67 protein-coding genes are annotated in these 82,408 nt (G+C 71.6%); 31 read left to right on the forward strand and 36 right to left on the reverse strand.

Annotated elements, in window-relative coordinates:
• Positions 1-85 precede the first annotated feature (85 nt).
• Together HGK34_RS07305 and HGK34_RS07310 are read right to left on the reverse strand one after the other, a co-directional pair.
• Positions 86-412 (reverse strand): hypothetical protein, encoded by a 327-nt coding sequence (locus tag HGK34_RS07305; protein WP_201845920.1) that lies wholly within the window; start codon positions 410-412, stop codon positions 86-88.
• A 150-nt stretch (positions 413-562) separates the two neighbouring features.
• Positions 563-1,717, reverse strand: coding sequence for a VIT1/CCC1 transporter family protein (locus HGK34_RS07310; RefSeq protein WP_201845921.1), 1,155 nt, complete (start codon positions 1,715-1,717; stop codon positions 563-565).
• Between the two features lie 124 nt (positions 1,718-1,841).
• Between HGK34_RS07310 and HGK34_RS07315 the strand changes: the two genes are divergently transcribed.
• Positions 1,842-2,522 carry an RNase H family protein gene (locus HGK34_RS07315; RefSeq protein WP_207193277.1) on the forward strand — a complete coding sequence of 227 codons (681 nt, stop codon included), beginning with the start codon at positions 1,842-1,844 and terminating at the stop codon, positions 2,520-2,522.
• Positions 2,523-2,621: 99 nt separating this feature from the next.
• Here the strand turns inward: HGK34_RS07315 and HGK34_RS07320 are convergent, their stop codons facing one another.
• The 4 genes from HGK34_RS07320 to HGK34_RS07335 form a co-directional block, all read right to left on the reverse strand.
• Entirely contained in the window at positions 2,622-4,070 is a 1,449-nt protein-coding gene (locus HGK34_RS07320) for a class-II fumarase/aspartase family protein (protein WP_201845923.1), read from the reverse strand.
• A gap of 175 nt (positions 4,071-4,245) precedes the next feature.
• Positions 4,246-5,634 (reverse strand): cellulase family glycosylhydrolase, encoded by a 1,389-nt coding sequence (locus HGK34_RS07325; RefSeq protein ID WP_201845924.1) that lies wholly within the window; start codon positions 5,632-5,634, stop codon positions 4,246-4,248.
• Between the two features lie 136 nt (positions 5,635-5,770).
• The gene (locus tag HGK34_RS07330; RefSeq protein ID WP_201845925.1) at positions 5,771-6,475 is read right to left on the reverse strand and encodes an MOSC domain-containing protein; all 705 of its coding nucleotides are present in this window, start codon (positions 6,473-6,475) and stop codon (positions 5,771-5,773) included.
• Positions 6,476-6,600: 125 nt separating this feature from the next.
• Entirely contained in the window at positions 6,601-7,101 is a 501-nt protein-coding gene (locus tag HGK34_RS07335) for a PH domain-containing protein (RefSeq protein ID WP_201845926.1), read from the reverse strand.
• 96 nt (positions 7,102-7,197) lie between these two features.
• On the opposite strand from HGK34_RS07335, the gene HGK34_RS22575 reads away from it, so the two are divergent.
• From HGK34_RS22575 to HGK34_RS07360, 4 genes are all read left to right on the forward strand, one after another.
• Positions 7,198-8,361 (forward strand): metalloregulator ArsR/SmtB family transcription factor, encoded by a 1,164-nt coding sequence (locus HGK34_RS22575; protein ID WP_244666516.1) that lies wholly within the window; start codon positions 7,198-7,200, stop codon positions 8,359-8,361.
• A 154-nt stretch (positions 8,362-8,515) separates the two neighbouring features.
• Positions 8,516-8,929, forward strand: a complete 414-nt coding sequence (locus HGK34_RS07350; RefSeq protein WP_201845927.1) for an arsenate reductase ArsC — start codon at positions 8,516-8,518, stop codon at positions 8,927-8,929.
• Positions 8,929-9,729 carry an aquaporin gene (locus HGK34_RS07355; protein ID WP_201845928.1) on the forward strand — a complete coding sequence of 267 codons (801 nt, stop codon included), beginning with the start codon at positions 8,929-8,931 and terminating at the stop codon, positions 9,727-9,729. The genes HGK34_RS07350 and HGK34_RS07355 overlap by 1 nt, the downstream gene beginning before the upstream one ends.
• Positions 9,730-10,035: 306 nt before the next feature.
• A complete protein-coding gene (locus tag HGK34_RS07360; RefSeq protein WP_307815841.1) occupies positions 10,036-10,776 on the forward strand; it encodes a VOC family protein in 741 nt (246 codons plus the stop codon).
• Between the two features lie 12 nt (positions 10,777-10,788).
• Here the strand turns inward: HGK34_RS07360 and HGK34_RS07365 are convergent, their stop codons facing one another.
• The gene (locus tag HGK34_RS07365) at positions 10,789-12,375 is read right to left on the reverse strand and encodes an amidohydrolase (RefSeq protein ID WP_307815842.1); all 1,587 of its coding nucleotides are present in this window, start codon (positions 12,373-12,375) and stop codon (positions 10,789-10,791) included.
• Between the two features lie 185 nt (positions 12,376-12,560).
• On the opposite strand from HGK34_RS07365, the gene HGK34_RS07370 reads away from it, so the two are divergent.
• The 4 genes from HGK34_RS07370 to HGK34_RS07385 all read left to right on the forward strand — a co-directional run bounded on the left by HGK34_RS07370 (position 12,561) and on the right by HGK34_RS07385 (position 15,495).
• Positions 12,561-13,352 carry an amino acid ABC transporter substrate-binding protein gene (locus HGK34_RS07370; RefSeq protein WP_201845931.1) on the forward strand — a complete coding sequence of 264 codons (792 nt, stop codon included), beginning with the start codon at positions 12,561-12,563 and terminating at the stop codon, positions 13,350-13,352.
• Positions 13,353-14,015, forward strand: a complete 663-nt coding sequence (locus HGK34_RS07375) for an amino acid ABC transporter permease (RefSeq protein WP_201845932.1) — start codon at positions 13,353-13,355, stop codon at positions 14,013-14,015.
• Positions 14,002-14,889, forward strand: a complete 888-nt coding sequence (locus tag HGK34_RS07380) for an amino acid ABC transporter ATP-binding protein (protein ID WP_280517869.1) — start codon at positions 14,002-14,004, stop codon at positions 14,887-14,889. The genes HGK34_RS07375 and HGK34_RS07380 overlap by 14 nt, the downstream gene beginning before the upstream one ends.
• Positions 14,890-15,051: 162 nt before the next feature.
• Positions 15,052-15,495, forward strand: coding sequence for a DNA-directed RNA polymerase subunit alpha C-terminal domain-containing protein (locus HGK34_RS07385; RefSeq protein ID WP_201845933.1), 444 nt, complete (start codon positions 15,052-15,054; stop codon positions 15,493-15,495).
• Positions 15,496-15,510: 15 nt separating this feature from the next.
• Here the strand turns inward: HGK34_RS07385 and HGK34_RS07390 are convergent, their stop codons facing one another.
• The gene (locus HGK34_RS07390; RefSeq protein WP_201845934.1) at positions 15,511-16,569 is read right to left on the reverse strand and encodes an AraC family transcriptional regulator; all 1,059 of its coding nucleotides are present in this window, start codon (positions 16,567-16,569) and stop codon (positions 15,511-15,513) included.
• A gap of 114 nt (positions 16,570-16,683) precedes the next feature.
• Here HGK34_RS07390 and HGK34_RS07395 point away from each other — a divergent pair, with 114 nt between their 5' ends.
• Entirely contained in the window at positions 16,684-17,538 is an 855-nt protein-coding gene (locus HGK34_RS07395; protein WP_201845935.1) for a class I SAM-dependent methyltransferase, read from the forward strand.
• On the opposite strand, the gene HGK34_RS07400 is transcribed toward HGK34_RS07395, so the two are convergent.
• Together HGK34_RS07400 and HGK34_RS07405 are read right to left on the reverse strand one after the other, a co-directional pair.
• Positions 17,519-18,505 carry a Gfo/Idh/MocA family protein gene (locus HGK34_RS07400; protein WP_201845936.1) on the reverse strand — a complete coding sequence of 329 codons (987 nt, stop codon included), beginning with the start codon at positions 18,503-18,505 and terminating at the stop codon, positions 17,519-17,521. The two genes, HGK34_RS07395 and HGK34_RS07400, sit on opposite strands and share 20 nt — an antisense overlap.
• 10 nt (positions 18,506-18,515) lie before the next feature.
• A complete protein-coding gene (locus HGK34_RS07405; RefSeq protein ID WP_201845937.1) occupies positions 18,516-19,739 on the reverse strand; it encodes an MFS transporter in 1,224 nt (407 codons plus the stop codon).
• A 383-nt stretch (positions 19,740-20,122) separates the two neighbouring features.
• Between HGK34_RS07405 and HGK34_RS07410 the strand changes: the two genes are divergently transcribed.
• Both HGK34_RS07410 and HGK34_RS07415 read left to right on the forward strand, forming a co-directional pair.
• Positions 20,123-22,447, forward strand: a complete 2,325-nt coding sequence (locus HGK34_RS07410) for an immune inhibitor A domain-containing protein (protein WP_201845938.1) — start codon at positions 20,123-20,125, stop codon at positions 22,445-22,447.
• Between the two features lie 213 nt (positions 22,448-22,660).
• A complete protein-coding gene (locus HGK34_RS07415) occupies positions 22,661-23,923 on the forward strand; it encodes an endonuclease/exonuclease/phosphatase family protein (protein ID WP_201845939.1) in 1,263 nt (420 codons plus the stop codon).
• A 181-nt stretch (positions 23,924-24,104) separates the two neighbouring features.
• Here the strand turns inward: HGK34_RS07415 and HGK34_RS07420 are convergent, their stop codons facing one another.
• Genes HGK34_RS07420 through HGK34_RS07435 form a run of 4 tightly spaced genes read right to left on the reverse strand, consistent with a single transcriptional unit; the run spans position 24,105 to position 28,281 of the window.
• A complete protein-coding gene (locus HGK34_RS07420) occupies positions 24,105-24,899 on the reverse strand; it encodes an ABC transporter ATP-binding protein (protein WP_201845940.1) in 795 nt (264 codons plus the stop codon).
• Positions 24,896-25,861 (reverse strand): ABC transporter ATP-binding protein, encoded by a 966-nt coding sequence (locus HGK34_RS07425; RefSeq protein WP_201845941.1) that lies wholly within the window; start codon positions 25,859-25,861, stop codon positions 24,896-24,898. The genes HGK34_RS07420 and HGK34_RS07425 overlap by 4 nt, the downstream gene beginning before the upstream one ends.
• Entirely contained in the window at positions 25,851-26,843 is a 993-nt protein-coding gene (locus tag HGK34_RS07430; RefSeq protein WP_201845942.1) for a branched-chain amino acid ABC transporter permease, read from the reverse strand. The genes HGK34_RS07425 and HGK34_RS07430 overlap by 11 nt, the downstream gene beginning before the upstream one ends.
• A gap of 13 nt (positions 26,844-26,856) precedes the next feature.
• Positions 26,857-28,281, reverse strand: coding sequence for a branched-chain amino acid ABC transporter permease (locus tag HGK34_RS07435; RefSeq protein ID WP_201845943.1), 1,425 nt, complete (start codon positions 28,279-28,281; stop codon positions 26,857-26,859).
• Between the two features lie 383 nt (positions 28,282-28,664).
• On the opposite strand from HGK34_RS07435, the gene HGK34_RS07440 reads away from it, so the two are divergent.
• Positions 28,665-29,924: a glycoside hydrolase family 3 N-terminal domain-containing protein gene (locus HGK34_RS07440; protein WP_201845944.1), complete on the forward strand. Its 1,260-nt coding sequence runs from the start codon at positions 28,665-28,667 to the stop codon at positions 29,922-29,924.
• A 75-nt stretch (positions 29,925-29,999) separates the two neighbouring features.
• Here the strand turns inward: HGK34_RS07440 and HGK34_RS07445 are convergent, their stop codons facing one another.
• The 3 genes from HGK34_RS07445 to HGK34_RS07455 form a co-directional block, all read right to left on the reverse strand.
• The gene (locus HGK34_RS07445) at positions 30,000-32,249 is read right to left on the reverse strand and encodes a S9 family peptidase (protein ID WP_201845985.1); all 2,250 of its coding nucleotides are present in this window, start codon (positions 32,247-32,249) and stop codon (positions 30,000-30,002) included.
• A 96-nt stretch (positions 32,250-32,345) separates the two neighbouring features.
• Positions 32,346-33,476 carry a threonine aldolase family protein gene (locus HGK34_RS07450; RefSeq protein ID WP_201845945.1) on the reverse strand — a complete coding sequence of 377 codons (1,131 nt, stop codon included), beginning with the start codon at positions 33,474-33,476 and terminating at the stop codon, positions 32,346-32,348.
• A 196-nt stretch (positions 33,477-33,672) separates the two neighbouring features.
• Positions 33,673-34,935, reverse strand: a complete 1,263-nt coding sequence (locus HGK34_RS07455; RefSeq protein WP_201845946.1) for an ABC transporter substrate-binding protein — start codon at positions 34,933-34,935, stop codon at positions 33,673-33,675.
• A 319-nt stretch (positions 34,936-35,254) separates the two neighbouring features.
• Here HGK34_RS07455 and HGK34_RS07460 point away from each other — a divergent pair, with 319 nt between their 5' ends.
• On the forward strand, positions 35,255-35,458 hold the full coding sequence (locus HGK34_RS07460) for a cold-shock protein (protein WP_201845947.1): 204 nt from the start codon (positions 35,255-35,257) through the stop codon (positions 35,456-35,458).
• 139 nt (positions 35,459-35,597) lie between these two features.
• Here the strand turns inward: HGK34_RS07460 and HGK34_RS07465 are convergent, their stop codons facing one another.
• Positions 35,598-36,404, reverse strand: a complete 807-nt coding sequence (locus HGK34_RS07465) for a hypothetical protein (protein WP_201845948.1) — start codon at positions 36,402-36,404, stop codon at positions 35,598-35,600.
• Between the two features lie 136 nt (positions 36,405-36,540).
• Between HGK34_RS07465 and HGK34_RS07470 the strand changes: the two genes are divergently transcribed.
• Entirely contained in the window at positions 36,541-40,407 is a 3,867-nt protein-coding gene (locus tag HGK34_RS07470) for a TM0106 family RecB-like putative nuclease (RefSeq protein ID WP_201845949.1), read from the forward strand.
• A gap of 191 nt (positions 40,408-40,598) precedes the next feature.
• Positions 40,599-41,957, forward strand: coding sequence for an excalibur calcium-binding domain-containing protein (locus tag HGK34_RS07475; RefSeq protein WP_201845950.1), 1,359 nt, complete (start codon positions 40,599-40,601; stop codon positions 41,955-41,957).
• A 129-nt stretch (positions 41,958-42,086) separates the two neighbouring features.
• Here the strand turns inward: HGK34_RS07475 and HGK34_RS07480 are convergent, their stop codons facing one another.
• Positions 42,087-43,508, reverse strand: a complete 1,422-nt coding sequence (locus HGK34_RS07480) for a hypothetical protein (RefSeq protein WP_201845951.1) — start codon at positions 43,506-43,508, stop codon at positions 42,087-42,089.
• Positions 43,505-44,122, reverse strand: a complete 618-nt coding sequence (locus HGK34_RS07485) for a SigE family RNA polymerase sigma factor (RefSeq protein ID WP_307815843.1) — start codon at positions 44,120-44,122, stop codon at positions 43,505-43,507. The genes HGK34_RS07480 and HGK34_RS07485 overlap by 4 nt, the downstream gene beginning before the upstream one ends.
• A gap of 518 nt (positions 44,123-44,640) precedes the next feature.
• Between HGK34_RS07485 and HGK34_RS07490 the strand changes: the two genes are divergently transcribed.
• From HGK34_RS07490 to HGK34_RS07505, 4 genes are all read left to right on the forward strand, one after another.
• Positions 44,641-45,450 (forward strand): response regulator transcription factor, encoded by an 810-nt coding sequence (locus tag HGK34_RS07490; RefSeq protein WP_201845952.1) that lies wholly within the window; start codon positions 44,641-44,643, stop codon positions 45,448-45,450.
• Positions 45,438-46,562 carry a sensor histidine kinase gene (locus HGK34_RS07495; protein WP_201845953.1) on the forward strand — a complete coding sequence of 375 codons (1,125 nt, stop codon included), beginning with the start codon at positions 45,438-45,440 and terminating at the stop codon, positions 46,560-46,562. The genes HGK34_RS07490 and HGK34_RS07495 overlap by 13 nt, the downstream gene beginning before the upstream one ends.
• A gap of 94 nt (positions 46,563-46,656) precedes the next feature.
• Entirely contained in the window at positions 46,657-48,249 is a 1,593-nt protein-coding gene (locus tag HGK34_RS07500; RefSeq protein ID WP_201845954.1) for a sodium-dependent transporter, read from the forward strand.
• Positions 48,246-48,392, forward strand: coding sequence for a methionine/alanine import family NSS transporter small subunit (locus HGK34_RS07505; protein WP_201845955.1), 147 nt, complete (start codon positions 48,246-48,248; stop codon positions 48,390-48,392). The genes HGK34_RS07500 and HGK34_RS07505 overlap by 4 nt, the downstream gene beginning before the upstream one ends.
• A gap of 89 nt (positions 48,393-48,481) precedes the next feature.
• Here the strand turns inward: HGK34_RS07505 and HGK34_RS07510 are convergent, their stop codons facing one another.
• The 4 genes from HGK34_RS07510 to hutH form a co-directional block, all read right to left on the reverse strand.
• Positions 48,482-49,792 (reverse strand): D-arabinono-1,4-lactone oxidase, encoded by a 1,311-nt coding sequence (locus HGK34_RS07510; RefSeq protein ID WP_201845956.1) that lies wholly within the window; start codon positions 49,790-49,792, stop codon positions 48,482-48,484.
• 57 nt (positions 49,793-49,849) lie between these two features.
• Positions 49,850-50,224 (reverse strand): STAS domain-containing protein, encoded by a 375-nt coding sequence (locus HGK34_RS07515; RefSeq protein WP_201845957.1) that lies wholly within the window; start codon positions 50,222-50,224, stop codon positions 49,850-49,852.
• A 477-nt stretch (positions 50,225-50,701) separates the two neighbouring features.
• Positions 50,702-52,975, reverse strand: coding sequence for a M15 family metallopeptidase (locus HGK34_RS07520; protein ID WP_201845958.1), 2,274 nt, complete (start codon positions 52,973-52,975; stop codon positions 50,702-50,704).
• Between the two features lie 249 nt (positions 52,976-53,224).
• Positions 53,225-54,991, reverse strand: coding sequence for a histidine ammonia-lyase (gene hutH, locus HGK34_RS07525; protein WP_201845959.1), 1,767 nt, complete (start codon positions 54,989-54,991; stop codon positions 53,225-53,227).
• 201 nt (positions 54,992-55,192) lie between these two features.
• Here hutH and HGK34_RS07530 point away from each other — a divergent pair, with 201 nt between their 5' ends.
• The 3 genes from HGK34_RS07530 to HGK34_RS07540 all read left to right on the forward strand — a co-directional run bounded on the left by HGK34_RS07530 (position 55,193) and on the right by HGK34_RS07540 (position 61,692).
• Complete coding sequence (locus tag HGK34_RS07530; protein WP_201845960.1) at positions 55,193-55,555, forward strand: hypothetical protein; 363 nt, start codon at positions 55,193-55,195, stop codon at positions 55,553-55,555.
• A gap of 319 nt (positions 55,556-55,874) precedes the next feature.
• Complete coding sequence (locus HGK34_RS07535) at positions 55,875-56,573, forward strand: HNH endonuclease family protein (RefSeq protein WP_244666517.1); 699 nt, start codon at positions 55,875-55,877, stop codon at positions 56,571-56,573.
• A 145-nt stretch (positions 56,574-56,718) separates the two neighbouring features.
• A complete protein-coding gene (locus HGK34_RS07540; RefSeq protein ID WP_201845988.1) occupies positions 56,719-61,692 on the forward strand; it encodes a DUF3418 domain-containing protein in 4,974 nt (1,657 codons plus the stop codon).
• Positions 61,693-61,707: 15 nt separating this feature from the next.
• Here HGK34_RS07540 and HGK34_RS07545 read toward each other — a convergent pair whose 3' ends face one another.
• The 4 genes from HGK34_RS07545 to hutU form a co-directional block, all read right to left on the reverse strand.
• Positions 61,708-61,896, reverse strand: coding sequence for a PspC domain-containing protein (locus tag HGK34_RS07545; RefSeq protein ID WP_201845961.1), 189 nt, complete (start codon positions 61,894-61,896; stop codon positions 61,708-61,710).
• Positions 61,897-62,114: 218 nt separating this feature from the next.
• Positions 62,115-64,619: an esterase-like activity of phytase family protein gene (locus tag HGK34_RS07550; RefSeq protein ID WP_201845962.1), complete on the reverse strand. Its 2,505-nt coding sequence runs from the start codon at positions 64,617-64,619 to the stop codon at positions 62,115-62,117.
• Positions 64,620-64,939: 320 nt separating this feature from the next.
• Positions 64,940-66,478 carry a formimidoylglutamate deiminase gene (locus HGK34_RS07555; RefSeq protein ID WP_201845963.1) on the reverse strand — a complete coding sequence of 513 codons (1,539 nt, stop codon included), beginning with the start codon at positions 66,476-66,478 and terminating at the stop codon, positions 64,940-64,942.
• A gap of 84 nt (positions 66,479-66,562) precedes the next feature.
• A complete protein-coding gene (gene hutU / locus HGK34_RS07560; RefSeq protein ID WP_201845964.1) occupies positions 66,563-68,209 on the reverse strand; it encodes a urocanate hydratase in 1,647 nt (548 codons plus the stop codon).
• Between the two features lie 615 nt (positions 68,210-68,824).
• Between hutU and HGK34_RS07565 the strand changes: the two genes are divergently transcribed.
• Positions 68,825-70,171: an allantoate amidohydrolase gene (locus HGK34_RS07565; protein ID WP_307815845.1), complete on the forward strand. Its 1,347-nt coding sequence runs from the start codon at positions 68,825-68,827 to the stop codon at positions 70,169-70,171.
• Positions 70,168-71,388 (forward strand): imidazolonepropionase, encoded by a 1,221-nt coding sequence (gene hutI, locus HGK34_RS07570; protein WP_201845965.1) that lies wholly within the window; start codon positions 70,168-70,170, stop codon positions 71,386-71,388. The genes HGK34_RS07565 and hutI overlap by 4 nt, the downstream gene beginning before the upstream one ends.
• A gap of 211 nt (positions 71,389-71,599) precedes the next feature.
• On the opposite strand, the gene HGK34_RS07575 is transcribed toward hutI, so the two are convergent.
• Together HGK34_RS07575 and HGK34_RS07580 are read right to left on the reverse strand one after the other, a co-directional pair.
• Positions 71,600-72,199: a pentapeptide repeat-containing protein gene (locus HGK34_RS07575; RefSeq protein ID WP_307815846.1), complete on the reverse strand. Its 600-nt coding sequence runs from the start codon at positions 72,197-72,199 to the stop codon at positions 71,600-71,602.
• Positions 72,200-72,286: 87 nt separating this feature from the next.
• Positions 72,287-73,168, reverse strand: a complete 882-nt coding sequence (locus HGK34_RS07580) for an LLM class flavin-dependent oxidoreductase (RefSeq protein ID WP_201845967.1) — start codon at positions 73,166-73,168, stop codon at positions 72,287-72,289.
• A gap of 323 nt (positions 73,169-73,491) precedes the next feature.
• Between HGK34_RS07580 and HGK34_RS07585 the strand changes: the two genes are divergently transcribed.
• Positions 73,492-74,247: a response regulator gene (locus tag HGK34_RS07585; protein WP_201845968.1), complete on the forward strand. Its 756-nt coding sequence runs from the start codon at positions 73,492-73,494 to the stop codon at positions 74,245-74,247.
• 124 nt (positions 74,248-74,371) lie between these two features.
• Here the strand turns inward: HGK34_RS07585 and HGK34_RS23175 are convergent, their stop codons facing one another.
• Entirely contained in the window at positions 74,372-74,494 is a 123-nt protein-coding gene (locus HGK34_RS23175) for a hypothetical protein (RefSeq protein ID WP_280517870.1), read from the reverse strand.
• Positions 74,495-74,813: 319 nt separating this feature from the next.
• On the opposite strand from HGK34_RS23175, the gene HGK34_RS07590 reads away from it, so the two are divergent.
• Complete coding sequence (locus tag HGK34_RS07590) at positions 74,814-76,112, forward strand: MFS transporter (protein ID WP_201845969.1); 1,299 nt, start codon at positions 74,814-74,816, stop codon at positions 76,110-76,112.
• A gap of 209 nt (positions 76,113-76,321) precedes the next feature.
• Here HGK34_RS07590 and HGK34_RS07595 read toward each other — a convergent pair whose 3' ends face one another.
• Positions 76,322-77,080: a MerR family transcriptional regulator gene (locus HGK34_RS07595; protein WP_201845970.1), complete on the reverse strand. Its 759-nt coding sequence runs from the start codon at positions 77,078-77,080 to the stop codon at positions 76,322-76,324.
• A gap of 217 nt (positions 77,081-77,297) precedes the next feature.
• Here HGK34_RS07595 and HGK34_RS07600 point away from each other — a divergent pair, with 217 nt between their 5' ends.
• Both HGK34_RS07600 and HGK34_RS07605 read left to right on the forward strand, forming a co-directional pair.
• The gene (locus HGK34_RS07600; protein WP_307815847.1) at positions 77,298-78,011 is read left to right on the forward strand and encodes a hypothetical protein; all 714 of its coding nucleotides are present in this window, start codon (positions 77,298-77,300) and stop codon (positions 78,009-78,011) included.
• Positions 78,012-78,174: 163 nt separating this feature from the next.
• The gene (locus HGK34_RS07605; protein ID WP_201845971.1) at positions 78,175-78,519 is read left to right on the forward strand and encodes a YnfA family protein; all 345 of its coding nucleotides are present in this window, start codon (positions 78,175-78,177) and stop codon (positions 78,517-78,519) included.
• A 165-nt stretch (positions 78,520-78,684) separates the two neighbouring features.
• Here HGK34_RS07605 and HGK34_RS07610 read toward each other — a convergent pair whose 3' ends face one another.
• Both HGK34_RS07610 and HGK34_RS07615 read right to left on the reverse strand, forming a co-directional pair.
• The gene (locus HGK34_RS07610) at positions 78,685-79,257 is read right to left on the reverse strand and encodes a DinB family protein (protein ID WP_201845972.1); all 573 of its coding nucleotides are present in this window, start codon (positions 79,255-79,257) and stop codon (positions 78,685-78,687) included.
• 40 nt (positions 79,258-79,297) lie between these two features.
• On the reverse strand, positions 79,298-79,762 hold the full coding sequence (locus HGK34_RS07615) for a DUF6653 family protein (protein WP_201845973.1): 465 nt from the start codon (positions 79,760-79,762) through the stop codon (positions 79,298-79,300).
• A 143-nt stretch (positions 79,763-79,905) separates the two neighbouring features.
• Here HGK34_RS07615 and HGK34_RS07620 point away from each other — a divergent pair, with 143 nt between their 5' ends.
• A complete protein-coding gene (locus tag HGK34_RS07620) occupies positions 79,906-80,388 on the forward strand; it encodes a GbsR/MarR family transcriptional regulator (RefSeq protein ID WP_307815848.1) in 483 nt (160 codons plus the stop codon).
• Between the two features lie 27 nt (positions 80,389-80,415).
• Here the strand turns inward: HGK34_RS07620 and HGK34_RS07625 are convergent, their stop codons facing one another.
• Together HGK34_RS07625 and HGK34_RS07630 are read right to left on the reverse strand one after the other, a co-directional pair.
• Complete coding sequence (locus tag HGK34_RS07625) at positions 80,416-80,835, reverse strand: YkvA family protein (RefSeq protein ID WP_307815849.1); 420 nt, start codon at positions 80,833-80,835, stop codon at positions 80,416-80,418.
• Between the two features lie 125 nt (positions 80,836-80,960).
• Positions 80,961-81,281, reverse strand: a complete 321-nt coding sequence (locus tag HGK34_RS07630; RefSeq protein WP_201845974.1) for a hypothetical protein — start codon at positions 81,279-81,281, stop codon at positions 80,961-80,963.
• A 486-nt stretch (positions 81,282-81,767) separates the two neighbouring features.
• On the opposite strand from HGK34_RS07630, the gene HGK34_RS07635 reads away from it, so the two are divergent.
• Positions 81,768-82,292 (forward strand): DUF6318 family protein, encoded by a 525-nt coding sequence (locus HGK34_RS07635; RefSeq protein ID WP_201845975.1) that lies wholly within the window; start codon positions 81,768-81,770, stop codon positions 82,290-82,292.
• The last annotated feature ends 116 nt before the right edge of the window (positions 82,293-82,408 follow it).

Genomic DNA, 82,408 nt, shown 5'->3' on the forward strand with positions numbered 1-82,408 from the left:
AGCGCTGCCGACGATCGGGACTCCCGTGACGGATCGGCCCAGCGCGAGCTGGTCCCTCGTGACGACAGCCCCGAACTCGTCACGCTCAGGCTGGGGAGACAGGAACCTCGAAGCTTGCGAGCGAGCGTGGTATCGGGCGGTCCCGGGTCCGGCCGCGGAACCTGACCACGCCGGGCGCGATCAGGACGGTCAGGACGGCCAGCGCCTCGCCGCCGCCGGCGCGCAACGGCGACCCGCTCTCGGCGCCGAACGCCACGAGAACGGTGTCCGAGCCTGACACAGGGGCAGGGAGATCATCGGCGGGGATGCCCAGGGCGGCCGCCGCCGGGACGGGGGAGCCGCCCTCGGCCTCGGCCAGCTCCACGAGCGCCAGACCGCCCGCCGCGATCGCGAGCAGCAGGGCGGCGCTCACAACCCACCGGCAGAGCCACGCGGTGCGCGGATTCCGGTGGTGTGTCGACGCCATGAACAGTAGCCATCCGTGTGGATCTGGGGGTTCATGGACAACTGTGGACTCTTTTCGCCGTGGCTGCAACGGCGACCAGGAAGGCTTGCGCACGGACTATGCGATGACCGTGCCGAAGAAGAGTCCGAGCAGGTACGTCACCACGGCCGCCCCCAGCCCGATGAGCAGTTGCCGCGCCGCGCGCGTGAGCGGGGAGGTTCCGGACAGCAGGCCCACGGTCGCGCCCGTGACGAGCAGTGCGGCTCCGACCAGCGTGGACGCGACCGCCACCGCGCCCATCCCACCGAAGCCGAGAAGATAGGGCAGGACGGGAATCAGCGCACCGGACGCGAAGAAGCAGAACGACGACGCGGCGGCGCCCCAGGCGGTCCCGTGCGTCTCGTGCTCGTCCACGGGCCGCTCACCGGCCGGGTCGGACCGCTCCGTCTCGAAGGCGTCGCTCGCGTCCTCCTCGCCGGGCAGAGCCGGGTCGCCCGCGTTCCCGTCCCGGTGATCGACGCCGGTGGAGGCGGCGAACGGGGCGAGAACCTCAGCTGCCCGGACCTCGGCCTGGTCGGGAGTCAGGCCTCGGGCACGGTAGACGAGCGCCAGCTCGTTGGCGTTCAGGTCCAGGTGCGGCAGGGCTGCGGCCGCGTCGGGCGACGGCGACGAGGCTTCCAGGAGCTCTCGCTGCGACCGCACCGACACATACTCCCCCGCCGCCATCGACAGGGACCCGGAGAGCAGGCCCGCCAGTCCGCTCAGCAGGATCGTCTGCTGCGAGACACCCGAGGCGCCGATGCCGAGCACGAGCGCGAGGTTCGAGACCAGACCGTCGTTCGCGCCGAACACCGCAGCGCGGAAGGTCCCCGACAGCCGGTTCCTCCCTCGCGTGGCCAGGCCGCGTACGACCTCCTCGTGGATCTGCTCGTCGGCGGCCATCGTGGCCGTCGCGTCCACGTCCCGCGAGTAGGCCGAGCGCGCCTCGGCACGTTGTGCGAGCGCCAGCACAAACACGCCGCCGAACCTGCGAGCCAGGGATCCCAGCACGCGGGAGCGCCATTCGGTGCGCAACGGATCACCGACGTCGTCGCCCAGCAGGTCGAGCCAGTGCGTCTCATGCCGTTTCTCCGCCTCGGCGAGCGCGAGCAGGATCGCACGCTCCTCGCCGGTGCGACGCTGCGCGAGATCGCGATATGACGCGGCCTCGGCGCGCTCGGCCGCCAGATAGCGTCGCCAGCGGCGGATGTCGGCGGGTGTGGGTCCAGGCATGGTGCCATGATCGCAATGCGAGGCGGATCACGGGTTCCGGAAGGGGACGTCTGCGGTTTCCCGTGCCCGGAACTCGCGGCTCCCAGCATGTCGCCCTATCCAGCATCACTCTCGGCAAGGCACAATGGTCGCCGTGATCATCCTCAGCGCCCACGGGGACGCCCTTGGTGATCCGGGTGCGATCGGCTGGGCTTGGGTCGACCACATGGACGGCAACTTCGACTCCGGCGGTGCCGCGAGCGGCACGGACCAGTCCGCCGGGTTGACCGCCGTGCTCCGCGCGATCGAGGCTCATCCCGGCGACGAGCCGCTCCTCGTCGAGTCCGGCTCGCAGCAGGCGATCCGGGTCGCCTCCGAGTGGCTCCCCGTCTGGAAGGCGAACGGCTGGCGTACGGCGGCCGACGAGGCCGTTCCCGACGCCGACATCGTGCATGCCCTCGACGACGCCGTCGCCGCACGCACGGGCCCGGTCCGCTTCCGCCATGTGCGGGGGCACATCGACAGTCCGTTCCACGAACGCGCCCGGCACCTCGCGGAGCTTTCCGCCGCGGACTGGTCGGCAGGACGCGGCGACCTCGACGGCTTCCTCATCGGGAACATGCCGCCGGCGGCGCAGGCTGCGGACCTGGCCGGCACACCACTCGGCGAGGACGAGCCCGACGACGCGGCCGCGACACCCGGCCCGGCCGAGACCGCGCCTGGCCCCGCCGCGGACGACACGGACGCCGGGGTATCGCACCCCGCGCGACGAACCCCTGCGAGGGACGGCCAGTCCGCCTCCTGGGAGCCGGCGACCCTGTTCTGACCGGCCGCTCCGACCGGTTCACGCAACGGACGCCGTTTCGTGCTGCCCGTGCGGCGGGCCGGGCTCCCGCGCGGGAGCCGTCCGGGCTGCACCCTGACGTCACACCGCCGTGAGGCGCATGCCGTCCTTCCGCGCGTCCGCGGGGACAGCGTTCGACTGCGTGAGAGCCCCTGCCTGGGCGTGGAAGTCCAGCCGGTCCGCGACGGTCCGTGCGTGCCGCGCCATGTCGTGGGCGATGGCGACGCTCTCACCGAGGTAGCTCGACGGATCGACGAGCCGTCGGATGCGCGCGGCATCGAGGTGCTCACGCACCGTGCCGTTCCGGAGCAGCAGGTCGAGGAACGACTCGTCGCCCACGGCGGCCGTCTGGGCGATCTCGTAGACGAGTTCGTGCGCGCTCTGGCGCCCGATGCGTTCGCCGAGCTCGAGCATGAGGGACTCGGAACCCATCAGCCCCTCGGACAGCGCCAGATTCGCGCGCATCCGCTGCTCGTCGAGCTCAAGGCCGGACATGATCACCGACAGGCGCACCAGCAGGTCCCCGGAGAGAGTCGCCGCCTGGCCGATGAGGTCCTCCAGCAGCGCGGTCATGCCGCCGTTCGCCTCGTGGTCGTGCATCATCGACTCGAGTGCCGGTCCGGCGAGTGCGCGCAGCTGCGCGCTCATCGACTGGACGTCCAGGGCGAGCTGGGGGTTGCGCTTGTGCGGCATCGTGGAGCTGCCGACCGTGCCGTGCGGGATCGGCTCGAAGGCCTCGCCGAACTCGGGCTGCATCAGCGCGTACACGTCCTTGCCGATCTTGCCGGCGGTCCCGGCCAGCAGGCCGAGCACGACGACGAACTCGACCATGCCGTCGTTCACGGCACGCGACGGGACCGGCATGGTGCCCAGGCCCAGCCGCTCGGCGACGCCGCGCTCCACCGCGCGCCCGTGCGGCCCGAAGGAGGCGAACGTCCCGACGGCGCCGCCCATGAGCACGCGGAACAACCGGTCCTCGAGGCGCTCCAGCCGGTCGACGGTGGCGGTGAGCTCGTCGATCCAGACCGCGGTCTTGAACCCGAAGGTGACCGGAACGGCGTGCTGGGAGTGCGTGCGGCCCGGCATGGGCACGGCGGCCGACGAGTCGGCGAGCTTGGACAGGGCCCGCAGCGTCGCGGCGAGGTGTCGCTTGAGCGCCCGCTGCACGTCGCGCAGGACCAGGATGTCGGCGGTCTGCGTGATGTTCTGGGTGGTGGCGCCCCAGTGGATCCACTCCCCGTGCTCGGGCCCGACGACGCGGGCGAGCTCGTCGACCAGTGGCACGAGAGGGTGGCTGGCCGCCACCGTGGCATCGGCGATCCGGGACAGGTCCAGCTTCTCGATCCGGGCGGCGGCCTGGATCGCCGCGCCCGCGTCCTCGGGGATCAGCCCGACCTCGGCCTCGGCCTGAGCGAGCGCGGCCTCGACATCGAGGCGCCGCTGGAAGCGGTTCTCGGCGCTGAAGAGGTGCTTGATGCCGGGCTCCGGGACTCGGCCGTCGGTATAACGCCGAGACCATTCGTCGGACATCTTCGCAGCCCCCTGGGGGTGTCGGCGGTGGTACGGGCCAGCCAAGCCTAGTCGAATGTTTCCTGAATGTTAACCAGCCGACCGGGTGAAAGCAGGGCGAGCTCGGCGAGCCTGACGGAATCGCCCGCACCGCGACCGCCAGGCTCGCCGAGGTGGCCCCCGCGAGACAGCGCGGTCAGCCCGCGCAGGACACCGCGGTCGACCCCGGAGCCGCGCCGTTGGCGGTGAAGCCGTAGGTGGTGGACTGGCCGGGGTTCAAGGTGCCGTTCCAGTCGACGTTGCCCGCGGTGACGACGGACCCGCTGACCGTGTGGTCGGCGTTCCACAGGCTGCCGATCGTCGTGCCGGCAGGCAGCGTGAACCGTGTGGTCCAGCCATCGGCGCCCGCATCTCCTGCGGTCACCGTGACCTGCGCCTGGAAGCCGCTGCCCCAGTCGTTCACGACGTCGAGCACGGCCTCGCACGCGTCGGTGCCCGGTTCGGTGGGATCATCCGTGGGCTCGGGCGGGTCGGTGGGCTCCGGCGGGTCGGTGGGCTCCGGATCCCCGCCGCCGAACACTCCGGCCTTGACGGACGTCTCCGACAGGCCGTCGGGGCCGGTGATGACACGGTCACCCCAGCCGGTGCGCCGGGTGGGGTCGAACTGCTCCACCATGTCGAGGTACTCGACGCCTCCCCCGTTACCGCTCCACGACCAGGCGAACCAGCCGATCCCCCGGGACCGCGTGGACGACATGATCGCGTCCTCGTCCGGGTCGCCGTCCGAGTGGTCGTGCCCGAACTCGCCGACGATCAGCGGCAGGCCCATCGCGTCGAAGGCGTCGAGGTAGTCCGTGACCACCTGAGCGCTGGAGTACACGCCGTACATGTGCACGGAGAACACGGTGTTGCCGTCCGGGTCGGCCGCCGCGACCTGCGGTGCGCCGTCGCGCATGACGCCCTGCCAGTCCTGCCCCCACGACGGCGCGTCGACGACGATCGTGTGCCCCAGGCCGGCGTCGCGCAGCCGCTGGATCGCGGCCGCCGTGTCGGCCGCCCAGCCCTCGTTCGTCGCGGCATCGTTGCCGTAGGGCTCGTTGCCGATGTTGACCAGCACGTAGTCCTCTGTGCCCTCCAGCACCGGCTGCAGCGAGATCCAGTAGTCCACGGCCTGGTCGAGCGTCGAAGCGGCGGACTCCTCGCCGAAGCCGGTGGTGTCGTGGTCCTCGAGCATGCAGACCAGCTCGTTCTGCCAGCAGAGGTCCAGCACGTTCTCCACGTCGGCCGGCTCGTTCCGGTTCCACCGCGTGCCGTCGCTGAGCACGACCCGCACGGCGTTCGCACCGGCGTCGTCGATGTCGGCGAACGACCCGGTCTCGCTCGCATACCAGGTGTGCGCGTGACTCACCCCGCGAAGCAACAGGGGGGAGCCGTCCGCCTCGAGGAGCTGGTCGCCCTCGACGTGGATGCCGGCTGCCGAGACACCGGCCGGCGTCGTTCCTTCGGTCGACGCCATCGCCGGCGCCGCGGCGAGCAGCGCGGCGCCCACCGCCGCGACGGACAGGGCCTTTCGTCTGGTTCGCATGAACTCCCTCGTTCCCGGGCACACGGCGCGGACCGTTCCCGCCCGACGACAACCCGCACGCCCCGCCCCAATGTCGCCGCCCGTGCCGGCACGGCCTAGGACCTGAAGCGATTAATCCGGTGGAACGACAGGAGCGTCAGCGCGCGCTCGCGACGGCCTTCTCGCAGCTGGCCCGCATCTCGTCGCCGAGCCGGCAGTCGCCCGTGCCCTCCGCCGCGAGCAGGCGACGAGCGAGCGCGGCAAGCCCTACCGGGTCGGCCTCTCCCCGTTCGCCGTCACGTGGCTCGACTCCGCGCGCCACCGAGAAGTACGCGCCGAACCAGTCGGCGATCCGGACGCCGTGCTCGGGCACGTGGACGACGTCGATCGTGTCGCCGGCCCCGATCTCGCCCGCCTCGGCCACCCGCAGGTAGGCTCCGGTGCGGTTCGCCGCCGTGAAGCGGCGGACCCACTGCTTCTCGCCCATCCGGCGCTGGAACGTCGAACACGGCGTCCGCGGCTGGGTGACCTCCAACAGCGCCGAGCCGACGCGCCACTGCTCCCCGACCACCGCCGTGCTCACGGCGACACCGGACGTGCGCAGGTTCTCTCCGAACAGGCCCGGCGTGATCTCACGGCCGAGTTCTTCCGCCCAGTGCTCGGCGTCCTCCTCGGCATAGGCGTACACGGCCTGGTCAGGCCCGCCGTGGTTGGCACGGTCGGCCTGGACATCCGCGAAGAGACCGAGCGCGCGAGCCTTGACCCGCCCTTCGGCAGGACGCTTGTCGATGGCCGTGATACCCACGGTGCCGCTGTCGGGCAGCAGCTGATGGACGCGACACACGGCGAGAACTGATCCCATGCCGGCCATCCTGCCAGGGCTGCTCGCAGGGGAGCCAGACCGGTCCGGAAAGGCTGCGGCGGCCCGGGGGCGCCACGTGGGAGCGCCCCGCAGAACCGAGCGGGGCCACCCCCGGACGGGCGAGGTCAGTTGTCCCGCGGGTCCGACTTGCGCACGAGGTCCTGCAGCGTGCGCTGCACCTGCTCGACGTCAGGCACGTCGTCGAGAACCATGCCTTCGCGGTCCGAGCCGTCCGAGATCACGAGCGTCCCGCAGCCGAAGAAACGGTCGCTGAGCTGCTTCTCGAAGGTCACGTCGTTGATCCGGTAGAGCGGGATGTCCCGGCCGGTGTGCGTGAGGATCCCGGTGCGCAGCGACACCCGCTGATTGGTGATGACGTAGGTGGTGGTCACCCACTTGAGGTACGGCGGGATCGTGGCGGCGACGACGAGCAGGACCGCAACGGCGCTCGCGAACAGCGGCGCCCACGACGGCAGGCCGAACATCGGGGCCGCGAGCCAGGCGCCGACGGTCACCACGGCCAGCACCACGATCCACACCACAGGCTTCATCAACACCTTGCGGTGCGTCCTCAGGCGCATGATGACGGACTCGCCCTCGGCAAGGTGCTCTTCTCGCAAACCCATGCGTGGCATATTGCCATGAATCGGAATCCGGCAACATGGACCAGCCGGCGAACGACGAGTTCGACACGCTGCATCGACTCGTGCCAATATAGACACATGTCGATACAGGAGCGAGAGGTCGCACCCGCCGAGCGGCACGCCATCGGCACGGACGCCGCCAACGTCGTCGCGCACACCCTCAAGGCCCTCGCCGACCCGCTCCGCCTGCGCATGCTGTCGGCCATCGCCACCGACCCCGGCGGCGAGACCTCCGCCGGGGAACTCGCCACGTTGACCAACGTCGCGCAGCCCACCGTGTCGCACCATCTCAAGGTGCTCCGCGACGTCGGACTCCTCACGTCCGAACGCCGCGGGACGTTCGTGCTCTACCGGATCACTCCCGGCTACCGGGGCGCGATCACCACCCTCCTGGACCGGTTCGCCCCCTCCGCCGTCAGCGCCGGGCAGACCCCGTACCTCGCCGGGCTGTCCGACGTCGACCGCGAACTGACCGGCCTGGCGCAGTCCCTCGCGGGGCGCGTGCCCGGGACCACCCCGGAGGAGTGCCTCCACGTGGTGCGCGAGTCGTACGCGGCGCTCGCCCGCAGGGGCGGGATCCCGACCCATCTCGTGGCGCTGACCGGGCACTTCGCCAGGCAGCGGCTCGAAGATCTGGTCAAGGCGCGCGAGTCGCGCGACCGGGTGGGCGACGCGCCGGGCGAGGACGACACGGCACTCCGACAGGCGGCGGTCGGGGCCGGCAGGAGCGCCGCCAGGTCTGGAGCGGGCTCCGCCGGGCCTGAAGCGGGCTCCGCCGGTCCGGACGCTGCCACCGGCTCCCCCGGGAGCGCCGGGGATGACCTGCGCAAGCCCCAGGTCCTGTTCGTCTGCGTCGCGAACGCCGGACGCTCTCAGCTCGCCGCGGCCCTGATGGCGCACCACGCGGGTGACCGCGTCGTCGTGCGGTCCGCAGGCTCGGCGCCGGCGCCCGATGTGCACGACGCCGTCCGAACGCTGCTCGCGCAGATCGACGGGCGCGGCCGGGACTCCGGCGTCGAGCACGCCATCTTCCCCAAGCCCCTGACCGACGACGCCGTCCGCGCGGCCGACGTGGTCGTGACGATGGGCTGTGGAGACACCTGCCCGGTACTGCCGGGCACGCGGTACGAGGACTGGGTGGTGGGGGATCCCGCCCTGGCATCCCCGGCCGGCGTCGTCGCCATCCGCGACGAGCTCGATCGCCGCGTGCGAGCTCTGCTCGCGCAGATCCTTCCCGCCTGACCGTGCCCGCCCCGATCCCACTCAACCGATCCCCGGCGACGGACCGTCCCCGGCGCCGGACCGTCCCCGGCGCCGGGCCCGCCCGGTGCCGACCCGCACAAGACACCTCCCCCACGAGACACCTCCCGCACGAGACCACACCTGGAGCACCCTCATGAGCACCTCGCCCTCCGCCCTGTTCGTCTGCGTCCACAACGCGGGCCGCTCGCAGATGGCCGCGGGATTCCTGCGCACGCTGTCCGGCGGCGCCGTCGAGGTCAGGTCGGCCGGCTCGGAGCCCGCCGGACAGATCAACCCCGTCGCCGTGGACGCCATGCTGGAGAAGGGCATCGACCTCCGCGCGGAGCGGCCCAAGATCCTGACCACGGACGCCGTGCAGGCGTCCGACGTCGTCATCACCATGGGCTGCGGTGACGCCTGCCCGATCTTCCCCGGCAAGCGCTACGAGGACTGGGCGCTCGAGGACCCCGCCGGCCAGGGCATCGAGGCGGTGCGTCCGATCCGGGACGAGATCGAGAAGCGCGTGCGGACCCTGATCGCGGAACTGGGCGTGGAGGCCGTGGCCTGATGGCACAGTCGACGACAACAGGATCGGCCACCGGACCGGCCACCGCACCCGCCCCTGCGGAGACCCGACCGGTCGCGCTCTGGCGCCGTGCGGTCGCCGAGGCGCTCGGGACCGCGGCCCTCGTCGCGATCGTCGTGGGCTCGGGAATCATGGCCACCGAGCTGTCCGACGACACCGGGCTGCGGCTCCTGGAGAACAGCCTGGCCACGACGCTCGGGCTGGCCGTGCTGATCGCCGTTCTCGGCCCCGTGAGCGGGGCACACCTGAACCCGGTGGTCAGCCTGGTGGACTGGGTCACCGCACGCAGGGCCGGCCCCCAGGGCGGCGGCGGTGCCGCAGATCGCCGCAGCGCGGCCCGCGCACGCCTCACGACCGCCGGGGTCTACGTCCCGGCTCAGGTCGTCGGCGGCATCGCCGGGGCCGTCCTGGCGAACGCCATGTTCGGCCTGCCCACGACGCTCGCGACGCACGAGCGCGCCACGGCACCGCACCTGCTGGCCGAGGTCGTCGCCACCGCCGGGCTGGTCCTCGTCATCCTGGGCCTCCTGCGGTCCGGACGGGAGACCTGGGTACCGGCCGCCGTGGGCTCGTACATCGGCGCGGCGTACTGGTTCACCTCGTCGACCTCCTTCGCGAACCCCGCGGTGACCGTGGGACGCATGGTCAGCGACACCTTCGCCGGCATCGCCCCGGGATCGGTGCTGCCGTTCATCGGGGCGCAGCTGCTCGGCGGCGCGGTCGCGGTCGGGCTGGCGTCGGTGCTGTTCCCGGCGGTCCGCGAGGAGCAGGCCCGCCGCTGACGGGCCGGGGCACACCGGCAGGTCCCCACGCCGCCCGCCGGTCGTCCGGCCCCCGCCGGTCAGGCCGGCGTGCACGCACGGCGACCCGCCGCCGGCCGGTGGCGGCGGGTGGGTGCGTCAGCCGGACGAGCGACCGTGGGCAACACCTGTCGCGAACCCCTGGTCAACGCCGTCCGGCGGGGCACCGACCGTGATCGGTCGTGGTGCCGTGGGGGCGGTGCAGCAGTCCCCGGTCTCGGCCCGCGGCGCCGCGAGGCGCGGATGTCAGACTCCCGCGGCATGCTGTTCTGGACGGAGGGAGTCATCGTGACCGACACACAGGAACCAGCCCGGCCGGGCATCGCCCGGATGGGGTCGGTGGTCCTCGACGTACCGGACCTAACCGCGGCATCCCGGTTCTGGACCGCCCTGACCGGCGGAGAGATCAGCTCGCAGGACGATCACTGGGTGTCGACCCGCACGGCGGACGGCTGGAGCCTGCACTTCCAGGTCGCGCCGGACCTCATCCCGCCGGACTGGCCCGGCCAGGACCGCCCGCAGCAGCTCCACCTGGATCTGCGCACGGCCGACGTCGCCGCGGCGAGCCGGGCCGCCGTCCAGAGGGGCGCCACGGTGCTCCGGGTGAGCGAGCAGTGGACCACGCTCACCGACCCGGCAGGACATCCGTTCGACCTCTGCGCCGCCGAGGGCAACCCCGGCACGACGGTCGCCGGCGTCAACTTCGACGTGCCGGACGCACACACCGCCGTACGCTTCTGGTCAGCGCTGATCGGCGAACCGGTCGCCTACGACCAGGACGGCATGGGGATGACCGGCGGCGACCGGCCGATCCTCTTCCAGCAGGTCGAGAACTACACCGCACCCGCGTGGCCGGACCCGGCACGGCCGCAGCAGGGACATCTGGACCTGTACGTCGACGACCTCGACGCCACCGAGGAGGCGACACTCGCACTCGGCGCGACCCGCCTGCCGAGTGACGGTGAGACGTTCCGCACCTTCGCCGACCCGGCCGGCCACCCCTTCTGCCTCTGCCTGAACGAGGAGTGACCGGCACGGCGCTCACAGCACCCGGTGCGTCCACTCCCCGCCCAGGACGGTGCCGGCCACCGGCATCGTGCGCAGCGCCTCCGAGACGTCGGACGGATCGGCAGGCTGCACGAGGTAGTCCGCGTGCGAGCCGAGTCCCGGGACGTCCCCGTCCAGCACGACGAGGTCCGCCGGTCCTCCCTCACCCGGTGCCACGCCATGCCCGGCGGTCGATGCCGCCAGCGCCTGCTCCACGGTGAGCACCTGCTCCGGATGCCAGGGTTCGCGTCCGCCGCGGGACCGCGTCACCGCGGACGCGATCGCGAACCACGGATCGAGCCGGGCAACGGGAGCGTCGGATCCGAGGGCGAGCGGCACACCCGCCGCGGCGAGCGTCGCCAGGGGGAACGCCCGGTCCGTGCGATCGGGCCACAGCCCCTCGGCGACGTCGCGGTCGTCCATCGCATGTTCGGGCTGCACGCTCGCGGTCACCCGGCCGGCCGCGAACCGCTCGACGTCGGACCACCGCACGAGCTGCGCGTGCTCGATCGAGCCGCGAGCGCCGGTGGCTTCGAAGGCATCCAGCGCCAGCGAGTTGGCCCGGTCCCCGATGGCGTGGATGGCACAGGTCAGTCCGGCATCCGTGGCACGCTTCATCAGCAGATGCAGGTCCTCCGGAGGCACGTTGAGCACGCCGTGCGCGTCGGGCCCGTCCGAGCCCTCGTACGGGTCGAAGCAGCAGGCGGTGCGCGAGTTGAGCGAGCCGTCGCTGATGACCTTGAGCGACCCCATCTCCACGAGCGGCCGGCCGGTGAGCTCCCCCGCCGGGGCCCGGCCGTCCGGTCCGCTCAGCGGGTCACCGGTGCGCAGACCCTCGGCCAGCGCCGCGTCGAGATCCCAGTACCAGACGCCCGCGCGTACGCGCAGCCCGTCCCAGGACGGGACGCGGCGCCGCCACGCGCCGACGTTGTCGTCCATGCCGAAGTCCACGACGCCGACCACGCCCCGGGCGGCCGCGGCCTGGGCGGCGCTGTGCACGAGCCGGTCGAGGGTCGTACCGGACGGATGGTCCAGCTGTTCGGCGGGCAACATCTCGTCCTCGAGCAGCAGCCCGGTGGGGTGCTCGATCCCGAGCCGTCGCAGGCCGGCCGTGTTCACCCACGCGGAGTGCAGGTCGAAGGACAACAGCACCACCGGCACGTCCCCGACGGCGTCGAGCATCTCGGCCGTCGGGGGCTCCGGCCAGGTGACCCAGTGCAGCCCGAAGCCGACCAGCGGCTCCCCCACGCCCCCGCCCTCCGCGGCGCGCGCGTCGAGCGCGTCCTCGACGAGGCGGACGGCGTGCTCCGCCGACGTCGCGGGGGCGACGTCGAGCCGCCGGCGGACGAGCGCCCACTGCTCCATGTGCGTGTGCGCGTCCCACAGGCCCGGCATCACCCACCGCCCGTCGAGGTCCACCACCTCCGGCGCCGCGGCACCCGCCCCGGCCGCACGTCCCAGGACCGCGGCGTCGCCGTGCGCGGCGGGGACGATCCGCCTGATCGAGCCGCCCGAGACCTGGATGTCGACGAGATGGTCCGCGCCCAGCACCCGGGCACGCGAGAGGATCAGTCTGGTCACGAGCCCAAGGTAAGCCTCAGCCATCACCCGTGCGTGACCGTCCGGCGTGACGCCCCTCACGGCGCCGGGAAACCAGGAATGCGCGCAACCATCGTTACTGTTGATGGCAAACATCCGTGGACCTGATACGAGGTCGCGGAGGACGCGCGGAACCCCGCGCACCCGACGACCCGAAAGGCCCGCACATGACCCGCATCCGCGCCCTCGCCACGGCCGCGACCGCCTCGGTCGCCCTCCTGGCACTCGCCGCCTGCACCTCCGGCAGCTCCGGCGACGACGACGGCACCGGGCTGGTCACCGACGGCACGCTGACCGTGGCGACCGAGGGCACCTACCGCCCGTTCAGCTACCACGACGACTCGGACACGCTGGTGGGATACGACGTGGAGGTGGCCGAGGCCGTCGCGCAGAAGCTGGACCTGCAGGTCGAGTTCGCCGAGACCCAGTGGGACGCGATCTTCGCGGGGCTCGACGCCGGGCGGTTCGACACCATCGCCAACCAGGTCACCGTCACGCCGGAACGTGAGGACCAGTACGCGTTCAGCGCTCCCTACACCGTGTCGCGCGGAGCGGTCATCGTCACGGCGGACAACGACGACGTCAACTCGTTCGAGGACCTTGCCGGCAGGACCACGGCACAGTCCCTGACCAGCAACTGGCGCGAGCTCGCGGAGTCCTCGGGCGCGAAGATCGAGAACGTCGAGGGCTGGGCGCAGTCCATCTCGCTGCTGCGGGACGGACGGGTGGACGCCACCATCAACGACACCCTCACCTTCCTCGACTACGTGAACGAGAACGGCGACTCCGGCCTCAAGATCGCCGCCGAGACCGACGAGACCTCCGAGTCGGCGTTCGTGGTCACCCCGGAGCACCAGGCGCTGGCCGACCAGATCTCCGGCGCACTCGACGAGCTCCGTGCGGACGGCACGCTGACGGCGCTCAGCGAGAAGTACTTCGGCGACGACGTCTCCGAATAAGTGGACTGGGAGCTCGCCCGGGAGGCGTTCTGGCCGATCCTGTCCGGGGGCCTGACCGGAACCATCCCGCTGACACTGGTCTCGTTCGCCATCGGGCTGGTGATCGCACTGGTCGTGGCGCTGCTGCGGCTGTCGTCGAACGTGGTCCTCGCCTGGATCGGCACCGCCTACGTCTCGGTCATCCGTGGCACGCCGCTGCTGGTGCAGCTGTTCATCGTGTTCTACGGCCTGCCCAACCTGGGGATCGTCGTCGACCCATGGCCGAGCGCCATCGTCGCGTTCTCGATGAATGTGGGCGGCTACGCGGCCGAGATCGTGCGGGCCGCGATCCTGTCCGTCCCGCGCGGGCAGTGGGAGGCCGGGTACACGATCGGTATGGGGACCACGCGGACCCTGCGCCGGATCGTGCTGCCCCAGGCCGCGCGGGTGTCGGTGCCGCCGCTGTCGAACACGTTCATCTCCCTGGTGAAGGACACGTCGCTGGCCTCGACCATCCTGGTGACCGAGCAGTTCCGCAAGGCTCAGGAGATCGCCGCCAGCCACCCTGACCAGCTCATGCTGCTCTACCTGGAGGCGGCGCTGATCTACTGGATCTTCTGCACCGTCCTCGCGGCCGGACAGCGCGCGATCGAGAAGAGGCTGGACCGCTATGTCGCCCACTGAAGGAGCCGGTACCGAACCGAACGGGACCCCGGACGTGCTGGAGCCGGGTGGGGGCGCCCGGCCCGGCACGCCGCTGCTCACCGTACGGGGGCTGCACAAGTCGTTCGGGGACAACAGCGTGCTGCGCGGCATCGACCTCGACGTGCGCCGCGGAAGCGTCACCGCACTGATCGGGCCGTCGGGTTCCGGCAAGACGACGCTGCTGCGCTCGCTCAACGGCCTGTCCATCCCCGATGCGGGGAGGATCACGGCCGCGCCCTCGGCACACCCGTCCGGGGACCCGGGGACGAAGACGGAGGGCGGCGACGCCCCGCTGACGCTGGACTTCTCCCGGAAGACCACCAAGCGACAGCGCTTCGCCCTGCGGGACCGCTCGGCGATGGTCTTCCAGCAGCACAACCTGTTCCCGCATCGCACGGTGCTGCAGAACGTCATCGAGGGTCCCGTCCAGGTCCAGCGCGTCGCACGGGCCGACGCCGTCGAGCGCGCGACGGAGCTGCTGGAGCGTGTGGGGCTCGGCGAGAAGCGCGACGCCTACCCGCACGAGCTGTCCGGCGGGCAGCAGCAGCGGGTGGGAATCGTGCGGGCGCTCGCGCTCCGACCGGAGCTGCTGCTGTTCGACGAGCCGACGTCGGCCCTCGACCCCGAGCTCGTCGGTGAGGTGCTGACCGTGATGAAGGAGCTCGCGGACGAGGGCTGGACCATGGTGGTGGTCACGCACGAGCTGCAGTTCGCGCGGGCGGTGGCCGACGAGGTGCTGTTCCTCGACGGCGGGCACGTCGTCGAACGCGGTGCCCCACGCCAGCTGTTCCGTGAGCCGCGCGAGGAGCGCACCCGGCAGTTCCTGCACCGGCTGCTGCACCCGATGGAGTGAAGGAGGCCGCGGGGTGGTCCGCGGCCGGCCGAGATTGCGGACTTCACCCGCTCCGAGCGGGTGAAGTTCGGCGATTTCTATGCCGCGGAGCCGGATTACCTGGTGAGGTTGGGATGCTAGGACCACGGACCCAACGACGCGAGATGGTACCCAGGATCCCGAATGACTGAAGCAGCTGCGCCCGAGACACCGCCCACCCTGGTGTGGACGGACGCGTTCCCCTGGCTCGTCGGGGTGGCGGGCCTCGACGCCAACCAGCCCGATCCCCGGTGGTCCGAGCCGATCGCCGCCACCCCGGACTCCGAGGTCCCCGAGGTCGCCCTGGAAGTGGCTCAGCTGGCCATCCAGCACCGGCCGACGAGTCACATCGGCTCCGTCTTCCCCCGCCTCCCGGACGAGTTGAGCCTCAACAACCTCGACCTTCCGTCACGCCAGCGCAACGTGCTGCGGCGTCACGGCCTCGAGACCGCACGCGACCTGGGCACCGTCACGGTCACCGAACTGCTGACCTCCTGGTCCGTGGGCCCCCGCGTGCTGGAGGGGATCTTCACCGCGCTCGTGGAGGAGTCCCTCGCGTCCGCCATGAGCGGCGCGACCGCGGACTGAGGCCGCGGGTCGCGTTCAGGGGCTCCGGCGCTCACGGCGCCAGCGGGCCGGGCTGATGCCGTAGCGGCGACGGAACCGCCTTCCGAGGTAGGCGCCGTCCGTCAGCCCCGTCCGCGCGGCGACGGCGCCGAGGGGCAGATCCGTCTCCAGGAGAAGCCGGCGAGCCTCGGTCAGACGACGCTCGACGAGCCACTCGCCCAGGGTCCGGCCCGAGCGCTCGCGCACCACGGTGGTCAGGTGACCCGGCGTGTAGCCGAGCTCACGCGCCACGTCGCCTGCCGACACCGGGTCCCGGAACATCTTCTCCACCTGGTCGAACACCAGGAGCAGCAACGGATCCGGCGCTGCCGACGGCGGACCCGGAGCCAGCCTCGCGGAGGCCACGAGGATGCGGGTGAGTCCCGCCACCATCGCCTCCGCCGCACCCGTCCGGTCGGGGCGTTCGACCTCCTCGACAAGGTCCTCGAACCAGGCGCGCCAGCGTTCCCGCTCCGGGCCCGGCACCGAGACGGTTCCCGGGCCCCGGTCAGCGGCGCCGCCGGGCCGCGCCCCGTGACCCCGGCCCGCCACCGGAACTCCGCCGGCACCACCGCCCGCGGCCCGTCCACCGAAGAGCCGCAGGAGCGGGTGCCGGTCCCGGGCGAGCGGTGAGACCGCGCCCAGCGCGGAGACGACGTCCGGCAGGAAGCGCGCCACCCAGGCGAGGCCGTGCTCCGCCAGGTCAGGATCCCCGGGCTCGATCACCTGGCCCGGGTCCACGCCGAGGACGTCACCGTCTCGCAGGTCATGCCTGGCGCCGTCGATCAGGACCGCAGCGTGGCCCTCGTGGAGGTACACCAGGACGTGAAAGTCGTGGATGTGGCGCCCTTGGCGCGCGGTCGTGCCGTCGCGTTCGGCCGCCCCGTGCCGGTCGCCGAGGGCCGACGCGGCGAGCGCGGGGAGTCCGGGCCGCTCGTCGTGGCCGTACACGGGTGTGCCGTCCGGGCGTACGCGGCGCAGGCTGGTGCCGCCCGTGGGACGTGAACCGTCGCGGATCGCCCGTGGTCCCGGCGCGATGCCCGAGGAATCTCCCATACCGCCGAAGTTCCGTCCTGCCGTGCCGCCCTGCGGCGGCCGATGCTGTCCACAGGAAGCATCGCAGGGCGGTCACGCGCCTGCCAACCACGCCCCGCCACGGAGGACCACATCATGAGCACCCGAGCCGACGTCCGCATCGTCGACGGCACCGACCCGACCACGGCGGGCCGCAGCTACCTCCCCGGAATGGGGAAGAACTGGCTGACGCCGTTCTTCGACGCCTTCGTGGGACTGATCGGGATGCGTGGGAGGTATGCCCGGACGGCCGAACTGGCCGGCGTCCGTGACGGGGAGTCCGTGCTGGACGTCGGCTGCGGCACCGGCAGCCTCCTGATGGCCGTCCTCGACACCGCTCCTGGGGCGAAGGTCACGGGCCTGGACCCGGATCCGCGGGCGCTGGAGATCGCCGCACGGAAACTGCGCCGGGCACGCCGCAAGGGGACCCTGGTACGCGGATTCGCCGACCGGCTCCCCGCCGACGACGACAGCGTCGACCACGTGCTCTCCTCCCTGGCGCTGCACCACGTCCCGGAGCGGGATCGCGCGGCATTCGCACGCGAGGTCGCTCGCGTCCTGCGTCCGGGCGGGAAGGTCACGATCCTCGACATGGGAGGCGGGGAGCCCGGCCCCGGACACCACCCGGACGGCGCGGACCGTACCGACGACGCCGCGGCCCGTCCCGGCGGCCAGGACCACGGCGCCGGGCACGGGCACCCGGGCCTCTCCCACCTGCTCGGCCACCTCGCCGCCCCGCTGCGCCACCGCGGCAGGAGGAGCACCGTGATCGCGGCGAACCTCGGCGACGGCATCCCACGGCTCCTGACGGAAGCAGGCCTGGAGCAGGCCCGCGAGGTCGCGCACGAGGACTGGCCCATGGGCCGCCTGACCTACGTCCAGGCCGGCCTGCGACAGCGCGGGCCGGCCTCCCTCGCACAGCCCCGGCCCGTCACTCGCCCGGGTAGCTGAGCCCGATCTGGTCGCGGATCTCGTCGAGCGTCCCCATGATTCCCACGGTCTGGGCCAGCGGCAGGATGTCGCCGTCCGTCCGGCCCTCGGCGATCAGCCGCTCGGCCTCCAGGGCCTGGAAGTGCATGCCGCGCCCGGTGACCCTGCCCTCGCTCGTGTACTCCTCCGTCACGGCACCGTCGGTGTCGTAGACGCGGAACGACGTCGGCGTGAACCACCACGGGTCGATGTCGATCCGCCCATCGGTCCCGAGGATGGACGCCGTGACGGGCCCCCGGGTGTCCGACGCCGAGATCGTGGTGGCCATGCGGCCGGCGTCGTACCCGAAGATCGTCGCGACGGTGGCGTCCGCGCCGGCCTCCTTGAACGTGGCGTGCGACTGGATGGTGAGCGGCTCGCCGAACACGTCCCAGGTGAGGGAGATCGGGTAGATCCCCAGGTCGAGCAGTGACCCGCCGCCGAGCTCGAGCGCGTTGATGCGGTGGCCGGGGTCATCGGGAAGGTCCTGGCAGTGGTCCGCCATGACCGTGCGGACCTCGCCGAGAGCGCCCGACGCGAGGATCTCCCGGATACGCGACATGTGCGGCAGGTAGCGCGTCCACATCGCCTCCATCGCGAGGAGGCCCTTGGACGCGGCGAGCTCGGCGATGCCCTGCGCCTCGCGGCGGTTCAGCGCGAACGGCTTCTCCACCAGCACGTGCTTGCCGGCGTTCAGTACCAGCGCCGCATCCTCGGCGTGCATGGGATGCGGGGTCGCGACGTAGACGATGTCGACCTCGGGGTCCGCCACGAGTTCCTCGTAGGAGCCGTGGGCGTGCGGGATACCGAACTCGTCCGCGAAGGCCTTCGCCTTGTCCGCGGAGCGGGAGCCGACCGCCTGCACGCTGAAATCGTTTGCCATCAAGTCGCTCGTGAAGGCGTGCGCGATGCCGCCCGTGGCGAGAATGCCCCAACGCAGGTGTGTCATATGTCCGAGCCTAGTCCGGCACGACAGGGGTCGCCGCCGCGTCTCTCCGGACGTACCGCATGTCCCAAAGCGTCAGCGCCAGCGCCGCGAGGGCGAAGACGGCTCCCGCCAGAGGGATGAGCTGCGGGCCCCAGGTGGCGACGACGAACGCACCGAGCGCCGCACCGGAACCGATCCCGACGTTGAAGACCACACTGGACAGGGCGGTCGCCATCTCCGTGGCTCCGGGCGCCACCTGCATCGCGAGATGGGCCGCCACCGGCGGGACGAGGCTGAACGTCATCCCGAACAGCAGCATGCCCACGACGGCGAGCCCCGGCGCCGCTCCGAGGAGCTGGAGCACCAGCAGGAAGACCCCCACCCCCGCCGCACCACCGGCCAGCGTCCACCACGGCCACCGATCCAGCACCAGGCCCGCCAGCAGCGTCCCGCCGAGGCCGGCGGCCCCGCTGGCCAGCAGCAGCAGCGACAGCCACCGGGCGTCGAAGCCCGCCACCTCCAGCAGGAACTGGGTGATGAACGTGATCCAGGCGAACGCCCCGGTGACGAGCAGGAACGTCACCACGAGCAGGACGACGAAACGGCGCCGGTCCGGGTGGGTCCCGCGCGAGGTGTCGTCCCTGGCCTGCGAACCGTCCGGCATCGTCAGCAGGATCGCCGCGCATGCGATGGCGCTGATCGCCGCCATGACGAGGAACGGCATGCGCCAGGTGGTCAGCTGCCCCAGCCAGGTGCCGAACGGGACGCCGAGCATGGGCCCGAGCGAGTTCCCGATCGCCACGCGCGCGATCATCTTGCCGCGCACCTCGCGAGGGAACATGCTCGCGGCCGCAGGCATGACGATCGCCCAGAACAGCGCCTGCCCGAGCGCGGTCACGACGCGGGCGCCCAGCAGATCCGCATAGCCCACGGCGAACGCGGACCAGGTCAGCCCCACCGCGCAGACCGCCGTCGTCATCGCGAGGACGACGCGGCGGCTGAGGCGCCGTGTCAGCTGCGCCAGCGGCACGGTCGCGACGACCACGACGGCCGCGTACACGGTCACGAGCAGCCCCACCTGAGATGTGGTGCGTCCCAGATCCGGGGCCATGATCGTGAGCAGGCCGCCGGGAAGGCTCTCCGCCGTCACGAACAAGAAGGCCGACGTGGACAGGGCGATCAGCGCCACGACGGCACGGCGCCGCGCGGACCGCTGGTCGAGGGAGGGAGCCGGGGTGGCAACGTCTGATCGCATCGATTCGATAGTTTGCCATATCGTCGCAACCGTTTTTCCCACGCTTCCACCGCGCGGACGCCCGCTAAAGACGGGCGAAATAGCAATTCTGGCGGGATTCCGCCACATGTGGTGGCGGGAATCCGCCGGTTTTGCTTTGACTTATCATCCAGTAGTGTGCCGCACGCAACATTCCTGAAATGGAACGGTGATTGAGTCATCGGTCGGACGTCGAAGTCCTGACAGATGACTCGACGCCAGGAACCCCCGGCTCGGTCGGACACTCCGGTCTTCGCGGGGTCGAGGCCTGATCACGGCAGCCCGCCGTGGCGGCGCCACGCCCCCCGGGCACCGCTGTGCCCGCCCTCCTGCGAGCCGGGGGCACTCACACCCCGGAGGAATCGATGAATCCACGAATCAGCGCAGTGGGCGCTGGTGCGGCTCTGCTGCTCACGGGCGCGCTCGTGCCGGCAACAGCCGTCGCCGCGCCGAGCGCGGCGGAGCCGGACCCGGCGACGCTCGCGCAGCAGCGGGAGGACGACCGTCCCGACGCGCTCGCTCAGAAGCAGCGTGAGCGGAAGCAGGAGGCGGTCGAGATGGTCGCCACCGGCGAGGCGAAGGTGACGACGCGCGGGAAGGGCTCGAAGAAGTCCCGGGTCGTCAAGATCGCCCCGCACGAGTACGTCGAGTACGGAGCCCAGGAAACCTCGCAGCTCTTCTCGATCCTGGTCGATTTCGGCGACGGCGAGGGGTCACCCTACTTCCCCGACGCCCCCGCCGGGCCGATGCACAACGAACTCCCGGAACCGGGCGCGGACGACAACACGACGTACTGGACGAGCGACTTCTCGCGCGACCACTACACGGACATGTTCTTCGACGGCAACGAGAACGGCGAGTCGTTCCACGACGTCTACGACGAGATGTCCTCGGGCCGCTTCGACCTGCAGGGTGACGTGTCCGACTGGGTCACGGTGCCGCACAGCGAGGCGTACTACGGCGGCGGCAGCGCTGCCGGCGACGAGACCGGCGCCAGCATGACCGCGTTCATCCAGGATGCGGCCAACGCCTGGTACGACGAGCAGATCGCCTCCGGGAAGACGCACGACGAGATCGTCGCGTACCTCCAGTCCTTCGACATCTGGGACCGGTACGACGTCGACGGCGACGGCATCATCAACGAGCCCGACGGCTACATCGACCACTTCCAGGCGATCCACGCCGGCGAGGGCGAGGAGGCCGGGGCTCCGCCGTGGGCCATCTGGTCGCACCGCTGGGCGGTCAACCAGGGCGGCCTCTGGGAGGACGGCCCGGCCGACTACCCCAAGCTCGGCGGCATCAAGATCGGCGACACCGACATCTGGATCCGTGACTACACGACCGAGCCGGAGAACGGTGGCCTCGGCGTGTTCGCGCACGAGTTCGGCCACGACCTCGGTCTGCCGGACTACTACGACACCTCCGGCGGCGAGAACGGCACCGGCTTCTGGAACCTCATGAGCTCCGGCTCGTGGATGGGCCACGGCGACGAGGACGGCTACATCGGCGGCACCCCGAACCACATGGGCGCCACCGAGAAGATGTTCCTCGGCTGGCTGGACTACGAGACCGTCGAGGCCGACGAGTCCGGCATCGTCCGGCTCGGGCCCTCGTTCCACGCCACCACGCGCGCCCAGGCGGCACTCGTGAACCTGCCGGACGGCAGCGAGAGCGTGGACGTCGGTGTGGAGCCGATCGACGGCAACTACGCCTACTCGACCACGGGCAACAACCTGAACACGACGTTCGCCTCGCCCGAGTTCGTGGTGCCCGCCGGCGGCCAGCTGAGCGCCCAGGTCAACTACGAGATCGAGGAAGGCTACGACTACGCCTTCGTCGACATCACCACCGACGGCGGCGCCACCTGGACCGCGCTGTCCACGAGCGAGTCGTCCGACGAGGACCCGAACGGCACCAACCCGGGCGGCGGCATCGACGGCTCGTCCGGTGGCTGGGTCGAGCTCACCGCTGACCTGTCGGCCTACGCGGGTGAGAACGCCCAGCTCCGCTTCCGGTACACCTCCGACGGCGGTGTCGCCGAGCGCGCCATGGTCGTCGACTCCGTGAGCGTGGGCGACGCCCTGTCCGAGGACTTCGAGGACGCCTCCGACTGGACCGGCGACTGGCAGGTCGCCACCGACGGCAAGTACGACGTCACCTTCTCCCACTACTACCTGGCCGAGAACCGCGTGTACGGCGGCTACGACGCCACGCTGAAGACGGGCCCGTACAACTTCGGCTGGGCCCAGTCCAACCCGAACCAGGTGGAGCACTTCCCGTACCAGGACGGCCTGCTGGTCTGGTACGCGAACGGGCTGTACGGCGACAACAACACGTCGCAGCACCCCGGCGGTGGCCAGGCGCTCCCGGTCGACTCCGACGCGACGCCGCTGACGTTCTCCGACGGGGCGATCGCCCGCAACCGGATCCAGGTCTACGACGCCACGTTCGGCACGCAGCGCAAGGACCGGCTGTTCCTGCACAGCGAGGCCGGTGAGGCCCCGGCCACGCTGCGCACCCCGTGGTGGTCGCGTCAGTCCAGGACGTTCGACGACACCGACCCGTACGCCTACTGGGACGAGTCCAACCCGGGCAACTCGACGATCGTCGGCGGCACCGGCACCAGCATCACGGTGCTGTGGCAGGACAGCCGCAACGGTCACATGACGATCGCGGTCAACCGGTCGTGATCCGCAGGATCGGACCGACGCGCCACAGCGCATGATCCGATCGCCGCACGACGGCGCCGGCCCGCATCCTCTCGGGGGTGCGGGCCGGCGTCGTCTCCCGGCAGCTTCGCCGCCGGCCGGCCCGGTGCCAGCGTTCCACCGCAGGCCACCCCGCGTTCACGCGCCCCGCACTACCGTGGGCGCGCAGGTCCCGATCACCCATGAGGAGTTCCGATGCGCCGCACCGCACCGCGCACCACGAGCCTCGTCCTCGCCGCCGCCCTCCTGGGCAGCGGGGGCGCGGCCGTCGCGACACCCGGCCCCGTCCCCGACGGCCCCGCCGACACCCGAGCCGACCACCCGGCGTCGTCGGCCCCGAGGAACGGCCTGCGTGTCGCCACCTACAACCTGTCGCTGAACCGGGCGGCGCAAGGGCAGCTCGTGACCGACCTGTCCGGCGGCGACGAGCAGGCCAGGACTGTCGCCGAGGTGATCCAGCACGCTCGGCCGGACATCGTGCTGCTCAACGAGTTCGACCACGACGACGCCGGCGAGGCCGTCCGGCTGTTCCGCGAGAACTACCTCGAGACCCCGCAGGGCGACGCCGACGCGATCACCTACCCGTACGCGTTCACCGCTCCGGTGAACACCGGCGTACCCAGCGGCTTCGACCTGAACAACGACGGCACCGTCGGCGGGGGCGACGACGCCCTCGGCTTCGGTCTCTTCCCCGGCCAGTACGGCATGGTCGTGCTGTCGCGATACCCGATCGACACCAGGAACGTTCGCACGTTCCAGCACTTCCTGTGGCGGGACATGCCAGGTGCGGCTCTCCCCACGGACCCCTCGACGGGTGAGCCCTGGTACACGAACGAGGAACTGGACGTGCTGCCGCTGTCGAGCAAGTCGCACTGGGACGTCCCCGTGCAGGTGGGGCACAGGACAGTGCATGTGCTGGCCGCGCATCCGACACCGCCGTCGTTCGACGGCGCGGAGGACCGCAACGGGCGCCGCAACCACGACGAGATCCGGTTCTGGGCCGACTACGTGGCCGGCGGCCGGACGGCGTCGTACATCTACGACGACGACGGCGGACGCGGCGGCCTGCGCCGTGGTGCGCCCTTCGTGATCCTGGGGGACTACAACGCCGACCCGGCCGACGGCGACTCCTACGACGGCGCCATCCACCAGCTCCTCGACAGTCGGCGGATCCAGGATCCGCGGGCGACGTCGGACGGCGCGGCCGAGGCGGCAGCGCTCCAGGGCGGTGCCAACCTGACGCAGACGGGAGACCCCGCACTCGACACCGCGGACTTCGCGGACACCGCACCGGGCAACCTGCGTGTCGACTACACCCTGCCGAGCCGGAACCTGCGGATCCGTGACGCGGGCGTGTTCTGGCCGGCGGCGGACGACCCGCTCTCCCGCCTCACGGGCGAGTACCCGTTCCCGAGCAGCGACCACCGCCTGGTCTGGGTAGACATCAGAGCCAGGTGAAACAAGCCCACCCACGGCAGTTCCCGTTCCGCCGCGGCGCAGCAACCCGATCTCGCCGTGACGACCGGACTCCACCACGGTGAAGAGAGAGACGGGCGGATGTCCGTTTCGGGATGGTGCCGCCGTAGCGGGGGCGGTACCTCTTCCCGAAACGGACATCCGCCCGTCTCTCTCGTCGTCGCTAGTTCTCCTTCTCCACGTCCTCCGCCAGTGTCCCCAGATACAGAGAGATCACCTTCGGGTCGCTCTGCAGCTCCTGACCGGTGCCCGTGTACGCGTCCTTGCCCTGGTCCAGGACATAGCCCCGGTCGCAGATCTGCAGGCAGCGCCGCGCGTTCTGCTCGACCATGATCACGGACACGCCCGCCTTGTTGATCATGCGGGTGCGCAGGAACGCCTCGTCCTGCCGCACGGGCGACAGGCCGGCGGACGGCTCGTCGAGCAGCAGCACCGACGGGTTCATCATGAGCGCCCGGGCCATCGCGACCATCTGCCGCTCACCGCCGGACATCGCTCCCGCGCGCTGGCTGCGTCGCTCCCCCAGCGTGGGGAACAGGTCGACGATGAACTCGAACCGCTGGTCGAACGTCCTGGGACGCAGGTACACGCCCATCCGCATGTTCTCCTCGACCGTCAGCGAGGGAAACACGTTGTTCGTCTGCGGCACGAAGCCGACGCCCCGGGCCACCAGCGAGTTCGCCTTCATCCCGGTGATGTCCTGGCCGTCCAGGGTCACCGTGCCGGAGGTGATGTTCACCAGGCCGAACAGGGCCTTGAGCAGCGTGGACTTCCCCGCACCGTTCGGGCCGATGATGCCGACCAGCTCACCCTTGCCGACCTCGATCGAGCACCCGTCCAGGATGTTCACGCCGGGCACGTAGCCGGCCTCGAGGTTGTCGGCCTTCAGCAGCAGTTCCTTGTCGGCGGGCAGTCCGGACGCCGTCCCGGCCGCCGCGGTCGTGGTCGTCTCGCTCATCGTGCCTCCTCCTCGGCCTCGAGCCGGGCCAGCACCTCGGGGTCGAGCAGCGCGTCGTCACCGAGGTCGGTGTCGTGGTGGGCACCCAGGTAGGCGTCCACCACTGCCTGGTCCTGCATGACGGACCCGGGCGGGCCCTCGGCCACGATCCGGCCCTCCGCCATGACGACCACCCAGTCCGAGATGTGTCGCACGGCGTGCATGTCGTGCTCCACGAAGAGGACGGACATACCCTCGTCGCGGAGGTTCTGGATGTGCCCCAGCAGCGACTGCACCAGGGCCGGGTTCACGCCGGCCATCGGCTCGTCGAGCATGATCATGGTGGGATCCGTCATCAGCGCCCGCGCCATCTCCAGGAGCTTGCGCTGGCCGCCCGAGAGCGATCCCGCGAACTCGTCGCGCATCTTGTCGAGCTTGAACCGCTCGAGGATCTCGAGGGCCTTCTCCTTGTTGCGCTCCTCGGTTCCGGCCCAGAGCGGCTGGAACATCGAGGCGAACATGCGCTCCCCGGGGTTCTTGGTCGCCGCGAGCAGCACGTTGTCCAGCACCGTCAGGCGCGACAGCGCCTTGGTGAGCTGGAAGGTCCGCACCATGCCGGCACGCGCGACGCGCGCCGCGCTCTTGTGGGAGATCGGCTCGCCCTGGAACGTCCAGGAGCCCTGGTTCGGCTTGTCGAAGCCGGTGAGCAGGTTGAAGAAGGTCGTCTTGCCGGCACCGTTCGGCCCGATGAGCGCGGTGATCGCGCCCCGCTCGACCTCCAGGTAGTCCACGTCGACGGCGGTCATACCGCCGAACCGGCGCTGCACGCCCTGGGCCGTCAGGATCGCGTCCGGCTTGGCCGCGCCGACCTCCGGCGCGACGTGCGAGAGGTCGCGGCCGGCGCGCTTCGCGGTCTCGCTGGCGGCGTGCTCGTCCGCGCCGGCAGCGGCGTCGTTCTCGTTCACGGTCTTCTCATCGGGCATCGAGGGCCAGCTCCTTCTTGTTCCCCAGGATCCCCTGTGGCCGGAAGATCACGATCAACATGAGGGTCACGCCCACGAGGACACCCGCCACGTGGTCGACGTTCTTGGCCGGGATGGGCAGGAACTCCATGAGGTCGGTCCGCATCCCCGCGCGCACGATCATGTACACGAAGAAGAACAGCATCGAGCCGAGGACCGGGCCGAACAGCGTGGCGGCTCCACCCAGGAGCATCACCGTCCACACCCAGAACGTCATCGTGCGTCCCATGGCGTCCGGGGCGATGGCCCCTGGTAGCACGTAGATGATCCCGGCCAGCGCTCCCAGGACACCGCCGAGGATGAGGGCCTGCATCTTGTACGAGTACACGCTCTTGCCGAGGGCGCGGACGGCGTCCTCGTCCTCCCGCACGCCCTTGAGCACGCGGCCCCACGGGCTGCGGGTGAGCAGCCAGACGACGAGCAGCGCCAGCACGACGAGGCTCCAGGCGAACAGCCGGGTCCACCACGAGTCGGAGCCGTTGTTCAGGTACTCCAGGGGGCCGATCATGGTGCGGCCGTCGGGCAGGAACGACAGGTCCTGGAACGATCCCTTGTAGTCGCCGCCCCGCAGACCGGCCGAACCGCCGGTCTGGGCGTCGAACAGGGTGGAGCGGCCCAGCATGCGGATGATCTCCGCGGCCGAGATCGTGACGATGGCCAGGTAGTCGCCCCGCAGTTTCAGGGTGGGCAGGCCCAGGACCACCGCGAAGAGGGTCCCGGCGGCCATCGCGACGAGCAGGGCGAGCCAGAACGGCGCGCCCGCGATCGTCGAGATGCCGAAACCGTAGGCGCCGAGCAGCATGAAGCCGGCCTGGCCGACGTTCAGCAGACCCGTGTAGCCGAAGTGGACGTTCAGGCCGATCGCGGCGAGCGCGTACGCGGCGGTGGCCGGCGCCAGCAGCTCCCCGAGGGCCAGGGTGAGGACTCGAAGCAGTTCTTCCATGACGAGGCTCCCTTCAGCCGATCCGCTCGCGGCTGCCGAGGATGCCCTGCGGCCGGATCAGGAGGACGAGGATGAGGATCAGCAGGGCGGTCGCGTAACGCACGTCACTGGGAATCACCAGGCCGGCGAGTTCGACGACCAGGCCGATCAGGATGGATCCCACGAGTGCCCCGTACGCCGTGCCGAGGCCGCCGAGGGTCACCGCGGCGAACATGAGCAGCAGGAGCTGCACGCCCAGGTTCCAGGTGAACGAGCCGAACGAGATGCCGATGAGGAGACCGGCGAGCGCGGCGAGCCCCGTGGCGGAGACCCACACGATGCGCACGACGGCGTCCGGGTCGATGCCGGTCGCCGAGGCGAGCGCCCGGTTGTCGGCGACGGCGCGGATCGCGCGTCCGATCCGGGTCTTGGTGAGCAGGACGGCGATGGCGATGATGACGACCAGCGCGACCGCCATCGAGATCCACGACGCTCGGCTGAGCGTGATGCCGGCGATCGTCGTCGGGATCGGGTTGCTCGTGATGATGCGCATCGAACCGGCCTCGATCCACTGCAGCACGTACTGCAGGGCGAGCGACAGACCGATCGTCACGAGCATGAGCTGCGCGGCGGGGGTGCCGCGCCGGCGCAGCGGGCGCCAGATCGCCACGTCCTGGAGCAGGCCCGTCAGGCCGCCGATGACGATGATCAGCAGTGCGGCGACCCAGATCGGCAGGCCGGCGCGATTGATCAGGAGGAATCCGCCCATCGCGCCGATGACCACCTGCTCGCCGTGCGAGAAGGAGGAGATGCCGGTGGTGCCGAAGATGAGGCTCAGGCCCACGGAGGCGAGCGCCAGGAGCAGGCCGAACCGGAGGCCGGAGCCGACCTGCTGCCAGATCTGCCCGAACGACGGGAAGCTGGAGACGTTCACGTCGTTCTCGACGAGCCCCTCCGCACCTTCCGCGCCCGGTCCGGCGTCGCCGGCCGGCGCGCTGGTCTCGGATTCGGTCTGTTCCGGGGACGGAGCCGGGCCCGTGCCGACGGTGAACGCGCCACGGGCCGTCGAACCGGTCTGGGCGCGGACCTCACGCTCCGCGGGGTCGGCGTGCGTGTCCGCGGGGAGGGTGTCGGTGTTCACGGTCAGCGTGTAGGTGCCGCGCACCGGCACCGTCACGGACACCGGGCCCTCGTCGGTCGTGGTGACGACGGCCTCGAAACCCTCGCCGGCAATCGTGACCTCCACGCCGGGTACGGGATCGTGCTCCTCGTCGAGCACGATCGGCGAGACACACGTGGTGCTCGCATCGGGCATGCAGTCTGTCGCGATGTCGTCGGTCGCCGCTCCCGCGGGCGCGGCGAACATCACCGCACCCGAGATCAGCGCCGCGAACGCAGCCAGGATCACGGCGAGCAGGCGCCGTGGGGCTGTCGCGATCATCGGTCGGTCGGCTGTCATGTGCCGGGTCCTCCGTGGTCTTCAGTTCCAGATGTCCGAGGGTTGCTCGAACAGTTCGGGGAGTCCCGGCATCCAAGGAATTCAGCAGTGCTGAACGGGCCCTGAACCTGCCGCGGATTCCCAACAGTGCGGGAAGTGTAGCGGCGGCGTGTTTCACATCTACGATCCCATGGCACGGTACTGGTTACGATTCAGCATCCACGCGGTCAGGCATCCGCCAAGTACACTCGGAACCAGAACATCTCGGGCACCAAGGCCCAGCGCATCCGGGCACCTGGACCCAGAGAAGAACGGGCTTCAGGGCCCAACCGAGACGGCACGGCGAGCGATGCTCGGAGACGCACCCGTACCGCGCGGCGGCACGAACCCGCAATACTGTCCGAATGATCTCCCGGCTCGCGAGCCTCCTGACCGTACTGATCCTTCTCACCACGGCTGGTTGCGGCCAGGCCGGGACTCCCCGCACCTCGACGCCCCCCGAGCCGGGCGGCACGGCATCTTCCGGCACCACCACGGGATCCGGCCCGGCGACGGGATCCCCGTCACCTCTCCCGAGCAACTCGCCCGACCAGGCACCACCCTCCCCGTCGGCCGGTCCGCCCGGGCTGCCGATCGATGATCTGCTGGACCACATGAGCCTCGTGGAGAAGGTCGGGCAGATCATCATGGTCGGGGTGCCGGTGGCCGGCGAACGCGAGGAGTCCGCCGCCGCCATCCGCGAGCATCACGTGGCGAACATCTTCCTCCACGGCCGGACCCAGGCGGGGCAGGGCCCGGTACGCCGGCTGGTGGACGACTTCCGGAAGGTCGGCGCGGTGGCGAACCCGCGCGACCCGCTCATGCTCGTCGCCACCGACCAGGAGGGCGGCGCCGTGCAGGTGTTGCGCGGCGAAGGCTTCAGTGACATACCGAGCGCCGTTGACCAGGCCGCCATGCCTCCCGCCGACCTGCGCCGCAGCGCTGAGACGTGGGGCACGGAGCTGGCCCGTGCCGGCGTCAACCTCAACCTGGCCCCGGTCGCGGACGTGGTGCCGGCGGACTCCGCGTCGTCCAACGCTCCGATCGGCGCATACCGCCGCAACTACGGCTATACCCTCGACTCCGTCGTCTCCGGATCAGTGGCCTTCGGCCAGGGGCAGCGCGACGCCGGGGTCGCCACCACACCCAAGCACTTCCCCGGGCTCGGCCTCGTGGTCGGCAACACCGACACGACCGCGGGCGTCACGGACACGGAGACCGGACCGGACGCGAGGTCCGTCGAGGCGTTCGCGGCGAACGTGGACTCGGGGAGCGAGTTCGTGATGATGTCGTCGGCGATCTACACGAAGATCGACGCCACCCGGCCCGCGGTGTTCAGCCCCGCCGCTGTCGACCTCCTGCGCGACGACCTCGGCTTCGACGGCGTGATCATGACCGACGACCTCTCGGCCGCAGCCCAGGTCCAGGCGTGGACCCCCGGCGACCGCGCGGTGCTGGCGGTCGAGGCCGGGGTCGACCTCGTGCTCGCCTCGGCGGACCCGGCCACCGCGGCGCCCATGGCTCAGGCGCTGGTGGACCGCGCCGAGCAGGACCCGGACTTCGCCGCGAGGGTCGACCGGGCGGCAGGCCGGGTCCTCAGCGCCAAGGCGGCCCTGTCCCGCTGACCTCCGTGCGGTGCCCCCGGCCGAGCCCGCCTCGGCCAGGGCGCCGGCCGCCGTCGGACGGCCTCCCTGGCCCGGCTACCGGCCGGAGACGGCCGGCACGTCGGCCAGCCCGAGCACCTGCAGGATCCAGGCGTGTTCGAAGGCGATCTGCTCCCACGCGGAATAGCGGCCGGACACACCGCCGTGACCTGCCTGCATCTCGATCTTGAGCATCGCCGGGGCGCCGGCCGCGTGCAGCCGCGCCACCCATTTCGCCGGTTCGACGTACATCACGCGGGTGTCGTTGAACGACGTCGTCGCGAGAACCTCCGGGTAGCGCGAGGCGTCGTCCGGGATGTTCTCGTACGGGGTGTACGACTTCATGTAGGCGTACACGTCGGCATCGTGCAGCGGGTCGCCCCACTCGTCCCACTCGGTGACCGTCAGCGGCAGCGACGGGTCGAGCATGGAGGTCAAGGCGTCCACGAACGGTACGCCGGCCAGCACTCCCCCGAACGCGTCGGGCGCGATGTTCACCGCCGCACCGACCAGAAGACCACCGGCGGAACCGCCGTCGGCGACCGTTCGGTCGGCCGTGGTCCAGCCCACGGCGGCAAGATGCCGTGCGCACGCCACGAAGTCCGTGAAGGTGTTGCGCTTGTTGCCGAGCTTGCCGTCGTCGTACCAGTGACGGCCCATCTCACCACCACCGCGGACATGGGCGATAGCGAACACGACGCCCCGTTCGAGCAGCGAGAGGCGTGGAATCGAGAAGTACGGGTCCAGGGACATCTCGTAGGCGCCGTAGCCGTAGAGCAGCACGGGTGCGGGGGCGAGCGGTATGCCGTCGTCCCCGAGTTCCACCCGGTCCTTGCGCCAGACCAGCGAGATCGGGACCCGTGTCCCGTCCGCGGCGACGGCCCACTCACGACGCTGCGCGTACTCGGAGGGCTCGAAACCGCCGAGAACCGGCGTCTGCTTGAGGAGCGTGCGCTCACCCGTGGCCACGTCGTAGTCGTAGACAGCCGACGGCGTCACGAACGAGGTGTAGCCGACCAGCAGGTTCGGCTGCTCCCAGACGCCGACGCCCGCACCCACGGACTCCAGCTCCTGCCCGAAGGTCATCTCCTCGAAGCTCCACACGGGCTCCGCGCCGGTCACCGGGCGACCGGAGGTGCGAGGCCCGGCGAGCTGGGGCCGCACCTGCGGCCCGGTCTGCGGCGATTCCGTGTCGAGGCGCAGGATCCCGCTGCGCCCGATGGCACCGCGCCGGTAGTACAGGACCACGTAGCGCTCGGAGGCGGAGACACCCTCGAGCCGGATCTCGGGATCGTGCGGGACGACGACGTCGCCCCAGCTCGCCGTGCCTCCGGCTCCGGGCACGTCCACGAGTGTGAGCTCGAAGTTCTCGGCGTCCTCGTTGTGCAGGACCAGGAGAACGTCGCGTCCGGGACTTCCGGCCGGTGCGCCCGCCACCGGCAGGACCGCGTGCTCCACCGAGTACTCGACCCCCTCCGACCGGGGCCGGACGCACCGGAACTCGCCGGCGGGATCGTCCGCCTCGAGGATCCAGCACTCGCTGGTCACCTTCGAGGCGAGCTCGATCATCAGGTACTTCTTGGAGCGGGACACGCCCGCGCCCATCCAGTACCGCTCGTCGGGCTCGTCGAACACCATCGCGTCCTCGTCGCGCGAGGTCCCGATCCGGTGCCGCCACAGGCGGTGCGGTCGCCAGGCCTCGTCGATGGTCTGGTAGAAGACGTGCACACCGTCGGGCGCGAAGAAGGCGCCGGGGGCGGTCCCGGGAACCTCGTCGTCCAGGTCCGTGCCCGTGCGTAGATCGCGGATGCGGAGGGTGTAGCGCTCGTCGCCGGCCGTGTCGACCGCGTAGAGGAGGAGGTGGCCGTCGTCGGACACGTCGAACGTGCCGAGCGAGAAGAACTCGTGGCCGTCGGCCTCGGCGTTCTGGTCGAGCAGCACCTGCTCGCCGGGCACGGGCTCGCCCGGCTCCAGGACCCGCGGGGTCCAGTCATCAGGACCGCCGACCTCGTACCGCGCGTGGATCGGGTACTCCTTGCCCTCCTCGGTGCGGGAGTAGTACCACCAGCCGCCGTCCCGCGAGGGGAGCGTCAGGTCCGTCTCCTGGGTACGCGCCTTGATCTCGTCGAAGATCGACTGGCGCAGCGGCGCGAGGTGCTCGAGACGTGACATCGTCCAGGCGTTCTCCGCCTCGAGGTGTGCGACGACCTCCGGGTCCTCCTTCTCCCGCAGCCACTCGTACTCGTCGGTGAACACGTCACCGTGATAGGTACGGGTGGTCGGGCGGCGGGCCGCGTCGGGCGGCATGACGGTCTGATCCACCGCATCAGCCTAATGTCGCCGTAGCCCGCACGGCGAAGAATCCACAGGCTCCACCTTCGCGCGGATCGCGCTCGAGGGGGATCAGCCGATCACGCCGGCGATCAGCTCGACGAAACGGTCCACGTCCTCCTGGGTCGTGTCCCACGCGCACATCCAGCGGGCCTCGACGCGGTCCGGTGTCTCCCCCGCCCCCCAGTCGTAGAAACGGACCTGCTCGCGGACCACGTCCGCGGTCCGCCGCGGCAGGGTCGCGAACACGACGTTCGCCTCCGTGGGGTGCGTGACGCGGACGACCTCGCCGGGCAGCGTGTGATCGATCGCCCGCCGCAGGCGTGCGGCCATGTCGTTCGCGTGCCGCGCGTTCCGCAGCCAGAGAGGTGCGCCGTCCGGCGACACCACGGTGGACGACGCCGTGGGGTCCTCCGGACCGCCCGGCGCCCCGGAATCCCCCGGCTCGCCGAGCAGGGCGAGAAGCTGGGCCGACACGAACCGGCTCTTCGAGGCGAGCTGCATCGTCTGCTTGCGCAGGAACGGGATGGACTCCGCCAGACCGGCGTCGACTCCGCCGTCGAGGACGATCACGGCCTCGCCGAGCATGCCGCCGTTCTTCGCCGCGCCCATCGAGAGGATGTCCACGCCGACGTCGGTGGTGAGCTCGCGCAGGCCGGTCCCCAGCGACGCCGCCGCGTTGGCCAGGCGTGAGCCGTCGACGTGCACCAGCATCCCGAGGTCATGGGCGGCACCGGCCAGCGACCGCAGCTCGTCGATCCCGTAGACGGTGCCGAGCTCCGTGGACTGCGTCAGGGACAGCACGGCGGGCTGCGCGCGATGCGGGTTGCCGCGGTCCCCGGCCCAGGCGAGCAGCGCATCGGCCGTGATGCGGCCGTGCACGGACGGGCAGGCGAGGAGCTTGAGCCCGCCGACCCGTTCGGGCGCGCCGTTCTCGTCGGTGTTCGCGTGCGCGACGTCGCTCAGCACCACCCCTCCCCAGCGTGGCGCGGCCGCCATCAGGCTGATCACGTTGGCACCCGTGCCGATCAGCACGGGGAACGCGACGGCTTTCGAGCCGAAGATCTCACGGGTCCGTACCTGGAGACGCTGCGTGACGGCATCGTCCCCGTAGGGGACGTCCGGGCCGTCGTTCGCGGCCACGACAGCGGCCATGACCTCAGGATGAACAGGAACGTAGTTGTCGGAGGCGAAGTGCTGCACGGCCCCATTGTCCGCGCTCCGCCCGGCCGCTCGGCGGCGTGCCCACGGGGTGCGACGACGCGGCGGCCCGGGCGTCCTCTCTCACGAGAGGGCACCCGGGCCGCCGCCGAACGACATTCCGGTGGACGCTCGCCGGACCCCGGAGGGTCCGGCGAGCCCAGCGCCGACGAGTCAGCGTTCTACCGGCACGCCGGTGTCACTCGATCGAGCCCTCGACCGCGTTGGTCCACTCGATCGTGTTGTCGTCCTGGTACTCGTACACGCCGATGAAGGCGGACGACGGGTCGTTGTCGGCGTTCAGCGGGCCGATGCCGGAGACGCCGACGTAGCGGATCTCGTCACCGTCCTCGAGCGCCTTGACGCCATCCGCGAAGGTCGACACCTCGACGCTGCCGTCCTCGGAACCGGAGACCGCCTTGATGTTCTCCGAGATGGTCTTGCCGTCCGTGCCACCGCCGCGAACCGCCGCGAGCGCAGCGAGGATGGTGGCGTCGTACGACTCGGGGCTGTAGGCGAAGTCCTCGAGCGGCGAGCCCTCGGTCTCCTCGTAGTAGGCCGAGAGCCGGTCCTTGAAGTCCTGCTCCGCCTGGGCACCCGGGATGGTGCCGACGACGCCGGCGAGCGTGCCCGGGTCGAAGTCGCCCTCGTAGGACGCCGTGTTGCCGTCGCAGAAGTAGGTGGTGCCGTCGAACTCCCAGCCCTGGGCCAGCAGCTCGGCGACGATCGCCTTGGTCTCCTCGAAGGCGATGACGCTGATCGCGTCCGGCTTCTGCGCGAGCAGGTCGGTCACCTGCGCGGCGAAGTTGGTCTCGCCGGGCTGGAACTCCTGGCCCTCACCGGTGCCGCCGTAGACGATCTCGGCGCCGGCTCCCTCGAGCGTCTTCTGCACGTTGTCGCGCAGGCCGGTGCCGTAGTCCTCGTTCTGGACCAGGAAGCCGACCTTCTGGTGGCCGCCGTCCAGGATCAGGTTGCCGAGGGCCGACCCCTGCACGGTGTCCGGCGGTGCGGTCCGTGCGTAGAAGTCGCTGTAGCCGGACAGCGTCGTGGCGGTGTTCGCCGGGGAGATCTCCATGATCTCCTGTTCCTTGAACTTGTCGACGACGTTCGCGGACACCGCCGACGACGCGGCACCGATCACGACCGCCACGTCCTGGCTGATGAGGTCGGACGCGGTCGAGTTCGACACCGAGTAGTCGGTGGTGTCACCCGAGTCACCCGGGATCAGCTCGACATCATTACCCAGAACGCCGCCGGCCTCGTTGATCTCGTCGACCGCCAGGCCGACGCCGGCGACCTCGGGCGGCCCGAGGAACGCGAGGGTTCCGGTGATGGGCAGGATGGTGCCCACCTTCAGTGCCTCGTCGGAACTGCCGCCCGACGTCGTCGAGCAGGCCGCAAGGCCCAGGCTGAGGACCGCGGCGAGCGCGAGCCCGCGTGCGGCCGTGGAACGTCGATTCATGCTAATTCCCTTCAAACGGGAGTAGTTCTGCATGACGCGGCACCTTGCCCCGTCGTTGCGTCGAACGTAGTCATGCTGTGTCACACCAGTGTGACGAGCGCCTCCCCCGATCGGATCGTTACGGTGCTGTGACCTCGGCGTGACCGCTTTTCTCCCAGGACATTCACGAGCGCCTCCGAAATATCGCAGGCCGAGCCGAGGATCCCTGTGTAGGGTTGCTGGTGTTGCAGTGTGATCGTTCTTCCAAGAGATGACGACGACACCGTGATTGACCGCGATCCCGAAGGCCGGGGTCGTCACCTCTTGCAAGGAGCAAGGCATGGCATTCGGAACCGTCAAGTGGTTCAACGCTGAGAAGGGCTTCGGCTTCATCGCCCCCGAAGAGGGCGGCAGCGACGTCTTCGCCCACTACAGCGCCATCCAGACCAACGGCTACCGCTCGCTGGAGGAGAACCAGCGCGTGGAGTTCGACGTGAAGCAGGGCCCCAAGGGCCTGCAGGCGGAGAACATCCGCCCCGCGTGATCTGAACCCGGGCCCCGGCCCGACACGACGAAGGGCCCGGCTCCCCGAGGGGAGGCGGGCCCTTCGTCGTGCCCCGGACCGGGGCTCACGTCAGGCTGCGGCAGCCGGACCCGCCCACGCTCATCGCGGTCGCGGGGCCTCAGAAGTCGCCGCCGCCGAAGTCGAAGCCGCCGCCGTCGCCGCCGAAGAAGCCACCGCCGTCGTCTCCCCCGCCGAACATGCCCCCGAAGAAGCCGCCGCCGTCGCCGGCGGCCGCGTCGGCGCCACCACCGTCCATGCCGGAGGCATCGACGACGCCTGCGTCCCCGGCGTCGGCACCCGCGTCCTCGCCGACGGTTCCCTCCTCACCGGCGCCCGCGTCCTCCGCGCCGGCCTCCTGAGCGTCCGTCTCGTCTGCCTCGGCGTCGGCGGCGTGCTCCTGGCCTGGGTCGCCGAAAGTGGGTCCGAACAGCGCGTTCGCTACCGCGGAGCCGATCACGTAGCCACCGATCGTGCCGAGCAGGCTGGCACCGAGCATCGAGCCGAACGAGGGCCCGCCGAAGCTGCGCTGCAGGGTGCCCGGCTCGCGCATCTCGGCACGGGTCGCCGCCCGGGCGAGCTCCCGGGGGTCGTCCGACGCCGCCTGCTCGTGCGGCGGCACCTGCGCGTTCAGCTCGGCGAGCACCTTGCGCCGCTGCTCGGGCGTGAGCTTCTCGAACGCCTCGGCGTGAGCCTGCTCGACGGCGTCCGGTGGAGCGGTGCGCAACATGTACTTGTAGCGGTCGATGGCGATGTCGTCCGGAGTACGCCCGCCGGCCTGCTGCGCGCCGTGGCTCGGGGAGGCCGCAGCCCGCGCCCCGTAGGTCGGTGAGGCGGTGGGTGCCTGACCACCCTGCGTGCCGTACGGCCCGTACTGCCGGTAGGGGTCCTTCGGCTCACGGCCGAGGAGTCGGTCGAGGAAGCCCATCTCATCCCTTTCGTCGAGCGGTCACCCGTTCAACGCGGCCGGTCGCCCACCGGTTCCGGGGGCACCTTCTTCGGACGACGCACCGTGATCGCGCGGCCTGCTCGTCGATGTCGGTGTCTCCTGGTAGACCGGTGACATGTTCCTCCTGGAACCGGGGCACCCTGAGACTCTCGTGCACTCGGCCGGCGACCTGGTCCTGGCCGGCGAGTGCGAGTTCCGGCTGCTCCGGCGGCTCGACGAGCTGCTCGGGCGCAGTCCGCGGCAGCCGCGTGACGAGGACGAGATGCTTGCCCGCACCGCAGCCCTCGGTGACGCCCACGAGAGTCGCGTGCTCGCCGCATACCAGGCGCGGTACGGGGTCACGGTGCTCGGGACGGAGCGGGACGGCGCGCCGGCGGGCGGCGTGTTCAGCGTCCCCGCCGCCCGCCGCATGTCGTACGACGAGCTGGCTGCCGCGCACGAACGCACGCTGGCGGCGATGGAGCACGGGGCCGACGTCGTGTACCAGGCATCCTTCTTCGACGGCCGGTTCCACGGCAGAGCTGATTTCCTCCTCCGCGCCCCGGTGCGCGACGCCCAGGGCGCGACGCCCACCGGTCCGGGGACACCCGGCCCCGACGGCGCAGAGGACGACGCCGCGAAGGGCGCGGCGCGTCGTCCGCGCTACGCCGTCTACGACACCAAGCTGGCGCGACGGGCCAAGGTCCGCGCCCTGCTGCAGCTCGCCGCCTACGCCGACCAGCTGATCGCGGCCCGGATCGACCCCACCGAGCAGCTCCACCTGATCCTCGGCGACCGGACCGAGACCCACCACGACCTGGGTGACGTCCTGCCGGTGTTCCGGCAGCGCCGCGAACGCCTGCTGCACGTCCTGGCAGCGCACGTCGACGACGACGCCCCGGTGTCCTGGGGCGACGACCGCTGGCTGGCCTGCGGCCGGCTCGGTACGTGCCCGGACTGCGCCGAGGCGGCCGCCACCCACCGGGACGTGCTGCTGGTCAAGGGCGTCTACGAACGCCAGCGGGTGCGGCTCGTGGAGGGCGGGGTGACCACTGTCGACGCCCTCGCCGCCGCCGAGAAGGCCCCGGACGGGATGCCCGTGGCGCGCTTCGAGGGACTGCGGGAGCAGGCCCGCCTGCAGCTCGGCCTCGACGCGGGGCACGGGTCGGTCCCGCTGGACCGGGCAGGGCCGGCGGGTGCGCCTCCCGCGGACCGCCTGCGCTGGAAGCTCGTGGATCCGGGACCGATCGACCGTCTGCCCGATCCGTCGCCGGGTGACCTGTTCTTCGACTTCGAGGGAGACCCCTTGTGGGAGGAGACGCTCGCTTCCGGTGAGCCGGCCGCGACCGGGCTGGACTACCTGTTCGGGTGGGTGGAACGCCCGGCTGCGCCGGGCGAGGATCCCCCGTTCACCGGTCTCTGGGCAGACGGCCTGACCGCCGAGCGGGACGCCCTGGTGCGGTTCGTGGATCATGTGAACGCCCGCCGGGCGGCATATCCCGGGATGCACGTCTACCACTACGCGCCCTACGAGAAGACGCATCTGCTGTCGATCGCCGCGCGGCACGGCACGTACGAGGACGAGGTCGACGACCTGCTGCGGGACGGGGTGCTCGTGGACCTCTACGCGGTGGTCCGCTCCGCGGTACGGACCAGTGACCGGTCGCTGTCGATCAAGAAGCTCGAACCGCTCTACATGGCCGGCGACCCGGCGCGGGAGGGAGTCAAGGACGCCGCCTCGTCCGTGATCGAGTACACGGAGTACGTGCAGGCCGTGGTGGAGGGGAGGACGGACGACGCCGGTGTCCTGCGCCGCCGCATCCTGGAGTACAACGAGTACGACTGCCGCTCCACGCTGCGCCTGCTCGACTGGCTGCGATGGGCTCGGGAGCAGGTCCCCGGAGAGGCCACCGAGGATCCCGCTCCGGCGGGTGAGACGGCCGGCGCGACGGCGCGGGAGGCGACACGGCAGACGGACCGCCGACGCCGGGCCGAGCTGGCGCGGGAGATCCGGGACGTCGTCGGGGAGAGTGCGGAGCGCCGCGGCCCCGACGAGCAGGCGCTGGCCCTGCTCGGGGCCGCCGTCGAGTACTACGTACGCGAGGCCAAGCCGTTCTGGCAGGAGCACTTCGGCCGTCTCGAGCTTCCGGTCGACCAGTGGCCGGGACAGGGGTCGACGTTCCGCGTGGAGGACGGGCAGGTCCTGCGGGACTGGGAGGTCGAGTCCGGGCGGAGAACCCCGTCGCGGGACATCGAGCTCGCGGGCCGGATGCTCGACGCGTCCCGGGTCGGTGACTCGGCACTCGTGACCGGAGCTGCGGTGCAGGTGCTCTACGACCAGCCCGTGCCGCCCGTCGTGCGCGGCGTCGCCGACCGTGCCGTGCGGGGCGCCCACGCCGGGGGTGAGATCGTGGGCGTGCGCTCGGACGCCGACACCGGGACGACGGGCGATGCCGACGTCGTCGTACTCCGGGAGCGGTTGCGGCGGGACACGGACGAGCACCACCAGCTCCCGGTCGCCCTCTCACCCGGTGCCGGGCCGGGGCACGGACCACAGGAGCAGGCCGTGGAGGACGCGGCGACCGCGGCTCTGCGAATGTGGCGGGGGAGGCACGAGCTTCCCCCGGGGCCCGCCTCCGATCTCCTGGAACGGCGGCCGCCACGGCTGGCCGACGGCGGTGAACTGCCCGATCCCCGTGCTCACGGCGACATGGTGGCGACGGTCGAGCGGGTGCTCCGCGATCTCGGCAACTCGTTCCTGGCGGTGCAGGGTCCGCCAGGAACAGGCAAGACGCACCTCGGATCGCAGGTCGTGGCCCGGCTCGTGGCCGACGGGTGGCGGGTCGGCGTCGTGGCGCAGTCCCATGCCGCGGTCGACAACCTGCTGCGCGCGGCCGTGCTGAAGGCGGGGCTGCCGGCCGACGTCGTGGCCAAGAAGCGGCAGGACCTGGGACCCTCGCGCGGAGCCGCGCCGCCGGAGGCGACGGGATCCGCGGCCCCAGGGCCATCCGATCCGCCGTGGCAGGAACTCGGTGCCGACGCACTCGCGGAGTTCGCCTCCCGGAGTCCGCACGGCTACGTGGCCGGCGGAACCGCGTGGGACTTCGCGCACCAGCGCTGGCCCGCCGGTGAACTGGACCTGCTCGTGATCGACGAGGCGGGACAGTTCTCGCTGGCCGACGCCGTCGCCGTGGCGCGATCTGCCCGGCGCCTCCTGCTCCTCGGGGACCCTCAGCAACTGCCCCAGGTGACACAGGGCCGGCATCCCGAGCCCGTGGACTCGTCCGTTCTCGCCTGGCTCGCGGGTACGGAGCCCGTCCTGCCGAGGGAGCTCGGCTACTTCCTGGACACCTCGTGGCGGATGCACCCGGCCCTGTGCGGCAAGGTGTCGGACCTCGCCTACTCCGGAAGGCTGGCGGCCCACCCGGTCGCCGCGGAGCGCGCCCTGGCGGGCGTGGAACCCGGGGTGCGTCACGTCCTGGTCTCGCACGAAGGCAATCGGCTCTCCTCCGCCGAGGAGGCCGCCGAGGTGGTGCACCAGGTGCGGGAAGTGATCGGACGCCCGTGGTCCGATCCCGCACTCGGGCGCACCGACGCCGCGGCGGGCCACGGAGACCGGGCCCGCGCCGACGGGACACGGCCCCTCGGCCCGGAGGACGTCCTCGTGGTGGCCGCCTACAACGCCCAGGTGCACGTCGTACGCCGGGCGCTCGCCGCGGCCGGGCTCGACCGGGTGCCTGTCGGAACCGTCGACCTGTTCCAGGGCCGTGAGGCCCCCGTGGTGGTCCTCACGCTCGCGGCCTCGTCACCGCACGACGTCTCGCGGGGCATGGGGTTCCTGCTGTCGCGCAACCGCCTCAACGTCGCGGTGTCCCGCGCTCAGTGGCGGGCGGTGGTGGTGCGCTCGCCGCGCCTGACCGACTACGTGCCGGGAGATCTCGAGGCCAACGGTCTCCGCCATCTTCTCGACCTCGGCGCCTTCCTGCGCCTCACCGGCGGCTGACCGAGCGGGACGAGGGACAGCGCGACGGGGTGACGACGGGCGGTACCGAGCCGCCGCGACGAGCGAAGGCGGGGCAGGGTAACTCCTTCGCTCTCCGGTAGGGCAAAATGTCCGATCGTGTGACTGGTCCTCTGGCGTTTTCGACGTCCGATGCTCCATAGTGGCCACGCCCCCACGTTGAAGGAGAAACCATGGCCGTGCGCTTCAACCCGCCTCCGGGTTGGCAAGTGCCCCCGGGATTCCGCCCCGACGCCAGCTGGGTACCCGACCCGTCCTGGCCCCCGGCCCCGCCCGGCTGGGAGTACTGGATCGACGAGCCGGTGGCCGCGCACCCCGTGACGCCGCCCGCTCAGACGCCGCCGGTCCCGACGCCGCCCGTCCCGGAACGGCCCGCGGAGGAGACCATGGTCGCCGCCCCGGTCGACGAGAGGACCGTCCGCCGGGTCCCCGACGACGCCGCGACCCGGCCGCTCGACGAGTCAGCCATGACGCGGGCCGCAGACACCCCCGGAGCGGGAGGCCCCCGGGCGGACGAGACGATGATCCAGCCCCTTCCCGGAAATGCCGGCACGGCACCACGTGAGAACACGAGCACGATGGCGCTCGAGGCCGTACCCGGTGTCGGCGGGCCGCCTCCGGCCCGTGCGCCGGGACAGGCTCCCGTGGGCGCTCCCCTGCCCCCGGGAATGCCCGCCGGTCCTGGTGGCCCGGGCTACGGCGCCCCCGGCGTGGCGGCACCGGCTCCCGGCGGCCCCGGCGGTCCTGGCGGTCCTGGCGGTCCTGCCCGGATGCTGCCGCCTGACGGCCAGGAGCCGAAGAACCCGGTGGCCGCGATGGGGCAGAGCCTGCTCGGCTCGTTGAAGGGTCTCGGCGGCAAGTCGCGCCCGCAGGATCCAGCGGGCGCGGGATCGATGCACACGGGCCCCGCATCGCCGATGGGTCCCGGACCGCAGGGACCCGGACCGCAGGGACCGGGACCGCAGGGACCGGGACCGCAGGGACCGGGACCGCAGGGACCCGGTGGCCGTCCGCCGGCCGGGAGCCCGGGGGGTCCCGGGGGTCCTCGCCGAGGTGCGAAGTCGCCCGGCTCCGCGTTGCTGATCGGTGTCGGTGTCGCCGGTACGGCACTGGGGGTGATCATCGGCGTGGTCGTCACCGCAGGGCTGCAGGCTGACGCGAACCAGGCGATAACCGACGCCGAACAGATCCAGTCCCAGGTCGCCGCCGAGCGCGAGCAGCTCGAACAGGATCGCGCGAAGCTCAAGGAGCAGCGCGACGACGTGGCTCAGCGAGAACAGGACCTCAGCAAGCGCGAGACGGAGCTCACCAAGAACCAGCGCGAGCTGGACCAGCAGCGGGAGCAACAGCAGCAGGAACAGCAGCAACAACAACAGGAGGAGCAGAACAACGGGAACGGCGGCTTCCAGTTCTTCCTCACCTGTGATGACGTGCGCGCGGCGGGCCGCGCGCCGCTCCCCGAGTCCGACCCCAGCTACCGCTGGTATCTCGACCCGAACAGCAACGGCCAGGCCTGCGAGAACGGCGAGTAGCCGAGTTCGGGAAGATGAACGGCCCGAGGCAGAACCCCAGATTTCTGCCCCGGGCCGTTCGTTTGTTCCCGCCGGAGGAACCCAGACTCCGACGGGAAGTCTTGTCGGGCCGCGCAGGCCCGGGTCACGTCACCCTCCGGAATCCCCCGGGAGCACGTCCGTCGCGTCGTCGTTCTCGGTGGTGCCGCCACCGAGGACGTTGCCCAGACCGTCGATAACACCCTCGAGGATGCTGCCCACGCCGTCGGTCACCGTCTCGATCGGCCCTGTCGAGCCGGGCTGCTCCGACCCGCTCGGGCTCGGACCAGGCGTCGTCGGGGCCGTGCCGCCGGACGTCCCCGAGCCGGAACCGGCGTCCTCGCCGGGGCCGATCAGACCTTGCTGCACGGCGACGGCCGCCTCGGTCAGGTCGATGAGACACAGCCGCCACCGGCCGGCGTCGACACCGTCGGGGACCACGCCGAGCGTGTCCTCCGTCATGTCTGACGGAGCGGTCCACGGGGCATCACCGCGCGCGGAGACGCACGCTTCCATCGCCGCCACGACGGGCCTGTCCTCGGCATCCGTCATGGCACGCCCGAGGTCCGTGATCAGCGCGGGCAGCTCGGCGCGGGCCGGCGTACCGACGACGCCCCCGGCCGGGTCGTACGTGACCGTGCACTCCGGCGACGTCGTGCGGCACCACGAGGTGCCCCACCGCTCGCCGTCGGTGTAGACGAACCCCCGTGGCTCGACCGGGGAGCTGACCTCCGCGACACGGAACCAGACCTCGCCGTCGCCGAGCACGTCGAACGGGGCGATCTCGACGGACGTCGTCGACGGGTCGCCGGCATCCAGCGGCTCGTCCAGGACGAGGTGCTGGGCACCTGACGCCACGTCGGACGTGAGACCGAAGACCAGCGAGGAACCGCCGTCGGCCCGCCGCACGATCGCATCGTTCGTGACACCGTCCCAGAGGAGGGTGCCCGCGGTGCCGCCGCCGGCCATCGTGCGGAAGTCCTGATCCGTGCCCGCGACGATGCGCAGGCCCTGCCAGACGGTCGAGCCGTCCTTCGTCCCGAGGTCGATCCTCGCCAGGAAGCGGAGCCTGTCGCTCCAGGCGGCGATTCCCAGGTCGACGACGGCCGTGTCCTCGTCGACCATGACGGTGACGGGGCGCGTGACCTGTCGGACGTGCGGACCGACCTTCGTGAGCTGGACGGATCCATCCGGGATCGAGGACGGGCCGGTCGCCGACGCCGTCGCGCCCGCGGTGGGAGCGGGCTGGGCACCGACCGTGTCGCCGTCGACCGCCGCCGAGGACAACGGAGAGACCTGTACCGGGCCGTCGCTCCACAGGCCCGGCACGCCCGGGAGCGCACCGGCCGCGCCGAAGCCCGCGGTGCTCAGGACCACCCCCGCGGCCGCGGCATAGCCCGCGCGCCGCGCAACGTGCTTGCGCCGGCTGGACCGCAGCACCATGTCGACATCGAGGGTCGAGCTTCCGGCGGCATCGAAGGCGGTGTCACGGAGGCGAGAGACGAACTCCTGGTCTGACATGTGGTCGCTCACCGGACACCTCCCCGTGCTTCCAGGATCGTGCGCAGCTGGGCGAGCCCACGCGACGCCGTCGACTTCACGGTGCCGAGCGGCATACCGAGCTCGCGGGTCACCTCGGTCTCCGACAGGTCGAGCAGATGCCGCATCACCACTACCCGGCGCTGCTTGAGCGGTAGCTGGAGCAGCGCGCGGACCACGGCGTCTCGGTCCTCGACAACCCGGGTGTCGGGCGGCCGGGAGGCCGAGCCGCCCGGACCCTCGCCCCCTGCGGCGGGCTCGTTCAGCAGGTCCTCGGGCCCCGCGAGCACCTCGCGGCGCGTGCGGCGCCACGTGTCGATGCGCAGGTTGGCCAGGATCCGCCGCGCGTACGCCAGTGGCTCCCCCTGGCGCGCCTTGTGCCAGTGGCGGTAGCACCGCTCGAAGGTCTGCTGCGTCAGCTCCTCCGCGCGGTGCCGGTCGCCGCAGAGAAGGAAGGCCATCCGGTGCAGCGGGTCGCGCGCGGAGCGCATGAACTCCGTGAACTCCGCATTCTTGTCCGTGGCCTGTGCACCTTCCGCAGTGGCGCGGTCGGAATCCGGTTGTCGCGCACTGCCACGTACTGCCGCGTGGCGGATCTGGGAGCCCACGCGGCCAGAGGCTACGGCATCCCCTGACCTGTGGCGATAGTCGACAGACGCGTGAATGGCATTCCCTTGGCCGAGTTCGCTCTCCTGGTCGGCCGGCCCGGCACCATCCGGTCCGGAACCGACCAAGCCGGCGATGTCGGACTCGACACCCGTGATCCCGGCCGGACCGAGCGAGGATGCCGCCGCCCCCTGCGCGGCGGCAACTCCCTCCGGCATGCCGTCCCGCGGCAAGCCGTACGACGTCGTGCCCCTGATGAGGCTCACGACGACGCGCGCATCGGTCCGGTGCGCGGGAACAGTGACGGCACGCGTGCAGTCACACGCGTCGTGCCTGGAGATGCCTGCGGCAAGGACTGCCGGGGGCGGGACAACAACCGTCACGAACAGAACACGCGGCAGGTTCCCGAAAGGTTCCAGACAGTTCTGCGAATTCTGTCATGACCTTTTTGTTCTTACGGTCCCGTGACAGCACGCCGCAGCCGTCGTCGTTCCCGGCCGCTCCTCCTTATGCTGGAGAGATGCCGCGAGTCCTGGTCGTCGACGACGACCGCACCGTCGCCGAGGTGGTGGTCGCCTACCTGGAACGCGCCGGGATCGACGCGGATCACGCCACCGACGGGTTCGGCGCGCTGGCGTCGGTGGCCACCGCGCCACCGGACGCCGTCGTGCTGGACCTCATGCTGCCCGGGCTCGGAGGCCTCGAGGTCTGCAGGCGGCTGCGGCAGCTGCACCCGGACCTTCCGGTGTTGATGCTCACCGCCCGTGGTGAGGAGGAAGACCGCGTCCTCGGCCTGGAGATGGGCGCCGACGACTACGTGACCAAACCCTTCAGCGCCCGCGAGCTCACGCTGCGGGTCCAGGCTCTTCTGCGCCGCGCAGGCCCGGCGAGTACCGCGGGCCCTGGCCGGCCGGCACCTCAGGGCGCGTCCGGAGCGGGCCATGGGGTCCGGTACGGCTCGGCGAGCGGGCCGGACGTGCTCCCGACGGACACCGACGTCCTGCGCGACGGAGATCTCGTGCTCGACGCCGCGGCTCACCGCGTGACCCGGAACGGGCGGGAACTCCAGCTCACAACACGGGAGTTCGACCTGCTGCGCTGGTTCCTGCGCCATCCCGGCCAGGTGCACGACCGGCCCAACCTCATGCGCGAGGTCTGGGGCTGGGAGTTCGGGGACCAGTCGACGGTGACGGTGCACGTCCGCCGCCTGCGCGAGAAGGTCGAGAGCGACCCGTCGGCACCATCTCGCCTGGTCACCGTGTTCGGCGTCGGCTACCGCTGGGACCCGGCGGCGCGGGATGCGGCGGAGGACCCCTCGTGGACGGAGTGATGCTCGAAGGCGTCGTCCTGTCGGCCGGCGTGGCCGCGGCCACCGGCGCGGTGGGCGCGCTGGGCGTCTTCGCCGTCGCCCGGCGGCGTGTCCCGGTGGCGGCCGTGCTGGCACCGCTCGTGGTCGTGGTGTCCGTCGCGGCGGGTGTGTACACGAGCGTGCGCGCCATGTTCCTGTCCGACAAGGACTCCACCACCGTGCTGCTCCTGCTCGCGTCCGCGATCCCGGTGGCGCTCGGCGTCGGGATGATCCTGGCGGTGCGGATCTGGCGGATCGCCGCGGAGGCCGCGTCCCTGGCGGCGACCCGGGAGCGGGACCGCGAGATCGAGGCGGGACGCCGGGAGATGGTCGCCTGGGTCTCGCACGACCTGCGCACGCCGCTCGCGGCGGTACGGGTTCTCGCCGAGGCCCTCGAGGACGGCGTCGGAGACCATGCCGAGACCGTGCGACGCATCCAGGCCGAGAACCACAGGATGTCGGAGATGGTGGACGATCTCCTCGCCCTGTCACGGCTGCAGTCGCCCGCCCTGGTCCTGCACCGCCAGCCCGTGGACCTCCGTGACCTCGTGTCCGACGCCGTCGCAGCGGTCCGCCCCCTCGCCGACGCCGGGGCCGTGCGGATGGTCGAGGCCGAAGGCGACGGCGCGGTTGCCGCGGTCGACGCTCGTGAGGTTGCCCGCGCGCTGGCGAATCTTCTGGTCAACGCTGTCCGCCACACCCCGCGTGGGGGCACGGTGACGGTCATGGCGCGTCCGGCGGCGGGTCGTTCGCAACCCCCGGACCTGCCGACCGCAGTGGTCACGGTGCAGGACGAGTGCGGCGGGATCCCCGAGGCGAACCTGCTCAGGATGTTCGACGCGGGGTGGCGTGGAACGCGTGCCAGGACCCCCGAACGAGAGACGGCGGGCAGCCTCGCCTCCGGGCGGACGAGGCCCCCGGAGACCGGTGGGGCCGGCCTCGGGCTGGCGATCGTCCGCGAGGTCGCCGAGGTGCACGGCGGATCCGCCTCGATCCGCAACGCCGGAAAGGGCTGTGTCGCGGAGCTGCGGCTGCCCATCGTGAACGGGCTGGCGTCCGGGGCGACGTCGTCGCGGGCGGCCACGGCGCGCTGACCCATGACCACGGCACGGACCTCGTTCCCGGGGCCGCGCGCCGCAGCATGAACACCTCGCACGGCGAACCTCCCGCCGGGAGATGATCGGGACCATGAGTGCAGAGAATTCACCCGACGCACGGCCACGGGAGGAGTGGACCGGGCAGCTCGGCTTCATCCTGTCGGCGATCGGGTCAGCGGTCGGTCTGGGAAACATCTGGCGGTTCCCCGGTGTCGCCTACGAGAACGGTGGCGGGGCGTTCCTGGTGCCCTACCTGATCGCCCTGGTCACCGCGGGCATCCCGATCCTGTATCTCGACTACGCGATCGGGCACAGGTTCCGCGGCTCCTCGCCGCTGGCGCTGCGCCGGATCAGCCGCTGGTTCGAGACGCTCGGCTGGTTCCAGGTCGCGATCTGCTTCGCGATCGCCGTCTACTACACCGCCGTGATCGCATGGGCGCTGAGCTTCTTCTGGTATTCCTTCGGCCTGCGCTGGGGCGATGACACGACGACGTTCTTCCTCGTCGACTACCTGCGGGTGGCTGACGTGGGGGGTGCGGACCCCTGGTTCACGCTCGACTTCGTCCCGGCGGTCCTGATCCCGCTCGTGCTGGTGTGGGTGGTGACGATCGTCATCCTGTCGGCGGGTGTCGCGGGTGGCTTGCAGCGGGTGAACGTCCTGTTCATGCCGCTGCTTCTGGTCGCGTTCGGGGTACTGGTGATCCGCGCCCTGACCCTCCCCGGCGCCGCGGACGGGCTGAACGCCTTGTTCACGCCGGACTGGAGCTCGCTCCGGGACGCGAACGTGTGGATCGCCGCCTACGGACAGATCTTCTTCTCCCTGTCGATCGCCTTCGGGATCATGATCACGTACGCCTCCTACCGCAGGCGCCGCGCGAATCTCACCTCGCCGGGCCTGGTCGTGGCGTTCGCGAACTCCGGGTTCGAACTCTTCGCCGGCATCGGCGTGTTCGCCGCCCTCGGATTCCTCGCCGGCCGGCAGGGCGTCGCGTTCGGGGAGCTCGAAGGGATCTCGGGCCCGATCCTGTCGTTCGTGACGTTCCCCGCGCTGGTCTCCGAGATGCCCGCCGGGACGCTGTTCGGTGCGCTGTTCTTCGGGTCGCTGGTGATGGCCGGATTCACGTCGCTCGTCTCGATCCTGCAGGTCGTCTCGGCCGCGTTCCAGGAGAAGCTGGCGATCTCACGACGCCGTGCGGCGCTGGTGATCGGCGGCGTCGCGGGGGTGCTGTCCGTCCTGGGCTTCTCGACCACCACGGGCCTGATCGCACTCGACACCCTGGACAACTGGGCCAACAACATCGGAATCGTGTCCTCGGCGGTCCTCCTGTGCGTGCTGGTCGTCTGGGTGGGGCGGCGCGGCGCGGAGCTGCGCTTCCACCTGAACTCCGTCTCGACGCTGCAGATCGGGGGCTGGTGGACCTTCTGCGTGGGGGTGCTGGCTCCGGTCGTGCTGGGCTGGATGCTCGTGTCGCGCGTTCGCACGCTGCTCGTCGAGGGGTACGGGGGCTATGCGCCCTGGTATCTCGGCGTCATGGGCTGGGGTGCGATCGCCGCGTTCGTGGTCTTCGCGGTGCTGCTCACGCTCACGCCCTGGAGATTCCCGGTGGGGGACCACACACCCTGGCCGCGGTACGACAAGTTCGTCGCCCCGCAGCCGCGCGAGAGGAAGGAGACTCCGGCATGAACGCGAGTGCGATCGTCCTGATGGTGGTCTCGCTGCTGCTCGTCTGGGGCGGGCTGGCCGTGAGCATCGTGATGCTCGTTGCCCGGCCGGAACGCCCGGACTGGCCCGAGGGCTGGGACCACGACGACGCCACGAAGGACTGACCTGCTCCGACGCGCCTGAGTGGTCCGACGGTGCGTCGCGTGCGGCCGCACGGAACCCTGGCCGGCCCCGGGTTCCGTGCGGCCGTCGGCTATGCCGGGAGAATGTCGTCGAGGTAGCCCCCGCGGAACTTGCCCCGCGGGTCCAGGCGGTTCGCCAGGGCGGCGAAGTCCGCGAAGCGCGGGAACATCGCCGCGACCTCGCCCGGCGTCGCCACGAAGATCTTGCCCCAGTGCGGGCGGGCACCCAGTGGGAGCAGCGCCGCCTCCAGGTCGCGCAGCACGGTCCGGACGGCGTCGATGTCCGGCCGCCACGTGAAGTGCAGGGCGAGGGTGTCGCCGTCGAACGGACTGAGCCACAGATCGTCGCCCGCGACGGTACGGATCTCGCCGGCGAGCAGCAGCGGCGCGACCGTGCGGCCGAGCCCGCGGACCGCCCTGATGGCCTCGGCGGCGTGTTCGCGCGGCACCAGGTACTCGGACTGGAGCTCGGCGCCGGTCGAGGGCGTGTGTTCCGCACGGAAGTGCGGAAGACGCTGGTGCGCCGGTCCGGGCACGCCGCCCTGGACGGTGCTGGCGGCGGGGTCCTCGCCGGCCAGCGGATGCATGGGGCCCGGGGCGTCCCGCGCGCCCAGGCCGAGCAGGAGGTCCCGCGCGGACCGGCGTGCCTGGCCACCGTCGCCGCTCCCGGTGTCCCGCGAGGAGCTGCCGTCCGCCCGGGACTTCAGCCACACCTGCGAGACCGAGTCCTCACCCCAGCGGGTGAAGGCGCTGACCGAGTACGCCGAGCCGGTGATCGTGTCCAGTTCGGCGAGCAGGGCATCCCAGGGCAGGTCGACGACGACATCCTGACGGACCTCGAACGCGGGATCGGTGGCCGTCTCGACCCGCGTCACGACGCCGAGCGCCCCGAGAGCGACGACCGCGCCCGGGAAATCGGCGTCGCCGCGACGCAGCGTGCGCGACGCACCGTCAGCGGTGACGAGCTCCAGCCCGACGACGTCGCTCGCGAGGCACCCGTTCGTGTCACCCGATCCATGGGTCGCGGTGGCGACCGCGCCCGCCAGGGAGATGTGCGGCAGCGATGCCATCGTCCGCAGTGCCCTGCCCTGTTCCAGCAGCGCGTCTCCGGCCTGGCCGTACAGCAACCCGGCCCGCAGCGACGCGACACCCGTGACGGGGTCGACGACGACGGCCGGGCGGCCGTCGTCGTAGGCGTCAAGCAGGACGTGGGTACCGGTCGTGTCCGCGACATCGCAGAAGGAGTGCCGAGAGCCCAGTGCCTTGACCCGGCCGGAACCCCCGATGATCTCGGCGAGCTCGTCCGGAGTCCCCGGCCGGGCGACCGCGCTCGCCGAATAGGTGAGGTTGCCTGCCCAGTTCACACTGACGTCGTTGCGCACAGCCACAGGGTGCCACGCTACGAGGCGCCGACCGGAATCGGTCTCATCGCCGGGTGGTCAGGCGGTCGCCTTCTCCTCCATTCGCAGGCGCTCCGGGACTCCGACCATGTCGAGGACTCGTGTGACCTCGGCCGATGGATCGCGCAGGGTCACCGTCGAACCTGTCTCCTCCCCAAGCACGAAGACCTGGAGGATGAACGCGATCCCGGAGGAGTCGATGAACGAGACGTCTCGGGCGTCGACGACGACCGGTGCCGGGTCGGGCCGGGAGGCGAGGGAGGCCATCGCCTGGCTGGCCGCTTCCCGGAGCTGAGCGTCGACCTCGCCCCACAGGGTCAGGATCGATCCCTCGTACACGTGCCGGCAGGCGATCCCCGATCCGGGGCGTCCGGACTCTGTTGACGGGTCGGAAGAGCTCGGGAGAGAGTCCATGTCTTCGTACACTCCGTTGTCAGTGCTTCGACCATTATTTGACGTGCCCTTGGCGCATTGCCACTTCGCTGTGACGCACCGGGCCCGGAATTCGACTGGTTCGAGTCTTCACCCATCGGACCAAAGAGTCCAGTCCTGACCCGTTAAGTTCACGTTGCGCGAAGTCAAGATCACGTGACGCCACCTCAACGAGCCGCAGGAGGCGCCGGTTCCACTGTCGCCCTGCTCGCCAATTTCCTCATGAATGCTCCGAATTTTGGTCAAGTTCTCACTCGTTGCATCTGTCCACCCATACTGCGGCGCGGGGGATGAGCTGCCGCTGGTCAACGAGGTCGCCCACGCGGCGGCCGGGGGGGGCGACGCCGGGCACTGTAGTACCCGGACATGAATCCCCGGTTTCCGTCTGCTGACGCCTCGCTTCCGGGCCGCTGCGCGGAGGCTCGTCCCGGACACCACCTCCTTGCTCGAGAAGGACCCTCAGGCCTCGCGATCCCCGTCCTCGGGGTCGTCCTCGTCGGGCTCGTCCTCGTCCCGCCGCCGTACGAGCGCCGAGGCCGCGACCGTGCCGACGACGCCGGTCAGCGCGTCGGTCTGCCCCGACGACCCGTCCGGAGAGTCGGACGACGGCGTGGACTCCGCCTCGGGGTCGTCGCCCGAAGCGGGGTCGTCCGAGTCGCAGTCCGACGGCTCCGAGTCGTCCGTCCCGCCGGCCGGCTCCTCGACCGAGTCGCCGTCCGTCACACCGTCGGTCGAACCGGGGTCGTCCGCAGACTCGGAACAGGCCGCGTTCGAGTCCCCATCTGTCTCGCTACCCGTCTCGGCCGACTGGTCCGGCTCACCCGACCCGCTCGGTTCTGGCGACGGAGTCGGGTCATCGCTCGGGGACGGCGACGGAGTCGGAGTGGGGTCACCGCTGGGCGACGGGCTCGGCGTCGGATCGCCACTCGGGGACGGCGACGGCGACGGCTCGCTCGGGGACGGAGTCGGAGTCGGAGTCGGGTCATCGCTCGGGGACGGCGACGGAGTCGGAGTGGGGTCACCGCTGGGCGACGGGCTCGGCGTCGGCTCACCGCTCGGCGAGGGGCTCGGCGTCGGCTCACCGCTCGGCGACGGGCTCGGCTTGGGTGTCGGCCGGGGCGGCTTGGACGACGGCACCGATCCGTCCCCCGGGTCCTTGCTCGGGTCGTTCGACCCGCCGGACGTGCCGCCGCCGTTCGGCTTCTTGGCCGGGGTCACCGCGGGTCCGTCGCCGGGCTTCGCCTTCGTCGGCGGCCGGTAGCGCGGATCGTCCTCGGAGCTGACGTCCGAAATGCCCACGGCCCGATTCGGGATGGCCCCCGCCGCGAAGAACTCGAAGTGCCACGGCTCGGGCTTCGACCCGTTGAGCCGGGCCCAGGCCGGGTTGTCCCAGCCGTAGTCCGGGCCGTGGACGCGGAGCCAGGCATACTCGGCGCTGCGGCCCGAGCTGATCGGCACGCCGAGGTCGACCGCGATCCCCCAGCCGTGGTTCGAGGTGCCGGGGATCGCCGCCAGGGTCGGCTTGCTCGCGCGAAGTCTCACCTGGGACTCGAGTGTCCGGTAGGAGTCCGTCATGGGGATGCTCCGGCCGAACCGCTTCTCGTACTCCGCGTTCAGTGCGGTGAGGCGCTCGGCCGCGTCGCAGCGCAGCCGATGTCCTGGCGCGAACGTCAGCGGGCACAGGACATCGACCGGAATGCGGCCGTTCGCGAAGCCTGCCGTGGAGAGGCTGAAGGCATCAACGATCGAGACCAGGTTCTCCCGCAGGCGCGGATCGGCGGAGTCGGCCACCTCTCCGGGGCCGGCGGCCGGGATCGGGGCGACGACGAGCGCATCCGTGGTGGTGGGGTCCATGAGCCGCGCGAGCCGCTGCGCCGCGACCACGAGGTCCTCGTGAGTCACCAGCACGTCGTGGTCGTGAGCCTCCGCCTCACCGCGGCCCGAGTCGTCCGCGCCCAGGTCGTCGACCGGGTTGGCGCCCAGGCCGAAAACGCGCGAGACCTCGGTCACCGTCCCGGCGTCCCCGTCGCCGCCCTTCTGGTCCTCACCCGGCGCCTCGTCGCCCCGCTCCGAGTCGGGCTTCTCTGAGTCGGGCTTCTCGGTGTCAGGCTTCTCGGAGTCCGCCGGCTCATGCTCCGCGTCGCTCTCGTCCGCGTCGCTCTCGTCCGCGCGACCGGCCTCTTCGCCGACCACCGCGGGAAGATCACTCCCACCCGCGGCCGGGCCGACCACGGACCCGTCGCGCGGATCCAGCACACCCGACGCGGCGCGGATCGCCTCCTGCTGCCCCCGATAGGTGATGTACAGCATGCCGAGCTCGGCGGCGGCCTGCGCGACCTGCGGGTCCATCGACGCACCCTGCTGAACGGCGAGTTCGTGCGCACGCTCGAGAACTCCCAGAACCTGGTCGACGGTGACGCTGTCGCTCGAGAAGTCGGCCGGGGACGCGGCGTAGGGGCGCAAGGGCGCGTCCGCATAGCCGATGCCTCCGCCCTGAGGCAGGCTTCCGCCCGAACCGAACAGCACGGCGGCCGCGACGGCCGCTCCGGTCACCGTCGCCGCGATCCGCCGCGCGCCGCGTCGATGCGTGCGCAGGAAGGCAGCTCCCGGCAGCCGGGACCGCCACGGCAGCGCCCTCGGTCCGAGCGTCGCGGCCCCGGGCAACGCATCGTCCGCCGCCTCATCGGCACCGTCCGCGCGTTTCCGCGGAGAGGAATCGCTCGGGCCGCTCATGGACACTCCCCCTCGGTCGATGGGTTGCAGGGCCGACTCCGTCGCCACCCCAACCTCGGTACTGCGCCGTCGCATCCTTGCACATCGCTGACACCGGCCGGCGTGCCGTGAGCTGCACCCTCCGGACGACATCGTGTCCTGCTCGGATCGAGCGCCGTGAACGCCCTCCTCGTGACGATCGTGTCATCGTCGGCCAGGCTGATCAAGGCATGGACCACCCACGGGTGATAACGGACACCTCGGGACACATCACCGCAGAGGCCCGACGGCGCCCGCGGCCGCCGCGACGAGGACCCCCTCCGCCACCAGGCTCGTCACCGCGTCGATCTCGGGCGCCGGCACGCGGTCCGCGCCGGGACCGCCCACCGCACCCCGAACGACGTCGTGCACCGCACGCGTGCCCGGCGCGATCTGCTCGAGACCCCACGGGACGGTGGCCGTCGGGGCGGTGGCCGTCGGGACGGTGGCCGTCGGGGCGGTGGCGTCGGTCCGCCTCGCCTCGGCGTCGGCCACCCGCTCCGCGAGCCGCAGGTCGAGCGCGCGACAGGCGGTCATGATCTCGATCGCCAGCACGCGGCCGAGTCCGTCGACCGCCCTGCGCAGCTTTCGGGCGGCCGCCCAGCCCATGGAGACGTGGTCCTCCTGCATCGCCGAGCTCGGGATGGAGTCGACGCTGGCGGGCACCGCGAGCCGCTTCAGCTCGCTCACGATCCCGGCGGCGGTGTACTGGGCGATCATCAGCCCGGAGTCGACACCGGCCTCGTGCGCGAGGAACGGGGGCAGCCCGTCGTTGCGGTTCTTGTCCAGATGCCGGTCGGTCCGGCGCTCCGACATGCTCGCGACGTCCGCGGTGGCCACCGCCACGAAGTCCAGCACGTAGCCCACCGGGGCGCCGTGGAAGTTGCCGCACGACTCCACACGCCCGTCCTGGGTGACCACCGGGTTGTCGACCGCCGCGGCGAGCTCACGGTCCGCGACGTCCGCCGCGTGATCCAGCGTGTCCCGCGCCGCACCGTGCACCTGTGGTGCGCATCGCAGGGAATAGGCGTCCTGGACACGCGTGCAGACGGGCGAGCCGTCGTCGTAGGTGGCGCGGTGGCTGGCCATGATGCCGCTGCCGGCGAGCAGAGCGCGGAGGTTCGCCCCCGACACCGCCTGGCCGGGATGCGGACGCAGCGCCATCAGGTCCTCCGCGAACGGGGCGTCGCTGCCGAGCAAGGCCTCGACGCTCAGCGCGGCGGCGACGTCGGCGTGCGCCAGAAGGTTGCGCAGGTCGTGCAGGGCCAGGATCAGCATGCCGAGCATCCCGTCCGTGCCGTTGATCAGCGCGAGCCCCTCCTTCTCCGCGAGGGTGGCAGGAGTGATGCCGGCCTCGGCAAGGGCCTCGGCCGCCGGCCGGAGGGCACCGGGGGCAGGCGTTCCGTGCGGGACGGCCGTCGCCGGCTCGTCGGCGAAGCGTTCGACGACGCGCACCTCGCCCTCGCCCATGGCGGCGAGCGCGACGTGGCTCAGGGGCGCGAGGTCGCCGGAGCAGCCGAGCGAGCCGAACTCACGGACGACCGGCGTGATGCCGGCGTTCAGCATGTCCGCGTAGACCTGTGCCGTCGCGGGGCGCACGCCCGTGCGACCGGTGGCGAGGGTGTTCAGGCGTAGGAGCTGGAGGGCTCGGACCACCTCGGCCTCGACCTCCGGACCGGTTCCCGCGGCGTGGGAGCGGACCAGGCTGCGCTGCAGGTCGGTGCGGCGGTCAGCTGGGATGTGGGTGCGGGCCAGCGCCCCGAATCCGGTGGACACTCCGTAGTGCGGGCGCGGGTCGTGGGCGAGGTCGTCGATGATCTGCCTGGTGGCGGCCATGCGGGCGTGGGCGGCGTCGGTGAGGCTGACGCGGGCTCCGTGCCGGGCCACGGCGACCACCTGCTCGGCGGTGAGCGGGTCGCCCGTCAGGTCGACGGTGGTGGGGGTCGCCGGCGCGGCACCCGGGATCGCCGGGCGAGCCGATGCGTGTGACGTGGTCATGGTGTCAGTGTGCCCCGGATCTGCCGCACCGGGCTGCCACCCGACCGCGGGAACGCCGCGCCGGAGGGGCGATGGCGGGTGGTACTAACCTGGCGCTGCCTATACCTGATACATCACAATATGGCCGACCCATGGGACACAAAGGTCCTAGCCATCAACCCCGAGGACCCCTCGAGGTCCCCGTTCGAGGAGCACCTTCGTATGACCTCCCCTGACACCGAGACCAACACCCCCGAGACCAGCGGGAACAAGGCGGACGACATCGCCGGGAAGCTCGCGGAAGCCGTGACCGAGGCAACTCAGAGCGACGCGACGTCGGAGGCCGCCGAGGAGGAGGACCCGCAGACGGTCGTCTTCAGCCTGGTCGGCTTCTTCATGGCCTACATCCCGATCGTCGGCGTGATCGTGAACGCCATCGCCGTCGCCAAGGCCGGCAAGGAGGGCTTCGACCTCTTCCTGGCCAAGTGGGGCCTGGTCCTCGCAATTCTGTCGACCGTCGGCGCGCTCATTCTCGTGGGCCTCGGCTTCTGGCTGGGCGTGGAGGTCGGCAGCTCCGGAATGTGACACCTCGGGGCGCCACGACCACGCGGCCCGTGGCGCTCTGACAGCCCGGCGGGCAGGCCGTCGCGGGCGCGAGCAGGCCGCGCGGGTGGCGGGCAGGCCGTCGCGGGTGGCGGGCGCGCCCCGTCGCGGGTGGCGAGCACGCCATCGTGCTCGGTCGTAACGCATCCATGGTGCGCAACGGCGTGGTGGCCGCGGGCACGCGGCTCCAGCCGCCCAAAATATCCGTATTTTTCACCCAGGTGTCACGTGGTCGACACACGGCGCGGGAAGCATCAGAGATCGGCAAAATGTCGGTCCAGTTCTCGGAAGGGAACCCTCAATGATGCAGGCCCAGCCCACTCCGTCGTCGTCCGCGAACGCCTGGTCCCCGGTCACGGGGGTCCGTCTCCGGGCCGTCCTGGTCGCGGCCCTCACCGCCCTTCTCGTGCTCGCCACCCTCGCGCTGCCGGACCGCGCCTCGGCATACCCGCCGGACCTTCCGTCGAAGTCGCAGGTGCAGTCGGAGCTGAACGCGATCACCGTCGAAGCCGAGGGATCGCGCTCGGGGTACAGCCGGGACAAGTTCCCGCACTGGATCAGCCAGGGCAACAACTGCAACACCCGAGAGCTCGTCCTGCAGCGCGACGGCAGCGGTGTCACGGTCGGCTCCGACTGCTACCCGGACTCCGGCAGCTGGTACAGCCAGTACGACGGCGAAACCCGCACGGTCCCGTCCGAGATCTCCATCGACCACATCGTCGCCCTGGCCGAGGCCTGGGACTCCGGCGCGAACTCGTGGACCACCAGCCGCCGCCAGGCGTTCGCCAACGACCTCGACGGCCCGCAGCTCATCGCCGTCACCAGAGAGATCAACTCGTCCAAGAGTGACAAGGACATCGCGGAGTGGGTGCCGCCGCTGTCCAGCAAGCGGTGCGCCTTCGCCAAGATGGTCATCCACACCAAGTACCGCTGGGACCTGTCGATGGACCCGGCGGAGAAGTCGGCCGCGCAGACCTACCTCAACTACTGCTCCTACTGACCGGGCGCCCGCCGAGCGCGGCTCGCGACCCCTGCGGCCAGGAGCGGGACTCGGGGGTTCGGCGACGAGGACGGCACGGGCCGAAATGAGGTTGCCGATGCTGGGAGAATGGTGGGTCGTGAGCAGCGAGTCATCCCCCACCAGCATGTCCGACGGCGGATCCGTGCTGCCGGGCGACGGAGCCGCTCCTTCCGCGGGTGCGGGACCGGACCGCCTGTCGGCCGACCACCAGCCGTCCGTCGGCCAGGAGTCCGTCGGCCAGTCGTCCGGCCGGCGAGAGCCCGGACGGCAGGCGGCGGATCGGCAGGCGGCGGATCGATCCCGGTCGGGACGTGGCGGGCGACGCCGTGGTGGCGGGCGGGGTCACGCGTCGCAGTCCAGGCCCCAGAAGATCACGCGGGCGGAACTCGACCGCGCGGCCGCCAAGCGCGCCGCCGTCGTCGTCCCCCCGATCACCTACCCCGAGCAGCTTCCCGTCTCCGCCCGGCGCGACGACATCTCCCGCGCCATCGCCGACCACCAGGTCGTGGTGGTCGCCGGCGAGACGGGCTCCGGCAAGACGACGCAGCTGCCCAAGATCCTGCTCGACCTGGGCCGGGGCCGCACCGGCCAGATCGGGCACACGCAGCCCCGCCGCATCGCGGCCCGCAGCGTCGCCGAACGCATCGCGGAAGAGCTCGGCACGGACCTCGGCGACACGGTCGGCTACCAGGTGCGGTTCACCGACCGGTCGACCGACGAGACGCTCGTCAAGGTCATGACCGACGGGATCCTGCTCGCCCAGATCCAGCGCGACCCGCGCCTGCTCGCCTACGACACGATCGTCGTCGACGAGGCCCACGAGCGGTCCCTGAACATCGACTTCCTGCTCGGGTACCTGGCGCGGCTGCTGCCCACCCGGCCGGACCTGAAGCTGATCATCACCTCGGCGACGATCGACTCGGAGCGGTTCGCCCGGCACTTCTCCCCCGCCTCGCTGGCGGAGGAGGGCGGGGCGCCGGCCGCCGTGGTGGACGTGCTGCCCGACCAGGCGCCCGTGGTCGAGGTGTCGGGACGTACCTATCCGGTGGAGGTGCGGTACCGGCCGCTCGTCCCGGACGACCGGCGCGCGTCGTCGGACGACGACGAGGCGCCCCGAGGCCAGGGCAGCGGCTCCGGGCAGGGTGGCCGGAAGGCGTCCGCGGGCTCTGCGAGTCCTCGCGGCGGCGAGCGGGGAACGCGGTCGAGGAGTGCCGGACGCGGCGGCCGGGAGGAGGAGAAGGACCTCGTCACCGGCATCATCGAGGCGTGTGACGAGCTCATGCGTGAGGGGACGGGCGACATCCTCGTCTTCCTGTCCGGAGAGCGCGAGATCCACGACACCGCAGACGGTCTCGCGGGCCATCTGCGGGACCGGGCCACCGACCCGCGGCACCCGCAGTACACGGAGATCCTGCCGTTGTACGCGCGGCTGAGCAGCGCCGAGCAGCACCGGGTGTTCCAGTCGCACTCCCACCGGCGGATCGTGCTGTCCACGAACGTGGCCGAGACGTCGCTGACCGTGCCGGGGATCCGCTACGTCGTCGACCCCGGAACGGCGCGCATCAGCCGCTGGTCCAAGCAGACCAAGGTGCAGCGGCTGCCGATCGAGCCGGTGTCGCAGGCGAGCGCGAACCAGCGCGCCGGACGGTGCGGCCGCGTCGCCGACGGCATCGCGATCCGGCTCTACTCCGAGGACGACTTCTCCAGCCGGCCCGAGTTCACCGAGCCGGAGATCCTGCGCACGTCACTGGCCAGCGTGCTGCTGCAGATGGTGTCGGTGGGTGTCGCCGAGTCCCCGGGCGACGTCGCCCGCTTCCCGTTCGTCGAGGCACCGGACACGCGCGCCGTCCGCGACGGCGTCCAGCTCCTGACGGAACTGGGAGCGTTGGAGACGACGGCGGACGGCGAGCGCGGGCCTGCAGACAGCCGGTCCGACGACGGTCGCGGGACCGGTACGCCCCGCACCCGGCTCACCCCGGTGGGCCGCATGCTCGCCCAGCTCCCCATGGACCCCCGGCTCGCCCGCATGGTCGTGGAGGGCGACAAGCTCGGTGTCGCGCGCGAGGTCGCGATCGTCGCGGCCGCGCTGTCGATCCAGGACCCACGGGAACGGCCCGCGGAGGAGCGGGAGCAGGCGGACCAGCAGCACGCCCGGTTCCGGGACCCGTCGTCGGACTTCCTGACCTATCTGAACCTGTGGGAGTACGTCCGCGAGCGCCAGCACGAGCTGTCGGGTTCGGCGTTCCGGCGGCTGTGCAAGGCGGAGTACCTCAACTTCCTGCGGATCCGCGAGTGGCAGGACGTCGTGGCGCAGTTGCGGGAGATGTCCAAGCCGCTCGGGATCGACATGGCCTACCGGCCGCGTGGCTCTCGCGACACGGGCGGCGCGCCTTCCCCGGGCCAGGGGCCGGCTCCGTCCTCGGGAGAGGCGGAGCGCTCCGTTGCCGCGACGGTGTCACGCGGGGAGAACGGTACGGAGCCCGGCACGCCGACGTCGTCGTACACGAGTGCCTGGGACGGCGACACGATCCACCGGGCCCTTCTCGCCGGGCTGCTCTCGCACCTCGGGATGCAGGACACGGGTGAGGTGAAGGCGAGTGCCGTCGCGCACCTGCGGGGCGAGGCGCGCGAGCGGGCGCTGCGGCGGGCCAAGAAGCAGGCGCGGAACGAGTACATCGGGGCGCGGGGGGCGCGGTTCGCGATCTTCCCCGGATCACCGCTGAGCAAGAAGCCTCCGGCATGGATCATGGCGGGCGAGCTGGTGGAGACCTCTCGGCTGTGGGCGCGGGACGTGGCACGGATCAAGCCCGAGTGGGCGGAGGAGCTGGCGGGGCCGCTGGCGCGCCGCACCTACTCCGAACCGCACTGGTCCACGAAGCGCGGCGCGGCGATGTGCACGGAGAAGGTACTGCTGTACGGCGTGCCGATCGTCGCGGACCGGAAGGTGCTGTACTCGCGCGTCGATCCCTCCGCGGCCCGGGAGCTGTTCCTGCGGCACGCGCTCGTGGAGGGTGGGTGGACCACGCATCACCGGTTCTTCGCGGAGAACCGCCGGCTGCTGGACGAGGCGGGCGAGCTGGAGGCCCGGACCCGACAGCGCGGGATCGTCGCGTCCGAGGACGACCTGTACGAGTTCTACGACGAACGCGTGCCGGAGCACGTGGTCTCGGCGGCGCACTTCGACAAGTGGTGGAACAAGGCCCGGCGCGAGCAGCCCGACCTGCTGACCTTCACGATGGACCTGCTGGTCGGGGACGCCTCCGTGGACACCGACGAGTTCCCGGAGACGTGGCCGCAGGGCGACCTGTCGCTCCCGCTCACGTACCAGTTCGCGCCGGGTTCCGGAGCGGACGGCGTCACGGTACACATCCCGGTGTCGGTGCTGCCGCGCGTCGCGCCGGACGGCTTCGACTGGATGGTGCCCGGGCTCCTGGAGCAGTTGTGCGTCGGCACGATCAAGTCGCTGCCCAAGGCGGTACGACGCGACCTCGTACCGGCGCCGGACTGTGCGCGCGAGATCGCGGCATGGCTGCGCGCCGAGTGTCCGGCCTGGGAGGACATGGCCCGGGCGGGTGACATGGCCGAGCCGTTCACGGCCGCGTTCTCGCGCGCCGTGCGGGCGATCCGGGGGATCGTCGTCCCGGACGAGGTCTGGACGCCGGAGCGGGTGGAACGCCTGCCGGACCATCTGCGGATGACGTTCCGGGTGTTCGAGCCGCGCGGCGGGCGACCCCGCAAGCAGGGGAACGCGGGACAGGAAGGTGCGGACGTCGTCGTACTCGACGAGTCGAAGGACCTGCTCCTGCTCCAGCGCACGCTCGCGAAGCGAGCGGAGTCCGCGGTTCGCGCGGCCGTGCGGGGTGCCGTGGGCCATGCGCTGGCTGAGGCGCAGGCGAACGCCGGTGCCGTCTCGCGCCCCTCGGCCGCGCGGGAAGGCATCGGGGCCGGTCAGGCCGGCGCCGAGGCCGGCCGGCCCGCGGATGCCCGCCCGGCCCCTGCGGGGGCGCGGCAGGGTTCCGGCGCGGCAGGTGCGGGTGGGGTCCCCGGCGCGCATGGCGGTTCGGCTTCTCGGGCCGACGGCGCAGGTGGTGCTGGCGGCGCCGGTGGCGGTTCGGCCTCCGGGGCCGGCGTGGTCGCCGAGCGGGAGAACCTCACCGGGTGGCCCGACGGGCTGGATGGCGGGGTGCTGCCGGGCGTCGTCTCGACCGACGTCGGCGCGGGGATCGTCGTGCGCGGGTATCCGGCGCTCGTCGAGGAGCGCGGGCCCAAGGTGAAGGGAAAGGCCCGGGACACCGTCGTCGCGCTGCGCATCCTCGCCGACGAGTCCGGGCGGGACGCCGCGCACGCGGCCGGGGTGCGGCGCCTCCTGCTGCGGGAGACGGCCCTGCCGGCCGCACGGATCACGTCCCGCTGGTCCGGGACGCAGTCCCTCACGATGGCGTCCAGCCCGTATCCGAGCACGGACGCGCTGGTCACCGATCTGCAGCTGGCCGCCGTGGCAGGCCTGACGGTGCCGGAGGCCGAGCGGCGGTACGACACCCCGTCCGGCGGGCCCGACGCGACGACGATCCGGGACGCGGCCGCGTTCGCCGCCGCCCGCGACCACGTACGGCAGCATCTGGAGGACGAGGTGTACCGGGTGGTCGGGCACGTGGTGGCGGCGCTGTCGGCGCACCGCACCCTGGAGGGCGAGATCCGGGGGCAGTCCAGCCTCGCGCTGCTGCAGGTGTTGCAGGACCTGCGGGAGCACGCGGCGGCACTGGTGCACGACGGGTTCGTGTCACAGACACCGCCGCGGAGGCTGCCGCACCTGGTGCGCTACCTGCGCGCGGCGTCGCACCGGCTGGCGAAGGCGAGCGAGAACCCGAGCCGGGACGCGGACCTCGCCTGGCGGGTCGGCGACGTGACCCAGGCGTGGGAGAAGGCACGCGCCGCGTACGCGACGGGGACGCCGGACGCCGCGCGTGCCGCGGAACTGGCAGAGGTGCGCTGGATGCTGGAGGAGTTCCGGGTGAGCCTGTTCGCCCAGCAGCTCGGCACGGACGGCCCGATCAGCGAGAAGCGCATCCGGAAGGTGCTCGCACCGAGCGGGTGGTGACGCGCCCGGCCCGGGTCAGTCGTCGCTGGGCATGAGGATCCAGAACACGATGTAGGCCAGCACCTGCGGGCCCGGGAGCAGGATCGACGCGACGGCAAGCACGCGCAGCAGGGTGACGTTCCACCCGAAGCGCCTCGCGATGCCTGCGCACACTCCGGCGATCATGCGGCCCTGACGAGGACGGGACAGTGTCTGCGTGGTCATGACCTCACGCTATGTCGCACGGCGGGCAGACGGTATCGGGTGGTCCCCCGGTTCTTCCCTGAGCCGGGTCACCCCACTCAGGGACCGAACCCGGGCGCCGCTGTGCCGGCGCCGCGCGCCACCGGCGGGGCACGACACCGAAAGGCAGTCATGCCCCGCCGCTCGCGCCTCCGCACGGGCCCTCAAGGGTCCGGGCCCGCGCGGCCTTCAGCCCTGCATCACCGGAACAGCCGCCTGGCCTTTCCCAGGTCCAGGAACACCGTCTCGCCCGTGGCGTCGTCGAGGGCGTCGTTGTCCGTGACGGCGTAGACATGACCGTCGCCGCCGATCGTGAGACCCTCCAGCTTCTCCTGGGTCCAGCCGTTCGTGGCCCGCAGGGCGGGGAGAACGTCGATCGCGAGTTCCTTGTCCAGCATCGCGACGTGACCCGGAGCCGGGTCCCGGTGCGGCAGGTCCACCGTGTACACGGCCTTGAGCGCGGCATCGGGCCCGTTGAGCTTGTCCCGCTCGATCACCGCGAGCGTGTCGCGGTCGACGACGGTCACCTCGGACAGGCCGATCCAGTCGCCCTCGGCGGCCGTCTCCTCCAGCTGGTACCCGAACCAGGTCCACTCGGCGCTCGCGACGTCGTAGCGGCCGATGCGCGCATAGCCGCCCCGGCCGTCGTCGGACGTGAGCCCCCGCTGCAGCGCGACGAACAGGTGCTCGCCGTCACGGTCGACCAGGCCCGAGACGCCCTCGACGCCCCACTTGCCCAGGCCCGCGGCGACGTCGTCGGGGAGCGACACCCGCTGCTGGATCTCCCCGGACTCCGAGACGCGCACCAGTGCGTTCTCCGGCCCGGTCTTCCCCTCGGCGCCGAGCCAGAACCCGCTGCCGACGCGTGCGGGCCGCGCCCACAGTCCTTCGACGTCCAGCGCGGCCGGCTCACCGCCGTCGGTCACGACGATCTCGCCGTCGATCACCGCCGGGCCGCCGCGCCGCGGCGTTCGCACCGAGTACAGCGAGGTCGGCACCTTGGCCGAGTCCGACGCCGTCCACAGGTGGCGCCGGTCCGCCGGGTCGGCCGAGAGCGCGCCGAGAGCGGTCCAGCCGATCGGCGTGCCCGCGGTGACCTGCCGGTCGCCGTCGGGCCCCGTCGTGTACGCCCCGGCGGTTCCCGGCACGTCGGCGGACACGATCGACGGGAACTCCGTGGCCGAGAACTGAGCCAGCCGTCCGGGCGCGCCGGCGCCGCGAGCCGTGCCCGTGTCCCGGACGTACCGCCCGCCCTTGCCGAACACGGTCACGGCGGAACGAACGCCGTCCTCGGCCGCGTCCTTCTCGGAGGACACCACCAGCAGGTCCCGCTGCGGCACGGGCAGCAGACCCTCGGGACCGTTCGTGGTGGCCAGCACCTGCACGAACCGCGGTGCGGCGGCGTCGGACACGTCGTACACGGCCACGAAGTTCGACCGCTCCGACCCGACGAACGCGTACCGCACGCCGCCGAGCTCACCGACGGCGATCCCCTCGATCTCGACGCCCTTGTTCTCGGTGCGGCCGTCGTTGTGCAGGCCGACCCGCGCGGCCAGGTGCTCCAGGGTGTTCCCGGCGTCCCAGACGACCTCACCGGTGGTGGCGTCGAAGACGGACCAGCCGCGGGTGCCGCCCTTCCAGTCCCCCTCGTTGGCGGTGGCGACGTGGGCGTCGTCGACCCAGGCGATCGCGTCGGGCTCGCGCGGGGCGGCGGCCAGCTCGCCGGTGAGGTCGATCGCGTCGTCCTCGACCGTGTCGACGCCGGTCAGCGCTCGCTCCCCGGCGGAGAACACCGACGTCACCTCGCCGGACGCGACGTCGATCAGCACCACCGCGTTGTTCTCCTGCAGGGTGACGGCGGCCCGGGTGCCGGCGGGGTTGATCGCCACGTACTCGGGTTCGGGGTCCACCGGGGTGTCCACCCCGGCATCCGCGAGCGCCGGGAGCGCGGAGCCGTCGGGCGCTGTGAGCGGGACGGGGCGTGCGGACCAGTCGGTGGGGTCGGTGCCGGGGAGGTCGATGATCTGGACGAACCCGGCGGGTGCCTGGGGCAGGTTGCCCTCGTCACCGTCCGGGGCGTCGTCGGCGGGGACGTCCTCGTCGCGTTCGTTCTCGATGGCGACGACGGCGTGGCCGCCGTCCGGCGTTACGGCGATGGAGTCGGGCTGGCCGCCCAGGTCGATCGAGCGGACCTTGGTGCGGGTGGCCAGGTCGACGATGTCGAGCCGGCCGCTGGGGTTCGTGTAGCTGTCGGAGGTGTTGACCACGACGAGCACGTGGTCGCCGACGACGGCGACGGAGGTGGGTTCGTCCTCGGCGTCGCCCAGTTCGGCGAGGCTGAGCGAGCCGAGGCCGCGCGGGTTCGCCGGGTCGGTGATGTCGAGGAAGCCGATGCGGCGTCCGGCGGCGTCGGTGTAGACCACCGTGCGGCCGTCCTCGCTGACGGCGGAGATCTCGGCGACGGTCTCGTCGGCCGGGTCGACTCCGGCCGGCGCGTTCTGGAAGACCGGGTACGTGGCGAGGCGGTGGAACGCCGTGGCCTGGCCGAACGTGGGGTGATGGGCGGCCAGGTGGTGGGAGGCGGGCGCGTCGAGCCCGCGGACGACGGCGGAGGCCGGGGCCGTTGCCGTCAGGCTGAGCGCGAGGGTGGCGCCGGAGGCGATGAACGCCGCTGCGCGTCGGGTGCGGATTCTCTGGGTAGACACGGAACCAGGCTGGTGGGGGTGGGTGGCCGGGTGCCCGCCATCGGGTGACCGGACGGTGTCCCGCGCGTGAACGAGGCGAGGGATGGAGGGCGTGAGGCTCGGCGGCGCGCGAGGACTCGTGACCGTCACGGCGCGGGAGGGACTTGTGACCAGGACGCGGGAGGACTTGCGACGGTCGCGGCGCGCGAGGGTTCATGACGCTCGCCGGTGTGCACGTGTGCCGGCCGCGCCGTCCCGGGACGGCGCGGCCGGCACTCCGGGTGTCCTCCGTGGCGTCTCGAACGGGGCCGGAGGTCCCTGGCGGTCGTCCGCCGGCAGGATCAGGTCCCCGGGTCGAGGACCTCGGCGATGGCGCGACGGAGCTCGGCGGCCGTGTCCGGAACGGTGCGGTGCACACCGTCGCGGACCACGTGACGGCCGCCGACGATCGTGTCGGTGACGTCGGACGACGTTGCGGCGAAGACCGCGTGGTCGAGCAGGGTGCCCGGGGTCCAGCCGGCCATGCGGACCGAGTCGAGCGAGACGACGGTGAGGTCGGCGGGATCGCCGGCCCGGATTCCGCCGTAGGGCGCGGGTCCGGGGTTCGCCGGATGCGGCGCCCCGGCGGGTTCGCTTCGCTGCGCTCCGACCGGCTCGGTCCCCCGCGACGGTGCGCCCGCGAGCTCCGTGCCCTGCGGCGAGGTGCCGGCGAGCGAACCTGGCCTCGCGGCGCCGGACCACCCGAGGGACGCGTAGCCCTCCCGGGTTCCCGCGTGCAGGAGCGTGGCCGGTGACAGATGACCCCGGCCGAGCGTCCGGACCCGCTCGTCCAGTTCCAGGCCGCGCACCTCCTCGAACGGGTCGACGACCGCATTGCTGTCCGACCCGATCGCCAGCCCGATCCCTGCCGCCGCCAGTTCCCCGAGCTGCGGCGCCCCGTCCGCCAGGTCGCGTTCGGTGGTGCGGGTGACGCACGCCCGGGTGGACGACCGCGCCAGGGCCGCGACGTCGTCGGCCGTCAGGTGGGTGGCGTGCACCGCCGTGGTGCGTGGCCCGAGCGCGCCGTGTGCTCCCAGCAGCGCGGTCGGCGTCCGCCCGTGAGCGGCGAGACAGTCGGCGTTCTCCCGAGGCTGCTCGGACAGATGAACGTGCAGAGGCGCGCCGTGACGCTCCGCCCACGCGGCGACGACGCCGATGGCGCCGGGAGGGACGGCCCGCACCGAGTGCACGGCGGCTCCGGCCCGCACCACGCCACCGGGCAGGGAGGCGGCCAGCGCCTCGGCCCGGGACGCCCACGCGTCGGCGTCACCGTCACCGAAGCGCTGCTGGACGCCGGAGAGCGGCGGCCCGTCCGTCCCTGCCGTGAGATAACACGTGTCCAGCACGGTCAGGCGGATCCCGGCGTCCGCGGCGGCCGCGACGAGAGCTTGCCCCATGGCGTTCGGGTCGGCGTAGGACCGCCCGCCCGGTGCGTGGTGCAGGTAGTGGAACTCGCCGACGACGCCGTAGCCCGCGAGCACCATCTCCGCGTACAGCGCCCGGGCGAGGCGGTGGTACGAGTCCGGGTCGAGGCGCTCGGCGGCACGGTACATCTGCTCGCGCCACGTCCAGAAGGAGCCTGCACCGGTGGGCGCGAGAACTGCGGCGGCCCGGTCGTCGGGCAGGGCATGGGTCCTGCCGCGCAGGGCGCGGTGGAAGGCATGGGAGTGGGCGTTGGCGAACGCCGGCAGGGTGAGACCGTGCAGTCGCGTGGCCCCGGCAGGCGGTTCGACGACGCCGGTGGTGACGTCGGTGACCCGGCCGCCCTCGGTGCGCACCACGACACCGGCGGCGGCCCGGCTTCCGCCGACCCAGGCCCACTCGCACCACCAGCTACTCATCGGCCGCTCCCCCGTCGGCCCCGGGGCTGCCGGCCATGGCACCGCGGGCCGCTCCGCCGCCGTCGCCGCTCCAGGTGGGAACGGTCACCGGGGAACCCGGACGCCACGGTCGGCCGCGACCTCGGCGGCGCGGTCGTAGCCGGCGTCGACGTGGCGCAGGACGCCCATCGCCGGGTCGTTGGTGAGGACCCGCTCCAGCTTCTGCGCGGCGAGCGGCGAGCCGTCGGCCACCGACACCTGGCCCGCGTGGATGGACCGGCCCATGCCGACGCCGCCACCCTGGTGCAGGGACACCCAGGTGGCACCCGAGGAGGCGGCGGTCAGGGCGTTGAGCAGCGGCCAGTCGGCGATGGCGTCGGAGCCGTCGGCCATGGCCTCGGTCTCGCGGTACGGCGAGGCGACCGATCCGGCGTCCAGGTGGTCGCGCCCGATCGCGAGCGGGGCGCTGACCTCGCCGGACGCGACGAGCTCGTTGAAGGCCAAGCCGGCCTTGTCGCGCTCGCCGTAGCCGAGCCAGCAGATTCTCGCGGGCAGGCCCTGGAACGCGATCTTCTCCTGCGCGCCACGGATCCAGCGGTGCAGGCGGTCGTTGTCGGGGAACAGGTCGAGGATGGCGCGGTCGGTCGCGGCGATGTCCTTCGGGTCGCCGGACAGGGCGGCCCAGCGGAACGGGCCCTTGCCCTCGCAGAACAGGGGCCGGATGTAGGCGGGCACGAAGCCCGGGAAGTCGAACGCGCGGGAGTAGCCGCCCTGGCGGGCCTCGTCGCGGATGGAGTTGCCGTAGTCGAACACCTCGGCGCCGCCGTCCTGGAAGCCGACCATCGCCTCGACGTGCCGGGCCATCGACTCCCTCGCCCGGTCGGTGAAACCGGCCGGGTCCTTCTCGGCCTCCGCGGCCCAGTCCTCCAGCGCGACGCCGAGCGGCAGGTAGGACAGCGGGTCGTGGGCCGAGGTCTGGTCGGTGACGATGTCGATGTCCACACCCCTGGCCAGCAGGTCCGGGAACACCTCGGCGGCGTTGCCGACCACGCCCACCGAGTAGGCGCGGCCCTCCGCCTTGGCCGCGAGCGCCCGCGCGACGCCGTCGTCCACGGAATCGGCGACCTCGTCGAGGTAGCGGTGCTCGACCCGCCGGGCGAGGCGTGCCGGGTCGACGTCGACGATCAGGCACACGCCGCCGTTCAGCGTGACGGCGAGCGGCTGCGCGCCGCCCATGCCGCCGCACCCGGCGGTCAGGGTGAGGGTGCCTGCGAGGCTGCCGCCGAAGCGCTTCTCCGCGACGGCGGCGAAGGTCTCGTAGGTGCCCTGGACGATCCCCTGCGTACCGATGTAGATCCAGGACCCGGCGGTCATCTGCCCGTACATCGTCAGGCCGAGCTGCTCGAGGCGGCGGAACTCGGGCCACGTCGCCCAGTCCCCCACCAGGTTCGAGTTCGCGATGAGCACGCGAGGTGCCCATTCGTGGGTGGTCAGCACGCCGACGGGCTTCCCGGACTGGACCAGGAGGGTCTCGTCCTCGCGCAGGTCGGTGAGGGTGCGGACGATGGCGTCGTAGGCCGGCCAGGAGCGGGCGGCGCGGCCGGTGCCGCCGTAGACCACGAGGTCGTCGGGCCGTTCCGCGACCTCGGGGTCCAGGTTGTTCATGAGCATCCGCAACGGGGCTTCGGTCTGCCAGCTGCGGGCGGTGAGTTCGGTGCCGCGGGTTGCGCGGACTGTGCGTGCTCCGTCCATGGAGGCGAGGTTACGCGGCCGGCGACCACTTCCGTGGGGTTCCCGGGAAGTTCGCGATCCAGGGTGGGTATCCCGATGACCGGGGCGGAATGGCCTCGGCGCGATGACCGCGGCGCAGCGACCTCGCTCCGGCGCTCTCGGGTCCGGCGGGAGCAGTCCGGCGAGAGCGGGAGGCCGCAATGGGGAGATCTGCCCATGTCGCCCGGAAGCGGACACTGGTTGGGTACGTGGTGTTCGCAGCACGGGACACGGCGGATCGCTCCGGCACCGGACCATGACGCCCCCGTCGCGACGGACCGCGATGTTTCGATGCAGGAGGACACCTCGTATGCGTGCTGACCAGTCTCGGCGCCGGCGACGCGGTATCGCCTCCCTGACCGGCCGGGTCGAGCCCCCGCATCCCCGGCCGGGCTCCGAGGGGCACGGCACCACGGGTGGAGTCGTGCCCCTCGGCGCATCCCCAGACGCCGCGTCGGTGGGTGACGCGACCCCACCGGCGTGGCCCCCATCCCGCCTGCTCCGACGGCGGCCGGGTCTGTCCCGTCAGGGGGCGTGACGGACTGCGGCGCCCTCCGGGCGGACGGCAGGACTCCGCACGGATGGTCCAATGGGGCCGTGAGCTTCGAGCAGATGTGGCATGACCTGGAGCCCCTCGGACTGTCCGCCCGGACCGGCGGATACTTCCGGCAGCCGTTCCTGACCGCGGAACGTGAGGCGGCGGCCTGGTTCGAGGAGGCGGCACGAGCCCGCGGACTCGGCGTGGAGTCCGACCGGTTCGGCAACACCATCGCCTGGTGGGACCCCGTGGACGACGGCGACGGCCGGCCACGGCGGAACGCCGTCCTCACGGGCTCCCATCTGGACTCCGTGCTGGACGGCGGCGCGTTCGACGGGCCGCTCGGCGTGGTGTCGTCCCTCGCCGCGGTCGACGTGCTGCGCGATCGTGGCGTCACGCCCCGGGTTCCCCTCGGCATCGGCGTGTTCGTCGAGGAGGAGGGATCACGGTTCGGGCTGGCCTGCCTGGGTTCTCGGCTGGCGACCGGGCGAATCGACTGGACCGACGCACGCGAGCTGCGTGACCGGGACGGTGTCGCGCTCGGCGACGTGATCGACGGGGACGCCACCGGGGCGGCCGATACGGCCCGCGGTCTCGGCCGGGACGTCCTCGACGACAGCGGCCACCAGGCCGGAGCCCTGCTCGACGGCGTCGCCTGCTTCGTCGAGCTGCACTGCGAGCAGGGACGTGACCTGGCGTTGCGCGAGGACGCGCCGGTCGGCCTCGCCAGCGCCATCTGGCCGCACGGTCGCTACCGGTTCGACTTCTGCGGGCACGCCGACCACGCCGGCGCCACTCGTATGGCCGACCGGCACGACCCGATGCTGACGTACGCGGCGACGTCGCTCGCGGCCGACACCGCGGCCCGCGCGCGAGACGGCGTCGGCGAGGCGATCCGCCGCGCGACGTTCGGCCGCCTCGACGTGCGACCGGGCGGCACCAACGCGATCCCCGCACGGGTCAGCGCCTGGCTGGACGCGCGGGCGTCGTCGGACGACGAGCTGGCGGACCTCCTGGGTGAGATCGAGCGCGCGGCCCGCGACCGAGCCGCCGGCGACGGCACCAGCCTCGACGTGACCGCGGAGTCCGTCTCGGGTGAGGTGCTCTTCGACCCGGAGCTCACGAACCGGCTGACCGCGGTGCTCGGGACCTCGCCGGACCGGTACGGCACGCAGTCCGGCGCCATCCCCGTGATCCCGACCGGCGCCGGGCACGACGCCGGGATCCTCCAGCAGGCCGGCATCCCGACCGCGATGCTGTTCGTGCGGAACGAGACGGGGGTGTCCCACTCACCCGAGGAGTCGATCACCACCGCCGACGCGCTCGCGGGCGTGGAGGCCCTGGCAGATTCCCTGGCCGACCTGGTCACGAGTCCCACGGACGTCACCGGGAAGGCCGCGCGATGAGCACCCTGCTGACCGGAATCGGCGAGCTGGTGACGAACGACCCGGCCCATGGAGCTCCGGTACCGCTCGGAGGCGAGGCGCCGGGCGGCGGCGTGGCGGCGTCCGGCGAGGGTGCCGGGCGGCTGCTCGGGGTGGTGCGTGACGCCGCGGTCGTCGTCGACGGCGGACGGGTGGTGTGGACCGGAGCCGCCGCGGACGCGCCCGCGGCCGACGAGTCCCGCGACCTGGCCGGACGCGCGGTCGTCCCGGGATTCGTCGACTCGCACGCCCACCTGGTCTTCGCCGGGGACCGGGCCGCCGAGTTCGAGGCACGGATGACCGGGCGGCCGTACACCGCGGGCGGGATCAGGACCACCGTGGCCGCCACGCGGGCGGCCTCGGACGACGAGCTGCGCACGGGCGCCCGGCGGCTCGTCGACGAGATGCGCCGGCAGGGCACCACCACCGTCGAGATCAAGTCGGGGTACGGGCTGGACGTGCGCCAGGAGGCGCGTGCGCTGCGGATCGCCCACGAGCTCACGCCGGAGACGACGTTCCTCGGGGCCCACGTCGTCCCGCCCGGCGCCGACCCGGCCGAGTACGTCGACCTGGTGGTCGGCGACATGCTCGCCGCGTGTGCTCCGCATGCCCGCTGGGTGGACGTCTTCTGCGAGCGCGGCGCGTTCGACGCCGACGCCGCACGAAGGGTCCTGCGCGCGGGAGCGGCTGCCGGTCTCGCCCCTCGGATCCACGCGAACCAGCTGGGCCACGGTCCGGGGATCGAGGTCGCGTGCGAGGTGGGGGCGGCGTCGGCGGACCACTGCACGTTCGCCTCGGACGACGACCTGCGGAATCTCGCGGACGCGGGGGTTGTGGCGACGCTGCTTCCGTCGATCGAGTTCTCGACGCGACAGCCCTATCCCGACGCCCGGAGGTTCCTGGAGGCAGGCGTCACCGTCGCGATCGCTACGGACTGCAACCCTGGCTCGGGGTTCTCCTCGTCGATGCCGTTCGCCCTGGCCCTGGCCGTGCGGGAGATGCGGATGTCGCCGGCGGAGGCGCTCCGGGCAGCCACCTCCGGCGGCGCGGCAGCGCTGCGCCGGGACGACGTCGGGTGGCTGGGTGCCGGGTCACGCGCGGACCTCGCGGTGCTGGACGCGCCGTCGTACCTGCATCTGGCCTACCGGCCGGGCGTTCCCCTGGTGAGGGAGACGATGCTCGGCGGAACCTGGGTCTGAGCCGGCAGAACCTGGCCTGCGGATCAGCGCGGATCGAGCCGCGCGAGCGGACCGGACGAGCGGACCGGGGACGGCGGACCGGACCGGCGGGCCGGGGACGGCGGACCGGACCGGCGGGCCGGACCGGCAGACCGGCCAGGAGACCGGGGGCGGCGCCGCCGCCTCCGGTGCCTACCGGACCGTTCCGGGTTCAGGTGCCGGATCGGCGGCGTCACGCCGGGCGCACCACCAGCCCGAGAGCCTCGACCAGGACCGTCGCCTGGTCGGGGGTGATGATCGCGCCGTCGAGCACGGCGGTGCGCGGATCCAGGGCGGACAGGTCGCTGCCCAGCAGGGTCGCACCGGAGAGGTCCGCCAGCTCCAGGTCCGCGCCCGACAGGTCACAGCCGGCCAGCGTGGCACCCCTGGCCCGGAGCTCGCGCAGGTTCGCCTCTCGGAACCGGACGCCGTCGAACCGCGCGGAGCCGATGTCGGCGCGCGTCAGGTCGACGAACGACCAGTTCCCGCGATCGGCCTTGACCAGGTCGAGCTTGGAGTTACTGAACACGGAGCCCATCAGCTTGCACCGCTCGAACGTGACGTCGAAGAAGTTGCAGCGGTCGAAGACGCACGCCGTGAACGCCGACTCGGTGAACGAGGCCGCGTTGAACTTCACGCCGCGAAACGTGCACTCCTCGAAGGTCGCGCCCGTCCCGGTCGCCTCGGTGAGGTCGACGTCCACGAGCGTCACCTCCCGCCACTCGGCTCCTGACAGGTCCCGCGCGTACCAGTCCTCGTCGGCTATCCGCTCGCCCGCCCTCGTTTCGCTCACACGGGCCACTGTAGGAGGGGACTCGGACATCGTCCGGACGCTGCCCCGTGCCGTCCCCGGCGCCGGGCCCACCACCCGACACGGATCTCATGCCAGCAGCGGCCGGACCTCCTGGCCCAGGAAGCGAACCAGGGACTCCGGGTCCGGCTCCGACTCCAGCGGCTGGACGTTGACCGTGTCCGCGCCCAGGGCGGCGAACCGTCGCAGACCGTCGGCGATCTCCTCCGCGGAGTCACCCCAGACGCAGTACTCCTCCGGCTCGTCCGAGGGCAGGTCCCAGCTCGGCAGCCAGGCGCGGACCCGCTCGGCGGCGTCGCGACCGGTGGCTGTCGGCACGGAGATCACGATCTTGAAGGCGTCGGTGCGCCCGGCGTCGTCGTACGCCGTACGAACCGTGTCGATGGCGGTCCGCAGCTTGGCCATTCCGTTGCCGCCGTCGAGCGCGATGCCGTCGGCGACCTCGCCGACCAGCCGCAGCGTCTTGGGCCCGGTCCCCGCGCTGATGACCGCGGGTGCGGTGGTGGGCGGCCAGTCGAGCGCGACGTCGTTCAGGGACACGTAGCGACCGCTGACCGTGAGCCGCTCCCCGGCGAGCAGCGCGCGCAGCGCGGTGGCGTACTCGCGCAGCAGCGTGAGGGGCGAGGCGACGCGCGCGCCCACCTGTTCCATCCAACTCTGCACCCCGTGCCCGATGCCGGGTTCGAGCCTTCCCGGGAACATGCCGTCCAGCGTCGCGAGCTCCATCGCCGTCAGCGCGACGTTGCGCAGCGGGGCCGGTAGTACCCCGAGCTGCACGCGCAGGGCTGAGGTACTGGCGAGGATCGCGCCTGCGGCCGCGATGCCGGTCTCCTTGAAGCAGTCCTCCCAGAGACAGATCTCCGCGAGGCCGGCGGCGTCGGCGGCCCGGGCGATCGGCAGGTACTGCTGCGGAGCGAAGGTCGGGAGGAGGGCACATCCCAGTGTCGTCATGCCGCGAGCGTACTCAGCGGGAACCGTCGGGGTCAGCCTCAAGATCCGAGGCGGCGAAGCCCGACGGGCACCAGCTCGCACAGCGACATCGCGAGCCGGTGACGAGGCAATACGCCATCTGGACACTCAGCCGGGGACGACACCTCGCGCCGGGGACGACACGTGGCGTGGCGGCCAGGGACGGGTGGGTGTGACAGCCGAGGGCCGGCACGGTGACCGCGAGCCGCGAGTAGGCGTGTGACCCCGGCCGTGTACCCCGGCCCAAGGCGGCCGCCCGGCCGTGACGGCGTACAAGACGGACAGATCCGGCTAGGCTCCCGGCCATGGCCGCCGATCTGATCACGTCCTTCGCCGCGCTGCTCTGGCCTCTGCTCGTGCTCGCCGCGCTGCTGCTGCTCTGGCGCCCTCTCGCCGCACTGCTGCGCAGGTCCGACCTCGAACTGGAGCTCGGCGGACAACGGATCACCATCACTCAGCTCAACGACCAGCAGAATCGCATGATCGCGGATCTGCAGAAGCAGGTCGCCTCGCTGCGCGCCCAGGTCGAGGGCTTTTCCGCCGGCGGGGAGCTGACCGGTCCTCCGGTGCCGGACGTCGGCGACGGCACGGGGATGCCGGGCGGGCAGCCGTCCCACGACCGCGTGCCGGTCCCGGGGCACGAGCCCGCCGAGCGCCAGGCCTCCCGTGAGGTCCTCTGGGTCGACGACCACCCCGAGAACAACGCCATCATGCTCGACGGCCTGCAACGAGACGGCGTCGTGGTGACGCTCGCCCGGTCCACGCGCGAGGCGATGGAACGGCTGAGGTACGGGCGCTTCGGCGCCATCGTCTCCGACATGGGCCGCACCGAGGACGGGACGGAGAATCCCACCGCGGGGCTCACGCTGCTGCGGAAGGTCCGTGAGCTCGACCCGGCGATCCCGTTCGTCGTCTACACCAGTCCGGCGACGGTACGCAGCCATGGCGCCGTGGCGTTCGAGGCAGGGGTCACCGAGGTGACGTCGTCCGAGATGACCGTTCGCGCCGTGCTGGGTGCGGCAGGGATACTGCGGCACGAGGCCGCGGGCTTCGTGCTCTGAGACCGGCACCGGGCTGTCGACGGCCCGCCACGGCCCGGGCGCGGGAAGCCGGGCGCCGACCACGCCTGACGATCCTGGCGGGGCCGCGCGTCAACGGGCCGCCCCACCAGGGTCCCGGTGTCGCTCAGTCCTTCCGGACCCGCTTCGAGACCGTCGCGATCAGCGCGGTCAGGCCCACCGCCAAACCGACGATGACGATTGCAATCACACCAACCGCGATCAGCCCAGTGCTGTCGAGCGCAAACATCTGCAAGCCTCCTTTGGCTGGAACGCCGGAATGCTAGCACCCGGACGACAGGGTTACGAGGGGCGAAAAGCCTATTACCGCGCGGTAAGTCGCCGATCCGGACGGTGCCGGAGCGCTGCGGGAGCATCAATCCCGAGTGGCCGGAGACCAGGCTCTGCCACTCGACGTCTGACGGCAGCCGCTTTCCGTCGGCGGCGGCGCGGCGTACCGCGGGCTGCGGGCCGGCGACCGCCGAAGGGTCGCCAACCGCCGAGGGCACGACCGGCCGGACCTGTGCGCCCGCCCGCTGCCGTCGGCGGACACCGTCTAGGCTCAGGGCATGTCCGTGTTCCGCGAGCTGCGCGCACTACTCGCCCGCTCCGGGTTCCGGAAGCTGTTCGCCGTACGGCTGGTCTCGCAGGCCGGTGACGGCATGTTCCAGGTGGGGCTCGCGAACCTGCTGTTCTTCTCGCCGGAGTCCCACGGCAGTGCGCCCGCCATCGCCGGCGCCTTCGCGGTGATGCTGGCGCCGTTCACGGTGGTCGGGCCGTTCGCCGGCGTGTTCCTCGACCGATGGCAGCGGCGACAGGTCCTCGTGGTCGGGAACGCCGTCCGCGTGGTGATCACGGCCGCCATGGCCGTCCTCATGGTGGCCGACGGCGTCTCCGTGTGGATCTACGTCCTCGGGCTCGCGGCCCTCAGCGTGAACAGGTTCCTGCTGGCGGGCCTGTCGGCAGGGCTGCCGCTCGTCGTCGAGGACAAGAAGCTGCTGCTCACCGCCAACGCCCTGACACCGACCCTGGGCGCGGGAGCCGCCTTCCTCGGGGGGCTGAGCGCGTTCGTCGTCGGACAGGTCGCACCACCCGGCCAGATCCAGGACGCGACCGCGCTGACCTGCGCCGCGGTCGTCATGGGAGGAGCGTCGCTGCTCGGGCTCCGGCTCGGGCGAAGTGAACTGGGGCCGGTGGTGCCGGCGGACGGCCGCCTCGGACGCGAGATCGTGGTCGTGGCGCGAGGCCTGGCCGACGGCGCCCGCTACCTCACCGCACGCCGCACACCGGGCCAGGCACTGCTCGCCATGGCGGCCCACAGGTTCTGCTACGGCGTGGTGTTCATCGCGTCGATCCTGATGGCGCGGAACCTGCTGGCCGACGGGGATCCCGCCTCGGGACTGGCGGTCTTCGCCCAGGTCGTCGGCGCCACGGGCGTGGGGGGCGGGTTGGCGATCGTGGTGACCGCGGGGATCGGGCGACGGATGGCGCCGCAGAGCTGGATCGCGACGATGCTGGTGGTGGCCGCGGCGTCGCAGTTGCTGCTGGTCCCGGTGGAGCCCGGACTGGTCCTCGTGCTGGGTGCCGCCGGGCTGCTGGGAATGGCGGCACAAGGGGCAAAGATCGCTGTCGACACGATCGTGCAGCGTGACTCGAGCGACGAGTTCCGCGGCCGCGCCTTCGCCTTCTTCGATGTGCTGTACAACGCGGCGTTCGTGGGGGCGGCGGCGCTGGCGGCCGCGGTCGTGCCGGACATGGGCTGGTCACCGGGACTGTTCGCCGTGCTGGCTGGGGTGTATCTGGTGGCGGGGATGCTGGTGGGCTTCCGGGGAGCACGGGAACCGCGGGAGATCGCGGCCGCGGTCTGAGTCCTGGCGAGCGGCTTCTGCTCGCGCGGTCGACCACCATTTCCGGAGGCGCGAAGGTGGGCGAGAGCGCTCTCGCCCACCTTCGTGGTTCTACCTGCTGCAAAATCGTGCGAGCGCCTGACGACCGGCAGCGGTCGGGGACGGAACGGTCCGGGACGGCACGGCACCGGACGGGACGACACCGGACGGGACGGACCGGACGACCGACGCTACAGGTTGCGGTCGGCGTAGACCGTCAGGGTGTCGCGGACGAAGGTTGCGCCCTTCACCCCGCCGTAGTTCGCGGCGAAGCGCTCGTCCGCGACGTACATCTCAGCGAGGCCGACCAAGTACTCCTTGATCGGCGCCCCGGTGCCGTGGCCCGGTGTGCCGGGGATCCCTGCGAGCCAGTCCGCGTGCCGGGCGGCGATGGCCTGCGCGTCGTCGCCCGCGGGATCGAGGCCCGCCGACGCGCCCGCCGACCACTCCTGGTTGAGCGTGGTCAGCTCGGCCTGCCACTCCTTCCGGGCTTCGGGCCCCAGGCCGCGCCACCAGGCGTCGCCCCGCGCGTACGCCTCCTCGCCCCAGCGGCGTTCGACCTCCTCCTTGTGCCGGGTGTGGTCGAACCCGTCGAACATGTCCTCTGCCACGATGCTGTCTCCTGTCTCTATCGCGTGGATGGTCCGGTCCAGGCTGGCGAGCCGCCGCTCGACCAGGTCTTGCTCCGCCCGCAACTGCTCGCGGTGCGCGTTCAGCGCGCGGGCGGCGTCGGGCTCGGATCGAAGGGCGCCACCGATCTCGGCGAGCCCCATGCCCAACTCGCGGAGCAGCAGAATGCGCTGCAGCCGGATCAGGGCTTCCTGGTCGTACCGTCGCGCGCCACCGGGAGCACGGCCGGCGGGTTCCAGCAGGCCGACCTGCTCGTAGTGCCGCAGCGTGCGACTCGTGGTGCCCGCGATCCGGGCGATCTCCTGGATGGACCAGCTCATGGATGCGACTGTAGGGGTTGACGTCACGTCAAGTTCAAGCGCCGGGTTCGTCGTGGTGGACGACGGCGGTGTTCCGGTCCGACCGGCCCATCGGAGGCGGCCGGTGGCGAGATCGCCCCATTCGAAGGGCCGGGACGGAGGCGCGGACTCGTCCGCTGTAAGAAACGTCATGCCTCGCGCCGCCGCGGCAGGGGCTCGCGCGATCTAACCTCGGCAGGTGAACCTTCTCCTCGAGATCGGCGGCTGGGCGGGATCCGCGCTTGTCGTCTGGTCACTCATGCAAGCGCGCGTGCTGCGCTTCCGCTGGCTGAACCTCACCGGGTCGGCGCTGGCGACGGCGTACAACGCGATCGTCGGCATCTGGCCGTTCGTCGCGATGAACGGCGTGATCGTGATCATCAACATCTACTGGCTGATCCGGCTCAACCGCGAGCGGCACGACGCCACCACCTACACGGTGGTCGAGGTCGCGCCCGACGACGCCTACCTCCTGCACGTGCTGCGCGTCCACGCCGACGACATCGCCGAGCACGCCCCACGGTTCCGCGCCGAGCCGGCTGCCGGCGAGAACCGGCTTGCCTTCCTGGTGCAGCGCGGCGACGAGACGGTGGGTGTCGTCGAGGTGCTCGACCTCGGCGACGGTGTCGGGACCGTCCTGCTGGACTGGGTGAGCCTGCGGTTCCGCGACTTCACGCCGGGCGAGTTCGTGTGGGAGCAGTCGGGGGCGCTGGCCAGGACGGGACTGCGAGAGGTGGAACGGCCCGTGCTGGCGGCCCGAGCAGGCGGCGCGACGACCGACGGCGGCCCCGGGGCCGAGCCGGGCGTTCCAGCTCTGGTGGGGCAGGAGGCCGGGCGCGGTGAGACCGCCTACCTCGAACGTGTTGGTTTCACGTCCGACGGCACGAGGTGGTCACGCACGATCGGCGACTGACTACCTGCTTGCCCTTCGCCGAGTCGCGAGGCGCCAACCGGTCACGCGCGAGCCTCGCGGCCTCGTGGCCCCGTGGCCCCGAGCGGTTCCGGGTCTCAGGCTGCTGTCACGCCCACCGCGACCGCACATCACCGCCACGCGACCGTCGTCGTACGGTGAAGCAGTGGATTCGGCACTCGTCCCCCGCTCCGTCCTGCTCTTCGTCGTCGCCGCGCTGTTCGAGATCGGCGGTGCCTGGCTCGTGTGGCAAGGGCTGCGCGAGCAGCGCGGCTGGTGGTGGGTGGGGCTCGGGGTGATCGCGCTCGGCCTCTACGGCGCGGTGGCGACGCTCCAGCCGGATGCGAACTTCGGACGCATCCTGGCCGCGTACGGCGGGGTGTTCGTCGCGGGTTCCATCGTCTGGGGGATGGTGGCCGACGGCTATCGGCCGGATCGGTGGGACATGGTGGGGGCGCTGATCTGCCTGGGCGGGATGGCGGTGATCATGTATGGGCCGCGGGGCGGGTGAGATCGCGCGGACCTCGGCCTGTCGTCGCCCCGCGCGGGCGAGCCGCACAACCGCACACGAACGAGCCCGCCACGCTGCCGTGGCGACCGGGCTGTCGCGACGGGCGGGGCGAAAGCGCCGCAGGCGGACCCACGGCGCCCGGCTGCGTGGTCGTACGCGACTCCCTTACTGGCCCACCCGCCCGTCGATGGCCTCCCGCAGCAGGTCCGCATGTCCCGCGTGGCGCGCGTACTCCTCGATCATGTGGACCAGGACGTCTCGGACGGGAAGCTCGCGACCACGGTGGGCAACCGTCATCCCCAGGTCCTCCTCGGGAAGGGCGTCGATCCAGGCGTCGGCGGAAGCTACTCGGTCCCGCCACGTCGCCCAGGCCTCCTCGACGACGGCCGGGTCCGCGACGGCACCGTTGAAGTCGGCGTCGTTGTCCTCGGGTGTGTCGTAGATCTGCGGCGTGTCGGGCTGCTGCTTGAGCACACGCTCGAACCAGTTGCTCTCCACCTGTGCCATGTGCCGCACGAGTCCGAGCAGCGACATCGTCGACGGCGGTACGGAACGTCGCGCCAGCTGTTCGGCGTCGAGCCCCTCACATTTCATCTCGAGGGTGAGGCGGTAGTGCCGGAGATAGTTCGCCAGCGTCTCCTTCTCGCCGACGGGGCGGGCGAGAGGTCTGCGGGGATCGTCGTCGGCCCACTGGTACGGGTTCGACGCCTGGCTCCAGCGTTCGGGTGTCGTTGTCATGGAGTCAGCGAACCGCGGCGGACCGGCGGGGGCAAGCAGATTACGCCTGCTGCTGGTAGAGCAGCCCGTAGCGGTCGATCCGCCAGAGCTGAGCCATCAGCAGCAGCGCCGTCCCCGAGGCCAGCGGCCACAGGTCGAGCGCGATCAGGCCCCAGGCGATAAGACCGAAGCCCACCAGGCCCGCCGCGACGAGGAGTCGCGTGACGACGAGGTGGTCGGTGCTCAGAGTCCCGGCGACGTGCAGTTGCTCGCCGTAGATCCCGCGCGCCGCCCACGACGTCGGCTCGGCCGGCCCGAACACCCGCACATTGAGCCAGAACAGCCACACCGCAACGAACCCGACCCCCACCAGGCACCACCATCCGATCCACTCGCGGCTCCACACCGCGAGCTCGAACACAGGAATCGCGGCGAACCGCGTCCACACGCTCCAGGGGTTGGCATGGCGCTTCCAGGTGTCGTCGGTCATTCCGTGCGCGGCAGTGACGAGTGTCTTCGTGTCCAAGATGATCCTCCTCCGTGGAACCGCGTGCGCGGCCGCCTGATGTCCGACGGCGATCCGGGTGGGTTGGTGTGGTGCCGTCGTCGAGCACGAGCCTACGCGATGTTCAGAGAATTCTGAACACTCTGAAGAGATATGCTCGCGGTGTGGAAACTCAGCACGCCAGGCTGCGGAACGCCGCGGAGAAGCTCGCCCTGACGCTCACGCAGGGAGGCATGCAGAAGTCGACCGCACGGGTGCTCACCGCGCTGCTCTACACCGAGCAGGACACGATGACCCCGGCCGACCTGCGCGAACAACTGCAGATCAGTTCGGGTGGCGTGTCGGCGGCGGTGAAGCAGTTGATGCCGGCCGGGTTCATCGAGCGCGTACCCGCGCCCGGCAGCCGGCGCGACCACTACCGGTTCCGGTCAGGTGCCTGGGCAGGCTTGATGTCGCAGCAGAACGAGGTGCTGCGGGTCATGACCGCGGCTGCCGACGAGGGCCTCGCGGAGGCGCCGCAGGACTCGGCGACAGCAGAACGCCTGCGGGAGATGCGGGATTTCTACACCTACATGGCCGAGCAAATGGTGCCGCTGGTCGAGCGCTGGCGCGAGCAGTACGAGGCCCGACGGCGCCACGTGAGCTGATGGTCGAACACGTCCGTCGCACCACCATCAGTCATCGGCGGCCAGACGGGTGAGGCGGGCAAGCGCACCGAAGCCCTCGTCGGTGCCGGGCCAATGGTCGCGGACCGCGTCGATACCGGCTCGCCGCACCACGCCGCGCAGGACGAACGCAACCACGATGGCGTCGTCCGCGTAGCCGAGGACCGGGATGAAGTCGGGGATCAGGTCGATCGGGAGCGCCAGGTAGGCGAGCAGGAGGGCGAGGCGAACACGGACACCGCGCGGCAGGCTCTGGTCGGCGGCCAGATTCCTGAGGAGGCGGAGCATGTCGGGGAGGAGGCGGAGCGCCTCCCGGAGCAGGCCCCCACGCGGGCGCGCGACAGCTAACGCCACGATCAGGGCGATCCAGATCGTGGCAACGGAAAGGAGCGCGCCGAGCAGCGCGTCGATCCATGGCGAGCCGGTCACGAGGCGAGCGTAGCCGGGAGCAAGGACACGGAATTCCTGTCGGCGGCCTGAACCATCTCGGCCTCGCACGCCCCAGCCTGCCGGGACGTCGTGGTGAGCCACCGCATCCCGGCAGGCCGAGAGGGTCAGCCGATACCGTCGCCGGCTTGCTCGGATCCGCCCTGGGTACCCTTCTCCACCGCGTCGTTCTCCCCGAGCGACTGATGCATGAGCCGGATGATGTCGCGCACCTCGTCCGCGGCAGTGTTCCAGCGCTGCTCCTTGGCCCGATACCGGTCCGCCAGTTCCCCGGACTGGTCGCCGGCCATCGCGGACTTCACGCCCGGGTCCCGCTGACCGACCAGTGCCTCCAGACGGGCCGCGATCCGGTCGATCTGCAGCCGTTCTCGTTCCTGAGCTGAGACCTCCGTCTCGTCGGGACCCTCCGTGTCGTTCGTACCAGCCATCGAACGCACCCCCTATCAGCTTGAACTCTCCGAACCGGACCACTGACCCTCAGGGCACCAGGGATACGGCGACCACGGCCGCCCCCACCGCCCATACCGACTTCTCAACATCCCATCTCACAGCGCTGCCGATTCAGGTCACCGCCACACCGCCACACTCCCGTGGACTTCGGCCGTCCGCGAAGCCGCGGACCTTCGAGACCTTCCACCCCAAGATCGGGGCCCCCTCCCTGCTCCATCGCCTACCGCGCGGCAGGCCCGGCACGAGACACCCAATCTCGGCATCGGGTGCGAGGTCAAGTAAGGCGGGCAGATCGGTCACGAAGTGCACGCCGTCCCATCACCACTCTCGCCGACCAGCCGCACCTCGCCCAGTGGAGGCTGTTATCCACAGGCCGCCCATGCGGTTCCGGGACGGCCCGGCTAGCGTCTCTATCCGTTGCGCATCCGCAATCGTCCAGGTGGACGATGTCGTCAGGGGGTTCCATGCGACCGACAGCCGAGCATCCACAACCATCAGCAGTTGGACGAGCAGGAACGGCGCCGGAGTCTCGCAGACACCTCGGCCGCCTCCGCGGTGCGGCAGTCGTCGTCGTACTGGGAGGGCTGACCGTCGGCTGCACCGGCAACGCCGACGCAGATCCTTCGCCGACGACGACGGTCGCGGCCGAGCCCACAGCCTCTCAGACGGCGGAACCCCTGCCGCAGAAGCCGGAACGCCCGGCCGCGATGGACCGTGACGACGCGGCGGGGGCTGCCGCGGCGGCCGAGTATTTCATCAAGCTTTATCCCTACGTGATGGCGACCGGGGACACGGAGGAGTTCGAGGCTATGAGTCATGGTGCTTGTGGGTTCTGCTCGGATGCGCTGGAACAGGCGGAGTCAATTCGCGAGAACAACGACACATGGGTCGGCGGCGAGGTCAACGTCGAAATCCTCGAGGCATACGCCCCAGACGAGCTCACTGGCATCGTGAACCGCCCCGGGTTCTGTGGAGAGGTCAGTTGTTGACGACGGCCAGCTCTCTGGCCGGGGCTTGAGTGTAGTAGGCGTGCTCGACGGCGGCCGGTGAGGCGTAGTCGAGAGCGGAGTGGACGCGGCGCTGGTTGTACCAGTCGACCCATTCG

It is taken from the genome of Myceligenerans indicum (assembly GCF_016742955.1).
Classification (GTDB): domain Bacteria; phylum Actinomycetota; class Actinomycetes; order Actinomycetales; family Cellulomonadaceae; genus Myceligenerans; species Myceligenerans indicum.

What these genes read in the sequence shown, in the direction of transcription:
- HGK34_RS07310 (WP_201845921.1), bottom strand. Translation starts at nt 1,717, where the DNA reads ATGCCTGGACCCACACCCGCCGACATCCGCCGCTGGCGACGCTATCTG.
- HGK34_RS07315 (WP_207193277.1), top strand. Translation starts at nt 1,842, where the DNA reads ATGGTCGCCGTGATCATCCTCAGCGCCCACGGGGACGCCCTTGGTGAT.
- HGK34_RS07320 (WP_201845923.1), bottom strand. Translation starts at nt 4,070, where the DNA reads ATGTCCGACGAATGGTCTCGGCGTTATACCGACGGCCGAGTCCCGGAG.
- HGK34_RS07325 (WP_201845924.1), bottom strand. Translation starts at nt 5,634, where the DNA reads ATGCGAACCAGACGAAAGGCCCTGTCCGTCGCGGCGGTGGGCGCCGCG.
- HGK34_RS07330 (WP_201845925.1), bottom strand. Translation starts at nt 6,475, where the DNA reads ATGGGATCAGTTCTCGCCGTGTGTCGCGTCCATCAGCTGCTGCCCGAC.
- HGK34_RS07335 (WP_201845926.1), bottom strand. Translation starts at nt 7,101, where the DNA reads ATGGGTTTGCGAGAAGAGCACCTTGCCGAGGGCGAGTCCGTCATCATG.
- HGK34_RS22575 (WP_244666516.1), top strand. Translation starts at nt 7,198, where the DNA reads ATGTCGATACAGGAGCGAGAGGTCGCACCCGCCGAGCGGCACGCCATC.
- HGK34_RS07350 (WP_201845927.1), top strand. Translation starts at nt 8,516, where the DNA reads ATGAGCACCTCGCCCTCCGCCCTGTTCGTCTGCGTCCACAACGCGGGC.
- HGK34_RS07355 (WP_201845928.1), top strand. Translation starts at nt 8,929, where the DNA reads ATGGCACAGTCGACGACAACAGGATCGGCCACCGGACCGGCCACCGCA.
- HGK34_RS07370 (WP_201845931.1), top strand. Translation starts at nt 12,561, where the DNA reads ATGACCCGCATCCGCGCCCTCGCCACGGCCGCGACCGCCTCGGTCGCC.
- HGK34_RS07380 (WP_280517869.1), top strand. Translation starts at nt 14,002, where the DNA reads ATGTCGCCCACTGAAGGAGCCGGTACCGAACCGAACGGGACCCCGGAC.
- HGK34_RS07385 (WP_201845933.1), top strand. Translation starts at nt 15,052, where the DNA reads ATGACTGAAGCAGCTGCGCCCGAGACACCGCCCACCCTGGTGTGGACG.
- HGK34_RS07390 (WP_201845934.1), bottom strand. Translation starts at nt 16,569, where the DNA reads ATGGGAGATTCCTCGGGCATCGCGCCGGGACCACGGGCGATCCGCGAC.
- HGK34_RS07395 (WP_201845935.1), top strand. Translation starts at nt 16,684, where the DNA reads ATGAGCACCCGAGCCGACGTCCGCATCGTCGACGGCACCGACCCGACC.
- HGK34_RS07400 (WP_201845936.1), bottom strand. Translation starts at nt 18,505, where the DNA reads ATGACACACCTGCGTTGGGGCATTCTCGCCACGGGCGGCATCGCGCAC.
- HGK34_RS07405 (WP_201845937.1), bottom strand. Translation starts at nt 19,739, where the DNA reads ATGCGATCAGACGTTGCCACCCCGGCTCCCTCCCTCGACCAGCGGTCC.
- HGK34_RS07410 (WP_201845938.1), top strand. Translation starts at nt 20,123, where the DNA reads ATGAATCCACGAATCAGCGCAGTGGGCGCTGGTGCGGCTCTGCTGCTC.
- HGK34_RS07415 (WP_201845939.1), top strand. Translation starts at nt 22,661, where the DNA reads ATGCGCCGCACCGCACCGCGCACCACGAGCCTCGTCCTCGCCGCCGCC.
- HGK34_RS07420 (WP_201845940.1), bottom strand. Translation starts at nt 24,899, where the DNA reads ATGAGCGAGACGACCACGACCGCGGCGGCCGGGACGGCGTCCGGACTG.
- HGK34_RS07425 (WP_201845941.1), bottom strand. Translation starts at nt 25,861, where the DNA reads ATGCCCGATGAGAAGACCGTGAACGAGAACGACGCCGCTGCCGGCGCG.
- HGK34_RS07430 (WP_201845942.1), bottom strand. Translation starts at nt 26,843, where the DNA reads ATGGAAGAACTGCTTCGAGTCCTCACCCTGGCCCTCGGGGAGCTGCTG.
- HGK34_RS07435 (WP_201845943.1), bottom strand. Translation starts at nt 28,281, where the DNA reads ATGACAGCCGACCGACCGATGATCGCGACAGCCCCACGGCGCCTGCTC.
- HGK34_RS07440 (WP_201845944.1), top strand. Translation starts at nt 28,665, where the DNA reads ATGATCTCCCGGCTCGCGAGCCTCCTGACCGTACTGATCCTTCTCACC.
- HGK34_RS07445 (WP_201845985.1), bottom strand. Translation starts at nt 32,249, where the DNA reads ATGCCGCCCGACGCGGCCCGCCGCCCGACCACCCGTACCTATCACGGT.
- HGK34_RS07455 (WP_201845946.1), bottom strand. Translation starts at nt 34,935, where the DNA reads ATGAATCGACGTTCCACGGCCGCACGCGGGCTCGCGCTCGCCGCGGTC.
- HGK34_RS07460 (WP_201845947.1), top strand. Translation starts at nt 35,255, where the DNA reads ATGGCATTCGGAACCGTCAAGTGGTTCAACGCTGAGAAGGGCTTCGGC.
- HGK34_RS07465 (WP_201845948.1), bottom strand. Translation starts at nt 36,404, where the DNA reads ATGGGCTTCCTCGACCGACTCCTCGGCCGTGAGCCGAAGGACCCCTAC.
- HGK34_RS07470 (WP_201845949.1), top strand. Translation starts at nt 36,541, where the DNA reads ATGTTCCTCCTGGAACCGGGGCACCCTGAGACTCTCGTGCACTCGGCC.
- HGK34_RS07475 (WP_201845950.1), top strand. Translation starts at nt 40,599, where the DNA reads ATGGCCGTGCGCTTCAACCCGCCTCCGGGTTGGCAAGTGCCCCCGGGA.
- HGK34_RS07490 (WP_201845952.1), top strand. Translation starts at nt 44,641, where the DNA reads ATGCCGCGAGTCCTGGTCGTCGACGACGACCGCACCGTCGCCGAGGTG.
- HGK34_RS07500 (WP_201845954.1), top strand. Translation starts at nt 46,657, where the DNA reads ATGAGTGCAGAGAATTCACCCGACGCACGGCCACGGGAGGAGTGGACC.
- HGK34_RS07505 (WP_201845955.1), top strand. Translation starts at nt 48,246, where the DNA reads ATGAACGCGAGTGCGATCGTCCTGATGGTGGTCTCGCTGCTGCTCGTC.
- HGK34_RS07515 (WP_201845957.1), bottom strand. Translation starts at nt 50,224, where the DNA reads ATGGACTCTCTCCCGAGCTCTTCCGACCCGTCAACAGAGTCCGGACGC.
- HGK34_RS07520 (WP_201845958.1), bottom strand. Translation starts at nt 52,975, where the DNA reads ATGAGCGGCCCGAGCGATTCCTCTCCGCGGAAACGCGCGGACGGTGCC.
- hutH (WP_201845959.1), bottom strand. Translation starts at nt 54,991, where the DNA reads ATGACCACGTCACACGCATCGGCTCGCCCGGCGATCCCGGGTGCCGCG.
- HGK34_RS07530 (WP_201845960.1), top strand. Translation starts at nt 55,193, where the DNA reads ATGACCTCCCCTGACACCGAGACCAACACCCCCGAGACCAGCGGGAAC.
- HGK34_RS07535 (WP_244666517.1), top strand. Translation starts at nt 55,875, where the DNA reads ATGATGCAGGCCCAGCCCACTCCGTCGTCGTCCGCGAACGCCTGGTCC.
- HGK34_RS07540 (WP_201845988.1), top strand. Translation starts at nt 56,719, where the DNA reads ATGTCCGACGGCGGATCCGTGCTGCCGGGCGACGGAGCCGCTCCTTCC.
- HGK34_RS07545 (WP_201845961.1), bottom strand. Translation starts at nt 61,896, where the DNA reads ATGACCACGCAGACACTGTCCCGTCCTCGTCAGGGCCGCATGATCGCC.
- HGK34_RS07555 (WP_201845963.1), bottom strand. Translation starts at nt 66,478, where the DNA reads ATGAGTAGCTGGTGGTGCGAGTGGGCCTGGGTCGGCGGAAGCCGGGCC.
- hutU (WP_201845964.1), bottom strand. Translation starts at nt 68,209, where the DNA reads ATGGACGGAGCACGCACAGTCCGCGCAACCCGCGGCACCGAACTCACC.
- hutI (WP_201845965.1), top strand. Translation starts at nt 70,168, where the DNA reads ATGAGCACCCTGCTGACCGGAATCGGCGAGCTGGTGACGAACGACCCG.
- HGK34_RS07580 (WP_201845967.1), bottom strand. Translation starts at nt 73,168, where the DNA reads ATGACGACACTGGGATGTGCCCTCCTCCCGACCTTCGCTCCGCAGCAG.
- HGK34_RS07585 (WP_201845968.1), top strand. Translation starts at nt 73,492, where the DNA reads ATGGCCGCCGATCTGATCACGTCCTTCGCCGCGCTGCTCTGGCCTCTG.
- HGK34_RS23175 (WP_280517870.1), bottom strand. Translation starts at nt 74,494, where the DNA reads ATGTTTGCGCTCGACAGCACTGGGCTGATCGCGGTTGGTGTGATTGCA.
- HGK34_RS07590 (WP_201845969.1), top strand. Translation starts at nt 74,814, where the DNA reads ATGTCCGTGTTCCGCGAGCTGCGCGCACTACTCGCCCGCTCCGGGTTC.
- HGK34_RS07595 (WP_201845970.1), bottom strand. Translation starts at nt 77,080, where the DNA reads ATGAGCTGGTCCATCCAGGAGATCGCCCGGATCGCGGGCACCACGAGT.
- HGK34_RS07610 (WP_201845972.1), bottom strand. Translation starts at nt 79,257, where the DNA reads ATGACAACGACACCCGAACGCTGGAGCCAGGCGTCGAACCCGTACCAG.
- HGK34_RS07630 (WP_201845974.1), bottom strand. Translation starts at nt 81,281, where the DNA reads ATGGCTGGTACGAACGACACGGAGGGTCCCGACGAGACGGAGGTCTCA.
- HGK34_RS07635 (WP_201845975.1), top strand. Translation starts at nt 81,768, where the DNA reads ATGCGACCGACAGCCGAGCATCCACAACCATCAGCAGTTGGACGAGCA.